Consider the following 94,135-nt stretch of genomic DNA (forward strand, 5'->3'; position numbering starts at 1 on the left):
CGACGACGACGACGACGACGACGACGACGACGACGACGACGACGACGACGACGACGACGACGACGACGACGACGACGACGACGACGACGACGACGACGACGACGACGACGACGACGACGACGACGACGACGACGACGACGACGACGACGACGACGACGACGACGACGACGACGACGACGACGACGACGACGACGACGACGACGACGCGCGCGCGCGCGCGCGNGGNGGNNTATCCGGACCCCGGGTTCTGGATGCGAGGGGGTCCCGGGTATAACCCGATACCCTCACCCCCACCCTCTCCCAGGGGGAGAGGGAGATCTGAACCCGAGATGCGTCCGACGCCCTGTGTCCTGCTGGTGCTCCTCGTGGGCTCCGCTTCCCGTGCTGGGGAGCCGCCCACGGAGAGCGCGGCCCCGCTCACCTTCGAGTCCTCCGAACTGAAGGATCTCGCGGGCACGTGGGGCGAGCCCTTCCGCGCGCTCATGGTGATGCCCGGGGTGAGCCACGTCGTCTCGGGCGCGAGCCTGCCGGTGGTGCGCGGCGCGGCTCCCTCGTCCACGGGCTTCTACCTGGACGGCGTGCGCGTGCCGCAGCTCCAGCACCTGTGGGTCGGCCCCACCACGGTGCACCCCGGGCTCGTCTCCGGGCTCGACTTCCACCGGGGACCCGCTCCCGCGCGATTCGGCCGGGAGCTCGGTGGCACCGTGAACGCGCGGCTCCTCCCGCCGAGCACCGGCGCCGTGCACGCGATGGGCTCCATCGACCTGCTCAACGTGGGCGTGCTCACCCAGGTGCCCATCACCTCCACGGGCACGGAGCTCACCCTCGCGGGCCGTTTCGGCTACAGCCCGTGGATCGCCGCGGCGGTCATCAATGGCACGCGCGGCACGCCGGGCCCGGACCTGGTGCTCGGGCTCTTCGACTACCAGGCGCGCGTCACCCAGGCCGTGGGCGAGGGCTCCCTGCGCCTGTTGGCCCTGGGGAGTTCGGACGACGCGGGCCTGAGCGGTCCGGGGGACGTGGTGCGGTTGGGCACGGCCTTCCACCGGGTGGATCTCCGCTTCACGCACCCGCTGGGCGTGGGTGAGGCCGAGGCCGCCCTCACCTGGGGCCAGGACACGCTGGGGGCCACGGGAGGAGGCTCCGCCTCACGTGTCACCGTGGGGCTCGCGGAGCGCACGCTCGGGGCGAGGATGGCGTGGCGGGCCGCGCTGTCCCAGGGGCTCACGGTGGAGGCGGGCGCGGACGTGGAGCGCCGGAGCGTCGACGCGGAGCAGTCCACCACCTTCCGCCCGGGCGAGTCCGATGACCCCAGCAGGCCCACCGTCACCACGGGAGGCCCACGACCCCTCGCGCGGGCCACGCTCGCGGGAGCGTACGCGCAGGCCACGTGGGCCCAGGGCAAGTGGCGGCTCACCCCGGGCCTGCGTGTGGACGGATACCTGCTGGCACCCGCGCTGAACCAGGTGGTGGTCGAGCCCCGGCTGCACGCGCGGGCGGTGCTCTCGGAGACGGTGGCATTGCGGATGGGCGCGGGCCTCCTGCACCAGGCACCGAACCACCTGCTCGACGTGCCGGGCGTGGGAACGGCGGCGCTGCGGCTGGGATTGCAGCGGGCCCTCCAGGTGGAGGTGGGCGCGGACGTGCGAGGGCCGGCGGGCTTCACCTTCGGCGCGGACGTGTTCGTCCACCCGCTGCTGCGCACGGTGGAACTGGACGTGCTGTCCTTCGACATGCTCGCGGATGATCCGGTGGCGCGAGGGCGGGAGCGCACGGCGGAGGGCCACGGCTACGGCGTGGAGTTGCTGGCCCGGCGCGCGCTGTCGGAGCAGTGGTCGCTGCTCGCCTCGTACACCTTCCAGCGGCGCACGCTGAGCACGCGCGTGGAGCGGCGGGACGAGGCGGGGCAGGTGGTGGGGACGGAGGTGTTGCCCCTGGCCTCGGCGCTCGAGCAGCGGCACGTGTTCAACGCGGCCGTCACCGTGAAGCTGCCATGGGGCCTCACGGCGGGCACCACGCTGCACTACAACACCGGGGCGCCCGAGGCGGGCGGCCTGCTCTTCTCGTACACGCAGCGCGAGGGCGTGGACCCGGTGCGGGGCACTGCGCGCTGGGCTCCGGTGGACCGGGACCGGGTGACGCGCCTGCCGGGTTACTTCCGGGTGGACGGCCGGATATCCAAGACGGGCACCTGGGGGCCTCTGGCGGTGGAGGCGTGGCTGGATGTCTTCAACCTGTCGCTGACGCGGGAGACGTTCCGTTACAGCTACGGGACGGAGCGGGGCCAACTGGTGCGTAAGCCGTTCGGCCTGCCGCCCGTGACGCTCCCATCATTGGGCATCCAGGTGCGTTACTGACGGCACCTCCAACTCTCCTGGAGCCAATGGCATGCAGTATCCTACGGAACCTCAGGGCTGTTCGAGGCGGGGAGCACTGACTCGTGAAAGTAGAAGCCATGGGGATGAGCTCGAGTCTTGGTCCCGTGGTGACTGCCGCTGCTGCCTTCCGAGCGGGCATCGTCCGGCCAAGGGCCTCGGTAGACGTCGCTACCTTCGCTCCGGGTGACAGGGAGCCCCAGCCTGTCACCGTCTACGAGTTGCCGGGAGCGACCCTGGGTTTCTCGGGAGTCGGTCGGCTCGTCGCCATTGCCATGGAAGCCCTCGAGGATCTCGCGACGCACGTTCCGTTGCGGACGCTCGGACACGAGGCGGGGGTCTTCCTCGCTGTGCCCGACTTCTCGAATGGCATGGAACCGCAAGAGACTGCGGCTGCCGCCGGGCGGCTGGGGCGCCAGGTGATGGGCGGGCATTGGATGGGCTCGGACTGTCCTGGCCCGAGGATCGGTGGCGCTTCTTCACGGGAGGCTGCGCTGGCTTCGCGCTCGCACTCGAGGCCGCGCGTCGTGAGATGGAGCGCGGTGCCCTGGATTCGTGCATCGTGGGCGGGCTCGACTCGTTGGTGGACCCGGAGCACCTCCGGTACCTATTGAGCGCGCGTCGGCTCAAGACAGCGGACAACCCGGTCGGGCTCCTCCCCGGTGAAGCGGGTGCTCTGCTGGTGCTCCGCTCCCGCCGGTCGGCCAGGAAGTCCGCGGTGACTCCGGCCATCGAATTCACCGCCGTCCACATCGCCCATGAGCCCAACTCTCCAGCGAACGGCCGCCGCCCGGATGGCAGGGTACTCTCCTCATGTGTTCAAGCCGTGCTCGGGGCTTCTTCCGCTGAGGACAGCAAGGTTCTCCTCGTGTCCGATCTCAATGGCGAGGAACGGCGCGCCTGGGAGTGGGGGAACGCATGGGTGCGCTTGAAGGCGAGCGGTGCCTTGCATGGGGAAGAGCCGGTTTGGATTCCGGCGACGGGCTTCGGAGATGTGGGCGCCGCTGGAGGTGCGGTGGGAGCATGTCTCGTGGTCCGTGCCTTCCAGCGTGGCTATGCGCCGGCTCGGCGGAGCGTTGTCGTCTCTCAATCAGACTCAGGAGAACGCGCTGCGTTCGTGCTGGTGGTGGGTGACATCCCAGGACGAGGAGGTCGAACATGACGGGCAACAGGTCGGTGCCGCTCAAGACCCTCATGCAGGGGTCCTTCGAGCTATATGGACATGCCGTCGCCGATGGCCGGCCCAACATTCGTGACTTCGGCCCCACGCCTGGCAGTTCGGGCGCGATGAAGCGCAATGACGCGCGCAAGCAGCAGGTGAAGGACACGAAGGAACGGCGTAAGGCGAAGGACAACGGCGCACAAGAGTCCGCGGGTCCACATGCCAGCTCCGCGGTCGAATACCGGGCCATCCTCGGCAAGGGGACCTATTACGCCCGCAACGCCGCGAAATACATCCGCTCCAACCACGCCGCCGAATACAACGACTTTCCGCACCTGGGGCCCGCGGCCTTTCACGCGGAGGTCTCGACCCAGGCGGGCTTCTCCCAACCATCCAACTTCAACCCCGAGTTGAGCGGTCAGCAGCAGCCCTATCGATGGCAGGCCCATCACATGATTCCGGGTGAGGCCTTCTACACGGAGGACTCCAACGGGGTACCCATCTTCGACAAGCCGAAGAACTTCGACATCCTGCTGCAGACGCCCTACGACATCGACCACGGTCACAACCTGATCATCCTGCCGAGCGAAGCCTGGGCCGTTCCCGTGCACGCGCTGCTGCAACATCCCAACAACCACAACAACTACACGATGGCGGTCATGCGAAGGCTGAAGCGTATCGACTCGGACATTGATACCCTTCGTGGCGAGGGCAAGCCTCACGAAGCCATCGTCGCCGAGGTGTTCGAGGCTCTGAAGCGTCTGGAGGCCGATCTCTGGGTGGATCTCCTCGATGAGTCACGAACAGCCGTTCGCGGTGCCGCCGAGGGTCATCGTCATGACGGGCCCTGGTGTCGCTGGAAGACTCAGGGGGGCAGGGAGTACATCTGGCCGGCGCTCTGGTAGAGCGGAGAGGATGGATGAATGAGTTTCTGGATATTGGGTGACCGCAATGACGGGGCCGTGCTCGACGCCTACCCGAGGAATGCCCCGGATGGCTGGCGTTATCTGGAGTCCCATCGTCTTTCGTCCGAGTTTCCCACCGACGCGGTCATGGGGTTCTCGCCCAGCTTCCCGGACAGGCGAAAAGTCTACGATTTCGTCACCAGCATCCTGGATATCCGCATCGTTTCGGAGCGGGTCCGGCGCATTGTTCTCGAGCTGGCGCCGGACGACGTGGAGTTCCTGCCCGTAACGCTGGTGAATCACCAACGTGAGGTGGCCTCACGCGAGCACTTCATCATGAACGTGCTCGCCCGGAGGGAGGTCATTGACCTCGAACGTTCGGATGTCCGGATGGGCGCCATTCTCAAGAGGGAGATCGATCGGGTGAGAAAGCTGGTGCTCAAGGAGAACTTGGAGCCAGGGGGGCCAAAGGTCTTCCGGCCCATGCATCTGCGAGTGAACACCATGATCGACGATACCGTGCACGAGGCCCTGGCGGGGGCTGGCCTCACGGGGTGCGGCTTCTTCCCAGCCAATGGCTGGAACGGCAAGGGCACCTGAACGCGAGCCTGATGGAGCACCGGCGGAGCAGCAGGAGACCGCAGGAGTGAGCATGGACATCGATTTCGCACTACTCCGTGAGAACGCAGGGGCGGCGGCGCCGGTCCTCATCGCGCACATCGACCCGGAGGGTGAGCGCGACTCCCTGGTGGAGCACATGCGCGAGTTGTGCCGCTGCTTCGTCAACATCGCGGCTGCCACGCTCTTGCTGGAGGGTCGCTCCCAGCCGTTCTTCCTCAATCTCTGCCGGGCGGCGGAGAACTGGCGCCGCCTCCTCGTCCACCTCGAGCGGAGGAACTTGGAGCCTCCGCCTGCCTCCTGGGGTCTCACCCCTCTGGCGGGAGTGATGGCGGCGGGTCATTGGAGTCTCGCGGCGGAGGTCGCCGAGCGGCTGTCCGCGCAGTGGCGGAAGGAGGAGGAGTATGCGGTGGAGTTCGCCTGGGCCTCCACGTTGGGCGCACTGGTGCTGCATACGCAGCGGGGTGTGGACCCCCGTCCGCAGCTCGACAACCTGGCCCGCGCTGCTCGAGAGAATTGTTGGCCCGCGCTCGCGCAATCACTGGTGGATGCGGATTCATCAGCCTTCGCGTCAGCGTTCTCTGACGCACTGGCGGTGCACGAGGCCCGTACCGAGGCACGGGCGCGCGGCTTCACCGCGCGAGAGGACCACTTCGCCGCGCATCGTTATTTGTGGTTCGAAGGCCTGGCCCTGCTCCGGCTGGCCCGGAAACGCGGGCTCGACATCCCGAATGTGCGCTACCGCTATTGCCCCCCTCTGGCCCAGGTTCCGATGACGGAGCGCTATCAGGGGGACTGGGTCGCCTCCATTGGCGAGGCCATCGCCACCCCGCGCTGACAACACGCAGCCGCTACAGCTTCTCCTCGCAGACGAGGCACTCGGGGTCCTCCTCGTCACCTTCCGAGGCGACGACGGGCCCCTGGATGACGGGGAAGGGCGGCGTGTTCTTGTCGTTGTGCAGCATCAGGTCCATGGCGCGCGCCACGTTCTTGCCCTCGAACTTCACGTCGAAGGAGAAGTTGACGAACTCGGCCTTGCCCTTCGTCTTGCTGGAGGCCACACCGCCGCCCGCGGTCCCCGCCTCGTCGCCCGTGCTGGTGCTGAAGTTCGAGTCCTTCACGCACACCGGGTTGCCCTTCACCGACACCTTCTTCGTGCCCTTGGCCGTGTCCGAGGACTGCGCGATGTTGGGGTAGGGGATGGGCACGGGCCCTCCCGGGGTGGGCGTCTTGCACACGTCCGGGAAGGCCGAGGTGACACCGCCGCTGTCCTTGGTCACCACGGACATCTTGTTGACACCGACGTTGACGGGCATGGCTCTCCCCCTCGTGTGAGGCTCCAGTCTATCGCGCCGGGGCCCCTGCCGCGAGGCCGGACCCTCGTGGTGCCCGGGCCGGTCAGTCCGCCTTCGGACGGGACACGCCCTCCGCCGTGATACGGATGCCGCGCACATCGTGGAGTCCTTCGTCCAGGAGCACGTGTCCCCGCCACAGCAGCAGCACCTGGTGGGCGTCCGTGTCGAGGATGACGGTGTCCAGGTGCATGTCGGGCGTTGCGTCCTCGGCACTCGCGCGCTCCACGGTGACGGTGGGCGCTGGCTGCGCGGGGAGCCGGAAGGTGAGCGGTCCTCTCGGCGAGACGTTGGTGAGGATGACGGGCTCGTTCCCCTTCAGGTACCCGGGGGCGACGAGGCCCGGGGGCGCGGCGTTGAAAAAGCGCCGATCGAAGTCCTTGGGCAGCAGCGGCTTGCGCGTCTTGTCCCAGGCCTCGTCGTAGGTGCCCGCGTACGCCGCGCGTGGCTGCCAATGGGGTGAGGTGAAGCCGAAGCCCGCGGGTGGCACCTTCTGGCCGAACTCCCGCAGCGGATGTTCCGGGTCCTCCAGGTTGGGCAGCCGCAGCTCTTCCTCGAAGGAGTGAGGACTCACCCGGAAGCCCGTTCCCACGGGATTGCGCGGCTCGAAGGAGTGCTTCTTCGGGTCCGGAGCGCTCCGGTCCCAACCCCCGAAAGCCCGCTCCCAGGTGAGGGGCATTCGCTCGAAGGGCAACGGCTTCGTCATGGCTACGCGACCCATGCTCCGGAACCACGTGCGCTCGCCCACCACCCGGAGGCTCTTCTTCAGCGGGCCCACCTGCATCGTCACCCATGTCTCGGTGGTGGCCTTGGCGGTGTACGCGTGACCGATGAGCACCACGTCCGTGGCCGGTTTGATGAAGGCACATTCGGGCTCGTATTTGTCGCTGGACTCGCCCGGCGTACCCCAGGGCTCGCCTCCCCACTTCACCGGCACCTGCTCGGGAGCGGGCTCCAGCTTCGTGTCTCCGATGGAATACGTTGCCTTCACCAACAACAGGAGCAGCGGCCGGCCCTCTTCATCCGCCATTCCCATGAGTTCGAAGACGAACGGTGTTTCGTTCTCGATGCCGGGGTGTCCCATAAGTGTGCAGGGACCGCACTGTACCAGTGTCGCGGTCCCAGGAGCAGGCGTGCTGCCGCCGTGCGGCCTGGTACTCCGGGGCACGTCACAATTCCCCTCCGTGCCCTCCTTCTTCCGCGGGGAGCCCATCACCTCTCGGGGAGGGTACACACATGAATCCGGGCAACGACGGCAAGGGCCAGGGCGCCGAAGGCCCTGCTGCGTGGCGGCAGCGCATCGGCTCCGGTACCCGGACCGCGGTGCGATTCCTGCTCGGCTATTCGCGTTCCAGGGCCTCCCTGGTGTCGAACCAGACCGATCGCCGTCTGAAGATCCGCCGTCCTGACAACACGGTCCTCGTCCTCTCGCCGCTCGAGTGCGACAGGCGGGTGTCCGCGCAGGATGTCGAGGCGTTCGACCTCGAGGCCCTGGCGCAGCGGGGAAGGATTTCCCTGCAGCCCGAGCCGAGCCGATGGGTACACCGGCTGGCCTTCATCCAATCCCTCACGGGAAAGCTGTCGCTGTTGTCCTTCATCACCGCGGCGTATTTCTTCCTCATCGACATGTTCGAGGGGCGCCGTGCCCGCACGTACCTGCTCATCGCGCTGGGTTTGCTGGCGGCCTCGCTCGTGTCGATGCTGCTGGTCGCCCGCCTGGGGAGCAGGATGGGGGTGAGGCGTTCCTTCCGGCGCTGGGTCCGGGGCAAGGTCTACCCGATCCTGCTCCTCGCCATCGGGGTGGGCATTCCGAGCCTCGTCATCCTCGCCTCGGAAGGCTTCATCGGCGATCTCCGGAAGGTTCTGGAGGCCACCACGGTGTGGGTGAAGAGCGCGGGCCAGGTGCTTCCCGAGGTGAGCTCCCAGGACCGGATGCTCGTCGCCGGCCGCTTCCTCCAGCTGCTCTTCATCGGACTGCTCTCGTTGCTGCCAGCGGTGCTCTTCTTCGCGTTCGACCGGCAGCACCAGAGCACCCTGCGGGAGCGGTTCGTCGCCCAGATCTTCCGGTTCGATCCGGCGGTGGAGACCCGGCGGGACGTCCAGACGCGCTACGGCAAGCAGATGGACGAGGCGTATGGCACCGAGGGCCGCGATGGCACCACCCGCCTCCTCCCCACGCGGCGCTCGCCGCTGCTCATCGCCACACTGGTGCTGGCGCTCGGCTGGACCTTCACCATGCTGAGCGGGGGGACGCCGGACAATGGCGATTCACCGGTGGACTTCCTGGGGTTCTTCCAGCCGCTGAAGTCCACGCTCCCCTTTGGCTTCCTGGGGGCGTATGCCTATGCGTTGTCCACCACCTTCCGCAGCTATGCCCGGAGGGATCTCCAGCCGAAGATCTACAGCCACATCACCACCCGCGTCTTCACGGTCATGGTCCTGGCCTGGGTGCTGGAGGAGAGCTGGTTGATCGTCCCGGGCGACGGTCAGACCCTGACGCCCGCGCTGCACACGCTCGCCTTCTTGACGGGCATCATCCCCGAGACGGGGCTGGTCTTCATCGGCGAGCTCTTGCGCACCACCCTGCGGAAGATGAAGCGGTCGGCGAAGGATCCGGGCCTCCAGCTCGTCGATCCGCACGAGCCGCTCACGAGCCTGGAAGGAGTCGATATCTATGACCGGGCGCGCCTGCAGGACGAAGGGGTGACGAACGTCCAGGCCCTGGCGCGTCATGACGTAGTCGAGCTGATGCTCCAGACGCGTGTTCCCGCGCCGCGGTTGCTGGACTGGGTGGATCAGGCCATCCTCCACCTGCACTGCAACGTCGGGGGACAGACCGACGGCGAACCTGATTCGTTGCTCCCGACCCTGCGCCGGTATGGCATCCGCACGGTGACGGATTTGCTGGAGGCCAGTGATCGGGCCGACAAGCGCAGCAAGCAGGACGCGTTCCTCCAACTCCTGTCCGGCTCGGCGTCCAACGGGAGCATTCCCCGGCTCCAGGTCGTGCTCGATGCCATCAAGGACGAGGAATGGGTGGAGAACCTTCGCTGCTGGCACAAGACGCAAGCCGTCCGGGAGGAGGTGGTGGACGTCCAGGCTCCTCCACGAGCGCCGCGGCCCGAGCCTCGCGAGTCCACCGCCCGCGCCTCCCGTCCGGAGGTCGTCACCGGGAAGCGGGTCGGTGACGGGGCGGGCGCGCCGACTGTTGCGTGAGGGCGCAGGAGGGCATATCCGGGAACCACCAGCAGGAGGGGAGATTCCCGGATGGAGCGCGCGGACACGGTGGTGGGCCTCATCGAGCGCGGTGGCGAGGGTGACCTCGCCATCGGAGCGCCAGGGCGGCCCGGGTTGACGTACGGAGGCCTGCGGGAGCTCGCGCGGCGCACCGTCACGGCGTTGAACGGCATGGGCCTGGGGCGCGAGGACCGGGTGGCCCTGGTGCTGCCCAACGGGCCGGAGATGGCGGTGGCCTTCGTCACCTTCGCCTGCGGCACCACCACCGCGCCGCTCAATCCCGCCTACCGGGCGGAGGAGTTCGACTTCTACCTCTCCGACCTGAAGGCCCGGGCGCTCGTCCTGCTCGAGGGCATGGAGAGCCCGGCCCGTGCCGTGGCCGCGGCGCGAGGCATTCCCGTCATCGAGCTGGTCCCCGACACGAACGGGCCCGCGGGCCGCTTCACGTTGAAGCCGGAGCGGCCGCTCTCCGGCACGCCGGAGCGGGCGGGGTTCGCCGAGGCGGGGGATGTGGCGCTCGTGCTCCACACCTCGGGGACGACGGCACGGCCGAAGATCGTCCCCCTGAGCCATACCAACGTCACGGCCTCCGCGTACCACATTGGCCAGACGCTGGCGCTGGGGCGGGAGGATGTCTGTCTCAACATCATGCCGCTGTTCCACATCCACGGCCTCATCGCGGCGGTGCTGGCGAGCCTGGCGGCGGGCGGCGGGGTGGTGTGCACGCCGGGCTTCAACGCGCTCAAGTTCTTCGGCTGGTTCGAGGAGGTGCGGCCGAGCTGGTACACGGCGGTGCCCACCATGCACCAGGCGATCCTCGGCCGTGCCAGCCGCAACACCGGAGTCATCCAGGCCGGGCGGTTGCGCTTCATCCGCTCGTCGTCCGCGTCGCTGCCGCCGCAGGTGATGGAGGAATTGGAGCAGGTGTTCGGCGTGCCGGTCATCGAGAGCTACGGCATGACGGAAGCGTCGCACCAGATGGCGTCGAATCCGCTGCCGCCACGGCCGCGCTACGCGGGCTCGGTGGGCATCGCCGCGGGGCCGGAGGTCGCCATCATGGATGAGGCCGGAACCCTGCTGCCGCCGGGGGCACTCGGGGAGGTGGTCATCCGGGGCCGCAACGTCACGGCCGGCTACGAGAACAACCCCGAGGCCAACGCCAGCTCCTTCACGCGGGGCTGGTTCCGCACGGGAGATCAGGGAGTGCTCGACGAGGCGGGCTACCTGCGGCTCACCGGCCGGCTCAAGGAAATCATCAACCGGGGAGGCGAGAAGATCAGCCCGCTGGAGGTGGACACGGTGTTGATGGACCACCCGGCGGTGCAGCAGGTGGTGACGTTCGCCATGCCGCACCCGAAGCTGGGCGAGGAGGTGGCCGCCGCCGTGGTGCTGCGCGAGGGCGCGAGCGCCGGTGAGCGGGAGCTCCAGGACTTCGCCTCCGCACGGCTGGCTGACTTCAAGGTGCCGAGGAAGATCGTCTTCCTGCCGGAAATCCCCAAGGGGGCGACGGGCAAGCTGCAGCGCATCGGACTGGCCGAGCGGTTGGGGCTCACGAAATGAAGATCGCCATCTTCGGAGCGGGAGCGATTGGCGGGTTCCTCGGTGTCCGGCTGTTGCAGGCGGGCGCGGATGTCACCTTCATCGCGAGGGGGGCACACCTCGCGGCGATGCGGGAGAAGGGGGTCACCCTGCGCAGCGGCGGCGAGAGCGTCACGGTCCGGCCGCTGTGCACCGACGACCCGGCCGAGGCGGGACCACAGGACTACGTGGTCATCACGCTGAAGGCACATTCCCTGCCTTCGGCGGCGGCACAGATGGTTCCGCTGCTGGGGCCCCAGACGGCGCTCGTGACGGGCATCAACGGCGTGCCGTACTGGTACTTCCACGGGCTCGAGGGGCCCTACCGTGACCGGCGGGTGGAGAGCGTGGACCCGGGTGGGAAGCTCTGGGAGACGCTGCATCCTTCGCGGGCGATTGGCGCGGTGCTCTACCCGGCGGCCGAGGTGGTGGAGCCCGGCGTCATCGAGCACACGTATGGAGACCGCATCACGCTGGGCGAGCCGGATGGGAGCAAGAGTGCTCGCGTCGAGGCGCTGTCGAAGCTGTTGATTCGAGCGGGCCTGAAGGCGCCGGTGCGGCCGCGCATCCGTGACGAGCTATGGGTGAAGCTCTGGGGAAACCTGGCCTTCAATCCGCTCTCGGCGCTGACGGGGGCGACACTGGACACGCTGGCGACCCGGGGAGACCTGCGGGCGGTGGCACGGACCATGATGGTCGAGGCGCAGGCGGTCGCCGAGGCGCTCGGGGTGCGTTTTCCCATCGACGTGGACAAGCGAATCCAGGGCGCGGCGGAGGTGGGCGCGCACAAGACGTCGATGTTGCAGGACCTGGAGCGCGGCCGGCCGATGGAGATCGACGCGCTGCTGGGCGCGGTGGTGGAGCTCGGTCAGCTCGTGGGCAAGCCGATGCCCGCGTGCGAGCTGGTGCTGACACTGGTGCGCGAGCGCGCACGGCAGGCGGGGTGCTATCCGGCAGGCTAACGCCCATGACCTTCAACGATCTTTCGGAGTTGCTGCAGATCAATCCCACGAAGAGTTTTGGCCAGGGCGTGAGCGATGCGGAGATCGACACCGCCAGTGCTGAACTGGAGGTGGATCTGACCGGTGGTTACAGGCTCTTCTTGAAGCGCTTCGGGTGGGGAGGCGTGGGGTCCATCGAACTCTTCGGGCTTGGCGTGGATGTTCCGCCGTACTTGAGCTTGACCGCGATGACCAGGAGCGAGCGGGAGGAGATGAGTCCCGCGCTTCCCGTGTACCTCATACCCTTGATGAATGACGGAGGAGGCAATCTCTACTGCCTTGATTCCCGGGGAGCAGGAGAGCCTCCTGTGGTGCTCTGGGACCACACAGCCGGAGAGCAGCAGGAGCCCACCCGGGTGGCTTCTGACTTCACGATGTGGTTGGCCGAGCGGGTTGAACGAGAGATGGAGATGGAATGAGCGCGCGGCAGGCAGGGTGCTATCCGGCCGCGAGCCCGTAGGGCTGTGGACCAGGCCCGGGTTCGTCGTCGCCTCACCGCTCATGCCCTGCATGCGCATGATGAGGAGAGAGAGCGGGCACGTTGGTTTCGCATGTGCCCCTCGGGGTGTCGGCCATGCAGAACCATATCGTGCTCGTCCCTGGCTTCGGCGGCTTCCAGGCGCTCGGCTCATTGCGCTACTACCATGGAGTGACCCAGGCACTCGGATTCACCCCCCTGGTCGTGCACTACTTCCCCAACATCCCCACGGCGAGCGTTCAGACGCGGGCCCGGCTGTTGCGGCGGTGGCTTGGCGAGCTCCAGGAGCGGGGAGTCATTGGCCGCGAGGACCGCATCCACCTCGTGGGCCACTCGACGGGTGGGCTCGACGTCCGGCAGCTCCTCATGGACTACCGGAAGGATGAGGAGACGCACGGGGACAGCGAGGACGTGCTCGGGCAGATCCGCACCGTGCAATTCATCTCCACGCCCCAGCATGGGACGAACCTGGCTCACCGCTTGAGAGGCTTCCGGATTCCCTCGCGCATCGCACGGTTGCTGCCGCGCATGTTGTTCGAGACGACCCGGACCCTCCGGGAAGTGGGCGCGAGCTTCATCGGCCGGCGTTTCAAGGGCCTGTTTCCTCCCAGCAAGGGTTCGCCTGATTGGTTCGATGCCGTCATCCAGACGATGGTGGGCTTTGACTCCTCGAAGGATCCACTCGAGTGGGCGCTCGCACGGGCCTCGTACTTCGAGACGCTCCGCTGGCTGCTCGACATCGCCACCGACATCGCCGCGGTCTCCGACCTGGACCCGGTATGGACCCCGGGCGCTCCCGTGAGTCCGGCACACCTGACGACAACGGTTGAGGAGCAGGAGTTCTTCAAGAAGCAGGGTATCCACTACGGCTCCATCGTGACCGTCGCGAAGCGCCCGGCGGCCCATGCGCGGGGGCTGTACAAGTTCGTGTACGCGATGAACGCGCGCCTCCCCTGCGCGGAAATGGGCCAGACCCAGACCCTCCCCTGGCTGCTGGAGCCGGAGCGGGAGCCGCGAATGCTGACACCGTCGGACAACGATGGCATCGTCAACAGCGTCTCCATGGTGTGGCCGGATGCGGAATCCAGCTTCCTGGTGGAAGCGGACCACGCGGACGTCATCGGCCATTTCCGCTATGCCGAGCCGCCTCCGGACGTGGCGCTGCGCTACTACCAGTACGATCTGCTGGGCTCCAATTCGGACTTCGGTCCGAAGGAGTTCGAGGCCCTGTGGCGGAAGATCGCCGCCTTCACGAGGTACCACACGTACCGCACGGGCCGCCTCCCACATTTCGAGCGAGACATTCGTGGGTCCGACGTGCCGTTGGGCGAAAACATGAGTCCCGAGGCGTGACGAGCAGTCGGCATCTAATCAATATCCAGGCTCCAGGTGCCCTCTTCCCAGTACTTCAACGTCTGAGCGGCCAGGAATGGGATCATGCCCGTTCCCTTTGCTGCGTCCTGCAGGACGGGTTTGGCTTGTTCTGGGCGCTCGCTGAGCAGGTAGGTAGCGGCCTTGACGCGGACATCCATGCGCGGGTGCGTGAGCAGTGTTGCGAGTGAATCCCGTCCGGCATCGCCCTGGGCGCGGAGTTTCTTGAATGCGGCGATGTACCGCTTGGTGTACTTCCTCCCGCCCGTGCGGTCGCCGCGCCAGAGTGCATCCGTGTGCTCGGCCACGTTCCGGGCGAAGTCTTCCACGATGCTCTCCAGTTCCATTACCAGACTCCATTTCTGACGTTCTCAATCGCTAGAAGACCAAATGTCCGATGCGCTTCGTAGGATTGGGTATCGAGCCACTGCCTGACCGTGAGCTTCGTGGATCTGGTGATGTTTTCCTGGATCGACGAATACAGGGCACTCAATCTGTCGTGAAGGGGTTTTTCCAGTGGAATGATGTTTTCGGTGTTGTGGATGGCTTCAGCTCCGAACCGCCTGGCGTTGCGCTTCTCGATGATGTGATGCCACTCCTTGCCTGAGCCAGCACTTCCCATGTGACGTTTGAAGGCACGGAATGAATTGAAGGCGCGATGACCATTGGGGAGAAGCGTTCCACCTTTCGTGCGCGCCTCGGACTCGAGTGCGGAGCGTTCGCCGCTCCCGTGCGAGGTCATGGACACCGCAGTGGTTGGCAGGACAACACGGAGCGTTCCCTCGTTCACGGAAACGATGACCCGCTCGGCGCCCGTCGCCGCATTCATCAGGTGTAGACCGGTGTTCAGTTCGACCGCGCGCGATGCTTGTCCCAGGCTCGGCAACAGCGGCCCCTTGGATACGAGAGCTATCGTTTCACCTACCGCCGCCGTTCCAACGATTAGGAGAATGCGCACGCTATTGGGGCCGATGACTTTCCCAAACCGCTCTCCCACTTCGCGCAGTTCCGCGAAAGTAGAGGCCCGTGGCGCATCCTCATGAAGCTGGGCGTAGGCGCGCAGCAGGTCGAAGAACTCCCATCCGAGATAGCCCCACATGAGCAGCGTGAATGTGGCGGCCAGCCCCTTCGTCACCGGCTCGGGCACGGGCGCGAGTAGGAGCGCCATGTAGGCCGTAATGGCGATGCTGAGGGTCGCCAGCATCTGGGTTGGGTTGAGCATGGCCCGCACTTCCGCGTCCATTTTCTCCAGGGCGGGTCCCACCGCCAAGGCAAGGGCAAGGCTCCGCTTGTCGTTGTCCTGCCAGCGGGCCCCATCCGAGAACAGCGTCAGACAGTCACCCGGAGTACCGCGCCGCTCGCAGTATCGACCGTATGCCTGTCCAATCTCGGATCGCCATGCTCCACCATTCAACGGTGCGGAGACCAGCGCCAACTCTCGGTCGGTGCGCAGGGGAGGGCAGAGGGTAGACACTCGCAGCGGCAGGTTGAGCCAGAGTGTTGCCAGTGCGCTCGTCAGCTCGGAGTCACTGACCTGCACTGGCCGAAAGTCCGTGGGCAGTTTGGCGAAGAATGCTTCACCCTCGCCAGTGTCTTCATCATCCGCTTCCACTTCCTCTGTCCACGCTTGCAGTGACGCTGGCTCTCTGCCAAGGGGACTTCTCATTGTGCATGCGTTGAGAAGCATCAGCGCGGTCAGGGCAATCGCGCCCAATCGAGAGCACCAGATGGGATGTGCACGCTCACGTAACTCACAGCCAGGATTCCAGGAGTGGTTCGAACTCTGATGCGTGTGGGCCGGCTTTCGTCCTCTTCGCCCGCGCGCCACCACGAGCAGCGCGAGCACGCTCGCGCTCCATCCCGGCGCCGAGCCACAGCCACAGGCCTCCGGTTCCATCATCTGGGGCACCGGTCCTGGAGTCCCTCGCATCTCCTTGGTGCGCGCCACCCACAAGTGGCTCGTCACGGTGCGCGGATGGCCGTTGATCCACACCTCCACGCGGAAACGGTCCTCGCCTTGCTCGGGCGAGGTGACCTCCTGCTCCACCACGAAGTCCTCCGAGGTCACCTCCACGAGCGGCAGGCGCACGCCGTTGTGGACGAAGCGCACCTGGTGGCCCTTCGCACCCGTGACGCGTGCGCTCAGCCGGGCGCTCGGCGCGAGCACGGTGTCCCCGGTGGGCGCCACGCTGCTCGTCAGGTCCACCATGGGGTCTTCCGGCCCCTGGAGCTTCACCACGGTCCGGCTGTTACGGATGCCTTCCAGCAGCGCGGCCACGCTCAGCTCCCTCGCGTACACCAGCGTTGTGGGGTTGCCGATGGCGCTCTGGGTGAAGTCCAGGTCCACTCCGGCGCGATGGTCATCACTGCCTCCGAGCGCCGCGGTGTGATGCCCCCGCGCGAGGAGCCAATCCCAGTAACCGAGCGCCCCTTCGGAGAAGAAGCGCCCCAGCTTCTCCCAGCCGCCGTTGGCCACCTCGATGGCGTCCACGCCACCCGGAGGCACCGTGTGCTGCCACGCGCAGCCGATGCACAGGTCTCCCACGTCGTAGGTGGGATGGTTGATGGAGAAGAGCGCTCCCTGTCGGTGGAAGGCATCAATGGCCTCCTGCAAGGTGATGCCCTCGTTCACGCGTGGCGGCACGTAGCCGGTGGCGCCGATGGCGTTCGCGTGCCCCGCGTAGGTGGTGTACTCGATGCCGGGCACCAGCAGCAGGTCGGGGTGACGTGACTGGGCCTCCACGAGGAAGTCGAGCGTGGACGTGGTGTTGTGCTCGGTGAGGACGGCGAAGTCGAGCCCCTGTTCCCTCGCGTAGTGGGCGATTTCATCCAGCGAGGCCTTCGCATCACCGCTCTCGCGCGAGTGGACGTGGAAGTCGCCGGCGTACCAGCGCGGTTGCGAGGAGAGCGCGTCGGGGGGGTGGTAGGGCTGGCGCTCGGGTTGGGGCGCGAGCGTGACCGCCGTGCGCGGGTGTACCTCGATGCGGTAGCGCGCGGGCGTCTTGCGAATCTTCGCCTTGCCCACCGTCACCTTCCACGTCCCAGGGCGCAAGGGCCCGGCGAGGTACGAGCGCGATGCGGCCCGCTCGCTCACGACCGCGGGTTCCTCGTTGCCGCCGCCGTAGCCGCGGAAGCCCTCCGGATCCTCCAGCCCCCAGTCGAGGATGTTCTCGCTGGCGAGGTCGTCATGGCGCACCTCCAACTCCACGGTGCCCGGAGGTACCTCGAAGGGGACATCGAAGAAGCCGCCCTCGGCGGGCACCTCTCCCTCCAGAACCAGCGGGCCGGCGGCGAGGGCGGACGTACAAGCGAGAAGGCAGGCGAGTAGCACGGGGCGCAGCCTAGCCCATCCAACCATGCGGCCGTCCGGGTGCCATCCCGGGCAATCCTGGCCCACAGGGCGTTGCGCGTACCGCCGGCAGGACCGGTGACCCCAGGCAGGCAGGCGTGGGAGCGCGGCCGGACGGGCCCACCCAGGAGCGAGACAGGATGCAGCCGGGCCAGCGTGTGCACATCTCTACGCGGCGTGTCAGGAGGTGGATAGGCGTGAGCATGAGCACGGGACGCCGGGGCGCGGCGTGGGGGGTCCTCGTCTTGCTGGGGCTGGCAATGCTCCCCGGCTGCGACCGGGGGAGCCCGCGGGCGCAGCAGCCCCAGGAGAAGGCACCGGTGGTGCTCGGGCCGGACGATGTGGTCCGGGTGGAGCCGCGGACGCTGGAGAGTGGGCCTGTCCTCTCCGGCACGCTCCAGGCCCGGCGTGCCGCGACCATGCGCGCCGAGGTCCAGGGGGCCGTCCTGGAGATGCTCGTGGAGCAGGGCCAGAAGGTGAAGAAGGGTCAGCTGCTCGCGCGCATCGAGGACACCTCGTTGCAGGACCAGTTGATCGCCGCGCGCAGCGCGGTGCGGGTGGCGCGCAGTGGACTCCGGGTGGCCCGGGCCGAGGAGGAGCGCAACCGCAAGTTGGCCGACGCGGGCGTCATCACCCGCCGCGAGCTGGCGCGGGTGGAGCTCGCCCGCTTCCAGGCCCAGGCGCAGCTCTCCGATGCCGAGGCCCGGCTCGCGCTCGCGCGTCAGCAGGTGGGCCGCACCCGCATCCGCGCGCCCTTCGCCGGCGTGGTGAGCGAGCGTCTCGCCAGCGCGGGCGACATCGTCCAGCCGGGCACCGCGCTCTACACCGTCATCGACCCCACCAGCCTGCGTCTGGAGGCCTCCGTTCCGGCCGCGCAGCTCAGCGTGCTCGAGCCCGGCGTCGGGGTGGCCTTCAACGTGGCCGGTTTCGGGGAGCGCTCCTTCGAGGGCCGCATCGAGCAGGTCAACCCGGCGGTGGATCCGGGAACGGGCCAGGTGCGCATCTACGTCGCCCTGCCCAACACCGAGCAGGTGCTGCTCACGGGGCTCTCCGCCGAGGGGCGGGTGGCGGCGCTGCGGCGCGAAGTCCCCGCGGTGCCCGTGTCGGCGGTGGACGTGCGCGCCGAGCCGCCCACGGTGCTGCGTGTGAAGGACGGCCGGGTGGAGCGCGTGCAGGTGAAGCTTGGCATGACGGACGAGTTGGAGCGGCTGGTGGAGCTGCGCTCCGGCGTGCAACCCGGGGACGTGCTGCTGCGAACCTCGTCGGGGGATGTCGCCGAGGGGACCTCCGTGGAGCTGCGGCTGCCCCAGCGGCCCCAGGAGTCCGGGCCTGGCGTGGGCGGCGGTGGCACTCCGCCGGGCGAGTCCCCGCCCCAGCAGCCCGTGCCCCGCTGAGCCTCGTTGAAGGAGAGCCTTTCCGTGTTCATCTCCAACTTCGCCATCAAGAAGCCCATCGTCACCATCACCGCCATGTTGGCGCTGGTGGTGTTCGGCCTGGTGGCGCTCGTCTCCCTGCGGACGGACGAGTTCCCCGACGTCCAGCAGCCCATCATCAACGTCACCATCGTCTACCCGGGCGCTTCCCCGGACGTGGTCGAGCGCGAGCTGGTGGAGCCCATCGAGGACGCCCTCTTCGCCATCAGCGGCGTGGATGCCGCGCAGTCCACCTCCAGCGCCATCGACGGCCTCGCCCAGTTCACCATCTTCTTCGACTTCGAGAAGAACCTGCAGGAGGCCTCGCAGGACGTGCGCGACGCCATCTCCAGCAAGCGCGCCGATCTGCCCCTGGAGATGGAGGAGCCCGTCCTCACGCGCTTCGATCCGGCGGACATTCCCATCGTCTCCATGGCCATCACCTCGGACACGATGCCGGCCACGGCGCTCACCCGGCTGGTGGACCCGGGCATCGTGGGTGAGCTGCGCTCCATTCCAGGCGTGGCCCAGGCCTCGGTGGTGGGTGGCATCGAGCGGGAGATGTCCGTCTTCGTCAGCCCACAGTCCCTGCGGGCCGCGGGGCTGAGCATCTCGCAGGTGGTGCAGGCGCTGCAGGCGCAGAACCTCGCCGCGCCGGTGGGCCGGCTGGACGGACCGCTGGAGGAGACGACCATCCGCCTCAAGGGCCGGCTGGAGACGCCCGAGGACTTCGCGCGTGTCGTCATCGCCGAGCGCGGGGGCCAGCCCATCCGGCTCGGCCAGGTGGCGAAGGTGATGGATGGCACCGAGGACCCCCGCACCCTGGCCCTCTTCAACAGCCGCGAGGCGGTGGGCATCGACATCCTCAAGTCCAAGGGCTACAGCACCACCGAGGTGGCCGATGCCGTGCGCGAGCGCATCCAGGCCCTCCAGTCCAAGCTGCCCCCGGGCGTGAAGATGGAGATCGTCCGCGACTCGGGCGTGCAGGTGGACAACGCGGTGGCGAACGTGCAGTCCGCGCTCGTGGAAGGCGCGCTGCTCACCGTGCTGGTGGTGTTCCTCTTCCTCAATTCCTGGCGCTCCACCGTCATCACCGGCCTGGCGCTGCCGGTGAGTGTGCTGGCGTCCTTCATCAGCGTGTGGGCGTTCGGCTTCACGCTCAACACCATGTCGCTGCTCGGCCTCACGCTGGCCATCGGTATCCTCATCGACGACGCCATCGTGGTGCGCGAGAACATCGTCCGCCACATCGAGATGGGGAAGGACCACTACACCGCCTCGCGCGAGGGCACGAGTGAGATTGGCCTCGCGGTGGCGGCGACCACGTTCTCCATCGTGGCGGTGTTCGTCCCGGTGGCCTTCATGTACGGCGTGGCGGGCCAGTGGTTCAAACCCTTCGCCCTCACCATCGCGTGCTCCGTGCTGGTGTCGCTCTTCGTGAGCTTCTCGTTGGACCCGATGCTCTCCGCGTACTGGCCAGACCCAGCGGTGGAGAAGGGGGCGCACAAGGGACCCATCTCCCGGGTGCTGGCGCGCTTCAACCACTGGTTCGATCGGCAGGCGGACAACTACAAGGGCGTCATCGCCTGGGCGCTGGACCACCGGCTGGCCATGGTGTTGGTGGCGGTGGGCTCGCTGGTGGGCGCGCTGGTGTTGCAGGGGGCCTTCGGCGGCGCGGGCTTCGTCCCGGTGAGCGACCGGGCCGAGGTGGAGATGCTGGTGGAGACGCCCGCGGGCTCCAGCCTCGAATATACGAAGCGCAAGGTGGAGGAGGTGACGCGCATCGCTCGCAACCACGGCGAGGTGCGCTACACCTTCACCACCATCGGCACGCCGCTGCCGCTGCGCTCGCCGGGCGTGGACCAGGCGCTGGTGTACGTGAAGCTGACGCCCAAGCACGAGCGGGAGGTGAGCCAGGAGCAGCTCGGTGTCACGCTGCGCGAGGAGATGGCGCGCGTGGCCGGGGCGAACGTCTCCGTCTTCACCAGTGGTTTTGGCGGCGCCTTCAAGTCCATCCAGCTGGAGCTGCGCGGGCCGGATGCGCGGGAGCTGACGCGGCTGGCCGAGCAGTTGCGCCGCGAGGTGGAGAAGGTGCCGGGCGCGGTGGACGTGGGCCTGTCCACGCGCGGGGAGAAGCCGGAGGTGGAGGTGGAGGTGGACCGCGCCGTGGCGGGCCGGCTGAACGTGACGGTGGCCCAGGTGGCGCAGGCGATGCGCGCGGCCTTCGCGGGTGTGGACTCGGGGGACTGGGTGGATCCGTCGGGCGAGACGCGGGACGTGATGGTGCGGGTGGTGCCCGAGGCCCGGGTGCGTCCGGGTGACCTGGGGCAACTCCCGCTGGTGGCGGGCGCGACACAGGGGGGGCCTCCGGCCCTGGTTCCCCTGGGACAGGTGGCCCGCATCCGCGAGACGGTGGGGCCCGCTCAAATCAACCACCTCAACCGCGAGAAGGTCATCAACATCCAGGCCAACGTGCAGGGGCGCTCGTTGTCGGAGGTGATGACGGACATCCGGGCGCGCCTGGACCAGGTGCGGCTGCCGCCGGGCTACGTCCTGGGCGAGGGCGGCGAGGCGAGGGATCAGGCCGAGGTGTTCAGCCGTGTCTTCCTCGCGCTCGGGGTGGCGGTGCTATTGATGTATCTCATCCTGGTCATCCAGTTCGGCTCGTTCCTGGATCCGCTGGCCATCCTCATTTCACTGCCGTTGTCACTCATTGGCGTGGTGCTGGCACTGCTGGTGACGGGAGACACGCTCAACATCATGAGCCTCATCGGCGTCATCCTGCTGATGGGCATCGTGGCCAAGAACGCCATCCTGCTCATCGACTTCGCCAGGTGGGCGCACTCGCGAGGCCTGTCCATGCGCGAGGCGCTCATCGAGGCGGGGCGCATCCGCCTGCGGCCCATCATGATGACGACGCTGGCCATCATCGCGGGCATGGTGCCGGTAGCGCTGGGCGCGGGCGAGGGTGGCGACTTCCGCGCGCCGTTGGGGCGTGCCGTCATCGGCGGCGTCATCACCTCCACCTTGTTGACCCTCCTGGTGATTCCGACGGTGTATGAGATTCTTCACGACGCGCGCACGTGGATGTTGGGTAAGCTGAGGCGCGGCAAGGAACACGGAGGCCGTGAGCCGGTGCAGCGTCCCCCCCAGACGCGCCCGGGAACGTGAGGAAGGACCGAGGTTGGCTCAGGTAACGGTTCATACGCGGTTGTGCCGGAACCTGCGGGGGTTCGCCGTCATCCAAGGAGGCCTCGTCCTCGCGGTGGGTCTGCTGGTCTTCGTGGCCTGGCTGACTGGCATCGACTCCCTCAAGGGACTGCGGCCGGGGCTGCCCACCATGAAGGCCAACACGGCCTTGTGCTTCATCCTCTCCGGCGCCTCGCTGGTGCTGGTGGCGCTTCCCAGCGAGCGCCCCCTGGTGCGGCGGAGCGCGCGGGGGGGCGCGGTGCTCGTCACCCTCCTCAGTGGCCTGACGTTCGCTCAATACCTCTTCGACGTGGATCTGGGTCTCGACCAGCTCCTCGTGGCGGACCCCCGGCACGGGGTGGAGCTCGGTTATCCGGGGCGCATGGCTCCCAACACGGCCGTCTGCTTCATCCTGCTCGGGGTGGCGCTCGTGTTCATCGAGTTGAAGACGCGGTTCATCGGCTGGCCCTCCCAGTGCCTGGCCTCGCTCGCGACGCTCATCGCGCTGGTGGGCTTCGTGGGCTACCTCTACGGCCAGGAGGAGTTCCCCGGTCTCAGCCGCTACACGCAGATGGCGGTGCACACCACCGTGTGTTTCCTGCTGATCTCCCCGGGAGTCTTCCTCGCCCGTCCGGATCGTGGCTTCATGAGCGTGGTCACCCACTCGGGCGTGGGCGGGGTGCTCTCGCGCTGGCTGTTGCCGCCCGCCTTCGTCCTGCCCGTCCTCCTGGGCGGGCTGGTGCTCACGGGTTACCGGGCCGGGGCCTACGCGCTGCCGTTCGCGCTGGCGCTCATCGCCGTGGGCAACGTCATCGCCTTCGCCGCGCTGGTGTGGGGCGCCGCCTTCGCGCTGGACCGGGTGGAAGCCCGGCGACAACGCGTCGAGGAGGAGCGGGTGCGGCTCGAGGCCCGGGAGCAGGCCGCGCGGGCCGAGGCCGCCGTCCAACAGCGTGAGCGCTCACGGGCCGAAGCCGCCGAGCGGGAAGCCCAGCGCGCCGTCCGCACCCGCGAGGACGTGCTGGCCGTGGTGAGCCATGACCTGAAGAACCCGCTGGGCTCCATCGCGCTGAGCACCCAGTTGATGCGGCGGCTCCTCCCCCCGGGCGAGGAGGGCGAGCGGCTCCGTAAGCACACCCACACCATCGAACGCTCGGTGGAGCGGATGGACCGGCTCATCAAGGATCTGCTCGACATGGCCAGCCTCCAGGCCGGGCAGCTGAAGCTGGTCCTCGGGCGCTACGGGGTGGACGACCTGGTGCGCGATGGGCTGGTGTTGCTCGAGCCGCTGGCCATCGAGAAGCGGGTGGAGTTGCGCACGCGCCTGCCGCGGGAGCGCTGCTGGGTGGAGTGTGACCGGGACCGCTTCTTCCAGGTGCTGTCCAACCTGGTGGGCAATGCCCTGAAGTTCACCCCCGAGGGGGGGACGGTGACGGTGGAGGTGGTGCCCGGAGGAGGCTTCGTGCGCTTCTGCGTGCGGGACACCGGCCCGGGCATCCCCGCCGAGGCACTGCCCCACCTCTTCGAGCCCTTCTGGCAGGTAGAAGGAACGGGAAAGAAGGGGACGGGGCTGGGCCTCACCATCAGCCGGGGCCTCGTGCTGGCCCATGGTGGCTCCCTGGAGGTGGAGAGCGAGCAGGGGCAGGGCAGCACCTTCTCCTTCACCCTGCCGCGGCCTTCGCCCCGGGGAGAGCGGACCCAGGCCTCCGAGTCCCCCGTGCACTGAGCGGGCAGGCGAGCATCCTTTATCGAACAGCTCGTGGGGCTGTGCCAGACTGCGGCGCGCGCTCCGCGAGGATGCGGAGGGCGAAGTCATTTCGCGGGAGTACTGCCCATGACGGACGTGCGCTGGACGAACGAGTTCCTGGATTCCATGCGCGAGGTGTGTGACCCGCCGGCGGACGAGGCGGTGCAGAGCCTCTTCACGCAGGGGATGGTGGGTTCCGCCAACGAGCTGATGAAGCAGCTGGTGGCGAACGAGACGGTGACGGCGGAGCAGTTGCCGGTGCCGCTGCGGGGCTACTTCGAGCAGAGCGTGAAGCTGCCCTCCTGGGCGGACAAGGAGCTCATTCGCGAGGGGCAGGCGGCGTTCAGCCGGTGTGGCTCGCTGTCGGTGGTGGCGCTGGTGTGCGCGTCGCTGCCCACGTGCTACGCGGGGGCCGAGGGCGTGCAGGTGCTGCACCTGACGGCGCGGCTGCAGACGGACACCAAGCGGCGCATCATCGAGACGGCGCAGATGGTGGTGGACGTGATGTCGCCGGGAGGCCTGGAGCCGGACGGCTGGGGCCTGCGGGACGCGCAGAAGGTGCGGCTGATGCACGCGGCGGTGCGCCACCTCATCCGTCAGAGCGGCCGGTGGACTCCGGCGTGGGGCCAGCCCATCAACCAGGAGGACATGGCGGGCACGCTGGTGACGTTCTCGGTGGTGACGATCCGCGCGCTGGTGAAGATGGGCTACACGCTCGAGCCGCGCGAGGAGCAGGCCTACTACCACGCGTGGCGGGTGGTGGGGTACCTGATGGGGGTGGACGAGCGCCTGCTGCCGGAGACGTACGAGGAGGGCAGCCGCCTGGCGGACGCCATCTTCGCGCGCGTGTTCCGCTCCTGCGAGCAGGGCAAGGTGATGACGCAGGCGCTCATCGAGCAGGTGGAGCACATCATTCCCGGCAACCTCTTCGATGGGCTGTGCAGCACGCTCATCCGCCATCTGATTGGCGACCAGACGGCGGATCTGATCGCCGTGCCGCCGGCGGACTGGACGCGTGCGTTGATCAAACCGTTGCAGCTGCTGGGCTGGGTGATGGACGAGGGCGACGAGGCGAACATCGTGAACGCGAAGCTCAGCGAGCTGTTCGGGCGCAAGCTGCTGGAGGGAATCGTGTGGGTGAGCCGCGGCAACGAGCGCCCGCCCTTCCGCATCCCCGAGCAGCTGCGCGAGTCGTGGAACGTGCGCAGCCGCGAGCAGCAGCTGGCCTGACGCCACTCAGGTCTGGGTGGTGGCAGCCGCGCCGAGCGTGAAGCGGAACGTGCTGCCTTGCCCAGGGGTGGACTCCACCCAGATGCGTCCGCCGTGGCGCTCGACGATCTTCTTGCAGATGGACAGGCCGATACCCGTGCCCGCGTACTCCTCCTTGCCGTGCAGCCGCTGGAAGATGGCGAAGATGCGCTCGTAGTACTGCGGCTCGATGCCGATGCCGTTGTCCTCCACCGCCACCGTCACCGTGTCGCCCTCTTGTTGGGCCGACACGCGGATGCGCGGAGGCCGCTCGCCGCGGAACTTCACCGCGTTGCCCACCAGGTTCTGCAGCAGCTGCGCCAGCTGCGTCTCGTCTCCCTTCACCCAGGGCAGCGGCTCCACCTCCACCTCCGCGCCGGACTCCCGCAGCGCCAGGCGCAGGTGGGACAGCGCCCGCTCCATGCCTCGCTCCAGCGGCACCGTCACCAGCTCCTTGCCCCGCGTGCCCACGCGCGAGTAGGCCAGCAGATCATTGATGAGCGCCTGCATGCGCGTGGCCCCGTCCACCGCGTAGCGGATGAACTCGTCCGCGTCCGCGTCCAGCTTGCCCTTGTAGCGCCTCGACAGCAGCTGCACGTAGCTGGCCACCATCCGCAGCGGCTCCTGCAGGTCATGCGAGGCCACATAGGCGAACTGCTCCAGGTCCGCGTTGGAGCGCGTCAGCTCCTGCGCGCGCTGGGCCAGCTCGGCCTGGGTCTTCTCCAGGCTCGCCAGCAGCTCGGCGGTGTGCTGACGGGCCCGCTCCGCCTCGGCGCGCGCGGCCTGCTCGCGCACCAGCCGGCGTGCGTCCTCCTCCAGGGCCAGCCGCTCGGTGATGTCCGTGCACACGCCCGTCAGCCGCGAGGGCCGGCCCTGCTCGTCCAGCGTGAGCCGGCCATGGGCCTCCACCTGGCGCACCCGCCCGTCCGGCAGGACGATGCGGTATTGCACGTGGTGCTCCGGCTGTAGCTCGGCCACCACCCGCTGGATGCTGGTGAGCACGCGCTCCCGGTCCTCGGGGTGCATGTCGCTCTGGTAGTCCTCGAAGCCGCCGCCGAAGCTGCCCTCGGGAATGCCATGGAGGCGCTCCAGCTCGGGTGACCAGGTGACCCGCTGGGCCTGGATGTCCCACTCCCAGGCACCCATCCGGCCCGCCTCGAGCGCCACCGCCTGCCGCGTCTGGGCGCGCTTCGCCTCCGTGTAGAGGCGGGCGTTGTCCACCGCGAGCGCGGCCCGGCGCGCCAGCTCCTCCACCAGCTGAAGCTCCTCGGGCCCCAATCTCCGCAAGGACTCGGCGGTGGCCACCGAGAGCGTGCCCAGTGTCCGCCCCCGGGCGTTGAGCGGCACCACCATCAGCGAGCGCAGGCCCAGCTCGCGCAGGATGCGCAGGTGCTCCTCGCCGCGCGCGGCCGCCACCAGCATCGCGTCGGTGATGTCGGAGGTGAGCTCCGGTTGGCCCGTGCGCATCACGTGGTCGATGCCACTCCGGGCCCCGGGGGCCGTGGGGTAGAGCTCGGCCAGCCGCCGCGCCAGCTCCACCTTGGCGGGGTCCATGTGGATGGAGGCCACCTGCCGTGACGGGGCGCTGTCTCCCGCGAGGTGCACCGCGCACCAGTCCGCCAGCCGGGGCACCAGCAGGCGCGCCGTGGCGGCCAGCGTGCCCTCCAGGTCCAGCGAGGCGGAGAGCAACTCCCCGGCTCCGGCCAGCAGGCTCAGCCGCTCCTCGGTGCGCATCACCTCGGTGACATCCCGGAAGACGTTGATGGCGTACACCACCTGGCCCCGCGTGTCGCGCACCGGCGCCGAGGACACCCGGCTCCAGGTTTCCTCGCCCGTGTGCTTGTCGCGGAAGCGCAGCACCCGCTCGGGTGCACTCCCGCGGGTGATGACCTGCCGGCCGGGCAGTTGGTCGAGCCTCAACGGATTGCCCGCGGTGTCGAGGACGTCGTAGCGCTCGAATACCCTGCCGCTGCCCGTGCGCACCAGCTCCTCCGGGGAGGCGGCGCCGAGGATGCGCGCGGCGGCCGGGTTGGCGAAGCACAGCGAGAAGTCCTGCTCCTGCACGGTGACGCCGTCGTTCACCTGGGCGAAGAGCGCGTCCACGAGCGGGCGGGCCTGCTCGAAGAGCCGGGCCAGCATCTCCGCCCCCAGGTTCCCCGCCGGACGGTCCTCGGGCGGGGAAGGGTGCGAGGGAGGAAGGGCCGCCGTGCTCATCAGGAACTCCAGGTCGAGGAAGACAATCCCCCGAGGGGGCTCGAAAGCTCCCAATGGAACGCGGGGACGTCCATCCACATGCCCGGGCACTGTTCACTGGTGGGAGTCGTGGACGAAGGGGTTCACGGTTCCTCCGCCATCCCCTAGGGTAGGCCTCTCCCCCGACAGGTGCCGATGCCCCGAGGAAACCTGCCCGAAGACTACCGGCGACACGTGACGGCGGCCCTGGCCGCGCTCGACGTGCGCAACCTGGTGTTGAGCATCCACGACCCGAGCTTCCCGAGCGCTCCAGGCGAGGACACGGGCCGGGGCACGCCGTACTCGGAAGGGGGCATGGGCTTCCTCGAGTTCGCGCGGGAGCTGGGCTTCAACGGCATCCAGCTCGGCCCGCAGGGGCAGACGTCGGAGGACAACGCCTCGCCGTACGATGGGACGCTCTTCTCGCGCAACATGTTGAACGTGGCGCTCGCGCCACTCACGCACGAGGAGACCTGGGGTGGGCTGGTGCGGCCCGAGCGGTTGCAATCCCTCGTCTCGGCGAGGCCGGGTGGGGGCACACGGGTGACGCACCGCTATGCCTTCCGGGCCCAGCACGAGGCGCTGGAGTCGGCCTGGGAGGCCTTCCAGCACAAGCGGCTCCAGGCGGCGCCCGGCGGCCCCATCGCCTGGCTCTCCGAGCACTTCGACACCTTCCGGCGCCAGCACCACGAGTGGCTGGAGCGGGACGCGCTCTACGACGTGCTCTGCCTGGAGCATGGCCGCCCCTACTGGAAGGAGTGGCCGAGCGAGTGGGACCGGCGGCTGTGGAGCCCGCGCCCGGGCGAGGAGGCGCCGTTCGCCAAGCGCCGGCAGGTGCTGTTGGCGAAGTACGCGGTGCGGGTGGAGGCCCATGCCTTCCAGCAGTTCCTCGTGCATTCGCAGCACGCGGCGCTCCGGGAGCGGACGGCGGCGTGGGGCCTGAAGCTGTACGGAGATCTCCAGATTGGTTTCTCACCGAGGGATGCCTGGGCGTACCAGGGGCTCTTCCTGGGCTCGTACCTGATGGGGGCTCCGCCCAGCCGCACCAACCCCGAGGGCCAGCCGTGGAACTACCCGGTGTTGGATCCGGGGCAGTACCACGCGCCTCCCGACCCGAAGGGGCCGTATCCCGGCGTGCGGCAGCCCGGGCCGGTGTTGTGGTTCATGGGCTCGCGGGTGAACAAGATGCTCTCCGAGTATGACGGGCTGCGCATCGACCATCCGCATGGCCTGGTGTGTCCGTGGGTGTACCGCTCGGGAGAGCTGAACGCGCTGCACGCGGTGCAGCACGGGGCGCGGCTGTTCTCCTCGCCGGACCTGCCGGACCATCCGGAGCTGGCGCGCTGGGCCATCGTGGCGCCAGGGCAGTTGGAGCGCTCGCTGCCGCGCTACGCGGATGGCTGGGTCCGCGAGTTGAGCCAGGAGCAGGTGCGCCGTTACAGCGCGCTCTTCGACGCCATCATCGCCGCGGCGCACGCGCACGGGCGCAAGGTGTCGGACCTGTTGTGCGAGGTGTTGAGCACCCTGCCCCATCCGTTGCAGCGGCTGCTGGAGCAGTACGGGCTGGGACGCTTCCGCGTGACGCAGAAGGCGGACCTGAAGAATCCGCGGGACGTGTACCGGAGCGAGAACGCCGCGCCCCAGGATTGGATCATGGTGGGCAACCACGACACGAAGTCCATCTGGGCGCTGGCGGAGCGCTGGCACCAGGAGGGCGAGGCGCGGGCCCAGGCGGACTACCTGGCGTGGCGGCTGCACCCGGAGGACGAGGGGCGCGAGGACTTCGCGCGGCGGCTGCTGGAGGAGCCGGGGCTGCTGGTGCAGGCGAAGTTCGCGGACCTCTTCGCCAGCCGGGCGGAGAACGTGATGGTGTTCTTCGCGGACCTGCTGGGCATGAAGGAGACGTACAACGCGCCCGGCACGGTGAGCGAGGAGAACTGGAGCCTGCGCGTTCCCCGGGACTACCGGCGCGAGTACGGGGAGAAGCTCGGGGGCGATGGGGCGCTCAACCTGCCGAGGGCGCTGGCCCTGGCCCTGGGCGCGGGCGGAGAGGAGGCGCGCACCCGGCACGCGCAGCTCATCGCGGCCCTGGAGCGGCTGGCCACGGAGCTGCGGCGCGGGTGAGGGGCGTGCTCAGTGCTGCACGTCCACCACGAGGCGGGTGGGCTCGCGCAGCTCCAGCACCCGGTACTTGTTGGGGCGCTTCACGCCGAGCACCCAGGTGACCTCGCCCTCGAAGTCACACGTGAGCTCCAGCTCCTCGAAGATGGGCAGGCCGGGCTTGCGCTCGCGCTCGGCCACGGTGACCTGGGGGCCCTCGTGTGCCTGGGCCGGCTGGACGCGGACCTGCAGCCAGCCCTGGCCGGCGACCTCGGTGGGATTGCCCGAGCCGCATTTGACGACGGGCTTGTCGACGTACTCGATGTGGTAGCCGGGCAGCTGGTCACCGTCGAACTGGAGCACGAGCCGGTCGAAGCCCTCGTTGCGGGCGGTGCGCACCTCGCGCATCGTCACGGGGGCGAAGCCGGAGCGCTTCACGTCCATGAGGCCCGCGGTCCACTCGCGGTTCTTCACGTCCTCCTGCTGCGCGGCCTGCGGGCCCGGAGGGTTGGAGGCGGGCGGGGTGGCACCGGCGGAGGTTCCGGCATCGGTGTCCGTCACGGGGCCCGCGTCGGTGGGCTGCGTGGCGGGAGGGGGAGGGGTGGGCTTCGCGGGCGCGGATGGCTCCGCGGGAGGGGGCGGGGTCGGGGTGGCCTCCTCCTTCTTGCAGGCCGCGGTGGTGAGGCAGGCGGCGAGTCCCAGCGTCGGCATCCAGCGTCCAAGCACCTTCATCATCGTCTCCTGGCGGCCCAAGGCTCCGGGCCGGACGGCGCCCCATGTGGCACGAGCGGCGTCCGAGTGCCAGCACGATTGGTGGGAAGGAAGGGCTCGGGCGGAACCGGGGGGAGGCCGGCTCCGCCTGGAGGCGGAGTGTCAGTCTCCCTCGATGGGGATGAACTGGCCGCGGATCTCCCCGTTCGGGTTTCCGGAGGTGTGGATGTTCACGTAGAAGAGCCCGTCCTTGAAGGCTTCCTGCTCCTCGTCGGAGAGGTCCTTGGTGCCGGTGTAGCTGCCGTTGCGCTGATCCGTGGTGGTGACCGCGAGGCTGAAGACGACCGGGCCATTCACCCCCTGAGCCGCCTGATGGATGTGGACCGAGCTCCCCGTGTCGGGCACCTCCTGGAGATTGCTCTGCAGCCCGGAGAAGCCGCCGGTGACGGTGAGCTTGTCTCCGTCGAGGGTGGCGGTGGCGGTCCCCATCGTGGTGGCGGGCACCGAGGTGGGAGGGACCTCGTTGGCGCCCGAGAGCTGGGTGGTGGCCACCCAGGAGTTCGACCCGCAGCCGGCCAGGGCCAGCAATCCGGCTCCCAGCACTCCCAGCATCGTCCAGCGCTTCGTGTCACGCGTGTGCATTCGTGTCTCCTGTCCGTCCGCCCGGGCGCGTTGGGGCACCCGGGGTGGGTCTCGGGCCCGGCGGCCCGGCCACGTGTCTAGAGGACTTCCGCGTCACGGGCGCGCCACGGGAATGGGGAGTGCCCGGTATCTGGCAGTCCCCTGGCCTTGCAAGAAAGGCATGCGTCCAGGAGTTGTCCCTTCAGGGAGCGCGGAAAATCCCACGGACCGCCTGGGAGGACGTCCCCCGCCGCGTATATCGTGCGGCCGGACGTGTATCCCCCCCTTGGAGTGAAGCACCCATGGCTCTCGACCTCACTTCCCTGCTTGGCGCTCGACGGGACGACACCGTTGGTACGATGGTGCGTGGACTGATCGGCAGCGAAATCCTCCGCATCGCGGGGGAGATCCGCGAACTGGTGGCGCAGGGGAAACAGGTGTGCAACCTCACCGTGGGGGACTTCAGCCCTCGCGAGTTCCCCATTCCCGCGCAGCTGGGTGACGCCATCACCACGGCGTTGAAGGCGGGCGAGACGAACTACCCGCCCTCGGACGGTGTGCTGACGCTGCGGCAGGCGGTGGTTCGCTTCTACGAGCGGGCGCTGGGCCTGAAGTATCCGCTGGAGAGCGTGCTGATCGCCGGAGGCGCGCGGCCGGTCATCTACGCCATCTTCCGCGCGGTGGTGGACGCGGGCGAGACGGTCATCTACCCGGTGCCCTCGTGGAACAACAACCACTACTCGTACATGGTGGGGGCGAAGCCCGTGGAAGTGGTGACGAGCCCCGAGCATGGCTTCATGCCCACGGTGGAGCAACTTGCGCCGCACCTGCCCGAGGCGCGGCTGCTATGCCTATGCAGTCCGCTCAATCCCACGGGGACGATGATCTCCGCCGAGGCGTTGAAGGACATCGGCCAGCGGGTGGTGGAGGAGAACCGCAAGCGCGAGGCGCAGGGGCGCAAGCCGCTCATCGTGATGTACGATCAGATCTACTGGACGCTGACGTTCGGGCAGGCCAAGCACGTGACGCCGCTGGAGCTGGTGCCGGAGCTGGCGCCGTACACGGTGTTCGTGGATGGCATCTCGAAGGCGTTCGCGTCCACGGGTGTGCGTGTGGGCTGGGCGGTGGGGCCGCCGTCCATCATCTCGCGGATGAAGGACGTGCTGGGGCACGTGGGAGCGTGGGCACCCAAGGCCGAGCAGGTGGCGGTGGCGCGTTTCCTGGATGACGTGCCGGCGGTGGCGGACTACCTGGAGACGATGAAGAAGCGGGTGGACGAGCGGCTGGTGGCGCTGCACCAGGGCTTCTCGGCGATGAAGGCGGCGGGGCTGCCGGTGCGCTCCATCGCCCCGCAGGGCGCCATCTACCTGTCGGCGCAGTTCGAGCTGATTGGCAAGGCGGGGCTGCGGACGAACGACGACATCCGCAAGCTGCTGTTGGACAAGGCGGGCTTCGCGCTGGTGCCCTTCCAGGCCTTCGGGTTGAAGACGGACACGGGCTGGTTCCGCCTGTCGGTGGGCGCCGTGTCGATGGAGGAGATCAAATCGGCACTGCCGAGGGTGGAGGCGGTGCTGCGCGAGGTGGTGGGCAGGTAGCGGTCCAGGCCCTCCCTCTCCCCTCGGGAGAGGGCTGGGGTGAGGGTGCCAGACATCCGTTCTGATGCCCGTGCTGGCGTGCCCCGGGCACCTCGGGAATAGTGCCGGGGTGCCGCGGTTCATGGCGGCACGCTCGGAGGGTAGCCGAGCCCTCCCCGAGCGTCTCCGACACGGCACCAGCACCCATGCTCAAGAGATTCGTGAACGTGAAGGACGAGGAGGTGGGCTCGGTCCTGCTGTCCTTCGTGTACTTCTTCACGCTGATGTGTGGCTACGCCATCCTCAAGCCGCTGCGGGACGAGATGGCGACGGCGGGGGGCGTGAAGAACGTGGCCTGGGTCTTCACGGCGACGTTCATGGTGATGCTGGTGGCGGTGCCAGCGTTCTCGGCACTGGTGGCGCGCTGGCCGAGGCAGCGGGTCATCCCGCTCGTCTACCGCTTCTTCCTGCTCAACCTGCTGGGCTTCTTCGTGGTGCTGACGCTGGGGGTGGCGCGGGAGCAGGTGGCGCGCGTCTTCTTCGTCTGGGTGAGCGTCTACAACCTCTTCGTCGTCTCCATCTTCTGGAGCTTCATGGCGGACCTGTTCGAGAGCGAGCAGGGCCGGCGGCTCTTCGGCTTCATCGCCGGTGGAGGCACGGTGGGGATGCTGGTGGGGCCGTTCCTCGTCAAGCACCTGGCCGAGCCGCTGGGGGCCACCCACCTGATGCTCATCACCGCGGTGATGCTGGAGGTGAGCGCCCAATGCGTGCGGCGGTTGTCGCACCGGGCCGTCATCGTGCGCCCCCGGGAGGCCGCGGCCGAGGCGCCCGTGGGAGGTGGCATCTTCGACGGCATCCGGCTGCTGTTCTCCTCGCCGCTGCTGTTGGGGTTGGGGTTGCAGATCCTCCTCTACGCCGCGACTTCCACCTTCCTCTACAACCAGCAGGCCCACATCGTGGCCTCGGTGGCCTCCGGCACCGACGCGCGCACCGCGGCCTTCGCCAACATCGACTTCTGGGTGCAGGCGCTCACGCTGGTGCTGCAGATGGTGGTGGCGGGGCGTCTCATGTCGCGCTTCGGCCTGGGGCTGGTGCTGGCGGTGGCCCCCCTGGTCACCATTCTCGGCTCCCTCTGGCTGGCGGTGTTCCCCACCATGCTGGTGCTCATCGCCTTCAAGTCGCTGCGCGGTGCCACGCACTACTCCCTCGAGCGGCCCGCGCGCGAGGTCCTCTTCACCGGCGTGGACCGCGAGGCGAAGTACAAGACCAAGGGCTTCATCGACACGGTGGTGTACCGCGGCAGCGACTCGGTGAGCTCCTGGTTGTACACGGGCCTCGACAAGCTGGGGATGAGCACCTCGGCGCTGTCCCTGGCCACGATTCCGCTGGCGGGCCTGTGGCTCGCGGTGTCCCTGTGGCTCGCCCGGCTCGCCCGGAAACCGGAGCCCTCCACTCCCGCCGCGACGTCCGCGCTGGCGTCCCCCGTGGACGCGGCCCGCTGACCCGCGGCGTGCGACCCGGCACGGCTTCATCCGTTTCATCCGAAGAGGGGGTTCATCCGCATGAAGCTGTCTCGCAGAGGGGTGTTGAAGGGAGCCGCCGCGCTCGGGTCGCTCTGGACCGTGGGGTGTGCTTCCACCAAGAAGGAGGGGAGTGAGGTGGCGAAGGTGTCCACGCCGAAGGGAGGGGGCAAGCGCATCCTCATCCTCGGAGGCACGGGCTTCCTCGGGCCCCAACTGGTGGAGGCGGCGCGCGCGCGCGGCCACACCGTCACGCTCTTCAACCGCGGCAAGACGCGGCCCCACCTCTTCCCGGACGTGGAGAAGTTGCACGGGGATAGAGACCCCAAGAACGGCGAGGGCCTGAAGGTGCTCGAGGGCCGTACGTGGGACGCCGTCGTGGACACCTCCGGCTATGTGCCGCGCGTGGTGCGTGCCTCGGCGGAGCTGCTGGCGCCCAATGTGGGCCACTACGTCTTCATCTCCTCCATCTCCGTCTACAAGGAGCTGCCCCGGCCGGGCATGGACGAGGACTCGACGCTGGCCACCGTGGAGGACCCCACCAACGAGAACGTCCGCGAGAACTACGGCGCCCTCAAGGCGCTCTGCGAGAAGGCGGCCGAGGCGGCCTTCCCCGGACGCACCACCAACATCCGCCCCGGCCTCATCGTGGGCCCGGATGACCCCACGCAGCGCTTCACCTACTGGCCGGTGCGCGTGGCCCGGGGCGGCGAGGTGCTCGCTCCCGGCAGTGGCGCGGACCCGGCGCAGTTCATCGACGTGCGCGACCTGGCCGAGTGGACGATCCTCACCATCGAGAACCGGGACATGGGCGCCTTCAACGCCACGGGCCCGGAGAAACCGCTCACCATGAAGGGGATGCTGGAGGCCTGCGAACAGGCCAGCAACAGCGACGCCACCTTCACCTGGGCGGATGCCGCCTTCCTGGAGAAGCACAACGTGAAGGCGTGGATGGACATGCCGGTGTGGGTGACGCCCGGGGGCGAGCTGGCGGGCATGACCGCCCTCAGCAACGCCCGGGCGGTGGCTCGCGGACTGAAGTTCCGCCCGACGGTGGACACGGCGCGCGACACCCTCACCTGGTTCAACGGGCTGCCCCCGGAGCGTCAGGCGGAGCTGCGGAAGCGGGCCGGCCTCCCTCCGGAGCGCGAGCGCGAGGTGCTCGCCGCCTGGCACCAGCAGCGGTCCGGGGCGGCCCACGCGCCCTGAGTCCTGGGCGCGGACAAAAAAAGGGGGGATGCCCGGGTTGAACCGAGGCATCCCCCATCACTCCGGCCCCGGCTGCTCCGCCCTCCCCCTCTGACGGGCAGGAGTCGCCAGGCCGTCCACCTCGGAGTTCCGAGGTGTTACCAGCTATAGATGCCACCCACATCCACGCCCAGGTCGAGGTCGTGGCCGTAGGACGGCTCGAAGTCCTGTGCTCTGTCGAGCACGATGGGGGCCACCGCCAGCCGGGGTGAGAGTGGCCGGACCGCCGCGAGGCACGTCACCCCCGTGACCACCTCGCGCAACCCGTCCGTCACCCCTGCCTCTGTCAGTACCGCCAACTGGCTGCGCTTCGCCCCCGCGAAGGACGCCAGCCGGGGTACCGTCAACCGGTTGCCCCCATCGCGCTCGGACAGCCCGGCCGTTGGTGACAGCCGGACCAGAGTCTTCATCACCGGCGCGTTCTGCTTCCCCCCCACGTGCAGCACCACCCCCACCTTGCCGGTGCCCCGCTGCATTCCGTGGACCTGATGACGCGTCGCCTTCATGCTGTTCTCCAGCTCGCGCTGCATGGGCTCCCCCCGTGTGGCACGCCCGTGAGCGAGATCGGTGACAGGCCGGGATAATGGCCAATGCGCGCCGGGGAGTTTTCCTCGCGGACGCCAATCGGTTGCGTCAGGGCGCCAACCCGGGGGCGGATCACCCGCGGTGTCTGCCTGCCCGCTCTCCGGGCGGACGGGCGGTGCGCTGAACGGCCTTGCAGGTGGGTGGGGTCGGCGCGGTATGGAGCGATGTAGGCCGCGATGAGGATGGGATGAACATGGGTGACGGAGGAGGACGGGGTGTGCTGGCCGTGGTGGCGGAGAAGCCGGCCATGGCGCGCGACATCGCTCGGGCGCTGGGCGCTCGCGAGCAGGGGGATGGGTTCTTCCGCGGCAACGGCTACATGGTGACGTGGGCCATTGGCCACCTGGTGGGCCTGGCACAGCCGGACGAGATGCGGCCCGAGTGGAAGCGCTGGAATCGCGAGTTGCTGCCGATGCTGCCGGGAGACTGGCCGTTGGTGGTGCAGCAGAAGACGGCGAGCCAGTTCAAGGTGGTGAAGCGGGTGATGAACGCGTCCGAGGTGGACGTGGTGGTGTGCGCCACGGACGCCGGGCGCGAGGGCGAGCTCATCTTCCGCTACATCTACGAGGCGGCGGGGTGCCGCAAGCCGGTGAAGCGGCTGTGGGTGTCGTCGCTGACGGAGGGGGCCATCCGGGATGGCTTCCGCGCGTTGAAGCCGGGGCGCGACTACGAGCCCTTGGCGGACGCGGCGAAGGGGCGGAGCCGGGCGGACTGGCTGGTGGGGATGAACCTGACGCGCCTGTACACGGTGGCGTGCGGCGGGGACATGCTCTCGGTGGGGCGGGTGCAGACGCCCACGCTGGCGATGGTGGTGGAGCGCGAGCTGGCCATCCGCGACTTCGTGCCCAAGGACTACCTGGAGATTGTCGCCACCTTCGGGCCCGAGGGTCCCGAGGGGCCGCGGGGGAGCTACCAGGGCACGTGGTTCCGTCCCGCGGAGCCGGGCAAGGAGAAGGAGTGGGACGCGCGCGAGGCCCGGCGTCTGTCCGCGGACGGTGAGGAAGCGGGGCGCATCGTCGAGCGGGTGAAGACGGGCCGCGCGGCGGTGGAGTCCGTCACCGCCGAGACGAAGCGGATGGCGCCGCCGCTGCTCTATGATTTGACGGAGCTGCAGCGCCACGCGAACCGGCTGTATGGCTACAGCGCCCAGCGGACGTTGGAGCTGGCGCAGGCGCTGTACGAGAAGCACAAGCTGCTGAGCTATCCGCGCACGTCGAGCCGGCACCTCTCCCAGCAGATCGCCGACACGCTGCCGGAGGTGGTGCGCGCGATTCGTGGGCCGTGGGAGGCGTTGCTGGCGCCGGGGACGGGGGATCGCCCGCTGGGGCGCCGCTTCGTGGACGACGCGAAGGTCGCGGACCACCACGCCATCATCCCCACGACGACGTCGCCGGAGAGCGCGAGGCTGACGCAGGACGAGCGGCACATCTACGAGCTGGTGTGCCGGCGGCTGCTGGCGGCGTGGCACGAGGAGTTCGTCTGGTCGGTGACGACGGTCATCACGGCGGTGAGCTCGGCGTCGGAGGTGGACCGGTTCCACAGCGCGGGCACGATGGTGGTGCGCGAGGGCTGGAAGGTGCTGGACGTGGGGGGAGGGCAGAAGGCGCCGAAGCCGCGGGAGGCGGGGAAGAAGGGGAGCGAGGCGGAGGCGGAGGAGCCGGAGGACGAGCAGGAGTTGCCGCCGGGGCTGGCGAAGGGGCAGGCGAAGGCGGTGCGGGACGTGAAGCCGTTGACGAAGCGGACGAGGCCGCCGCCGCGGCTGACGGACGCGAGCCTGCTGACGGCGATGGAGACGGCGGGGCGGACGCTGGACGACAAGGAGCTGGCGGACGCGATGAGGGAGTCGGGGCTGGGGACACCGGCCACGCGGGCGGCGATCATCGAGACGCTGTTGGATCGCGGCTATCTGGTTCGGCGGGGCAAGTCGTTCGAGGCGACGGAGAAGGGAATCGGGCTCATCCGGGTGGTGCATCCGGACGTGAAGAGTCCGGCGATGACGGGGCAGTGGGAGGCATGGCTGCAGCGCATCGAGCGGGGCAGCGGGGACCTGGAATCGTTCCTGAGGGGAATCGAGGCCTACATCATCGAGGTGGTGGGCAAGGTGCCACCGAACCTTCCCATGCCCATGGTGGCCGCGAGAACCGCCGCCCCAAGAACACCCACCGCATCAAGAACACCCAATACCCAAAGAGGGCCCACAACCCCTCTCCCGCCGGGAGAGGGACGGGGTGAGGGTATCTCGGGGTCCCCGTCCCAAAGGAGCACCGCGCGCCCGTCCCTCACCTTCGTCTCCCCAGGTCCCACCACCCGCCCCGAGAGAACCCCGCGTCAGCCCACGCGCCCCTCCGAGCTGCGCGGGCTGCTCGAGGAGGTCTTCGGCTTCAAGGACTTCCGGCCGTACCAGGAGGCGGTGTGCCGGGCGGCGACGGAGGGCAAGGACCTGTTGCTGGTGATGCCGACGGGAGCGGGCAAATCCCTCTGCTACCAGCTCCCGGGCCTCGCGCGAGCGGGAACGACCCTGGTCATCAGCCCGCTCATCGCGCTGATGGAGGACCAGGTGGCGAGGCTCCAGTCGCTCGGCCTGGCGGCGGAGCGCATCCACTCGGGAAGAGACCGGGCCACGTCGCGGCAGGTGTGCGCGGACTATCTCGAGGGGCGGCTGGACTTCCTCTTCATCGCGCCGGAGCGGCTCGGAGTACCAGGCTTCGTGGAACTCCTGGCCCGGCGCACGCCGGCACTCGTCGCGGTGGACGAAGCCCACTGCATCTCCCAGTGGGGACACGACTTCCGCCCGGACTACCGCCTGCTGGGAGCGCGGCTGCCGATGCTGCGTCCCTCGCCCGTCATCGCGCTCACGGCGACCGCGACACCGGACGTGCAGCGAGACATCGTCCAGCAGCTCGGGCTCGAGGGAGCGGGGACCGCGCCCGCGCGCACCTTCATCCACGGTTTCCGGCGCACCAACATCGCCATCGAGGTGCGCGAGCTCAACCCGAGCCAGCGCTCCGACGCCATCCGCGAGCTGCTCGCGGACCCCTCGCACCGGCCGGCCATCGTCTACGCCTCCACGCGCAAGCACGCGGAGCGCTACACGGAGGAGCTGGGCGCGGACTTCCGCACGGGCACGTACCACGCGGGCATGAGCGCGTCGGAGCGGGACGAGGTGCAGACGGCGTTCCTCGGAGGCCGGCTGGAGGTCATCGTGGCGACGACGGCCTTCGGCATGGGCATCGACAAGGCGGACGTGCGCACGGTGGTGCACGCGGCGCTGCCGGCGAGCCTGGAGGGCTACTACCAGGAGCTGGGCCGCGCGGGCCGGGATGGAAAGCCCTCGCGCGCGGTGCTGCTGCACTCCTTCATCGACCGGCGCACGCACGAGTTCTTCCAGGAGCGCGACTACCCCGAGCCCTCGGTGCTCGAGCGCATCTACCGGGCGGCGCGCGAGGAGCAGGAGGCGAAGGAGTCGCTGGCGGCGCGGGCGCGCGTGGCGGTGGACACCTTCGACAAGGCACTCGAGCAGTTGTGGATCCACGGCGGCGTGGAGATCAGCCCGGACGAATCGGTGCGCCGGGGCAAGCCGGGCTGGGCGGCCTCGTACGCGGCGCAGCGCGAGCACAAGCAGTCGCAGCTGGAGCACATGGCGCGCTACGCCGAGTCGCACGGGTGCCGGATGAAGCACCTGGTGGACCACTTCGGTGACCTGCAGGACACGGGCGCCGCGTGCGGCCTGTGCGACGTCTGCGCCCCCGACACCTGCGCCACCCTCCGCTTCGGCGAGCCCACCGCCAGCGAGCTGCACGCGCTCGGGCGCATCCTCGAGGCGCTCCACGAGCGCGATGCCCAGGCCACCGGCCGGCTCCACCGCGAGCTGTTCGGCGAGGCGCTGCCCCGGCGCGACTTCGAGCGGCTCCTCGGGGGACTGGTGCGTGCCGGGCTCGTGCGCCTGTCCGAGGACACCTTCGAGAAGGACGGGCAGAGCATCACCTTCCAGCGCGTCTCGCTCACGACCGAGGGCCGGCGCACGCGCGAGCCCGCTCCCGGTCAGGTGCAACTGCCCCGGCCGCCGGACGAGGCCCCCGCGCGCAAGCGCCGTGGCTCGCGGGCCAAGGGCTCCCGGGCGGAAGGTGGCCGCAAGAAGGCCTCGCGCCGCAAGGAGTCCGCCTCCGGAGGCAGGAGGAAGCGCCAGGCCCTGGAGCGGGCCGAGCCCGCCTATTACGCGGCGCAGGACGAGGCACGCCCCACCCCGGTCTCTCGTGGCCGGGAGGCGCTGACGCGGGCCCTGGAGCGCTCGCGGCGCAGTGGGGAGACGTTGGGCGTGGGTACGCCCTCGCCCCAGCTCGTGGAGGCCCTGAAGGCATGGCGGCTCGCCGAGGCCCGCCGCCGGCGCGTCCCCGCCTTCCGCATCCTCACCGACAAGGTGCTCGGCGCCATCGCCACCGCGCGCCCCCGGGACGGCCTGGCCCTGCAGCGTGTCCACGGCGTCGGCCCCAAGCTGGCCGAGCGCTACGGCGAGGCCATCCTCGGGCTCGTCGGCCGCATGTCATCCTGAGTCCTACAACGCCGCCGTGTGTCTCTTTTCAAGAGGGGGAGTGGCGGAGGCGTTTTTCTCTATGAGAAAGTGAGCACTGTCTTCCGACGAGGGCAGCGCTCCGCCTCCGGAGCCGCTTTCCTGGCCAGGCGCCGATGAGGTGCCGAAGGGACCGTCATGTCGCCGGAGAAAGTGGTGTTCGCCACGGCCGTTGAAGCCCTGTTCGTCCGGGCGCTGGGGGCGAACCTGTCGAGCCTCGCCCGGCGGCGGCTGCGCGAGGCGGGGTTGGACCTGGAGAAGCCGCTGGAGGTCTCCTATCCGCTCGACGAGTGGAAGACGTTCGTGCACGTGGCCTCCGGGGCCCTCTACCCGCACCTGGAGCCCGTCGAGGCGCACTGGTGGATGGGCATCCACTTCCTGGAGGGCTACCTGCAGACCTTCACGGGGCGTGTCGTGGCGGAGCTGGCCCCGGCGCTCGGCCCCCGGCGCATGTTGGAGCGCATCGGGCAGGATCTGCGCAGCGGCAACAACTTCAGCGAGGTCGAGCTGGTGGCGCACTCCCCGCGTCACTGTGAGCTGTGGATGAATGACGTCCTCGACGACGTGCCCTCCTTCGCGGCGGGCTTCATCCTCCGGGCCCAGCAGCTGGCCGGCGCGCGGGGCGTGCACGTGGACGTGGCCTCCTACGATGGCACCGCCTGCACCTTCGACATCCGCTGGCGCGAGGCCCTCCCCCAGGCCGTCAACGGCTGAGCCGCCGCGGGCCTACAGGTACGGCGACAACAGCCGGGCCACTCCGTCCCGCAGGCGGATGGGCAGCGGCCGTGCATTCAGCTCCTCCAGCGTGACGAGCCGCGAGCGCGACAGCCGCTCCTCGATGAGCGCGTCCAGCCGTGCCGCCAGTGGCGCGTCGTAGCACTCCACGTCGAACTCGAAGTTGAGCCGCAGCGAGCGCGGGTCCCAGTTGGCCGAGCCCAGGAGCGACCACACCCCATCCACCACCATCAGCTTGGTGTGGTCGAACGGCGGCGCGGTGAGGAAGACGCGGCTGTGGGGGCGCATCACCTGCCACAGCTGCGCGATGGAGGCCCACTGCACCACCGGGAGGTTGAGCTTCTCGGGCAGCACCAGGTCCACCCGCACGCCCCGCATCGCCGCCACGTTCAACGCGGTGACGAGCGCCGCTTCCGGGAGGAAGTACGGCGTGACGATGCGCACCGTGCTCCGCGCGCACGCCAGCGCCCCCAGCAGCGTCAGGCGCAGCGTCTCGAAGTCCTCGTCCGGGCCATCCGGAATCCCCCGCGCCATCACCGGCCCGGCGGGCTCCAGCGGGGGGAACCACGTCTCCCCGTGCAGGCGCTCCTTCGTGGTGAAGGCCCAGTCCTCGGCGAACGTCTCCTGCAACTGCCCCACCACCGGCCCCTCCACGCGGAAGTGCAAGTCCCTCGCGTCGCCGTGGCCCGGCAGGAAGTGCTCGCGGATGTTCATCCCCCCGGTGAAGCCCACCCGCCCGTCCACCACCAGCAGCTTGCGGTGGTTGCGCAGGTTCATGAAGGGCAGGCGCGCCGGCATCTGCAGCGTGGGCAGGAAGCGCGCCACCCGCACCCCGGCGCGGCGCAGGCGGCCGGTGATGGGGGGCCAGTCATAGCGCGCGCCCAGCGCGTCGATGAGCACGCGCACCTGCACCCCGCGCTCCACCGCCCTCCCCAGCGCCTCCGCGAACCGCCGGCCCGCCGCGTCGTTGTCGAAGATGTAGCTGCACAGGGAGATGGAGGTGCGTGCCGTCTCGATGGCCTCCAGCATGGCCGGGTAGGCGCCCACGTGGGCCTCCAGGGGCACCAGCTTGTTGCCCGGCAGCAGCGGCCGGTGATGCACCACCTCGTCCACCAGGCGGACGAGCGAGGACAGGTGCGCCGCCGGAGGCACCTCCGCCGCGAGCTGCTCGGGCGTGCACGGGGCGACGTCCGGCTTCGGGGGGAACTGGCCATGCTCCTGGCGCAACGTCAGCGAGCGGGCCCGGCGGCGGATGCGGTTGATGCCGAGAATCAGGTACAGCACCACCCCCACCAGCGGCACCAGCCACACCAGTCCCACCCAGGCCACCGCCGCGCGCACGTCCCGCTTGCGCAGCACCGCGTGCCCGGTGACCAGCAGGTTGGCCACCACCGCGAGCCCCGCCGCCACATGGGGCCAGACCTCCAGGACCAGCGATTCCAGCGTCATCCTTCCTCCGTCCGGTCCTCGGGCCGGGCGTGGAAGTCAATATGTGCATGCTCCGGGCCCGGGCGCGGGCAGGGGAGGGGAACTCCGTCCGGCATCCTTCAGAGTGACCCGGGAGGTCACCTATACTGCACCCCGTGGAACCCCTGCCCAACGCGCCCCTTCCCGATGTCACCCGCTTCTTCCACCCCGTCCTCCCCGCCCGGAAGTTGAAGGACAAGCCGGTGCGGGTGGAGCTCGCGGGCCGGGCCTATGCCCTCTTCCGCGATGCCCAGGGCCGCCCCGCCGCGCTCGCCGACGCCTGCCCCCACCGCATGGCCCCCCTGTCCGCCGGCCGCGTCACCCGCGAGGGCCAGCTCGAGTGCCCCTACCACGGCTGGCGCTTCGACGCCGACGGCCACGGCCGCAGCCCCAGCCAGCCCGACCTCAAGAAGTGCGACGCGCGCGCCTTCCAGCTCGTCGAGCGCTTCGGCTACCTCTGGCTCTCCGCGCGCGACACCCCCCTGTCCGCCTTCCCCGACTTCGCCCCCGAGGGCTACGACTTCAACGGCGCCTTCTCCATGCTCTTCCGCGCGCCGCTGCACGTGACGCTCGACAACTTCAGCGAGGACGAGCACACCCCCTTCGTCCACACCCGCCTGGGGTGGAACCGCGCCCAGGCGAAGGACATCTCCTACGAGGCGCACAACTTCGAGGACCGCACCGAGGTGCGTTACCGCGCTCCCCAGCGGCCCTCCTTCCTGATTCCCCTGCTGCTGCTGCGCAACGGCGACTTCTTCCACAACCACTGGGTGACGCGCTTCGATCCGGTGCGCACCGACTACACCATCACCTGGACGGGCCCCGCCGGCGAGCAGCGCCCCTTCACCAACCGCGCCATCATCTTCTTCGTGCCGGAGACGGCGCACACCACGCGCCTGCACACCTTCTCCTTCGGCCAGCTCCACGACGCGCGCCTGCGCCCGCTCCTGCCCCTGGTGCGCCGCGCCGCGCTCGTCCTGAGCTGGTACGAGGTTCGCGACGACGCCCGCTTCATCCCCCTGGTGGCCCATACCCCCTACAGCCTGAAGGGCATGCGGCTGGGCAAGTACGACAAGCCCCTCATCCACCACCGCAAGCTGCTCGAGCGCATCTACTTCTCCGGCGGCGACGCCTCCTCTCCGCCCACGCCCCTCCCGCTGCCCGAGGCCGCCAACGGCTGAGCGCCGCACCGTGTCAGGTGGCTGTCCGCCAGGTGACTGGCCCCACGACAGCCCGTGTCCGAGACCCGGACAGCCCACTCGTTGATGTCCAAATGGTTGGAATGCATAATGTTTGACCACAAATTGTAATGTCGTTTGGCAATCTTGCCGCACCGGCTGGAGTGTGGGGGCTCCAGGCCAATCCGGGGGAAACCCGCCAAGCCCCTGAAATGACAAGAGCCCGGCTTCCTGGCACGGCGGGTGCTCAAGGGGAGGCGCGCGCGGCCGCGGCTGGTGCTCCAGGCGGCCACGTCAACCCCCACGTCGTTCCCGAAAGAGGAAACCCCCATGCGTAAGCTTTCCATGGCGCTGCTGGCTGGTGTGGCACTCGTTGGCTGCGGTGGTCCCGAGGCCTCCGAGTCCCGTATCCCCACGTTCGAGGAGTTCCAGGCCGAGGCCATCCAGGACGAGGGCAACGTGTTCGTCGTCAACGGCGACGAGGCCGTCGAGGGCGTCGAGGGGCTGCGCGCGTACTATGACAACTTCGTGGCCAACGGCGACGTGGGCACCAACCAGGGCGAGCTGGCCGTCTACTATATCGGCGGCGACATCAAGTGGAGCTCCACTACCGCGCGCAACCTCACCTACTGCGTGAGCAAGACGTCCTTCGGCAGCCGCTACAACACCGTGGTGAGCGCGATGAACAGCGCGGCCGCGGCCTGGGAGGCCACCGCCAACGTCAACTTCGTGCACTCCAGCGGCTACGACTCCAACTGCACCGCCTCCCAGAGCGGCGTGGTGTTCGACGTGCGCCAGACCTCCACCACCAGCTACCTGGCGCGCGCCTTCTTCCCCAACTCCAGCCGCTCGGCGCGCAACGTGCTCATCAGCACCAGCGCCTTCGGCAACGTCTCGCCCTGGACCCTCACGGGCATCCTCCGCCACGAGCTGGGCCACGCGCTCGGCTTCCGCCACGAGCACACCCGCTCCACCTCCTCCGGCTGCTACGAGGACAGCCAGTGGCGCGCGCTGACCAGCACCTATGACCGGGCCTCCGTCATGCACTACCCCCAGTGCAACGGCACCCAGACGGGCGATCTCGTGCTGACCAGCCTGGACAAGTCCGGCGCCCGCTCGCTGTACCCGTAGCCTTCGTGGGCCCGGCCCGGGCCCGCGGCTGACGTCCGGACCGGGGAGGCCCACCTTCACGGCTCGTGAGGGCAGGTATCCCTGGTCCTTCGTCAGGGTTGTTACGGAGGGTTGTTGGTTGATGCTGCAAGTATTAAGATGGGACAGGGTTGTGGCCGCTCTCGGACCTGGCTGGTCTGTTGGGTAGGCGAGGTGTGTGCCCGCTGTCCGATTCAGCAACATGGGCGTCCAATTCCCGGACGCTCAGAATGTTATTGGCGCAACGCCTTGGAATCCCATGGGATTTCCAGTGGGGTGTCATGCGCCTTTACGCGAAAGCCGGGAGCGCCTGGAGTGACGGTGCTCCACGGCTATTCGCGTTATTCCCGCCAAGTCCTTGATTTCCGGTGAGCCCGTTTGTTGGCACGAGGGGTGCTCATGGGGAGGGTCGCGAGGCCGCGGCTGGTCACCCAGGCGGCTCGTCAACCCCCACGTCGTTCCCGAAAGAGGAAACCCCCATGCGTAAGCTTTCCATGGCGTTGCTGGCTGGTGTGGCACTCGTTGGCTGCGGTGGTCCCGAGGCCTCCGAGTCCCGTATCCCCACGTTCGAGGAGTTCCAGGCCGAGGCCATCCAGGACGAGGGCAACGTGTTCGTCGTCAACGGCGACGAGGCCGTCGAGGGCGTCGAGGGGCTGCGCGCGTACTATGACAACTTCGTGGCCAACGGCGACGTGGGCACCAACCAGGACGAGCTGGCCGTCTACTATATCGGCGGCGACATCAAGTGGAGCGCCACCCAGGCGCGCAACCTCACCTACTGCGTGAGCTCCTCCTCCTTCGGCAGCCGCTACAGCACCGTGGTGAGCGCGATGAACAACGCGGCCGCGGCCTGGGAGGCCACCGCGAACGTCAACTTCGTGCACTCCAGCAGCTACGACTCCAACTGCACCGCGTCCCAGACGGGCGTGCTCTTCGACGTGCGCCAGACCACCACCACCAGCTACGTGGCGCGCGCGTTCTTCCCGAACTCCAGCCGCTCGGCCCGCAACGTGCTCATCAGCACCAGCGCCTTCACCTCGACGGGCGCCTGGACCCTGACGGGCGTGCTGCGCCACGAGCTGGGCCACGTGCTCGGCTTCCGCCACGAGCACACCCGCTCCACCTCCTCCGGCTGCTACGAGGACAACCAGTGGCGCGCGCTGACCAGCACCTATGACCGGGCCTCCGTCATGCACTACCCCCAGTGCAACGGCACCCAGACGGGCGATCTCGTGCTGACCAGCCTGGACAAGTCCGGCGCCCGCTCGCTGTACCCGTAATCCGTCCGCTCTCGTGAGCTGACACCGAGGCCGGGGATGCACGCCTCCACGCGGGGCGGGGCGTCTCCGGCCTCTTCGTTCTTCACGCCGGCGCCGGGGCTTCCTCGAGCAGCTCCCGCGACTCGAAGGAGATGAGCGTCTTCACGTGGTCCTCGTCCTCGATGTCGAGGCACTCGAGCTCCCCGGTGTCGCTCTCCTCGGCCCAGACGTGCACCGGGTGGAGGATGCGATGGGTGAGCTCCTCGCCGGGATGGCCCACCGTCACCTCGATGGCGCCCTCGCCGCTGCCCTTCTCCTCGACGAGGATCTCCACCAGCGGCAGGTTCCAGGCCACTCGCTGGTCTCCCAGCTCCGGTCCCGCGGCCTGGATGCGGACCTGCTGGTCGCGCTCGACGGCGCTCAACAGCAGGAGGTAGTCGGCCCACCGCTCGCGGGGAATCTCTCGCGTGTGATGCATGGCGCACCTCGCTGGAAGGCGGGAGGACTCACTGCCTCCCCGTGTTCCAAAGCCGATGCTTCCAAGGTGGGCAGCCGGAGCGGGCGCGGCCATGGGGAAGCGGGCGGGGAGCGGCGCGGACGAGCCCGTCCGGGGAGCGGGCATCCGGGCGGGCCTCGGGCCCTCGAGCGGAGGGCGGGCCACGGCCCGGGGAAACCACCGCTCCGCCCGGTGAGGAGCGGGGCGGTGGGGACGACGCATCAGAGCGTGGGGGCGCCGATGATGTTGCCGCAGTAGGCGTTGGTGCCGCAGGTGGTGCCCTTGCTGGTGTACCAGGCGGACTTGCGGGTGGCGTACTGGCGGTTGTCCGCGTGCACGTGCGGGCCGGTGGCCTGGCCGGTGCCGCCCACGAGGCCCAGCGCGCAGCCGTCGCACGTCTTCGAGCCGGAGCTGACGTTGGCGTAGAAGTGGAGCTGGCGGAAGTCCCAGCCGTTGGCGCCGGTGACGACGTAGTAGTTGCCCGCGCCGCCGTTACAGGTGGAGCCGTAGCAGGCTCCGGCACAGCCGCCGTAGTACTTGTAGTAGTAGCTGCCCGCCAGCATGCCGCGGTGGTTCCACTCGTTGCACGAGCCGTTGCCGATATCGAGCGCGGTGTGGCTGCTGCCCGAGCAGCTGTAGTACGTGGTCGAGTTCACGTACGCGGTGGTGTCGCAGATGGGGCCCTTGGCGGTGGCGGAAACGGCCACCCCGGCCCAGCCCGCCACGAGCGCCGCGGCGGCGTACATCATCTTCTTCGCGTTCATACTTCCTCCTGAGTGCTTCACTCCGGTGTTTCACTGCATGAGGAACTGCCTTCCCCCCGTTACTCGCGGATGCGCTCCTTCTCGCGGAGCACCAGGTGCCACTCCTGCAGGCCCAGCCTGAGCGCGGACTGCCAGGCGTCGATCTCCGCGTCCATCCCCGGGGCCACACCCCGCAGCGACTCGAGCGTGGTGCTCGCGCCGCCCATGCCCAGCCGGGCGATGCCCTGCAGCGCCGCCTTGCGCACCGCGGGGTCCTTGTCCGTGCGGTAGAGGTCCACGAGCGAGCGGCGCGTGCTGGCCGCCTCCGCGCCGGGGACTCCGCCGAGCGCCGTGGCCGAGGCCGCGCGCAGGCCCGGGTGGTCCGTGCGCAGGTTGCCGCGCAGCTTCTCCACCGTCTCGTGGCCCACCTGCTCCATGGAGACCTCGGACAGCAGCTTCGCGGCCGCCTCGGGGTCCCTGGAGGCCAGGGCCGTGGCCACGGCCGTCTCGGACACCGTCTGGTCGTGGCCGAAGTACACCTTGGCGTTCTCGTGGACGAGGTTCTCCACCACCGCCTGGCGCACCTCGGGCGCGCTGTCGCGGATGAGCTGCTCGTACGTCACCACGTTGCCGTTCTTGCCCATGGCGTCCACGGAGCCGATCCCCTTCAGCCCGCGCACCGCCGCGGCGCGCAGGGCCGGGTCCGAGTCACTCGCCGCGCGCGCCAGCAGGGGCTGGAGGAGGGAGGCGTCCTCGCTGAAGCTGGCCTTGCCCGCCACCGCTCCACCCAGGGCCTCCAGCACGTCGGGGTCGCGCTCCCGCTGCACGGCGGCGAGCAGCTCCTCGGCCGGCATCACGCGGGCGGCCATCTTCAGCCGCTCCTTCACGTACTTGCGGTAGGCCGGCGAGCCCGTCTTCAGTGCCGCGCGCAGCTCGTCCAGCATGCCGGTGAAGGAGCACGTCGTCGCGCGCAGGGGCGGCTCGTTCCCAGCGGCGGAAGCGGTGACGGGCAGCAGCCAGGCCGCCGAGGCGAGCAGCGCCACGCGCCAGCGGGAAGGGCGGTTCATGCGAGTCATTCCTTCGCGGGAGTGGGGGCTCATCAGTGCGGCGCTCCTTCCTCGACGAGGCACTGGTGGCGCTCTTCCTTGCCCAGCCAGATGCGGACGAAGTCCACCGCGCCCGAGGCGTAGAGCTTCTGGAAGTCCTGGTAGTCCTGCAGGAAGCGCGGATCCTGCGCGGCCATCTGCGCGAGCAGCGGCAGCGCCTGGGCTCCACCCGCGCGCACGGCGAAGCGGAAGATGGCCCAGCGCACGCACTCGTCCTGCTCGGCCGGGAAGGCGGTGCGGTAGGCCTCGAGCGCCTTCTCCGGCGTCTCGGTGACGGCGAGCCGGAAGGCCGCCATCTCGCGCACGTCGCGTTCCTTGTCCTTCCGCATGATGGTGCTCAGCCGCTCGATGGAGTCCCCGCCGATGATGGGGTTGGAGTAGGACGGCATCTCCAGCGCGAGCAGGCGCACGGCCATGTCCTCGGACTTCTCGCCGATGTCCATCAGCTCCTTCCAATACGGAGCGAAGTTGCCGGTGCGCTCGTAGTCCTCCTTCATCACCCGGCCGAGCGTGCGCGTGGCCACCCAGCCCGCCGAGTCCGTGGACACGTCCATCGCCACCGCCTTGAGCCGCTGGATGTTGGCCGCCGACAGGCTCTTCTGCGACTCGAGCGTGTCCAGCGCCGCGGCGCGGTTGACGAGCTGCGCGCCCGGGTCCTCGCCCATCTTCAGCAGGCGCTCCACCACCTTCGGATCATGCACGGCGGCGGCGTCCTTGAGCGCCTCCATGAACACGCCCAGCTCCGGCTGCTGCGACTTCTCCGCCCAGTCGAGCACCTGGAGGGCCCGGCGGGTGTCTCCGCCAATCAGCTCCGTGAGGCGCTCCTGGAGGTACTGCGCGAGCTCCCGGTCCCCCGCGCCCACGGCCGAGGCCAGCGCCTGGCGGAAGTTGTCGAGCGAGGTGTCCTTGTCGAACTCGCCCACCCCCTCCCAGCACCCCGGCATGGGCAGCACGTCTTCCTTCGGCGTGGCCTCCTGGGGTTGGCCAGAGCCCGCGGCGTTGGCGGAGCCGGTGGCGCCCCGTGCCTTCCCGGCGGACGCTTCCGGGGTGGCCACGGAGTCCGAGGCCCCCTCTCCCGCCGGACCGGAGCCGCGCGAGACCAGTGCCGCTCCGAGGACAATGAGTAACAGTGCGCCGAACAGTGCGGCGGCCTTGATGGATGGACGTTGCATGGTGTGAACGGGTATTCCTGGTATCACGAGAAATGATTGGACTTCAAGAATTTCTCAGGGAGTGAGGAGAGTCATGCCGCGTCATCCCAGCTACGCCCCCTCGGTCTCGGGCATGTCGAGCTCGCTGTACTCCGCGCTGGCGGAGCGGCTGGCGAGCAGAACGGGAGAGGTGTACCCGCTGCACGTGGGGGACACGTGGATGGAGCCGCCCGAGGGCTGCCGGATGGAGGACTTCCGGGTGGCGGAGCACCCCGGGATGCACCGCTACGCGCCGGTGCAGGGGATGCCGGGGCTGCTGGAGGCGATCGTCGAGCGGGTGCGGGCGAAGACGGGCGTGGCCACGGAGCGCTCACAGGTGCTCGTCACCACGGGGGCCACGGGCGCGCTGGGGGCGATCATCGGCGGGCTGGTGGCGCCGGGAGAGGAGGTGCTCCTCCTCGCGCCCTACTGGCCGCTGATTTCCGGCATCGTCACGGCGTTCCACGGCAGGCCGGTGCCGGTGCCCTTCCTGGACTGTGACGGTCCGGAGGCGCTGGTGGCGGCGGTGCGCGAGCGGCTCACGGAGCGAAGCGTGGCGCTCTACCTCAACACGCCCAACAACCCCTCGGGGCGGGTGCTGCCGCGCGTGTGGGTGGAGGCGCTGGCGGAGCTGGCCCGGCGCGAGGGGCTGTGGCTGCTCTCGGACGAGGTGTACGAGGACTACGTGTACGAGGGCGAGCACACGTACGCGCGCGCGCTGGCGCCGGAGCGGACGCTCTCCTCGTATTCCTTCAGCAAGGGCTACGGCATGGCGGGCAACCGGTGTGGCTACGTGGTGGGGCCCGAGGACGCCGTGGCGCAGCTGCGCAAGGTGAGCACCCACTCCTTCTACAGTGCGCCGACGGCCGCGCAGTTGGCCGGGGAGCGCGTGTTGCGAGGGCCGGGGGAGGCCTGGGTGGCCATGGCCTCCGCGAGCTACCGCGACACGGGGAGGAAGGCGGCCGCGCGCCTGGGGGTTCCGCCTCCGGAGGGCAGCACCTTCCTCTTCCTGGACGTCTCCGCGCACCTGGACGAGCGGGGCCTGCCGGGGCTGCTGGAGCGGTGCGTCGAGCGCAACCTGCTGGTGTCCCCGGGGCCCAGCTTCGGACCGTTTCCCCACCACATCCGGCTGTGCTTCACCTGCTCGCCGCCCGAGGTGGTGCTGCGGGGGGTGGAGGTGCTGGCCGGGATTCTGCGCCGGTAGACGCAACTTTCCCGTACCCGTTTCCGAGAATTCCATCATGTCCATCCACCAGTACCGCGGCTGAGCGGAGCCGTGCCGAGCCAGGGGGGCACTCGAGGTGGCTCCCCGGGACCTGGATGGACGCGCGGTGCCGGTTACCACACCGGTACCGCGTTTTTCTTTGGCTGCGCCCGGCAATTGGAAGGCTACAAGTACCTCTCCAAGAGTTGCCGGGTCGTCCTCGTGACACCGGATGGGCTCAAGCCTCTTGGGGGATAGTGGATGCCGAAGGATTACCCACGTCTTCGCCTTCGTGGTGTTTCGCCAGCTTCCTGGCAGCTCCAGGGCGGAGGGCTACCGCGCCAGCGCCGGCAGTTGCTCGCGCGCGAGGTGTTCCGCATCGCCTTCTACATGCCGCATGACCACCCCGAGCTTTCCCCGGGCGTGATCCACGCGATGGGACGTCTACATGCGCGCGGTGGGGGAGGGGCCCGGGACCATCCAGTTCGTCCACTACAACCATCACGAAGGTTCGCGATTGACGGTGGAGGAGTGGGGTCTGGTTCGCGGGCTGCTGGGGAATACGAAGCGCTGGTCCTTTCCCGCGGACTACAGTGAAACGGAGCAGGTCCAGATCGAGAAGAGAGGCTTCGAGAGGGGTCTTCTCCTCACGGGAGGTCCTGACGGCCGGAATGGCCATGAGCTCGAGTACAAGGCTCGCATTCCGTGGCGGCCCGCTCCCCAGGAGACGCTCGTGAGCGTGCTCACGGCGACGCTCCCCATGGAATATCTCGAGGAGCACGGGCCTGCCTGGGGGCGCCAATTGGCCCTCGACATGGCCACCCAGTTGCTCTTCGCCTCCGGGCATGCGGGTCTGGCGCTTCACCTCTATCGAGGTCTTCGGCTCACGGACGACACCTTTCGCGCCGAAGCCATGCGCTACCCTGGCATCGACCTTCGGGCTGCCTGGCGGCACGAAGAGCACGTGGGCCTTCGGGTGGATGGAGTCCACTGGCTCAACTTCCTGGGCTTCCCTGTGCTGACTCAGCTCGGCGGTGTTGGTGCCCTACGTTCCCGGCTGTGCTCAGCCGAGACCTCCGTGGTGGAGTTCGACGAGGAGCGCGTCGTTGTCTCGACAGGGGATCGGCCAGAGGCGGGGGAGCTCGCCACCGGAAAGACCCTTCCCGCATACCGCGAGCTCGCCCATGTGCTGGAGCCATGGCTTGAGCCGCTCTTCCTGCCGCGAACGGCGCCTGTCGAGCAGCCCCGGTACTCGTCACTCCGTCTCACCGCGCACGAGGCACGGCGATGGTGGCGCCGCTTCCTCGATTGAGACTCCAGAGGAGTGATTCAGCTTCAGGGGAGGCGGAGCTCGAGCTGATGTCTCTTGCGGACCACGGTGGGGATGAAGTGGTCGAGCGCGTCGTGAGAAAGCCCGACGTATTCCTGACGCGGATTGAGCAAGGTCAGCAGCGCGCGCGACCACTCGCGGCGAGCATCTGCAATGCGGCCTTCTTGGAGGGCTGTTCGGATATCGTCGGTTCTCGGCTTGACGTTCCGCTCGACATAATCACCGTACAAGTCGAGCAGATCGGGCCGATCCAGCATGCAGACCTTGATGGTCACGGCTCCCTTGCGGCTTCCGTTGCGAGGTCGGGGATACCACTTGCCGGTTGTCGTGGGGCCGTGGGGCATCCGGACGAACTGGATGTGCTCGATGCCTGATTCCGTTGCGGGATCGATGAGCAGCGGTCGCTCCTGGCCCGGTGGATGTTGGCCTACCAGCAGCACCGCACTGCCTTCGGCGAGTGGGAACTTGTCGAGTTTGGCGGGCGCTTGATTGCAGTTGCGGCAGGAAAAGAGGAGGTTCTCCCACGTCCAGGTGAGCCACCAATATCCATGATCCACGCTGATGCCGGGTCGCCGGTCCGCTCGAGCCTTGGGCCGGAAGTGCTCGACGTCGTTACGCTTCGATTGTTCCCGGCTCTCGCAATAACAGCACTTGTAGCGCTGGGCGTTCCAGAGCGCTTGGTGGGCGATCTCGTACTTCCTGCCGAGGTCTTCCTGGACTGGTCGGCGCGTGGCTGCGATGGTCTGGACTCTCTGGAGTTCGGTGGCCCTGGCGGCCGCGAGTTCCGCAGGTTCCACGCCTCGATGGATGCGGATCATGACGGCTCTTCACTCACGGTCGTCTGCTCCGGTGGTTCCTGGATGCGCGGGACGGGTTCCCATCCGGGGTCGACGCCCGCTGCGGCGAGGCGCTCCCGGATGTCGCGCATCTCCTTGTCTTCCTCGTCGCTCCGGAGGGGGTCCGCGATAAGGAAGCTGTAGCGCTGGAGATCCTTGCCGAGGTCTGTGGGGTGGAGCCGATCGATGCCGAAGAAGGTTCGGTAGATCTCACTGCCCGTGAGCAGGGAGGGAGACTCCGGGCTTTCGTGGGCGATGACGTTGCCCTCCTTGTCGGTGCCCAGGATGACAACCTCTTCGCGGGACAGTCCGGGCAGGATCATGGGCGAGTGCGTCGTCACGATGAACTGGAGTTTGGGGAAGACTCGCTTGAGGGTGGGGATGAGGCCGAGCTGCCACTTGGGGTGCAGGTGCAGATCAATCTCGTCGATGAGCACCAGCCCCTCCATCTCGGAGAGCGGGATGGGTCCACCGTTCTCCCAGAACATCTGGCCGATGATGTCGGCGACCCAGGCGATGGTGCTCTGGTATCCCTGCGAGAGCCAGGTGGCAGGTAGCCTCAATGTCTCAGTGCCGACCTTGAGTTCGAAACTGTGTTTCTCGACAAGGTCGCTTGGAGACTTCGTTTCGCCACTTCCTTTCAGGTCGATGTCCGTGGCGCGTGGGAGGAGTTGGCTGTCCACAAGCGCAGCGCGCAGTGCTCGCGAGAACTCACTGGGGTTATCGAGCAAATCCGCGAAGCCAGTCCCGATGATTCGGCCGCGGTCGAACAGCGAGTTGAGCCTACTCAGGATGGGATCCTCTGCTTTGTCACTCGCAAAGGGACGTGGCAGCAATCGAGATGTTCCGTAGCCCGCTATGAACCAACGCGGCAGATTGCGTGCTCGCGCGTCCTCGATAGGATCTGATCCACCTGGGCCCTTGTTCCCGAGTTCAGTATTGATCTTCCGATAATAGGAAGAGCCCCTGATGACATGGTGTCTAGGGAAAATTCTTAGACTCGAAATAATGGTGGGAGTGTCAACGAGCCGCTCGTTCAGCCCTGGGTATATCCGTTGTGAATGTTGAGCTGAGCCGAAGGTGAATTCGGCAAAAATATTCGTGGCCTCATCTGATCTCCGATCATGCAATGAGGGTACATCCGCGAGTTGATTGGCCCGTAGAAAGCCACTCGCCGCCAGCGCGATGGCTTGCAGGATGCTCGTCTTGCAGAGCCCGTTCTCGCCGATGAAAACTGTCCACATTCGCGGCCGACCTTGCTCGTCCCGAATCGAGAGGCGGAAGTCGCGCAGCAACTTGAGGCCGGAGATGTTGATGTCGAGGAGGTACATGATGTCCCGAGCCGGACCGGAAGGGCCGCACTCTCTCGGGGCATCATAGCCACGGCATGCTCACGGAGCGCCGATATCCGACACCGGACTGGAGCGGCGACGGACGGGTAGGGCGGGGAAGACCCTCACCCTGGCCCTCTCCCAGAGGGAGAGGGGATGCCGGCCCTGGACTCCGTGCCTGCTCGAGCGCCGGGCCCGCTCAGTCCGTGACGGTGCGCACCTGCTCGCCGTCGAGCACCAGGCGCACGGTGGACACCTCCGGCTCGCCGAAGTGGTCGTACGCGGCGCGCTCCAACTGTGGCACCAGGGCGGCGCGCAGACCACGGGCTCCCGTCTCGCGCTTGAGCGCCCGCGCCACCACCCACTCGCGCACGGCCGGCTCCACCACCAGCGTCAGCCCCTCGTGGGCGAACTCGCGCTCATACGCGCGCAGCACGTTGTCCTCGAGGATGTTTCCCAGCGTCTTCGCGTCCAGCGGCGAGAAGGAGACGATGCGGCTGAACCGCCCAATCAGCTCCGGAATGAAGCCGTAGCGCGCGAAGGCCGTCGTCTGCTCGAGCTGATCGTCCGTCACCTTCTCCGCGATGGCCGTCTCGCGCTTGCCCGTCTCGCGCCCGAAGCCCATCCGCTCCTTGTGGCCGCCCAGCTCCTCCGCCGTGTGCTTCAGGCCGCTGAAGGCCCCGCAGGCGATGAAGGTCAGCGCCGACAGCTCCAACGGCATGGGCGGCGTGCGGCTGGTGAAGCCGAAGTCCGGTGGGAAGTCCGCCCGCGGCGCGCTCAACAGGTTGAGCAGGCTGCGCTGCACGCCAAATCCGCTCACGTCCTTGGTGGTCTGCTGTCCGGCGAAGCGGGCATCGGAGCGGCTGGTGGCGAGCTTGTCGAACTCGTCCATGCAGATGGCCCCGCAGGCCGCCCACGCCGCGTCCCCTCCCGCCGCCTCGTACAGGCGCGAGAGCATCGTCGTCACGTCGTCGCCCACGTAGCCCGTCTCGGAGAACTGCGTGGCGTCCACGATGACGGTGGGCACCCCCAGAATCTCCTTGAAGAGCAGCTCCACCAGGAACGTCTTCCCGCTGCCCGTGGGCCCCAGGAACAGACAGTTCTCCCGCGTCCCCGGTTCGGGGGCGAGCCCCTCCAGGTGGATGCGCCGCAGCCGCTGCAGGTGCCGGTAGGTGAGCACCGACGCCGCGCGCCGGGCCTCCTGCTGGCCCCTGTAGCCCAGCTCGGAGAGACGTTGGTCGATCTCACGGGGAGAGAGCACCTCCAACGCGGCGACGCGCTCGCGAACGGAGTCGCTGCGCTCGAAGGGGAGGGCCTGCAGGTGGTCGGGACGTGGGCTCATGGAATGGACGGCATCTTTCCGGTTCGGGACAGCACTGGACAAGCGTTGCCTGCTCTCCACGCCAGTGCCCGCCCGCTCTCGGAGGGGGCATCCAACGCCCGAGGCGGGCCACCAGTGAACATCTCTACCCCCTATTGCCCCACGAGACACCTCTCTCTGGCGTGAGGGTGGATAAGTAGGGGGGCATGGAAAAGGTACAGAACGCGCGAGGGCAGGCGCCTCGCCTGGGCGCCTGGGTGGAGCCGGGGGTGGGGGTGCGGTGGCGTGTCTGGGCTCCCGGACACCGCGAGGTGCGGGTGGTGCTGTATGAGCGGGACGGCCAGCAGCCGGGCGACTCGGTGCCCCTGGTGGACGAGGGAGGCGGCTTCTTCTCCGCGACCCTCGCCGGAGCGGGCCCGGGCGTGCGCTACAAGCTGCGGGTGGACGGAGAGGGCCCCTTCCCGGACCCCTGGAGCCGTTCACAGCCGGAGGGTGTGCACGGCCCCTCCGAGGTGGTGGTGCCCGACTTCGCCTGGACGGACGCCGCGTGGAAGGGGCCGGACCCGGAAGCCCAGGTCCTCTACGAGGTGCACGTGGGCACCGCCACGCCCGAGGGCACCTTCGAGGCCCTCATCCCCCGGCTGCGCTCCTTCAAGGAGCTGGGCGTCACCACGCTGGAGCTGATGCCGCTGGCCAGCTTCCCGGGCGTGCGCAACTGGGGCTACGACGGGGTGGACCTCTTCGCTCCGCTCGCCGCCTATGGCGGACCCCAGGGCCTGCGGCGCCTCATCGACGCCGCCCATGCCGAGGGGCTCGCGGTGCTCATCGACGCCGTCTACAACCACTTCGGGCCGGACGGGAACTACCTGCGCTGCTACTCGCCGCACTACTTCACCGGCCGCCACCACACGCCCTGGGGGGATGCCGTCAACTACGACGGCGAGGGCTCCGCGGTGGTGCGCCACCTGGTGCTCTCCAACGTGGAGATGTGGATCCGCGACTACCACGCGGACGGGCTGCGCCTGGACGCGGCCCACGCCATCGTCGACGACGGCTCACCGCACCTGCTCACGGAGATCGCCGAGTGTGCCCGGGCCTCGGCTCCTGGCCGCCGGGTGGTCGTCATCGCCGAGGACGAGCGCAACGACACGCGCCTGGTGCGCCCGAGGGAGAAGGGCGGCTACGGACTGGACGGCGTCTGGGCGGACGACTTCCACCACCAGATGCGCCGCGCCTTCGCCGGGGACAACGAGGGCTACTACCGCGACTACACCGGCAACATGGAGGACCTGGCCCGCACGCTGCGGCAGGGCTGGTTCTACGAGGGGCAGGTGTCCCAGGTGGCCGGCCACGCGCGGGGCACGCCCGCGCAGGAGGCGCGACCCTGGCAGCTCGTGCACTGCATCCAGAACCATGATCAAGTGGGCAACCGGGCGCATGGCGAGCGGCTGGGCGCGGACGTCTCCCCGGCCGCCTTCCGCGCGATGAGCGCGCTGCTGCTGCTGTCGCCCTACACGCCGCTGCTCTTCATGGGGCAGGAGTGGAACGCGAGCACCCCCTTCCTCTACTTCACGGACCACAACGCCGAACTGGGCAAGCTGGTGACGGAGGGGCGGCGCAAGGAGTTCGCCGGCTTCACGCGCTTCTCCGGCGATACGGTGCCAGACCCACAGGCCGTGGAGACCTTCACGCGCTCGAAGCTCGACTGGAACGAGGCGGCGAAGCCGGAGCACGCGGGAGTGCTCGCCCTCTACCGGGAACTGCTGCGCCTGCGCGCCACGGACCCGTGTCTGAAGGACAACCGCCGGGGCCACTTCGACGCGCGGCCCACCGGTGAGCACGGGCTGGTGCTCGAGCGCCGCGGCCCCGGGGGCGCGCTCCAGGTCATCCTCAATGTGCGGGGGACGTTGGAGCACCGGCTGCCCGGGCGCTCCGAGCTCGTGCTGTGGACCGAAGCCCCCCGCTTCGGCGGCGCCGTGCACGAGGCACCGCTGCGAAGCGGGGGAGTGCGGCTCGAGGGACCCGCGGCCGTGGTGGTGCGGCTCACGGACTGAGTCCCCCGGGAGCCAGGGCGGTGTGCCTCAGAACGCGCCGCCCAACTGGATACCGAAGTTGACGATGTTGCCGTCCTGCGCCAGTCCCAGGTCCTCGCCGCCCACCAGCCGGTAGGTGGCGCGCGCGCCAGCGGTGACGCCGCCGAACTTGTAGTCCACGCCCGCGGCCAACGGCACCTCGGTGACGACGTCGTTTTCGAAGAGGAGCTCTCCGTCGTCGCTCGGGTTGAGCAGACTCACGCCGAAGCCCGCGCCGACGAAGGGCCGCAGGCTTCCATTGGCGAGCAGCTCCGGGCCCACCTTGGCCAGCGCGCCCACGTTGTGCCGCCACAGGCCTCCGTCGATGTCCTCGAACGCGTTGCGCGAGCCCTCATAGCCGAGCTCCACGCCCAACAACGGCAGTGGCCGCGAGTTGGCCTGCACGCCGAGGAATCCACCCGAGTTCGTGGTGTCACCGAGGTCACCGGTGTACGTGTTCAAGCCGCCCGACACGGCGACGTTGAGGTCATTGAAGAGGCCGCCTCGCTCTCCGCGGCCCGCGTCGTAGATGCTCTCCTCCGGGGTGATGTCGTCGTCCGGGATGTAGTCGTCCTGGGCCAACGCGGGCACGGCCAACAGCGTGGCCGCGGCGATCGCGCCGAGCCCCCACTTCGTCTTGAAGCTCATGGTGTTGCCTCCCTGTTCCCCCCACCCTTTCGGGGGGGTCTGTCGAAAACTGGGCGCGAGCCGTGAGGACTGGAAGCTCACCCTCCCCGTGCGCCCTCCCTCCAGGCGGCCAGTGCGACGCCCCCGGGGCTGACTGGGGGTGGGCACGCGGAATGTGACCTGTTATACCCCTCACTTCCTACCGACCTGTCAGGTTGGTGGGCAAGCAGCGGCGCGAGGCCCCACCGGGCCGGACGCCCGTATCCCTGATTCGGAGGTCCATCGGCCCGATGTGACCTCACAGGGAGGGCTGCGCTCGTAACCCATTGAAAATCCTCAGAAATCTGAGGGAATTGATTGGGAAGTCGAGTGTTTGGAGCCCAACACACGGGATGAGGTGCACGGGAAATTCCCCGGTCGCGCCGATTCCCCTCAACGAAGGAAAGCGACACAGTGAATCGACTCTCTACCCGCCGCATGCGGCTGTCCGCCTTCGGACTCGTCTCCGTCCTCGCCCTCTCCGCCGCTCCGGCGTTGGCGGCTGGCGGCTTCATCTCCGCCACCGCGAAGGCGCATGACGGCAACGTGCCGGGCAACGCCATCGACGGGATCCAGACCACCCGCTGGTCCGCGGATGGCATCGGCCAGTGGCTCCGGGGAGACATGGGCTCCGTGAAGTCCCTCTCCGCGCTGGACATCGCCTGGTACCGCGGCAATGAGCGCTCCAGCAAGTTCGTCATCGAGACGTCCACGGATGGCACCACCTACACGCAGGCCTTCTCCGGCACCTCGTCCGGGAAGACGGCGGGCTTGGAGCGCTACACCTTCGCGGCCAGGAATGCCCGCTATGTGCGCGTGACGGTGAATGGCACCACGATGAACACCTGGGCGAGCATCTCCGAGATGGCCGCCATCACCGGCGGTACCACCACGCCGACTCCGGATCCCACGCCGCCCACGACGCCGCCCGCGACGGGCAGCGACGTCTTCGGCGTGAAGATGCTCTACCCGACGAAGACGGGCGGCGAGACGTGGTTCCTCAAGGACGATGCCCTGAAGGACTCGCGCTTCGATCCGCAGGACCCCATCACCCGCAACTCGGATGGCTCCTGGAAGATGAGGAGCAGCCAGGTGCGCATGCACGCGCTCACCTCCACGGGCTACGACTCGAACAAGATTCCCACGTATGACCGGGACGTGCTGGCGGGCCGTGGCTACATGCAGGCCGCCAACGACTGGAAGAACGTGGAGATGACGGGCTTCATCAAGGTGAACGCCGTCAGCGACTCGAGCGACAACTTCGCCTGGTACGCGCGCGGTGGCCGCCACAATGACGGCCTGGCCTGCGAGGGCTCCTCGTACAAGGGCAGCCTGCACTACGACGGCCGCGTGCGCTGGCAGAAGGAGTCCTGGCACGTGAGCTACGACCAGACGGCCTACAAGACGGGCACCTCCGCGCTCAAGGGCCGCTGGGTGGGCTTCAAGTCCATCATGAAGAACGTCCTCTACAACGGGAAGCCCGCGGTGAAGCTGGAGCTGTGGCTCAACGAGAACGCGGACAAGGTGACGTGGAAGCAGGTCTACGACATCACGGACTCCGGCCAGATTGGCGGCGACTCCACCCACTGCGGTGGCTCCGTGGACGCCATGCCCATCACCTGGGGCGGCCCGCTGGCCACGTTCCGCTGGGACAGCGCCTCGGACGTGGACTTCAAGTGGCTGAGCGTTCGTGAGATCGCCGAGTAGTCATCGCTTCACCCAGCAGGCGTGAAGCCGTGAAGCATCGGGCGCGGGGAGCCACACTCCCCGCGCCTTTTTCATGTCTGGCGTGGGGCGGGGCGTCTATACCGGCGCTCCATGGAAGCACTCGAGCGTCTCTTCCACATTCGTGAGCGGGGCTCGTCCGTGGGGACGGAGCTGCGCGCGGGCCATTCCCGGGCCCATCAAGATGGCCACCACCACGGGCATCGGGCTGTTCCTGGCGCTCATCGGCCTGAGGAACGCGGGGTGGGTGACGGACAGCCCGGCCACGCTGGTGCAACTCTGGGCGTTCGACTTCCCGCGGGTGCTGATGGGCAAGTTCCTCACGGTGGTGCTGGCGTTCCTGTTCGTGGACGTGTTCGACACGGCGGGCTCGCTGCTGGGCATGGGGCGCATCGGTGGCTTCCTGAAGCCGAACGGAGAGCTGACAGGCGCGGGCCGGGGCTTCATGGCGGACGCGGTGGGGACGATGGCGGGCGCGGCGTTCGGGACGAGCACGGGCTGGCGGCCATTCCTCCAGTGGCGACGGCGCCCGTGTTGGTGGTGGTGGGCGCCTTGATGATGAGCGGGGCGCGCGAGCTGGAGTGGAACCGGATGGATGATGCGCTGCCGGCGTTCCTCACCATCGCGCTGATGCCCTTCACGTACTCCATCGCCAACGGCATCAGCGCGGGCATCGTGTCGTACGCCGCGTTGAAGCTGCTGTCGGGGCGCCCGCGCGAGGCGCACCCGGTGTTGTACGTACTGGCGGTGCTGCTGGTCCTGCACTACGCCACGGGCGGCGGCGCCTGATTCCGAGGGGAAGAAGGCCCGGGGAATGGACGTCCGGGACCCCGGGTTACCTCCCCAGCCGCCAGTCACGGGGGCCACATTCCGGAGACATTCGGAGGGGGCCCCCTGGTCACGCGCCTCGAAACGTGACACACGGCAATGGCCGCCCCTCACTTGGGTGCGGCCTCCGGCTCAACTCACTGAGGCCGGACAAGAAAGAAGACGAGTAAATGGCAATCGGTACCGTGAAGTGGTTCAACGACGCGAAGGGCTTCGGATTCATCACGCAGGACGGCGGGGGCGAGGACCTCTTCTGCCACCACAGCGCGATCCAGTCCGATGGCTTCCGCTCCCTGCAGGAAGGGCAGAAGGTCGAGTTCGACGTCGCCCGCGGCCCCAAGGGCCTGCAGGCGCAGAACGTCCGTCCCTGCTGAGACGCGCCGTCAGGACCGGCACCGGGCCTGGTCTCCTCGCGAGGCCAGGCCCTTTTCATTCCGGGGCACGAGGAGTGGCATCTCCCGCCCCAGGTGCTTAATTTGAATGCTCCCGCTGGTGGCACGTTCCGTGCCCGGTGAGCCGATTCAAGGCATTTCAGCACCCTGTAGGCATGGGCCCGCTCCCGGGAAGGGAACGGGTCTGGGTCTCACTCTCTTCCGTGGAGTCCTATGACGGTCACATTCATCAAGCGACAGAAAGAGCGAGCGCGTCAGCAGCGCAATCAGGACAAGCAGGTGAAGCGCGAGGAGCGCAAGCGCGAGAAGGCCGAGCGTCCCGACCGCGCGGTGGGCGGTGTGGATCCGGACATCGCCCACATCGTCCCGGGGCCCCAGCCGCCGCTGGACATGTGAGCCCGCTCCCGACAGTCAGGGGGACACCTCTCCGGAGACTTCCGGACGGTGTCCCCTTTTCTATTCCGGGGTGCCCTTGCCGCTGGGCTCCACCTGGAGCCCACCGGGCACGATGTTCATCCGGTGCTCGGCGGAGGAGTGCTGGGAGCCCCGCATCTTGAGCACCGTCATCGTCCGCTCCAGGCCCTCCGGCTTGCGCGCGTAGTCCATCACCAGGATGGCATCGGGAATGGTGGACAGGTAGGGCGCCGCGGCATCGTCCCGGGTGAAGGTGCCGATGGTCTGCGTGAGCAGGGCGCTGCGGCTGTGCTCGCGGATGAGCGAGGAGAGCCCGACCATGAACTGACGGAAGCCCCGCTCCGAGGTGGAGTGCTCGATGGAGGAGATGCTGTCCACGACGATGAGCGAGGGCTTGAAGTTCGCCAGCCCCGCGCGCAGCTCCACCAGGAGATCCTCCGGGCTGGTCGCCTCCGGATAGCGGCACTCCACCCGGAGGTTGCCCGAGGCCTCGAGCTCCTTCAGGGACAGGCCCACCTTGGCGAAGTTGCGCAGCAGGATGGGCTTGGTCTCCTCGAAGCCGTAGTAGATGACGCGCTCGCCTCGCGTCGCACCGGCCCGGGCGTACATGCCGGCGAGCGTCGTCTTGCCGCTGCCCGAGGGCCCGCGCACCAGCACGATGGAGTCGCGCAGCCACCCGCCGCGCGTCATCTCGTCCAGCCCCTTCACGCCGCTGGGAAAGCGCTCGTCCTCGCTCAGCTCCCCGCTCTGCCGGGCATCCAGGGGGAAGACGGTGAGGCCCTGCATCGTCATGGTGCAGGGGTACTCGCCCTTGTAGTGCGGGCTGCGCCGGTACTTGTGCACCTCGATGGACCGGCGGCGGCGCTCTCCATCCACGAGGTTGCGCAGGATGAGGACCGTGTCACACACGAAGTCCTCCACGCCCAGCGTGGTGAGCTGCCCGTAGTCCGAGGGCGCCTCCGCGGTCAGGATGGAGGTGAGCCCCAACTGCCGGAAGGCCGCGACGAGCCGGAAGAACTGGCTGCGCAGGTGCGCATCCGTGGGCTTGGGGCTGAAGAGGGCCGTCACCGAGTCCAACACCACCCCGGTGGCCCCGCTCTTCTTCACCAGGTCGGTGATGAGGTGGATGAGCCCCTCCACGTCGAAGTCCCCGCTGACGTGCGTGGGCCCCTCCATGGGCCGCGTGAGGTCGGTGAGGATCACCTTCCCCTCCTTCACCAGGTCCGCCAGTCCGAAGTCGAGGGTGTCCGCGGTGGAGAGCAGATCCTCGGCCGACTCCTCGATGGAGGCGATGATCGTCTTGACGCCCGAGCGAGCCAGATTGCAAGCGCTCTGCAGCGACAGGATGCTCTTGCCCGCGCCACTCCGGCCGGTGATGAGCGTCGCCCGGCCCTGGGGGATACCGCCATGCGTGATGATGTCGAGTCCCGGGACACCGGTGGGCAGCTTCTGGATGGTGCTCATTCCCTTCGCTCTACCCCGGAATGCTCCAGCAAGTCCTCAATGAGTGTGGTGTCTTCCAGGTCACCCACCACCCAGGTGCGCGGCAGGGGATTGCGCTGGACCAGCGTCGGCGTGAGCAGGATGTGGTCTTCCTCGGCCGAGGAGGGTCTGCCCCGCGCCAGATCGACGACCTTGAAGTCCACCTGGGCGGAGTCGTATCGGGCGAGCAGGCTCTTCATCTGCCGGAGTGCGCGCAGGGACGCGGGGGAAGGGCCCGCCGTGTAGAGCACCAGCTCGATACGTGCCATGACCCTCTCCTGCGGGACGGAAGGTGGAGGAGCTCGGCCCTGGGGCTGCCCGGGCTCGGGTCCCAGCAGCTTCAGCACCTGGGCCACGATGTGGTCCGTCCCCCGCTCCTTGGCGACGACCTGCACGCCCGCGGCGTCTTCCACGTGCGGGCTGCCCGTGAAGATCAACACTTGCGTGTCTCGCAGCAAGCCGGCGGAAGCGGCCTGCCTCAGCATCCACGTCCCCGTTCCGTCCGGCATGTTGTAGTCGCTGATGACCAGGTGGAACCGGCGCTGTTTCAGCAGCTCCAGCCCCTCCGCCGTCCCCTGCGCCGTGGTGACGGCGAACCCCGCGAGCTCGAGCGCTCGCTTGAGGAGGTAGCGGGTGACCTCGTCATCATCCACGCACAGCACGTCTCGGCTCATGAGGGAGATGATAACCGGCCCGCTTCATGCGCCGTCCGAGAACGGAGCGGACCTGTCGCTTGCTGTCCATCCGGGGGCGGTGTTAGGGCTGCCCGCAGGAGGTTCCAGATGGGTGAGCTCCATGCTGCGTCCCGGTATATCGGTCTCCTCTCCTTGTCGGCGGCCCTCCTGGAAGCGCTGCTGCTGACGTTCGTCTTCAAACGTTCGTACGACTGGCGCTCGGGCCTGGCCTCCCTCGCGGTGTCGGTGGGCCGGTCCGTCAACCTGCTCGTGCCCGTGGCGTTCGCGCTGCCGGGGGCGTACTGGCTCCACCAGCACCGGCTCTTCGATGCCTCGAGCCTGGGCGTGGCCTCGTGGGTCATCCTGTTCTTCGGCGTGGAGTTCCTCTACTACTGGTACCACCGGCTGGGTCACCGCACGCGCTGGTTCTGGCTCTCGCACGCGGTGCACCACACGCCCAACCAGCTCAACCTGACCACGGTGGCCCGGCTCGGCTGGACGAGCAAGCTCACCGGCGCCTACGCCATCTTCACGCCGCTGGCCCTGCTCGGCTTCACGCCCGAGTCCATCCTCACCGCCTACAGCCTGAACCTCTCCTACCAGTTCTGGATTCACGCGGACTGGTTCCCCAAGCTGGGCCCGCTCGAGGGCATCCTCAACACGCCGTCGGCGCATCGCGTCCACCACGCGGCGAACCTCGAGTACCTGGATGCCAACTACGGTGGGGTGCTCGTCATCTTCGACCGGCTGTTCGGCACCTACATTCCCGAGCGGGACGAGGTGCCCTGCCGGTACGGACTGGTGCATCCGCTGACCACGTACAACCCGTTCAAGATCGCTCTGCATCAGTTCGGCCCGTTCCTGCGGGACGTGTGGAATGCGCGGAGCGCGCGCGAGGTGCTGGGCTATTTCTTCGCGCCTCCGGGCTGGCGGCCGGATGGCAACAGCGAGACCACCGAGGACATGCGGCGCGAGGCCGCGGCCGGGAAGCAGCGGGCCGCGGTGGCCCAGGCGCCCGCGCCAGCGACCGCCGCGTAGCCTTGGGGTAAGAGAGGGGGGAGGAGGGGATTTCCATGCCGGAGAGCATCGATCTCAGCTCATGGCGTACGGGAGCGGATGTCCACGAGGTGCAATGGCGTCAGGGCCGCTGGGGGCCCGCCACGGATGTGTCCGAGACCGCTGACCAGCTCCTGTTCGAGGTGGAGCTGCCGGGGCTGGTCCAGAGGGACATCGAGCTGACCTTCGCTGGCACACACCTGGTGCTCGAGGGCATCCGAAATCCCCCCGAGGTGGAGGGGCGGCTGCTGGTGGCGGAGCGCCAGTTCGGTCCCTTCAAGCGGGAGCTGATTCTTCCCCGGGAGCTCTCGGAGGATCCCGACGCGGGCTACCGTGACGGGGTCCTCTCCATCCGCTTCGCGAAGCGGGGGCGCCAGGAGGAGCTGGACACGGAGTCCCTGCCGGAGCCGGGACCGTGGCCGCTCATCGACGTCCTGGATACGGGGAGCGGGCTGATGCTGCTGGCGGACCTGCCGGGCGTTCCCCAGGGGGCGATCGACATGCGCTTCGAGGGGCGGACGCTGACCCTGCGGGGGCGGAGGGAGTTGGAGCCGCTCCGGCGCTATCTCCTGTCCGGCCGGCGCGCGGGCTCGTTCTCCCGCACCCTCCTGCTGCCCGAGGGCATGGACGGCGATCGGATCGAGGCCTCCTTCAAGGAGGGCGTGCTGTCCGTGACGCTGCCGGCGGGCGGAGCCACCTCGCGCCCCCGGAAGATGCTGGGGCGTTCCGCCAGGCCGCCCCCGCAGGAGCCCCTCCAGCAGCTCCGCGGTGAATTGGAGGAGCTTCGTGAGCAGCACCAGACCCTCCGGAACGAGATGGATGGCTTCTGGCTGGCGCTCGGATGCGGGCTGCGGATCGCCCAGCTGCCGCTCCACCAGCACCTGCCCGTGGAGGTCTCCCTGCGCGACGGAGAGCCCGCCGTGCAGCGGCAGGTGATGGAGGCGGTGCGGCGGTTCGTGGAGTTCGCCGGGTTCGACGTCTGGCGCGAGTACCCCTCCGAGGGGGGGCCCTTCCTGGAGCGGTGGCAGGTGCGGACGCGGCGCAAGGAGAGCCAGCTCGAGCTCCAGCAGCGCGTGCTCCGCATGCAGGAAGCCCTGGAGCTCGCCCGCTGGGGCGCGACGCAGCCGCAGGAGCCCAGGCCCGAGGAGTTCCGGAACGCCGGACATCAGCAGCTCCCCGGTGAGGCCGCCGAGGCCTGGGCCGAGACCGTGTACACGCTCGCCCAGGCCCTGCGCGTGGCCGCCGCCGGGGCCTCGCTCCTCCTGGGCACCCTGACCCTGGAGAAGCAGGAGATGGACATGGTCCTGCGCGCCCTGAGCGAGGAGGAATTGCCCTCCCGCCTGAGGAACTGGACCGCGGCGGACTGAGTGCCCGCCGCCTACGCCCTGCGGATGCCCACGACTTCCCCGTAGCCACCGGGGATGAAGAAGTCGTGGGTGTCCATGCCCATGATGCGCAGCGCGGTGGTCACGGCATCCGCGGCCCGGGGCACGCGCTTCGAGGGCTGGCCGTTCTCCTCGATGATGTCCACCGGAACGCCGAGCCCGCGCGTTGTGTACGAGCCCACCTGCCGGTTGGCCGCCACGTTTCCGCCCGCGAAGCAGACCGAGGTGTACGGGTGGTGGTCATCCGGCAGCGAGTAGGTGCCATCGCTTCCGCGCGAGGCCCAGCTGCGGCCGAACTCACTCATCACCAGCACGAGCGTGTCATCGAGCAGCGTCTTGCCCGGCTTGCCGGGAGCGGGCGCGGCCTTGAGCTCGCCGAGGAAGCGCGCGACGCAGTCCATGAGTCCGCGGCCGTGCGCGTAGCTGTAGGAATGGCCAAAGCCGTTGTGCGTGTCGAAGTCGAGCTGGAGCGAGACGTGCACCGAGGTGCAGAGGTCCGACTTGAGCAGGCGCAGCGCCAGGTCCATGCGCGGATCCAACCCGGTGAGGTGGAAGTTCGCGCCGCCGAACGTGTACGTGAACGACTGGTTGCCGAGGTAGCTCGCCATGTACGCGGGACGGTTCGCCGTCAGCTGCTCGATGCCCTTGAGGCCCTCCAGCACGGACACCACATCCGTCGCGAGCACGCGCGAGACGGACGTGAGCGAGCCATGCAGGCCCTCGAGGTAGCTGTCCACCTTCGCCGTCGAGCGGTCCATCATCCCCGGGGTGCGCGAGAGCGAGAAGCGCTCGATGATGTTCGTCCTCAGGGAGGCCCCGGTGGGCTGGCCGCGCGCGTTCACCTCGGCCGTCGCGGTCCGCGCATCGAGCCCCGTCCACCAGGGGTTGTCCGTGGGCTTCGCGGAGAGCTGTGGCTTGAGCGCCTGGATGGACGGAACGCGGACGGGTGAGGCGTGCGAGGGCAGTCCCATCCCGAGCGGTGTGCCGCGCTCACCGGAGACGACGACGAAGGGCAGGGGCCGGCTCTCGCGGTACTTCTCGTACAGGTGGTTCGCGATGACGGAGTGCACGGCGGGCGCCCGGTAGTCCGCACCGGCGACTCCGCACATCGAGGCGATGAAGGCACTCGAGTGGTCGTTGCTGCCCTGGTCGATGCCGTGCAGCACGCTCAGTTGCTCATGCAGCGCGAAGTGCGAGAAGCCGTACATGAGCGGGCTGTAGGTGGTGCTGCGCTCGGCGGGGTTGGCGGGGTTCCAGGACTGACAGGTGCGCAGCGGCTTGTACGGTCCGTTCGCGGGCGCGAGGTTCACCACCTTGCTGGCGTCGAAGAAGACGGGCTCGCCGCTGTAGTCGGTGGGCTTGGGCACGCAGAGTGGAATGTCCGCGTCGTCCAGGGGGGTGAAGTAGTACGCCGGCCGGTAGCCGCCCGGGATGTAGAGGACGGCGAGCCGGGAGGGGACGTCGATGTCCGCGGCGTGCGCGGCGCTCGAGCCGAGCAGTCCCGCGCGCTCGAGGAGCGCGTACTGTCCCGCCCCGAGGGCCCACTTGAGCAGGGTGCGACGAGAGGTGGTCGTCATGGTGTCCTCGGTTCAGTAGGTGAGCCACAGCGGGTGACGGATGAGCGACGCGCAGACGCCAATCCAGCCCAGGCGCGTGCTCTGCGCCTCGAGCGGGAGGTAGACCTGCTCGAACAACTGCTTCGCTTCCGCGTCCGACGGCGGCTGCCCGAGCATGCGCAGGTAGAGCGAGCGCAGGTTCTTCTGCACCGCCTCCGGGTTCTTCGCGGTGGTGTCGGCGAGCGTCACGTAGCGCAGCACCGCCGTGTTGCTCTTCTTGTCCACCGCGCGTGCGCACCAGGCCTGGGACATCTGCACCAGCGTCTGCGCGGCGGAGGGGCCGAAGCCCACGTCCTTCTTGCGGTACACGAGCGAGTTGCCGCCGCCGAGCGCATCGAACCGCTCGATGCTCCGGGAGTCGGAGACGTACTCGTTCGAGATGCCCGGGGACCAATCCCCGGGCCACACGAAGAGCTTGCCGCCGTTCACCACGTACGCCTTGTTGCGCCAGTTGGGGTCGCTCGTGCTGACGAAGTCCTCGAGCGTGAGCCCGAGCTGGTCCATCAGGCTCACGACCATCTCCTCGGCGGAGAGCCGGCGGACGGTGAACGCTTCCGGATCCGGAACCTCCAGCCGCTCGGGCGGAGGAGGCAGCTCGCGAATCCACGCCTTCACCTGGTCGATGGTCAGCGAGACGTGGCCGCTGGCGACCATCTCCTCGTAGCGCTGGCCCAGCGGCATCTGGCGATAGCTTCCGGAGGCGGTGGCCTCGAGCAGCTGCACCAGCACGCTGTTCTCGGGGTCTCCGCGCTTCACGTACCGCTCGTCGTACACGAGCCCGTTCTCGAACGCGGTGAGCGAGGCGAAGAACGGCTTGTTGCCGGAGAGGTGGCAGCCCTCACAGGCGGGCGCGAGCCCGAGGCGGATCTCATCGTTCCGGTTCGCCGGGGCGCAGGTCTCGCCCCCGTCCGGGGTATCGGTGCCACCCGGTGGTTTCTCGGTGCAGGCCCCCGTGGCGAGCGCGAGGGCGAGCAGCGCGGCGGTTCTCGGCATCCAACGTGGCGTGCGCATCACAGGCCCCTCCGCAGTTCGGGCTGTTCGAAGAGGTAACGGATGAAGGGACGGAGCTTGCGGTCGCGGGCGACGAACTCCTTCGCCAGCTTGTCGATGAAGTGCTTCTCGGAGGCGGGGTTCAGCTCACGGCCGATGAACATGGCGTAGAGCTTGCGCGTGGCGCAGCGGTCGAACTCGCCGGAGCGCACGAGGAGCTTGCCGAACCCGAGCGGCCCCATGGTGCCGTCGCCGTGCAGGCCGAGCAGCGTGTACGACTCGGGCATCGTGTCGAGCAGCACCGCCTCCGGGTTGGCGGCGATCTGCTCGGGGGTGACCGGGGTCATCACGGTGTTGGGAAGGAACGCGTTCCTCCACCGGTAGCCCGGCGAGGAGCCGCTGTGCGGATACTTGCCGGACAGCCACTCCTTCGTGATGCGATGCCTGCCCACGCCCGGCATGAAGGGCCACGGGACGTAGGAGCTCATGAACGGCGTGAAGTCCCACCGCTTGAAGGCGATGGCCGCGGGGTCGAGCGTCTTGTGGCAGTGCAGGCACGTTCCGCCGGTCGCGGGGTCGGTCTCGTACGGCGGGAAGTGCACGTCCGCGGGAGGCGGCGAGAAGCTCTGGCAGGCGAACATCTCGAGGAAGCGGGCGGCCCGGACGCGCTCGCGCGGGAACGAGGACATCGCGCCAATCATGGTGAGCACGCCCGCGGTGGGCAGGCCCTTGGGCGCCTCGAGCGTGGTGCGGGGATCGTAGCTGTACGTGCGGTCCAGACTGCCGGAGGCGGCCTTGCCGGCGGTGAGCGCGAGGTGGAAGGGCTCCAGGTCCTCGACCACGAACTCGCGCCACGCCTGCGGGTCATTGGGTGTGGGGTGCATCGGGTCGCGCGGGGTGTTGTCCACGTCCGGGCGCCACCACGTCGTGTTCGAGTCCAGCGCGCTGCTGCCCATCTGCCGGCCGAAGCGCACGTACAGCGCGCGCAGCCAGTTGGTGCCGACCGAGTAGTTGCCGAGGACGAGATCCGAGAGCGGCCGGTCGTGCCACGCGAGGTGGGCGAACAGGCGCGCGGGCTCCTCGTACGGATGGCGCCGTTGGAAGGCGAGGTTGTGGTTGCTCGCGCTGCCCAGTCCGGCGAGCGGGGAGCACCACACCAGGTTCGGTCCGCAGCCGCACCCCCTGGGCAGCATGGGGTCGTAGTAGCCACCGGACGCGACGCCGCAGTCGAGCGTCTGCCCCTTGCTGTCGAGGACCTGCGTGACGTTGGAGCCGGCCTTGCCGAGCACCTGGACGGTGGTTCCCGGGGCCCACCAGGGCTCGACCGAGTGGACCTCGGGCACGGCGGGATTGCCGTCCGGGTCCTGGTCGTTGCACTGCTTCGTCGGGGCCGCCGACTCGTTCACGTGGTAGTACGCGCCCGGGTGCAGGGTGCTGCTGCCGCACGTGTGGAGGTGGCCGGACATGTCGCCCTGGTACGCGTCGCCGGAAGCACCGGTGGTGTACGCGCCCACCGCGAGCCACTCGTGCCCGAACCGCAGCATGCGTTCGTAGAACTTCGGCGAGGCGAGCGCGTCATCGAGCGTCGAGTGCAGGAGGGTTTCCCGCGCATCGGGCGTGGCCGCGGCCATCATCGCTTCGTACTGCTCGAGCGTCGGCGTGGTGCCGGTGAGCCCGAGCAGGATGCGCCGCATGAGCCGTGTGTCGCTCATCTGGTCATTGGGAGGCTCGGCTTCTTCTGGAGCCTCGGGGCCACATTGCTGGGCGTGCGCATCGGCTCCAGCGAAGCCGGAGAGCACGAACATCACGGCCAGCAGGGACGCGTACTTCGAGTGCAAAGGCCAGTGCATGCACGGACACTACCGGTGCGTTGCTTTTCGAGTAAATAAGGGATTACGGGTAGCGGATGGCCGCGAGTGCCGTGTCGGGTCGCGGGTAACGGAACATACGTAGGGGGTGCGCTCGGCCACGAGGGGAAGGCCGCTCGCTGTCCGGGAGGGCAGGGGCGGGTTGGCGGGGCGGGGAGGCGGATGCACTTTTCGCGGCAGGAGGAGTGCCGCATGCGCTCATGGACCGTACTCGCCGGGCTCACCGTGGCCACGCTCGCCCTGGGCGCGGCAAGGGCCGAGGACCCCACGCCCCCCGAGCTCAAGGACGTCCAGGAGAAGGCCACGCCCGGGGACCAGTTCACCGAGACGGATGGAGGCTCGCTCCAGGGCACGGTGAAGGGGGCCACGGGGAACGTTCTCACGCTCGAGGTGGGGCAGAAGGCGCCGCTGGTCCAGGCCGTCGTGAAGGATGAGGACTCGGTGTCCATCCGTCAGCGGGGACAGCGGGACCCGATTGTCTTCGAGCAACTGCAGGAGGGCACGCGCGTGCGCACCTCCTTCCGGAACGAGGGCGGTGTCCGCGTCGTGACCTCCATCGAGGTGCTCGAGCCCGCCACGGAGCCAAAGCGTCAATCCTCTTCAGGGAAGTGAGCACATCTCCCCTCTCCCTCCGGGAGAGGGTCAGGGTGAGGGTATCCGGGTCCGTTCTTCAACCCGTGGCCCATATTGGGGACAGGGGGTTCAACCCAGGGCCCAGGCACCCTCACCCCGTCCCTCTCCCGAGGGGAGAGGGGAAATCTTCGAGGATCTACCTGAAGGGGATGAAGGGGATCAGCGCGCGTTGGGGAAGGTCTCGAAGGGCCAGGGAATCGCCCCGGGGCTTCCGAGCCACAGGTCCGCCACCCGTTGCGCGAGCCTCCACGGTTCCCCGCCCGCCCGGTTCGTCAGGACGATGACCGTGAGCCGCTGCTCCGGGTACTTCACGATGGCGTTGGTGAAGCCCGACGTCTCGCCGTGGTGCGACAGGCGCGGCCGTCCTCTGTCCTCGTCGATGAACCAGCCGAAGCCATAGCGTCCGGAAGTGCCATCCGGCAGGGTCGGCGCCGTCCAGGCGAGCCGCTGGGTGGCCTCGCCGATGAGCGCGTGGGTGTCCAGGGCCCTGTCCCACGCCACCAGCTCCTCCACGGACGAGTAGATGCCTCCATCTCCCAGAACGGCGCTGGTGGAACTCTGGTCCCGGGGACGGAAGCCGTTCGCGTCGGCCACGTACCCGTACGCGCGCTGGGGCACCGTCGAGACACCCTCCTCGTGCGCGACCGTGGAGCGCATTCCCGCCGGGGTGAAGACCCGCTCATGGAGGAATCGGGCGAACGGCATTCCGCTGACCCGTTCCACGAGGAGGGCGAGCACCGCGTAGCCGGAGTTGCTGTAGCGCACGGCCGTCCCGGGCGGGAAGTACGTGCGCTCGGCGCGGGAGACGAGCTCGAGCACATCGCGGTCCTTCACCTGCACCGTCTGGGTGTCCGGGACGAAGGCCTCGTAGTCCCAGATGCCCGAGGTGTGGTTGAGCAGGTGGCGGATGCGGACCTCGCTCGCGTGGGCGGGGAAGCCGGGGAGTAGCTCGGCCACGCGGTCGTCGTAGCGGAGCCTGCCCTCCTCGACGAGCCGCAGGATGGCCATGGCCGTGAACTGCTTGGAGAGCGAGGCCAGCCGGTAGTGTGTCGCTGTCGTGGCGGGCGTGCGCTCCGGGAGCTCCGCCAGCCCATAGGCGCGGCTGAGCACGGCCTTCCCCTCATGGAGCACCACGACACTGGCGCCGGGCGCTTCCGGGCTGGCATACGCGGCGAAAAGGGTGTCCACGGTGCTCACGTCCGGGGCCGGGTGCGTCCGGACGCTCGACGTGGCTCCGGTACACCCGGAGAGCAGGGCAAGGGCGGCGAAGAGGGCTTTCATGGACCCCCTCCATACCTCACACGTGCCGCGTCCTGGCGCCCGTGGATGCGGACCCGGAGCGTCCGACACCTTCACATCGTCCCTCTCCCGGAGGGACCGAGGGGCCTCAACGCCCCGTCTTGATGCCCAGCGCGGCCGGGTTGCGACGCGGCTTCTGCTCCGAGGCCTTCGTCGGCGTGAGCTTCACCGAGAACCCGGGCGCGTCGTTGGCGGACACCTGGCGCTCCTGGGTCTCATAGCCGTTCAGCTTCAACGCCAGCTTCACGGGCTGCGCGGGGATCGGCAGGTCCACGGGCGTCTCGCCGGCATGCTTCCCATCCACCTCGACCAACGCGCCCGGCGGCTCCGAGAGCACCTTCAGCATCGCCGTCTGCTTCTCCACGGGCGAGGGCTGCTCGGCGGGTGGCTCCGTGGGCGTCGGGCCGGTCCGCACCACCGGGGCGGGCTCCGTCACCCGCGTGGCCTCGGATGGCCGCTGGCGCAGAATGACGATCGCCGCCCCCGCGCCCACGAGCATCGCGCCCACACCGGCCAGGATGGCCATCCGCGGGACGCGCCGCCTGGGCTCGGGAACCGGTGGGATCGACAGCGTGTGCTGGCTGCGGCCACTCGTCAGCGGCCGGGGTGGCGGGACGACGGGGGTTCCCGTCCCCGCCGGCGTGGGAATCCGTCCCGCGGCGGCCAGCTGCGAGACCGAACGCGCGTTGCTGCGCGACGAGTTGGACTTCGCGTCCAGGTCCGCGTCCTCGGGGAGCTGATCCAGGTTGGCGGGGTCCGCCTCGCGCGCGATTCGCTCGGCGTACAGGTCCTTCAGGTACGCGGACAGGTGCGCGTTGCTGGCCGGCAACCGGTACTGGAGGATGTAGTCCTCGATGGCCAGCCGGAAGGCTCCGCAGTCCGGGAAGCGCCCCTCCGGCGTGGGCGCCAGCGCCCGGAGCACCAGCTCGTCCACGCCCGGCGGCAGCTTCGGGTTGAGCTGCGAGGGCGGCGGCACCTGGCAGTCGCGCACCAGCCGCAGCGTCATCAGGTCCGACTCGCCCTTGAACAGGCGCCGGCCCGTCAGCATCTCCCAGAGCACCACACCCAGGGCGAACAGGTCACTGCGCGCATCCACCGGCTGGCCATTTGCCTGCTCGGGGGACATGTAGGGGTACTTGCCCTTGAGCACCCCGGTGGCCGTGTTGGACGCGCTTCCCGCCGCCTTGGCCACGCCGAAGTCGATGACCTTCACGCCTCCGTCGAAGCCCACCAGGATGTTCTGCGGCGACACGTCCCGGTGCACCAGCTGCAGCGGCTGGCCCTGCGGGTTGCGCGCCTGGTGCGCGTAGTGCAGCCCCGCCGCCGCCTCCGCGATGATGCGCAGCACCAGCCCCACCGGCAGCGGCTTGCCCTGCGCCCGTGCGTACTTCTCCAGCCGGCGCACGTCGTCGCCCTGCACGTACTCCATGGCCAGACAGTGCCGGCCGTCGATCTCCGTCAGCTCCAGGATGGTGATGAGGTTGGAGTGCGCCAGCCGCGCCACCAGCCGAGCCTCCTCCAGGAACATCGTGAGGAAGTCCTCATCCTCGGCCAGGTGCGGCAGGATGAGCTTGAGGACGACGAGCCGCTCCAGCCCCGCGCCCCGCTCGAGCGCCAGGAACACCTGTCCCATCCCGCCGGAGGCGATTTTGCGCAGCAACTGGTACTTGCCGAAGGGGACCGCCATGACGCAACACGATAACCCGGCTTCTGAGAATCAGCGAATGTCCGAGGCGCGACAATCGGCCGCAGGGCAGGCAGGCAGCCGGGCTCCGGCCACTCAGGCTTTCAGTTTGTAACCAGAGCGTAACGCGGCCCACGCCACGCCCGTGGCCAGCAGCGCCACGCCCACGAGGATGCCGGCGCCCAACAGGGGCGAGAAGCCACTCTGGCCCAGCATGCCGTAGCGCAGCCCCTCCACCATGTAGACCATGGGGTTGAAGAGGCTGATGTGATTCCAGGGCGAGGGCAGCTCGCGCACCGAGTAGAAGATGCCGCCCAGGAAGGTGAGCGGCAGCATCACGAAGGTGGGGAAGAAGTTGATCTGCTCGAACTTCTCGGCCCACACGGCGGCCAGAATCCCCAGCACGCTGAAGGTATAGGAAGACAACAGCAGGAAGAGGAGCGCGGCGGGCGCGTGCTCCAGCCGGAAGCCGGTGAAGAGCGTGGCCACCGCCCAGGTGAGCCCGCCCACCATCAGCCCGCGCACCATGGCCCCGCCGATGAAGCCGGCCATCAGCTCCAGCGGCCCCAGCGGCGCCACCAGCAGGTCCACCACCGTGCCTTGAATCTTGGTGATGAAGAGCGAGGAGCTGCTGTTGAGGAAGGCGTTGTTGGCCAGGCCCATGAAGACGAGGCCCGGGACGATGAACTGCAGGTAGGGCACACCCTCCACCTCGTGCACGCGGCCGGCGAGCGAGTAGCCGAAGACGAGGAAGTAGAGCGAGGTGCTGATGAGCGGCGAGAGCACCGTCTGGCCCGGCACGCGCATGAAGCGGCGGACCTCCTTCGCCAGCAGGGACTTCATCCCAATCGTGTTCATGGTGTCGTCGGTCCTGGGGAGTCGGGTGGGGCGCTCAGGCGGCGCCAGCGGCGGCGGCGGGCTTGCCGCGCAGGATGTCGATGAGGATGTCCTCCAGGCGCGAGTGGCGTGTCTCCACGTCGCCCACCGGGAGGCCCTCGGTGTAGAGGGCGCGGAGGATGTCCCCGCCGGGAGCGCGGCCCTCGCGCTCGGGGTAGGTGACGGTGCGGCCGTCCTCGGAGAGCGTGGCGCCCGCCTTGAGCACGGACTCGGGCAGCGGGGTGGAGAGGGGCGCGGTGAAGGTGACGATGAGGCGCTTCTCGCCCAGCCGGCGCAGCAGTGCCTTCTTCTCCTCCACCAGCAGCAGCTTGCCCTCGTTGATGACGCCCACCCGGTCCGCCAGCTCCTCGGCCTCCTCGAGGTAGTGCGTGGTGAGGACGATGGTGGTGCCCTCGGCGGCCAGCTTGCGCACGTAGTTCCACAGGTCCCGCCGCAGCTCCACGTCCACGCCCGCGGTGGGCTCGTCCAGGAAGACGAGCCGCGGCTTGTGCACCAGCGCCTTGGCGATGAGCAGCCGGCGCTTCATGCCGCCCGACAGCGCCCGCGTGAGCGAGTCCGCCTTGTTCCGCAGGTTGAGCGCGGTGAGCACCTCCATCACCCGCGCCTCGTCCCGCTTCTGCCCGTAGTAGCCCTGCTGGATGTAGAGCGACTCGGCCACCGAGAAGAAGGGATCGAAGTTGATCTCCTGCGGCACCAGGCCCACCTCGTAGCGCGGGCGCACCGGGTCCTCGTCCAGGTCGTGCCCGAAGACGAGAATCTTGCCGCTCGTCTTCTTCACCAGACCGCAGACCGAGCCGATGAGCGTCGTCTTGCCGGCGCCGTTGGGGCCGAGCAGGGCGAAGATCTCCCCGGGACGGATGGTGAGGTTGACGTCGGTGAGGGCCGTGAGCTTGCCGCCGTAATTCTTGGTGAGGCCGCGGAGCTCGAGCGCGGGTGTGGAGGACATGGTGGAGGACGCCTTTACCACCGCCACGGCCGCCGGGAAGTCCCGAGCATGTTCCAGTGACAGCGGAGCGTCGTGGGGGTGCCCCGGCTGGAGGGCAGGGGGGCTGGGGAGAGTGGGGGAGGGGCGGACGTGGGGCGGGGGCCGGGCTGTTCTGGGTCGGAAGAGGCGGAACCCCGGGAAACCCGTGTCCTGTATCGTGAGCGGGCGGCCGAGCGCCTTGAGCCCGCCGCGGCTCCTTGGTATCCGCCAGCGTCCACGTCACCGAGTCGGAGGCAGAAAGAGCACGATGGCCCAGAATTTCATCTTCACCATGCAGGACCTGCGCAAGGTCAAGGGCGGCAAGGACATCCTCAAGGGGATCTACCTGTCGTTCTTCCCGGGCGCGAAGATTGGCGTCATCGGTCCCAACGGCTCCGGTAAGTCGACGCTGCTGCGCATCATGGCGGGCGTGGACACGGAGTTCTTCGGCACGGCGAAGCCGGACCCGAGCGCGCGCGTGGGCTACCTGGCGCAGGAGCCGCAGCTCGAGCCCACGCTGGACGTGAAGGGCAACGTGGAGCTGGGCCTCAAGCCCATCCGCACGCTGCTGGATCGCTTCAACGAGGTGAGCGCGAAGTTCGCCGAGCCCATGGACGACGCGCAGATGGAGAAGCTGCTGGCCGAGCAGGGCCGGTTGCAGGACGCCATCGACGCATGCAACGGCTGGGAGCTGGACCGGACCCTGGAGATGGCCATGGACGCGCTGCGTCTGCCGCCCGGGGACGCGGACGTGACGAAGCTGTCCGGTGGTGAGAAGCGCCGCGTGGCGCTGTGCCGCATCCTCCTGGAGAAGCCGGACCTGCTGCTGCTGGACGAGCCCACCAACCACCTGGACGCCGAGAGCGTGGCGTGGCTGGAGCAGGCCCTGAAGGAGTACAAGGGCACCATCGTCTGCATCACGCACGACCGCTACTTCCTGGACAACGCGGCCGAGTGGATTCTGGAGCTGGACCGCGGCGAGGGCGTGCCCTGGAAGGGCAACTACTCGAGCTGGCTGGAGCAGAAGCAGAAGCGGCTGGAGCTGGAGGAGAAGTCGGAGAGCGCGCGGCAGAAGACGCTCAAGCGCGAGCTGGAGTGGGTGCGTGCGTCGCCCAAGGCGCGTCAGGCCAAGAGCAAGGCGCGTATCGCGGCGTACGAGGATCTGCTCAACCAGACGCAGGAGAAGCGCGACCCCACGGGCGAGGTGACGATTCCGCCGGGGCCGCCGCTGCGCGGACTGGTGGTGGAGGCCAAGGGGCTGCGCAAGGCGTTCGGGGAGCGGCTGCTCATCGACGACCTGAACTTCCGGCTGCCGCCGGGTGGCATCGTGGGCGTGATTGGCCCCAACGGCGCGGGCAAGACGACGCTCTTCCGGATGCTCACGGGGGTGGAGAAGCCGGACGCGGGCGAGCTGCGCGTGGGCGAGAACGTGAAGATGGCGTACGTGGACCAGAGCCGCGACGCGCTGGCCGGGGACAAGAGCGTCTTCGAGGAAGTGAGCGGCGGGCTGGACTACATCGACCTGGGCCGGGCGGGGCAGATGCCGAGCCGCGCGTACCTGGCGGGCTTCGCGTTCAAGGGGCAGGATCAGCAGAAGCGGGTGAAGGACCTGTCGGGCGGCGAGCGCAACCGGGTGCACCTGGCGAAGATGCTCAAGAGCGGCGGCAACCTGCTGCTGCTGGACGAGCCGACGAACGACCTGGACGTGGAGACGCTGCGGAGCCTGGAGGATGCGCTGCTGAACTTCGCGGGCTGCGCGGTGGTGATCAGCCACGACCGCTGGTTCCTGGACCGTATCGCCACGCACATCCTGGCGTTCGAGGGAGACAGCCGGGCGTTCTTCTTCGAGGGCAACTTCCAGGACTACGAGGCGGACAAGAAGAAGCGCCTGGGCCCCGAGGCCCTGGAGCCGCACCGCATCCGCTACCGTCCGCTCACGAAGAGCTGAGCGCTGGAACACCGGAGCTGACGCAGTAGACACAGTGCCCCCTCCCTCTCCCCCCGGGAGAGGGTCGGGGTGAGGGTGCCGGAGTTCCCAGGTTCACGGCTGTGGAAGTCCCCTCTCCCTCTGGGAGAGGGCTAGGGTGAGGGTCGTCCCCACCCGGGAGGGCGGTCGTGATTCAGAAGGTCTCGTTCCGCAACTACAAGGCGTACCGCTCGCTCGAGCTGGAGTTGGAGCCCTTCACGGTGCTCGTTGGCCCGAACGCATCGGGGAAGACGACGCTATTGGATGGCCTTCACCTCATGTCGCGAGTGGTGGCCAAATACTCCGGGTTGAGCCCGCTAATGCTCGAAGAGCAGCCGGAACTGCGTTCCTATGGTGTCAGCCTTCCCTTGGAATTGGGCGTCGAGGGGGTCTGGGATGGCAAGCAGGGGTCTGCTCGCATTTCGGGAACACCGGACTCAGAACCTTCTCCGACGGGGAGCTTGAGGTACTGGAAGTTCATGGTGGATGGCCGGTGGAATGTTGAAAGCGTCGACGTTCTCAGTGGTCATGGTCGTGCCGAGCAGTACGAGGTTGTGTCTGAAGACAATCCATTCCGCAGGGCACTGACATCGATTTGGGTGTTACGGCTGGAATCAAGGCGTTTGGCTGCGCCATCCTACAGTGAAGCGGAAATTCCGAGCATGGATAGCGACGGCTCGGGACTCGCATCTGTGTTGGCCCACCTCAAGCTGAGCGATGATGAGGCATTCAGCAACATACTGGATGCTCTCAGGCAGATCGTTCCTGCGGTACGTCGTATCCGGATTGAGCGCGCTGCGGTTGAGCAGACTGCTCTTCGGACCATATCGCTGGACGAGCAGCAACATGTTGTTTCGGACAAGCGCACGTTCTGGGGCAACAAGGTCATCTTGGACATGAAGGGGGCCAAGGGCGTTCCAGCGGATGCAGCGGGTGAAGGCACGATCATGGCGCTCGGGCTTTTGACCGTTCTCCTGGGACCCAGGAAACCCCGGCTACTTCTACTCGACGATATCGAACTGGGTCTCCACCCTGTTGCTCAGGGCAAGCTCATCGAGCTTCTGCGCAAGATCCAGCAGAGCGACCCCGAGCTTCAAATCATCGCCACGAGTCATTCACCTTTCATCCTGAACTACCTCGACCCGAAGGAGGTCCGGATGACCTTCCTCGCGGAGAACGGCTTCGCCCGCTGCGAGAAGCTCACGGCTCATCCCGAGTTCGAGCGTTGGAAGGACCTGATGAGCCCCGGCGAGTTCTGGAGCACCGTGGGCGAGTCCTGGCTGGAGAAGGTGGGCGAGACTCCGGCTCATGAGTGAGGCCTCTTACGAGTTCGGTGTCGTCTGCGAGGCCCGCGCGGACCGCGACACGGCGTGCGGGCTCGCGGATCGCGTGCTGCTCGAAGAGGTGTCCTGGCTCGCTCCAGAGACGCTGGACTCCTGCCGGCGCTGGAGGGGCTTGCGGCCCGAGGACTCCTACCTGCGGTGGGGCTCCGTGAAAGAGGAAGCCCGGCGCGCGAAGCTGGTGATTTTCGGTGGGTTCAAGGATGGGCCCGGGGAGCAGGATTCCTACAATGCGCGGCGTGCGCTCCTCCTGATGGCCATGGCCGAGCGCCGCCCGGATGCTGTCGTGATGATGCGCGACGGTGATGCACAGCGGGATCGTGCTGGGCTCGAACAGGCGAGAAACGACAGATCCTGGCCCTTCCAGGTCATCATCGGGCTGGCCGAGCCCAAGCGGGAATGTTGGGTCCTGGCGGGTTTCGAGCCCAGGACTGCGGATGAGGCGGATCAGCTCGAAAAGCAGAGGAAGAGGCTCTCGTTCCATCCCGTTCGCGACGCTCACCAACTGACCGCACGCGAGCACGGTGCCAAGAAGGACGCGAAGGTCGCCCTGGACGCACTCACCCTGGGGGACAAGGAGCGCGAGCGCGCGTGTCTGGAGGAGACGTCTCTCGCGGTGCTCGAGGAGCGCGGCGGAAAGACAGGTCTGGCGGAGTATCTGAAGGAAGTCCGCGAACGGCTCGTTCCCATCCTCTGAACGGGTCCGTGGGTGTGACGTAGCGTGGACCCCCGACGGCCAGTGTGCCGAGGGGGGAGACCCTCACCCCAACCCTCTCCCAGAGGGAGAGGGAGTTGACGCGGGTTCAACCCGGGGTCCGGGCACCCTCACCCCGTCCCTCTCCCGGGGGGAGAGGGGCTGTGTCGCGGTTTTCACCCCTGGTTCCCCTGCTCGTTCTCCCCAGGACAACCCGGAAGTGGGCGCCGCCCCGGGCCGCGCTATGGTGCCGTCCCGAGCCAGAGGCCTCGCCCGAGCCCGTCCATGAACGTCGTCTTCATCTCCCCCCACTTCCCCCCTCAGTTCTTCCACTTCGTCTCCGCCCTGCGCGAGCGCGGCGTCAAGGTCCTGGGCATCGGCGACACCCCCTACGACTCCCTCCGCCATGAGCTCCGGGAGTCCCTCTCCGAGTACTTCTTCACCCCCAACCTCAACGACTACGACGCCCTCCTGCGCGCCACCGGCTACCTCACCTGGCGCCACGGCCGCATCGATCGCATCGACTCGCTCAACGAGACCTGGCTCGAGGTCGAGTCCCGCCTCCGCGAGGACTTCCACGTCCCCGGCCTCCTCCCCGCCGACATCACCCGTCTCCGCACCAAGATGGGCATGCACGATGTCTTCAAGCAGGCCGGCGTCGCCCACCCCAGCTGCATCCCCGTCAAGGACGCCGCCGGTGTGAAGGCCTTCGCCCAGAGCGTCGGCTACCCGCTCGTCCTCAAGCCCGACGTCGGCGTCGGCGCCGCCCGCACCTTCAAGGTCTCCTCCGATGCCGAGGTCGATGCCGCCCTGAAGGACCCCCTCCCCAACTACGTCGCCCAGGCCTTCGTGCGCGGCGCCATCGTCACCTACGACGGGCTCGTGGACCGCGAGGGCAACATCATCTTCCGCCTCAGCCACGAGTACAGCGACGGCGTCATGGAGGTGGTGCTCGAGCAGCGCGACATCTCCTTCTGGAGCCTCAAGGAGATTCCTCCCGCCCTCGAGGCGCTCGGCCGCCGCGCCGTCGCCGCGCTCGGCCTGCGCGAGCGCTGGTTCCACCTCGAGTTCTTCCGCCTCTCCGATGGCAGCTACGTCGCCCTCGAGGCCAACCTGCGTCCGCCCGGCGGCTTCATGACGGACCAGATGAACTACGCCTGTGACATGGACGTCTACCGCCTCTGGGCCCGCGTCCTCACCGGGGATGACCTGCGCGACTTCCGCTACACGCCGAAGTACCACGTGTGCCACGTCGCCCGGCGCGCCTCCCGCCGCTACCGCTACTCCCACGCGGAGCTGGTGGCGAAGCTCGGTGACGCGCTCCTGCTCCACCGCGAGCTGCCCGCCGTCTACCACAACGCCATGGGCAACGAGATGTACCTCACCCGCCACGAGCGCCTCGACGCCATGCACGACGCCGTGCGCCTCATCCAGGCCACCGCCTGACGTCTCCTCCCGGCTTCAGCGCTCCTTCCAGCGCAGGAGGTAGACCGTCCCCTCCTCCTCCCTGCGCACGATGGCCGCGTGGGGCTCGCTCGCGCCGCTGGCCTTCAGGAAGCCCACGAAGAGGGCCTCGGCGTAACCCGGTGCGTCCAGCACCGAGTTCATCCACATCTCCCACATGCCGGGCTCCAGCTCCTTCAGCCGCACCTCGGTGTAGTTGTCCCCGCTGCGCAGCGCCTGCACCATCTGCTGCACCGTGCGCTTGGGCCCCAACAGCCGCAACAGCCGCATCATCGCCCGCCCCACCAGCGTCTGCCCGTAACCCTCCACATGGTCCGTCGCGAGCTGCCGGAAACCCTCCTCGCGCGGCAGGCCCGGGTACACCTCCTCCAGGATGATGTGGAGGCAGTACAGCCACTGCGTCACCGGATAGGCCGGCAACAGCGGCCGGTCCAGGTCCAACCCCACCTGCTTCAGCCGCTCGCGCAGCCGCGGCGTCACGCGCTCGCCCACGCCGTGACGCAGCAGGCCCTCCACCACCTGGACGAAGACCCTCCGGTCCTCCCGTTTGACCTCGCGGCGGGGCTTCACCCGGGCCTCGTCACCCGAGCAGCCAGTTCATCGCCCACGGAAGCCGCCGCTGCCAGGCCGACTCGTGGTGCTGCCCCTCTGGCTCCAGCACCAGCGCCAGCTCGTGGTCCGCGTACCCCAACTGCTTGAGGTGGACATAGAAGTCGCGCGTCGCCTCGCCGTAGGGCAGCGGCACGCCTCCCGGGTTGATCCACTCGTACGTCCCGGCGTCCAGGTAGATGCGCGACCAGCGCTGGCTGTGGGCCTTCCAGTGCTCGAAGAGCTTGTACTCGCTCCACATCACCGACGGCGACAGCGCTCCAATCCGGCCGAACACCTCGGGGTACTTCCAACCGAGGTACAGCGACATCAGCCCGCCCAGCGACGAGCCCATGACGGCCGTCCACTCGGAGCCCTGGCGCGTGCGGTAGACGCCATCCACGTAGGGCTTGAGCGTCTCGACGATGAAGCGGGCGTAGGCACCCCCCCGGGCCCGCACGTTGGCGCGCGACTCGTTCCAGGGCGAGTACTCCTCCAGCCGCCCGGGGCCCGAGTCGATGCCCACGATGAGCCACGGCTCCGCCCGGCCCTCGCCCACCATCCGCTCCAGGGCGAGGTTGGCACACCACGTGTCGAACACGGCCGACTCGGAATGGGCGAACACGTTCTGCCCATCGTGCATGTAGAGGACGGGGAACCGGTGGTGGGAGGCCTGGTCGTACCCGTCCGGCGTGTAGATGCGCACGGTGCGGGTGAAGCCCTCCTGCGGGGAGGCGAAGTCTCGGATGATGTGCACGTGACCCATGGAACGCCGGTGAGAAGCCAGATGCAACGATAGATGGCCCCGCGCCCCCGGCCAACCCTCTCCGAGACGCAACCACGACGCCGCCAGTGTGGGCGGACGGAGGCCCGCGTCCGCGGCCTGGATGGGCGTTTCCCGCGCGGGACACCTCTCGAGTGGGGTCCCCGAGGTGTCCTCGTTGGTCTCCTTCGTGCAGTGCGCCGGCCGCGTGAAAACCGCCTGCCCGCCCGCCCTGCTGACGACCTGGTTGCTCCTCGCCGTGACGGGCGCGCGGGCCGAGCCCTACGAGGCGGATGTCTCCATCACCCGCGAGGCGGACCTCCGCGCGCTGTATGAGGACGGTGTCCTCGCGGAGGAGGACTTCGAGACGCTGCGGGAGCTGCTGCGCACCGGGGTGGATGTGCACACGGCCTCCCGCGAGGCGCTGTACGCGCTGCCGGGTGTGACCTGGGCGCAGGTGGATGCGCTGCTCGCGTACCGGGCGCGGGTGGAGGGGGACTTCGAGCCGGAGGCGCTCGTCGAGGCCGGGGTGCTCACCGCCGGGCAACTCCAGCGGGTGCGGCCCTTCCTGGCCGGGGAGGCCCGCGCCGCGAGGACCGTCTCCGGGCGCCTGCGCCTGCTGACGGCGTACGGAGCGGCGGATGCGCTGGTGCCGCCGGTGCTGCTCCACGCACAGGCCGAGGGACCCCTGGGCCTGCGGGGCGGAGCCGTGGTTTCGCTCAGCCGGCGGCGCCTGGAGGCCGTGCGGTACGAGCCTCGCCGCCGCGCGCTGGTGGCGGGGCTGCCCGGTGTGGTGCCCCGGTTGCCGAAGCTCCACGTGCGCTGGGAGGGCGAGCACGCCTCGGTGCTGGTGGGGACGTACCGGCTGGGTTTCGGGCAGCGGCTCACCCTGGACACCACGGGCCGCCCGGCACCGGATGGTTTCGTGCCCGACGACGGCTTCCAACCGCCCGGTGGCCCCGAGCGGCGCTGCATGCTGACGGGCACGGGCGCCTGCCCGGAGGAGAACACCCCGGGACGAGTCACCCCGGACTTCGGCTGGACCGAGGGCTTTCGCGGTGTCGCCGGCACCGTGCGCGGACAGGTGGAGGGGGTGGCGTTGGCCTTCACGGGCTTCGGCTCGCACCAGTCGCGCGATCTCCTCCAGTACGAGCTGCTCGACACGAAGACCCGCAAGACGCCGGACGTGCTCGCCGTGCTCCCCGGGAAGCAGGTGCCGGGCACCGTGCGCTTCGTCTCGCGCACCCTGCCGGATGTCTTCCACGAGCTGGCTGGAGGTGGCCATGTCACCGCCGGTTTCTCCCCGAGGACCCGCGTGGGGCTGACGGGGTGGGGCGCCTGGCCGGTGTGGGCGGTGGAGGGCGTGGGGCTCGACCTCCAGCCGAGCTCGCGCTTCCCCGCGGGCGGGGGCTATGGCGCGGTGGGCGCCGACGCCACCTGGGGCACGGGGCCAGTGGACCTCTTCCTCGAGGCGGCGCGGAGCTTCTCGGGCGCGGGTGGAGGCTTCGGCGCCGTCCAGCGCACCGTGCTCGGCGACCGGAGGCGCGAGCTGGAGCTGACGCTGCGTTATTACGGGCGCGGCTTCGACAACCCCTACAGCCGTCCCGTCTCCAGCCCCGACGAATTCGAGGGCCTGCGCGCGAGCAACGAGCTGGGCACCCGGCTGCGCTACCTCCACCAGACGGAGGACGGCGCGTGGCGGATGACGGGGCAGGTGGACGTGTGGACGCAGCCTCCGGGCGGCGAGGCCTCTGGCACCTTCCATCTCGGCACCTCCGCCCGCGTGGACTACGTGGGCGTGCCCGAGCTCCAGCCCTCGGTCTGGGTGGAGTTTCGCAACAAGGACCTCGGCCAGAACGGGCCCGGGCTGTGCTTCGAGGGAGGTGAGGACTGCGCCGGTGAGCAGTACCGCGTCGCGGGCCGTGTGCGGCTCGACGCCACCGAGAGCCTTCGCCTGGCCGCGCAGTACCAGCACACCCTGGTGGGCAGCCGGCAGCGCCCCGAGAGCTTCCAGCACGACAGCCGGGCCTCGTTCGAGGTGCTCGTGCGGCCACTGTCCTCGCTGCGCCTGCACGGGCGCGCGAGCTGGCAGGACGAGGACCTCTCGGAGAACACCCGGCTCACGCAGACGGTGCGCACCTCGCTGGAGGTGGCCTGGGACGCCGTCGCTGGGTTGGGCACGCGCGCCCGGTACGAGCTCGTGCTCGACCTGAAGGCACCGGTGGGCGCGCGCTCGCCGCCCGAGCTTCCGCAACACCTCTTCCGGCTGGAGCTGGAAGGCCGTTTCTAGATGGAGCCGACCTGGATGAGAGCCATTCCCTTTCGCTGTCTTTCCCTGGCCGGGGTGCTGATGTGTGGCGCCTGTGGCCCTTTGTTCGATGACGTGGAGCCCACCTGTGAAGGGTGGAGGCCCGGAGACGTCGTCTTCACCGAGCTGTTGCCGGACCCCGAGGGGACGGACACCGGACAGGAGTGGATGGAGCTCCACAACCCCGGGCGCTCGGCGATGGACCTGCGCGGGCTGCTGCTCTACGCGGCCCGTCCGGATGGCTCGCAGGAGCGGGCCTACCTCTTCGAGGAGTCCGTGCCGGTGGCGCCGAGGGGCCATGTGGTGCTCGGCGACGTGCGCTCCGAGCCGCTGCCCTCCCATGTGAATCACTCGTACGGCGACGTCCTGGGCTCGCTGGGCAACACGGGCGGGCTCGTTGGATTGCGCTGTGGCTCCGTCGTCGTCGACGAGGTGCGCTACTCCGGGCCCCTCCGCTCGGGTGTGGCGCGCATCTACGACGGGAGGCTCGTGCCGGACGCGGTCGACAACGACGAGGCGGGCCGCTGGTGTGATGCGCCCGCTTCCGCTGTGGACGGTGGCACGCGGACGAGCCCCGGTGCCGCGAACCCGCCCTGCGCGGAGGCCGCCACGGATGGAGGCGTGCCCGCGGGCTCGTGTCTGTCTTCACGTACGGGAGCTGTCCGGAGTCTGTCACGTCCTCGCCCGGGGGACCTGGTCATCACCGAGCTCATGGCCGACCCGAAGGCCGTGGCGGATGCACAGGGCGAGTGGGTGGAGGTGTATGCCCTGCGCGATGTGGACCTCAATGGCGTGACGCTCGCCAACGAGGGGAGTGGCCGGGCCCTGCTCGGTGACTCGCGGTGTCTGGAATTGAAGGCGGGCACCCATGGCGTGCTCGCGCGGAGTGCCGATCCCACGCTCAACGGCGAGTTGCCTTCCGTCCTCGGGACCTTCGCGTTTGGTTTGAGCAATGGCCCGGAGCCCCATGCGCTCCGGTTGTCCCTGGATGAGACGTTGCTCGACGAGGTGTCCTGGACGAGCGCCGCGACGCCCGGAGTGTCCCGTCAGCTCGACCCGTCGCGCCGGGACGCCACGCGCAACGACGCGCCGGAGGGGTTCTGTCCGACGCCCAAGGACTTCCGATTCGGCCTGGGCGACCAGGGCACTCCTGGCGCGGAGAACCGTCCATGCACCTGAGGAATGGCTGGCGGGTGTTGTGTGTGGTGCTCGGGCTGGGGCTCGTCGTGCTGTGCGCGTGCGGCTCGGAGTCCTCCTGTGGTCCGGGCGCTGGCGTGGTGTCGAGGGTCGTGGACGGAGACACTCTCGTGCTCCAGAGCGGCGAGCGTGTGCGTTACCTGCTCGTGGACACTCCGGAGAGCACGGGCGGCAAGCACGAGTGTTTCGGTACAGAGGCCCGGGACTTCAACCGCTCGCTCGTGGAGGGACGCCTGGTGCGGCTGGAGTACGGCGAGGCGTGTACCGACCGCTACGGGCGGCTGCTCGCGTATGTGACGGTGGATGGACGCGAGGTGAATGCCCTGCTCGCGGAGAATGGGTACGCCTGCGTGCTCTACGTGTCTCCCGCTGGGAAATCCCGGCGCGCGGAGTTCGAGGCGCTCGAGTCCTCGGCCCGGCGCGCTGGGCGCGGCCTGTGGGGACAGTGTTCCATCGCGCCGTGTGGACGGTGAGGCCCATCAGTTGGCTACAGGGGAGGGAGTGTCCCTGGGCTGGGGGTGAACTGCTCCCTCGTGTACTTGCCGTGCACGCGGGGCGAGGCGAGTAATCTTCCGAGGAGCTGCCTGCCGGGGTTAAGGTGTGCCCCGGCATGATCACGAAGATCCACATCCAGAACTTCAAGTCGATCCTCGACTACACGCTCGAGCTTGGGCGGATCAACGTCTTCATCGGCGAGAACGGCGCGGGCAAGACCAACATCCTCGAGGCCTTCGCCACGGCGAGCGCGGCCGCTGACGGCACGCTTGAAATCGAGGACCTCTATACAAGAGGTGTCCGGATCGCCAAGCCGTCCATTACCATCAGCTCGTTTTTACAGAGAAAGACCACCCAAGCCATCGCGCTCACGCTTACCGCTGCGGCCCGAACGTCATCCACGGATGAAAAGGCCCCCCAGTTGGAGCTTCGGTTGGTTCCAGATGCCGGCGATATTGATTCGGGCTGGCGAGTTGATTCATTCAGCAACTCCCTGATTCTAGAGGCTCCATCCGACACGGCAGCCCTGGACATGGTTATGGGAGTCCTTCTCAGGCTTGATCGCAGCCAGAAGTCGACCAAAGCAGCACTGAAGGAATTGAAGGAACTCTCGAAATTAAAACTCAAGCGCCCAAATACCTCCATCCTTCAGAAGCAATTGAAGAGCTTCTGCATCTACAATCTGAATCCACTGGCGCTGCGTGGCATCCAGAACACCAGCCGTAGACTCCCACTGGGCATCAATGGCGAGAACCTGGACGTCTTCCTCGAGGGGTTGACCCAGGCGCAGCGCCGCGAGCTCGTGCGCTACAGCAAGTTCATTCCCTGGTTCGACAATCTCCTCATCGACACCCAGGATGAGCTGAAGTTCAAGGGGCACAAGCTCGGACGGAGCACCTCCCGGCTCTACTTCCGGGACCGGTTCATGAAAAAGGGCAACAACGTCTTCTCCGCCGAGAACGCGAACGAGGGCATTCTCCACACCCTCTTCTATCTGGCCCTGTTCCTGAGCGACAAGACACCGCCCATCTTCGCCATCGACAACATCGAGACCGCGCTCAACCCACAGCTCTGCCGCGAGCTGATGAAGTCCCTCGCGGCGATGGCCAAGGCGCACGACAAACAGGTGCTGATCACCACGCACAACCCCGCCATCCTGGATGGGCTGGATCTGCACGATGACGATCAGCGGCTCATCGTCATCCACCGCAACGACCAGGGGCACACCGTGGGCAAGCGCATCAAGCTCAAGCCCCAGGCCAAGGGCGAACCCAGGTACAAGCTCTCGGAGCTGTGGATGCGCGGACACCTCGGCGGGCTCCCCAAGGCGTTCTGAACCGGGCCATGCGAATCGGAATCATCGCGGAGGGCCGGGGTGACCTCGCCGTCATCTCCAATATCTTGAGGGGACGGCTTGGCATCGACTTCGAGGACATCCAGTTCCTGCGGCCTCAATATGCGCTCGATGAAACGGACCTCCACTCCATGTCGGAGGCGCAATTCAGCAACTGGGGGCTCGTGAAGCAGGAGTGCAAGACTGGCTCGCTGTTGGAGGAGTTCCTGAACAGCCCCATCGACGAAGAGCGACTGGTCGTCATCCACGTCGACACCGCGGAGGCGGAGCTGGCCGGCTACGACGTTACCCGTCCTTCGGGCTCGACGGGGGACGCTTCCATCGAGTTGCACAGGCGCGTCGCGGCGAAGCTCGACGAGTGGCTCTCCGGACGGAAGTCGGACCAGTTCCGCTACGCCATCGCCATCGAGGAGACCGAGGCGTGGATCCTCACTCTCTATCAAAAGAAGGAGACCTCCACCGCTCGCGATCCCAAGAAGGCGCTCAAGAAGGTGGTGGGACAGCGCCACTCGGACAAGGAGCGCAAGCAACTCTCCCAGATGAGCGCCTACGAACACCACGACAAGCTGAGCCGGGACTTCCGCAAGCGGAGCACGCTAGCGGACTGTGCCACACGCAATCACAGCCTGCGTCTTTTCTTGGAGTCATTTGCCTCCAACGAAGAGGGCTGACTCGTGCCCCCAAGCGGGTGAGGCAGCGGCGAAGGCGGAGCGGAAGAAGGCGCGTCCTCCGCGAGCAGATGGGGCCGGAGGTGTTCCAGACCGCGGGCGCCATCCACCTGAAGGGGAAGGGATGACAGCTGGGCACCGCAGAGACGCGCTACTCGCTCTCCCAGGACTGAGCACGTCCTGAATCGTCAGAACGGCCCCTATGATGGAGGGCTCATTCCCCGAGGAACTCGCATGAACAGGACATTCCGGTGGTCGTTGTTGCTGGCGGGTGTGGTGGCCAGCGGTTGTGGCGGAAGCGTGGACCCCACGGAGCAGGCGGCTCCCTCCATCCAGACGGAGGCGCTGACGTCGTCGCAGTGGACGAGCAATGCCTCCATGAGCATCGGGCGGGGGACATCTCATTCCTCGGCGCTGCTGAGTTCGGGACTGGTGCTGGTGACGGGGGGGAATCCGCGGAGCGAGCTGTACAACCCCTACTCGAACACCTGGACCCCCTCGGGCTCCATGAACGAGCCGCGTGGGCTGCCGAGCGCCACCCGGCTCACCTCGGGGCTGGTGCTGGTGGCTGGTGGACAGAACGGCGTCGGGCCCGACATCCGGACCGCGGAGTTGTACGACCCCGCCACGGGCACCTTCACCTATACCGGCTCGATGACGGTGGGGCGTTCCTGGCACACCGCCACGCTGCTCGACTCGGGCAAGGTGCTCGTCACGGGCGGGCTGACGTCGTCCATGGGCTTCACCTCGACCGCCGAGGTGTATGACCCCGCCACGGGCACGTGGTCGTCCGCGGGAACGCTGTCCTCGGGCGGCTTCTTCCAGGCCGCGGCGAAGCTCTACTCGGGTGAGGTGCTGCTGACGGGCAGCATCTCCGGGGTGAACGCGGAGGTGTACAACCCCACCACGAATACCTGGCGGCGGGTGGCCCAGCTGCCGACCCCTCGCGCGTTCCACACCGTGACGCGGCTCTACTCGGGCAAGGTGCTTCTGGCGGGCGGCAACACCAACGAAGGCACCTCAACGTCGGCGTACTTGTATGACCCGTACACCGACCAGTGGACGCTGGCCGCGCCCATGAATCAGGCGCGCAGGGACCACACCGCGACCCTGCTCTACTCGGGCAAGGTGCTGGTGGCGGGCCGGTTCGCCAGCGACGGTGCCGAGCTGTATGACCCGGACACCAACACGTGGACCCTGCTGGAGGGCGCCCTGGTGCCCGACGCCACGACCGCGACCCTGCTGCACACCGGCGAGGTGCTACTCACCGGCCAGACGACGTCGCGTTACACGCCGTGAACCCGGCGCGGGGACTCGAGCGGTGATGTGCTCGGGTCCTCCGTCCGGCTGTCCGGGCGTGTGGTGTCCGCACGCCCGGAGTCGGGCCCGATGAGGAACTGGCCGTACCAGTTGAGCAGGGCCTCGTACAGCGAGGGATGCCGCGGGGTGTGGGAGGTGCCCGGCAGCAGGAGCAGCTCCTTGGGCGGCAGGGCCACCTCGTGTAGCAGCCGCGAGTCGTCCGAGGGCACCGTCGCGTCGTCCTCGTTGTGGATGAAGAGGGCGGGCACGTGCCACCGCCGCATCCGCTCCACCATGCCGTGGCCCGCCGTATCGGTGAAGAAGTGCGGCCCGATGTCACACCGCGTCCCGAGGGACGTGTGGCGGCTGGAGACGCCTCTGGGGTTGTAGCCCTCGCCCATGAATGCGGGGAGGTACTCCAGCGGTCGGGCGGGTGTGGCCATCAGCACCGCGCAGCGGATGTGCTCCGGGGCGAGCGCCAGAATCGTATTCACGCCCATGCAGTGGCCCAGCAGTCCGAGGCGCCCGGTGTCGACCTCGGGCCGGGCCCGCGTGAACGAGAGCATCGCATCGAGCTCGGCCACCATCTTCGTGGGGGAGGTGTCGACGTAGCGCCCTTCGCTCTCGCCACACCCGGTGAAGTCGAAGCGGATGACCGCGAGGCCGCCGCCCGTGAGCGTCCGGGTGATGGTGTCGAAGAGCCCCCGCTCCTCCTTGGTGCCGAAGAAGCCATGCACGAGGAGCACCGTGGGCAGGGGGCCTTCGAGGTGCTCGGGGCAGGCCATGAGGCCCACGAGCCGCTGCCCCTCGTGATTCGTCGTGATGACCCGGGACTCGATCATGCCGCCAGCGCCTGGGGCCAGGGGTGGATGCGAAGCCGGCCCTGCTCCAGGGTCAGCGCGAAGCTGGGCGCGCCTGTCGATAGCATCCAGCGCCGCAGCTCGTCGGACAGGTAGTCCATGGTCTGCAAGCGTTTGCCCAGGTCGAGGAACCCATGGAAGCCCATGGCCTGGTGGCTGGAGGAGGGCAGGGGCTCCTGGAACAATCGCTCCACGTGCTCGCCCGCGCTGGCGTCGTAGATGACATCGCAGGTGTCGAGGTGCCGGGTGGCCACCCTGCCGGGGAACCGGCCCAGGGCGAAGTGGTGGTAGAGGACGTACTCGGACGCCGCGTTCCATTTGGTGACGTCCACGCCATCCATGAACGCCCGCCAGAAGGGCTTCTGGTGATGGGCCTCCGCGAGCGCCATCAACTCCTCGAGGATGTCGCGCTGGAGCAACAGGTGGTGGTGCATGCCGCTGAAGGCGTGGCGGGAGGAGAAGCCGGGCACGAGGTAGCGGGCGAACGTGGCGTGGACGTGCTCGTGGCGGCTCGGATCCTCGCGGTCCTTCAGCTCCCAGTGGAGGGGATAGCCCAGGGCCAGGAGGGCCCGTCCGTGCTCGTCGAGGAACTCCACCTCGCCGGTGAACACGAAGTCCGAGTCGAGGATGAGGGTGTCCGGCAGCAGGTCCGGGATGACGCGGAACACATAGAGCTTCAGGAGCTGCTGGTAGTACCAGGAGCCATTCGGGTACTTGCACCCGCGCGCGGTGAGGAGCTGGGAGACCTCCGCGAGCGTGAAGGGAAAGCGCTCCTCACCGTGCTGACGTACCTGCTCCGGAAGACTCCAGTCCGCGAGGTGGATGGGCGAGGGAGAGAGCACGTGAATGGTACGGATCGGGTTCTTCGAGCACCGGAGGATTCCCTCGATGCAACGGCGCAGTTTGAAGAAGTCCTTGGGGGCCACGGGGATGACCACATCCATCTCTCTCATGAGATGCCTTCCACTCCGGTTTCGGGACCTGGAGTCCCGCCTCGATGAGAGGTTGCGTGAAGTTCCCGGTGAGCGCCACCGGATGCGTTGGGACACACGTTGTCGCACCTCTTGAGGCGCCGTGGTGCCCGCCCGCCTGGATTGCGCGCGAGCGGGGACGGAGAGCGCCGGTCATCTTCTTGGGGGCGGTCCGACCTTCTACCCTGGGAAGACATGCCCGTGGCGGGTGTGTGAATCCCTGGGGAGAGCGTGTCGTGAAGATGAACGGGTCGTCCGTGTTGCTGATGGGCTGGTTGTCCGTGTTCGCGGGGTGCCAACCCGAAACCGATGTCTCTCCCATGGCGAGCCAGGCCGAGGCGCTGGGCAGCGAGGTGGGCGCTTGGACGCCCATGGCTCCCAAGGGTTTTTCGGCATACAACACCAGCGCCCTCCTGCTGCGCGGTACCGGTGAGGTGCTGGAGACAGCCTACGGTTTCGTGCAGCGCTACAATCCATACACAGACACGTGGCGGGACATGAGCCTCATGTGCTCCCCTGGTTACTGTCAGACCGCCTCGCTGACGGAGCTTCCCTCGGGCAAGGTGCTGGCGGGCGTTGTCTTCGCCGGGAGGATGGGAGGCACTCCAGGGCTGATGCGCTACGAACCGGACACGGATACGTGGGCGATCGTGCCACATGGGCACTTCCGGGGGCGGAGCATGACGGTGCTCGGCTCAGGCAAGGTCCTCATGGCAGGGGGCTCGACCTATGAGGGCTCGCAGGTGGTCTCGCTGCGGAGCGCGGAGGTGTACGACCCGGCCCTGGAGACGTGGACCCCCGTGCCAGGGAGCATGATCACGCCTCGTGCCGGGCACTCCGCGACCCTGCTCTACTCGGGCAAGGTGCTGGTGACGGGAGGCGCCGCCCCGGACGGCTCTGGCTTCTCCACGGCCGAGCTCTATGACCCCAGCACGGGAACCTGGACGGCCGCGGGTTCCCTGCCTCTTGCCGTCGGCGCGCACCGCGCGGTCCGTCTCTACTCGGGCCATGTGCTCGTCCTGAGCGACGTCACGGGCTCCACTGAAACCGCCGTGGCCCTGTACGATCCCTACAACGAGCGCTGGTCCGCGGGTCCGATGCTCCCGCTCGCCCAGCCCATCTCCGCGACGTTGCTCTACTCGGGAGAGGTGCTGGTGATGAACACGGCAGGGCGGACGGCGGTGTACTCGCCTTCCCTGAACGCCTGGCTGCCCGCGGCCTCCGCGACGCCCTCTACCTCTCCAGGCGCCGCGGTGCTGCTCCACACGGGTCAGGTGCTGCGGCTGAATGGCGGTAGCCCGATGGTGGAGCGGTTCACACGCTGAGCCTGGCACGCTGCTCTCCGCGTGCCCGGAGATGCCCATGTCCATGCTCCAGTGTCTCAGTTCCTGAGAGGTTGTTGGGGTTGGACCAGGAATTGACCCCCTGGTACCACCAAGGGACAGTTCGACTGCCTCTCAAAACCAGACATGAGTAGGAGTAGCGGAATGCAAAGCAATGCAGTGCAGTGGATGCGCGGGCTGCTGGGAGTATGGCTCGGAGTGTTGTGTGGGGTCGGCTGCGGGCCGTCTACCCACTCGAAGGAAGCGCAGGATTCGCTTGGCGCTCTTCCGCTGGCTACGCAGGCGCGAGCCCGTCTCGCGGCAGGGGGAGATCATTCTCTGGTGGTGCGTCCGGATGGTACCGTCTGGGCCGCGGGGCGGAACTCCTTTGGTCAGTTGGGAGATGGGAGCACGAGCAGCCGCCCATGGCCGGTTCAGGTGCAGGGGCTGAGCGGGGTGGTGGCCGTGGCCGCTGGCTATGGCCACTCGCTGGCGGTGCGCTCCGATGGCACCGTGTGGTCCTGGGGCTACAACTCCGAAGGCCAACTGGGGGATGGCACCACGAACAACCGCACCACGCCGGTGCAAGTGTCAGGACTGAGTGGCGTCGTGTCGGTGGCCGCTGGCCGTTTCCACGCGCTGGCGGTGCGCTCCGATGGCTCCGTGTGGGCCTGGGGCT

The 94,135-nt window shown here is 68.5% G+C and carries 75 protein-coding genes and 1 pseudogene; 45 read left to right on the forward strand and 31 right to left on the reverse strand.

Annotation, left to right across the window (positions count from 1 at the left end):
* Window positions 1-329 precede the first annotated feature (329 nt).
* The 4 genes from Q664_RS23830 (at window position 330) to Q664_RS23850 (ending at window position 5,898) form a co-directional block, all read left to right on the forward strand.
* Window positions 330-2,357 (forward strand): TonB-dependent receptor, encoded by a 2,028-nt coding sequence (locus tag Q664_RS23830; RefSeq protein ID WP_052518579.1) that lies wholly within the window; start codon window positions 330-332, stop codon window positions 2,355-2,357.
* A 1,176-nt stretch (window positions 2,358-3,533) separates the two neighbouring features.
* Window positions 3,534-4,442, forward strand: coding sequence for an AHH domain-containing protein (locus Q664_RS52555; protein WP_052518581.1), 909 nt, complete (start codon window positions 3,534-3,536; stop codon window positions 4,440-4,442).
* An 18-nt stretch (window positions 4,443-4,460) separates the two neighbouring features.
* The gene (locus Q664_RS23845) at window positions 4,461-5,042 is read left to right on the forward strand and encodes an imm11 family protein (RefSeq protein ID WP_043400043.1); all 582 of its coding nucleotides are present in this window, start codon (window positions 4,461-4,463) and stop codon (window positions 5,040-5,042) included.
* A gap of 52 nt (window positions 5,043-5,094) precedes the next feature.
* Complete coding sequence (locus Q664_RS23850) at window positions 5,095-5,898, forward strand: hypothetical protein (protein ID WP_043400192.1); 804 nt, start codon at window positions 5,095-5,097, stop codon at window positions 5,896-5,898.
* 13 nt (window positions 5,899-5,911) lie between these two features.
* Here Q664_RS23850 and Q664_RS23855 read toward each other — a convergent pair whose 3' ends face one another.
* On the reverse strand, window positions 5,912-6,376 hold the full coding sequence (locus Q664_RS23855; protein WP_043400046.1) for a DUF4150 domain-containing protein: 465 nt from the start codon (window positions 6,374-6,376) through the stop codon (window positions 5,912-5,914).
* A gap of 82 nt (window positions 6,377-6,458) precedes the next feature.
* On the reverse strand, window positions 6,459-7,442 hold the full coding sequence (locus Q664_RS23860) for a DUF2169 family type VI secretion system accessory protein (protein ID WP_326938735.1): 984 nt from the start codon (window positions 7,440-7,442) through the stop codon (window positions 6,459-6,461).
* 206 nt (window positions 7,443-7,648) lie between these two features.
* Between Q664_RS23860 and Q664_RS23865 the strand changes: the two genes are divergently transcribed.
* The 5 genes from Q664_RS23865 (at window position 7,649) to Q664_RS23885 (ending at window position 14,059) form a co-directional block, all read left to right on the forward strand.
* Window positions 7,649-9,628: a hypothetical protein gene (locus Q664_RS23865; RefSeq protein WP_043400052.1), complete on the forward strand. Its 1,980-nt coding sequence runs from the start codon at window positions 7,649-7,651 to the stop codon at window positions 9,626-9,628.
* A 51-nt stretch (window positions 9,629-9,679) separates the two neighbouring features.
* Window positions 9,680-11,209 (forward strand): acyl--CoA ligase, encoded by a 1,530-nt coding sequence (locus Q664_RS23870; protein ID WP_043400054.1) that lies wholly within the window; start codon window positions 9,680-9,682, stop codon window positions 11,207-11,209.
* The gene (locus tag Q664_RS23875; RefSeq protein WP_043400057.1) at window positions 11,206-12,189 is read left to right on the forward strand and encodes a 2-dehydropantoate 2-reductase; all 984 of its coding nucleotides are present in this window, start codon (window positions 11,206-11,208) and stop codon (window positions 12,187-12,189) included. The genes Q664_RS23870 and Q664_RS23875 overlap by 4 nt, the downstream gene beginning before the upstream one ends.
* 5 nt (window positions 12,190-12,194) lie before the next feature.
* Window positions 12,195-12,647 (forward strand): SMI1/KNR4 family protein, encoded by a 453-nt coding sequence (locus tag Q664_RS23880; protein WP_043400060.1) that lies wholly within the window; start codon window positions 12,195-12,197, stop codon window positions 12,645-12,647.
* Window positions 12,648-12,802: 155 nt separating this feature from the next.
* Entirely contained in the window at window positions 12,803-14,059 is a 1,257-nt protein-coding gene (locus tag Q664_RS23885) for an esterase/lipase family protein (RefSeq protein ID WP_152622304.1), read from the forward strand.
* Between the two features lie 14 nt (window positions 14,060-14,073).
* On the opposite strand, the gene Q664_RS23890 is transcribed toward Q664_RS23885, so the two are convergent.
* The 3 genes and pseudogenes from Q664_RS23890 to Q664_RS63205 all read right to left on the reverse strand — a co-directional run.
* On the reverse strand, window positions 14,074-14,424 hold the full coding sequence (locus Q664_RS23890; protein ID WP_043400063.1) for a DUF2019 domain-containing protein: 351 nt from the start codon (window positions 14,422-14,424) through the stop codon (window positions 14,074-14,076).
* Window positions 14,424-15,806: a SitA5 family polymorphic toxin gene (gene sitA5, locus Q664_RS63200; RefSeq protein ID WP_481954999.1), complete on the reverse strand. Its 1,383-nt coding sequence runs from the start codon at window positions 15,804-15,806 to the stop codon at window positions 14,424-14,426. The genes Q664_RS23890 and sitA5 overlap by 1 nt, the downstream gene beginning before the upstream one ends.
* Before the next feature lie 228 nt (window positions 15,807-16,034).
* Window positions 16,035-17,435: pseudogene (locus Q664_RS63205) on the reverse strand (CehA/McbA family metallohydrolase); the annotation flags it as partial.
* 194 nt (window positions 17,436-17,629) lie between these two features.
* Here Q664_RS63205 and Q664_RS23905 point away from each other — a divergent pair.
* From Q664_RS23905 to Q664_RS23920, 4 genes are all read left to right on the forward strand, one after another.
* Window positions 17,630-18,820: an efflux RND transporter periplasmic adaptor subunit gene (locus Q664_RS23905; RefSeq protein WP_043400206.1), complete on the forward strand. Its 1,191-nt coding sequence runs from the start codon at window positions 17,630-17,632 to the stop codon at window positions 18,818-18,820.
* A 24-nt stretch (window positions 18,821-18,844) separates the two neighbouring features.
* The gene (locus Q664_RS23910) at window positions 18,845-22,009 is read left to right on the forward strand and encodes an efflux RND transporter permease subunit (protein WP_043400065.1); all 3,165 of its coding nucleotides are present in this window, start codon (window positions 18,845-18,847) and stop codon (window positions 22,007-22,009) included.
* 13 nt (window positions 22,010-22,022) lie between these two features.
* Window positions 22,023-23,750, forward strand: coding sequence for a sensor histidine kinase (locus Q664_RS52565; RefSeq protein ID WP_152622306.1), 1,728 nt, complete (start codon window positions 22,023-22,025; stop codon window positions 23,748-23,750).
* 108 nt (window positions 23,751-23,858) lie between these two features.
* Window positions 23,859-25,001: an oxygenase MpaB family protein gene (locus Q664_RS23920; protein WP_052518586.1), complete on the forward strand. Its 1,143-nt coding sequence runs from the start codon at window positions 23,859-23,861 to the stop codon at window positions 24,999-25,001.
* 6 nt (window positions 25,002-25,007) lie between these two features.
* Here Q664_RS23920 and Q664_RS52570 read toward each other — a convergent pair whose 3' ends face one another.
* Window positions 25,008-27,233 (reverse strand): ATP-binding protein, encoded by a 2,226-nt coding sequence (locus Q664_RS52570; protein ID WP_052518587.1) that lies wholly within the window; start codon window positions 27,231-27,233, stop codon window positions 25,008-25,010.
* Window positions 27,234-27,407: 174 nt separating this feature from the next.
* Here Q664_RS52570 and Q664_RS23930 point away from each other — a divergent pair, with 174 nt between their 5' ends.
* Window positions 27,408-29,375 (forward strand): 4-alpha-glucanotransferase, encoded by a 1,968-nt coding sequence (locus Q664_RS23930; RefSeq protein WP_043400067.1) that lies wholly within the window; start codon window positions 27,408-27,410, stop codon window positions 29,373-29,375.
* Between the two features lie 9 nt (window positions 29,376-29,384).
* On the opposite strand, the gene Q664_RS23935 is transcribed toward Q664_RS23930, so the two are convergent.
* Window positions 29,385-30,086 carry an AMIN-like domain-containing (lipo)protein gene (locus Q664_RS23935; RefSeq protein ID WP_043400069.1) on the reverse strand — a complete coding sequence of 234 codons (702 nt, stop codon included), beginning with the start codon at window positions 30,084-30,086 and terminating at the stop codon, window positions 29,385-29,387.
* A 138-nt stretch (window positions 30,087-30,224) separates the two neighbouring features.
* A complete protein-coding gene (locus tag Q664_RS23940) occupies window positions 30,225-30,704 on the reverse strand; it encodes a CHRD domain-containing protein (RefSeq protein ID WP_043400071.1) in 480 nt (159 codons plus the stop codon).
* A gap of 281 nt (window positions 30,705-30,985) precedes the next feature.
* On the opposite strand from Q664_RS23940, the gene Q664_RS23945 reads away from it, so the two are divergent.
* The 3 genes from Q664_RS23945 to Q664_RS23955 all read left to right on the forward strand — a co-directional run bounded on the left by Q664_RS23945 (window position 30,986) and on the right by Q664_RS23955 (window position 34,986).
* Window positions 30,986-32,278, forward strand: coding sequence for a pyridoxal phosphate-dependent aminotransferase (locus Q664_RS23945; protein ID WP_043400073.1), 1,293 nt, complete (start codon window positions 30,986-30,988; stop codon window positions 32,276-32,278).
* A 185-nt stretch (window positions 32,279-32,463) separates the two neighbouring features.
* Window positions 32,464-33,759: an NTP/NDP exchange transporter gene (locus tag Q664_RS23950; protein ID WP_043400076.1), complete on the forward strand. Its 1,296-nt coding sequence runs from the start codon at window positions 32,464-32,466 to the stop codon at window positions 33,757-33,759.
* Window positions 33,760-33,819: 60 nt separating this feature from the next.
* The gene (locus Q664_RS23955) at window positions 33,820-34,986 is read left to right on the forward strand and encodes an SDR family oxidoreductase (protein ID WP_043400078.1); all 1,167 of its coding nucleotides are present in this window, start codon (window positions 33,820-33,822) and stop codon (window positions 34,984-34,986) included.
* A gap of 137 nt (window positions 34,987-35,123) precedes the next feature.
* On the opposite strand, the gene Q664_RS57980 is transcribed toward Q664_RS23955, so the two are convergent.
* On the reverse strand, window positions 35,124-35,531 hold the full coding sequence (locus Q664_RS57980; protein ID WP_152622307.1) for a hypothetical protein: 408 nt from the start codon (window positions 35,529-35,531) through the stop codon (window positions 35,124-35,126).
* A 266-nt stretch (window positions 35,532-35,797) separates the two neighbouring features.
* Here Q664_RS57980 and Q664_RS23965 point away from each other — a divergent pair, with 266 nt between their 5' ends.
* On the forward strand, window positions 35,798-40,159 hold the full coding sequence (locus tag Q664_RS23965) for a DNA topoisomerase 3 (protein WP_052518588.1): 4,362 nt from the start codon (window positions 35,798-35,800) through the stop codon (window positions 40,157-40,159).
* A gap of 156 nt (window positions 40,160-40,315) precedes the next feature.
* Complete coding sequence (locus Q664_RS23970) at window positions 40,316-40,891, forward strand: DUF2378 family protein (protein ID WP_043400083.1); 576 nt, start codon at window positions 40,316-40,318, stop codon at window positions 40,889-40,891.
* Between the two features lie 12 nt (window positions 40,892-40,903).
* Here Q664_RS23970 and Q664_RS23975 read toward each other — a convergent pair whose 3' ends face one another.
* A complete protein-coding gene (locus Q664_RS23975) occupies window positions 40,904-42,361 on the reverse strand; it encodes a phospholipase D-like domain-containing protein (protein ID WP_043400086.1) in 1,458 nt (485 codons plus the stop codon).
* 134 nt (window positions 42,362-42,495) lie between these two features.
* Here Q664_RS23975 and Q664_RS23980 point away from each other — a divergent pair, with 134 nt between their 5' ends.
* The 3 genes from Q664_RS23980 (at window position 42,496) to Q664_RS23990 (ending at window position 45,986) form a co-directional block, all read left to right on the forward strand.
* The gene (locus Q664_RS23980; protein WP_235216850.1) at window positions 42,496-43,560 is read left to right on the forward strand and encodes a Rieske 2Fe-2S domain-containing protein; all 1,065 of its coding nucleotides are present in this window, start codon (window positions 42,496-42,498) and stop codon (window positions 43,558-43,560) included.
* 327 nt (window positions 43,561-43,887) lie between these two features.
* Window positions 43,888-44,688, forward strand: coding sequence for a M57 family metalloprotease (locus Q664_RS23985; protein WP_043400089.1), 801 nt, complete (start codon window positions 43,888-43,890; stop codon window positions 44,686-44,688).
* Between the two features lie 497 nt (window positions 44,689-45,185).
* Window positions 45,186-45,986, forward strand: a complete 801-nt coding sequence (locus tag Q664_RS23990; RefSeq protein ID WP_043400091.1) for a M57 family metalloprotease — start codon at window positions 45,186-45,188, stop codon at window positions 45,984-45,986.
* An 82-nt stretch (window positions 45,987-46,068) separates the two neighbouring features.
* Here the strand turns inward: Q664_RS23990 and Q664_RS23995 are convergent, their stop codons facing one another.
* The 4 genes from Q664_RS23995 to Q664_RS24010 all read right to left on the reverse strand — a co-directional run bounded on the left by Q664_RS23995 (window position 46,069) and on the right by Q664_RS24010 (window position 49,482).
* Window positions 46,069-46,443 (reverse strand): DUF5335 family protein, encoded by a 375-nt coding sequence (locus Q664_RS23995; protein ID WP_043400094.1) that lies wholly within the window; start codon window positions 46,441-46,443, stop codon window positions 46,069-46,071.
* Window positions 46,444-46,682: 239 nt separating this feature from the next.
* On the reverse strand, window positions 46,683-47,225 hold the full coding sequence (locus tag Q664_RS24000; protein WP_043400097.1) for a peptidase M23: 543 nt from the start codon (window positions 47,223-47,225) through the stop codon (window positions 46,683-46,685).
* Window positions 47,226-47,284: 59 nt separating this feature from the next.
* Complete coding sequence (locus Q664_RS24005; protein ID WP_235216851.1) at window positions 47,285-48,271, reverse strand: HEAT repeat domain-containing protein; 987 nt, start codon at window positions 48,269-48,271, stop codon at window positions 47,285-47,287.
* 32 nt (window positions 48,272-48,303) lie between these two features.
* Window positions 48,304-49,482 (reverse strand): hypothetical protein, encoded by a 1,179-nt coding sequence (locus Q664_RS24010; protein WP_043400100.1) that lies wholly within the window; start codon window positions 49,480-49,482, stop codon window positions 48,304-48,306.
* Between the two features lie 73 nt (window positions 49,483-49,555).
* On the opposite strand from Q664_RS24010, the gene Q664_RS24015 reads away from it, so the two are divergent.
* Both Q664_RS24015 and Q664_RS52575 read left to right on the forward strand, forming a co-directional pair.
* Window positions 49,556-50,704: a pyridoxal phosphate-dependent aminotransferase gene (locus tag Q664_RS24015; protein ID WP_043400103.1), complete on the forward strand. Its 1,149-nt coding sequence runs from the start codon at window positions 49,556-49,558 to the stop codon at window positions 50,702-50,704.
* 448 nt (window positions 50,705-51,152) lie between these two features.
* Window positions 51,153-52,016 (forward strand): type VI immunity family protein, encoded by an 864-nt coding sequence (locus Q664_RS52575; protein ID WP_052518589.1) that lies wholly within the window; start codon window positions 51,153-51,155, stop codon window positions 52,014-52,016.
* A 23-nt stretch (window positions 52,017-52,039) separates the two neighbouring features.
* On the opposite strand, the gene Q664_RS24025 is transcribed toward Q664_RS52575, so the two are convergent.
* From Q664_RS24025 to Q664_RS24035, 3 genes are all read right to left on the reverse strand, one after another.
* The gene (locus tag Q664_RS24025) at window positions 52,040-52,852 is read right to left on the reverse strand and encodes an HNH endonuclease (protein WP_043400106.1); all 813 of its coding nucleotides are present in this window, start codon (window positions 52,850-52,852) and stop codon (window positions 52,040-52,042) included.
* Entirely contained in the window at window positions 52,849-54,201 is a 1,353-nt protein-coding gene (locus Q664_RS55050) for an AAA family ATPase (RefSeq protein WP_075207494.1), read from the reverse strand. Before Q664_RS55050 ends, Q664_RS24025 begins: the two co-directional genes overlap by 4 nt.
* Before the next feature lie 199 nt (window positions 54,202-54,400).
* Window positions 54,401-55,543 carry an AAA family ATPase gene (locus Q664_RS24035; protein ID WP_043400113.1) on the reverse strand — a complete coding sequence of 381 codons (1,143 nt, stop codon included), beginning with the start codon at window positions 55,541-55,543 and terminating at the stop codon, window positions 54,401-54,403.
* Between the two features lie 185 nt (window positions 55,544-55,728).
* On the opposite strand from Q664_RS24035, the gene treZ reads away from it, so the two are divergent.
* A complete protein-coding gene (gene treZ / locus Q664_RS24040) occupies window positions 55,729-57,576 on the forward strand; it encodes a malto-oligosyltrehalose trehalohydrolase (RefSeq protein ID WP_043400117.1) in 1,848 nt (615 codons plus the stop codon).
* 27 nt (window positions 57,577-57,603) lie between these two features.
* Here treZ and Q664_RS24045 read toward each other — a convergent pair whose 3' ends face one another.
* Complete coding sequence (locus Q664_RS24045) at window positions 57,604-58,242, reverse strand: hypothetical protein (protein ID WP_052518591.1); 639 nt, start codon at window positions 58,240-58,242, stop codon at window positions 57,604-57,606.
* Between the two features lie 432 nt (window positions 58,243-58,674).
* Between Q664_RS24045 and Q664_RS24050 the strand changes: the two genes are divergently transcribed.
* The 5 genes from Q664_RS24050 to Q664_RS24070 all read left to right on the forward strand — a co-directional run bounded on the left by Q664_RS24050 (window position 58,675) and on the right by Q664_RS24070 (window position 61,601).
* On the forward strand, window positions 58,675-59,967 hold the full coding sequence (locus tag Q664_RS24050; protein WP_235216852.1) for a discoidin domain-containing protein: 1,293 nt from the start codon (window positions 58,675-58,677) through the stop codon (window positions 59,965-59,967).
* A 202-nt stretch (window positions 59,968-60,169) separates the two neighbouring features.
* A complete protein-coding gene (locus Q664_RS24055) occupies window positions 60,170-60,541 on the forward strand; it encodes a solute carrier family 23 protein (RefSeq protein WP_043400120.1) in 372 nt (123 codons plus the stop codon).
* Window positions 60,502-60,774, forward strand: a complete 273-nt coding sequence (locus Q664_RS59280; protein ID WP_043400123.1) for a hypothetical protein — start codon at window positions 60,502-60,504, stop codon at window positions 60,772-60,774. Before Q664_RS24055 ends, Q664_RS59280 begins: the two co-directional genes overlap by 40 nt.
* A 209-nt stretch (window positions 60,775-60,983) precedes the next feature.
* Window positions 60,984-61,187 (forward strand): cold-shock protein, encoded by a 204-nt coding sequence (locus tag Q664_RS24065; RefSeq protein ID WP_043400126.1) that lies wholly within the window; start codon window positions 60,984-60,986, stop codon window positions 61,185-61,187.
* A gap of 231 nt (window positions 61,188-61,418) precedes the next feature.
* Complete coding sequence (locus Q664_RS24070) at window positions 61,419-61,601, forward strand: hypothetical protein (RefSeq protein WP_043400129.1); 183 nt, start codon at window positions 61,419-61,421, stop codon at window positions 61,599-61,601.
* 60 nt (window positions 61,602-61,661) lie between these two features.
* Here the strand turns inward: Q664_RS24070 and kaiC are convergent, their stop codons facing one another.
* Window positions 61,662-63,083 (reverse strand): circadian clock protein KaiC, encoded by a 1,422-nt coding sequence (gene kaiC, locus Q664_RS24075; RefSeq protein ID WP_043400132.1) that lies wholly within the window; start codon window positions 63,081-63,083, stop codon window positions 61,662-61,664.
* On the reverse strand, window positions 63,080-63,775 hold the full coding sequence (locus Q664_RS52585) for a response regulator (protein ID WP_052518592.1): 696 nt from the start codon (window positions 63,773-63,775) through the stop codon (window positions 63,080-63,082). Before Q664_RS52585 ends, kaiC begins: the two co-directional genes overlap by 4 nt.
* A gap of 108 nt (window positions 63,776-63,883) precedes the next feature.
* On the opposite strand from Q664_RS52585, the gene Q664_RS24090 reads away from it, so the two are divergent.
* The gene (locus Q664_RS24090; protein ID WP_052518593.1) at window positions 63,884-64,813 is read left to right on the forward strand and encodes a sterol desaturase family protein; all 930 of its coding nucleotides are present in this window, start codon (window positions 63,884-63,886) and stop codon (window positions 64,811-64,813) included.
* Between the two features lie 35 nt (window positions 64,814-64,848).
* On the forward strand, window positions 64,849-66,198 hold the full coding sequence (locus tag Q664_RS52590; protein WP_052518594.1) for an Hsp20/alpha crystallin family protein: 1,350 nt from the start codon (window positions 64,849-64,851) through the stop codon (window positions 66,196-66,198).
* Window positions 66,199-66,209: 11 nt separating this feature from the next.
* On the opposite strand, the gene Q664_RS55055 is transcribed toward Q664_RS52590, so the two are convergent.
* From Q664_RS55055 to Q664_RS24115, 3 genes are read right to left on the reverse strand one after another with little or no spacing between them, the layout of a single operon-like run.
* Entirely contained in the window at window positions 66,210-67,793 is a 1,584-nt protein-coding gene (locus Q664_RS55055; RefSeq protein ID WP_200883760.1) for a DUF1501 domain-containing protein, read from the reverse strand.
* Window positions 67,794-67,805: 12 nt separating this feature from the next.
* Window positions 67,806-68,843, reverse strand: coding sequence for a hypothetical protein (locus Q664_RS24110; RefSeq protein ID WP_043400136.1), 1,038 nt, complete (start codon window positions 68,841-68,843; stop codon window positions 67,806-67,808).
* Window positions 68,843-70,672, reverse strand: coding sequence for a DUF1549 domain-containing protein (locus tag Q664_RS24115; protein WP_043400138.1), 1,830 nt, complete (start codon window positions 70,670-70,672; stop codon window positions 68,843-68,845). The genes Q664_RS24110 and Q664_RS24115 overlap by 1 nt, the downstream gene beginning before the upstream one ends.
* 210 nt (window positions 70,673-70,882) lie before the next feature.
* Here Q664_RS24115 and Q664_RS24120 point away from each other — a divergent pair, with 210 nt between their 5' ends.
* A complete protein-coding gene (locus Q664_RS24120; protein ID WP_043400140.1) occupies window positions 70,883-71,302 on the forward strand; it encodes a hypothetical protein in 420 nt (139 codons plus the stop codon).
* Window positions 71,303-71,482: 180 nt separating this feature from the next.
* Here the strand turns inward: Q664_RS24120 and Q664_RS24125 are convergent, their stop codons facing one another.
* The 4 genes from Q664_RS24125 to Q664_RS24140 form a co-directional block, all read right to left on the reverse strand.
* Window positions 71,483-72,604, reverse strand: a complete 1,122-nt coding sequence (locus tag Q664_RS24125) for a serine hydrolase domain-containing protein (RefSeq protein ID WP_043400142.1) — start codon at window positions 72,602-72,604, stop codon at window positions 71,483-71,485.
* 106 nt (window positions 72,605-72,710) lie between these two features.
* Window positions 72,711-74,309: a serine/threonine protein kinase gene (locus tag Q664_RS24130; protein ID WP_043400145.1), complete on the reverse strand. Its 1,599-nt coding sequence runs from the start codon at window positions 74,307-74,309 to the stop codon at window positions 72,711-72,713.
* A gap of 93 nt (window positions 74,310-74,402) precedes the next feature.
* The gene (locus Q664_RS24135; RefSeq protein ID WP_043400148.1) at window positions 74,403-75,164 is read right to left on the reverse strand and encodes an ABC transporter permease; all 762 of its coding nucleotides are present in this window, start codon (window positions 75,162-75,164) and stop codon (window positions 74,403-74,405) included.
* A gap of 34 nt (window positions 75,165-75,198) precedes the next feature.
* Entirely contained in the window at window positions 75,199-76,149 is a 951-nt protein-coding gene (locus Q664_RS24140) for an ABC transporter ATP-binding protein (RefSeq protein WP_043400248.1), read from the reverse strand.
* A 286-nt stretch (window positions 76,150-76,435) separates the two neighbouring features.
* Between Q664_RS24140 and ettA the strand changes: the two genes are divergently transcribed.
* The 4 genes from ettA to Q664_RS24160 all read left to right on the forward strand — a co-directional run bounded on the left by ettA (window position 76,436) and on the right by Q664_RS24160 (window position 81,613).
* Window positions 76,436-78,115 (forward strand): energy-dependent translational throttle protein EttA, encoded by a 1,680-nt coding sequence (ettA, locus tag Q664_RS24145; RefSeq protein WP_043400151.1) that lies wholly within the window; start codon window positions 76,436-76,438, stop codon window positions 78,113-78,115.
* Between the two features lie 167 nt (window positions 78,116-78,282).
* Window positions 78,283-79,449 (forward strand): AAA family ATPase, encoded by a 1,167-nt coding sequence (locus Q664_RS56510; protein WP_084610311.1) that lies wholly within the window; start codon window positions 78,283-78,285, stop codon window positions 79,447-79,449.
* Window positions 79,442-80,170 (forward strand): hypothetical protein, encoded by a 729-nt coding sequence (locus Q664_RS24155; RefSeq protein ID WP_043400153.1) that lies wholly within the window; start codon window positions 79,442-79,444, stop codon window positions 80,168-80,170. Before Q664_RS56510 ends, Q664_RS24155 begins: the two co-directional genes overlap by 8 nt.
* Window positions 80,171-80,452: 282 nt before the next feature.
* Window positions 80,453-81,613 carry an ATP-grasp domain-containing protein gene (locus Q664_RS24160; protein WP_043400157.1) on the forward strand — a complete coding sequence of 387 codons (1,161 nt, stop codon included), beginning with the start codon at window positions 80,453-80,455 and terminating at the stop codon, window positions 81,611-81,613.
* 15 nt (window positions 81,614-81,628) lie between these two features.
* Here the strand turns inward: Q664_RS24160 and Q664_RS24165 are convergent, their stop codons facing one another.
* Window positions 81,629-82,201, reverse strand: coding sequence for a DUF2378 family protein (locus Q664_RS24165; RefSeq protein ID WP_043400160.1), 573 nt, complete (start codon window positions 82,199-82,201; stop codon window positions 81,629-81,631).
* Window positions 82,202-82,211: 10 nt separating this feature from the next.
* The gene (locus tag Q664_RS24170) at window positions 82,212-82,985 is read right to left on the reverse strand and encodes an alpha/beta hydrolase (protein WP_043400254.1); all 774 of its coding nucleotides are present in this window, start codon (window positions 82,983-82,985) and stop codon (window positions 82,212-82,214) included.
* A gap of 166 nt (window positions 82,986-83,151) precedes the next feature.
* Between Q664_RS24170 and Q664_RS24175 the strand changes: the two genes are divergently transcribed.
* From Q664_RS24175 to Q664_RS24200, 6 genes are all read left to right on the forward strand, one after another.
* Complete coding sequence (locus Q664_RS24175) at window positions 83,152-85,272, forward strand: ComEA family DNA-binding protein (RefSeq protein WP_152622310.1); 2,121 nt, start codon at window positions 83,152-83,154, stop codon at window positions 85,270-85,272.
* 15 nt (window positions 85,273-85,287) lie between these two features.
* Window positions 85,288-86,469 carry a lamin tail domain-containing protein gene (locus Q664_RS24180; protein ID WP_084610315.1) on the forward strand — a complete coding sequence of 394 codons (1,182 nt, stop codon included), beginning with the start codon at window positions 85,288-85,290 and terminating at the stop codon, window positions 86,467-86,469.
* Window positions 86,460-86,960: a thermonuclease family protein gene (locus Q664_RS24185; RefSeq protein ID WP_052518595.1), complete on the forward strand. Its 501-nt coding sequence runs from the start codon at window positions 86,460-86,462 to the stop codon at window positions 86,958-86,960. Before Q664_RS24180 ends, Q664_RS24185 begins: the two co-directional genes overlap by 10 nt.
* A gap of 137 nt (window positions 86,961-87,097) precedes the next feature.
* A complete protein-coding gene (locus Q664_RS54155; protein ID WP_043400166.1) occupies window positions 87,098-88,318 on the forward strand; it encodes an AAA family ATPase in 1,221 nt (406 codons plus the stop codon).
* Between the two features lie 8 nt (window positions 88,319-88,326).
* The gene (locus Q664_RS24195; RefSeq protein ID WP_043400169.1) at window positions 88,327-89,007 is read left to right on the forward strand and encodes a hypothetical protein; all 681 of its coding nucleotides are present in this window, start codon (window positions 88,327-88,329) and stop codon (window positions 89,005-89,007) included.
* A 231-nt stretch (window positions 89,008-89,238) separates the two neighbouring features.
* Window positions 89,239-90,303, forward strand: a complete 1,065-nt coding sequence (locus Q664_RS24200; RefSeq protein ID WP_052518597.1) for a Kelch repeat-containing protein — start codon at window positions 89,239-89,241, stop codon at window positions 90,301-90,303.
* On the opposite strand, the gene Q664_RS24205 is transcribed toward Q664_RS24200, so the two are convergent.
* Together Q664_RS24205 and Q664_RS59285 are read right to left on the reverse strand one after the other, a co-directional pair.
* Window positions 90,291-91,145, reverse strand: a complete 855-nt coding sequence (locus tag Q664_RS24205) for an alpha/beta hydrolase family protein (protein WP_043400172.1) — start codon at window positions 91,143-91,145, stop codon at window positions 90,291-90,293. The two genes, Q664_RS24200 and Q664_RS24205, sit on opposite strands and share 13 nt — an antisense overlap.
* Window positions 91,142-92,116 carry a hypothetical protein gene (locus tag Q664_RS59285; protein WP_043400175.1) on the reverse strand — a complete coding sequence of 325 codons (975 nt, stop codon included), beginning with the start codon at window positions 92,114-92,116 and terminating at the stop codon, window positions 91,142-91,144. The genes Q664_RS24205 and Q664_RS59285 overlap by 4 nt, the downstream gene beginning before the upstream one ends.
* A gap of 260 nt (window positions 92,117-92,376) precedes the next feature.
* Here Q664_RS59285 and Q664_RS24215 point away from each other — a divergent pair, with 260 nt between their 5' ends.
* Both Q664_RS24215 and Q664_RS56515 read left to right on the forward strand, forming a co-directional pair.
* Window positions 92,377-93,459 carry a Kelch repeat-containing protein gene (locus Q664_RS24215; protein WP_235216853.1) on the forward strand — a complete coding sequence of 361 codons (1,083 nt, stop codon included), beginning with the start codon at window positions 92,377-92,379 and terminating at the stop codon, window positions 93,457-93,459.
* A gap of 162 nt (window positions 93,460-93,621) precedes the next feature.
* Window positions 93,622-94,135 (forward strand): RCC1 domain-containing protein (locus Q664_RS56515; protein WP_369406342.1); only part of this gene is annotated, 514 nt, incomplete at its 3' end.

This window comes from Archangium violaceum Cb vi76 (assembly GCF_000733295.1).
Classification (GTDB): domain Bacteria; phylum Myxococcota; class Myxococcia; order Myxococcales; family Myxococcaceae; genus Archangium; species Archangium violaceum.

Bases quoted from the DNA above. Each gene is read 5' to 3' on its own strand.
- Q664_RS24070 (WP_043400129.1), top strand. From the start codon at position 61,419: ATGACGGTCACATTCATCAAGCGACAGAAAGAGCGAGCGCGTCAGCAG.
- Q664_RS24160 (WP_043400157.1), top strand. From the start codon at position 80,453: ATGAACGTCGTCTTCATCTCCCCCCACTTCCCCCCTCAGTTCTTCCAC.
- Q664_RS52585 (WP_052518592.1), bottom strand. From the start codon at position 63,775: ATGAGCCGAGACGTGCTGTGCGTGGATGATGACGAGGTCACCCGCTAC.
- Q664_RS24205 (WP_043400172.1), bottom strand. From the start codon at position 91,145: ATGATCGAGTCCCGGGTCATCACGACGAATCACGAGGGGCAGCGGCTC.
- Q664_RS24185 (WP_052518595.1), top strand. From the start codon at position 86,460: ATGCACCTGAGGAATGGCTGGCGGGTGTTGTGTGTGGTGCTCGGGCTG.
- Q664_RS57980 (WP_152622307.1), bottom strand. From the start codon at position 35,531: ATGAAGGCGACGCGTCATCAGGTCCACGGAATGCAGCGGGGCACCGGC.
- Q664_RS23920 (WP_052518586.1), top strand. From the start codon at position 23,859: ATGACGGACGTGCGCTGGACGAACGAGTTCCTGGATTCCATGCGCGAG.
- Q664_RS24215 (WP_235216853.1), top strand. From the start codon at position 92,377: ATGAACGGGTCGTCCGTGTTGCTGATGGGCTGGTTGTCCGTGTTCGCG.
- Q664_RS52575 (WP_052518589.1), top strand. From the start codon at position 51,153: ATGCGCGCGGTGGGGGAGGGGCCCGGGACCATCCAGTTCGTCCACTAC.
- Q664_RS23945 (WP_043400073.1), top strand. From the start codon at position 30,986: ATGGCTCTCGACCTCACTTCCCTGCTTGGCGCTCGACGGGACGACACC.
- Q664_RS24035 (WP_043400113.1), bottom strand. From the start codon at position 55,543: ATGAGCCCACGTCCCGACCACCTGCAGGCCCTCCCCTTCGAGCGCAGC.
- Q664_RS59285 (WP_043400175.1), bottom strand. From the start codon at position 92,116: ATGAGAGAGATGGATGTGGTCATCCCCGTGGCCCCCAAGGACTTCTTC.
- Q664_RS54155 (WP_043400166.1), top strand. From the start codon at position 87,098: ATGATCACGAAGATCCACATCCAGAACTTCAAGTCGATCCTCGACTAC.
- Q664_RS24090 (WP_052518593.1), top strand. From the start codon at position 63,884: ATGGGTGAGCTCCATGCTGCGTCCCGGTATATCGGTCTCCTCTCCTTG.
- kaiC (WP_043400132.1), bottom strand. From the start codon at position 63,083: ATGAGCACCATCCAGAAGCTGCCCACCGGTGTCCCGGGACTCGACATC.
- Q664_RS23935 (WP_043400069.1), bottom strand. From the start codon at position 30,086: ATGATGAAGGTGCTTGGACGCTGGATGCCGACGCTGGGACTCGCCGCC.
- Q664_RS24195 (WP_043400169.1), top strand. From the start codon at position 88,327: ATGCGAATCGGAATCATCGCGGAGGGCCGGGGTGACCTCGCCGTCATC.
- Q664_RS23885 (WP_152622304.1), top strand. From the start codon at position 12,803: ATGCAGAACCATATCGTGCTCGTCCCTGGCTTCGGCGGCTTCCAGGCG.
- Q664_RS24125 (WP_043400142.1), bottom strand. From the start codon at position 72,604: ATGAAAGCCCTCTTCGCCGCCCTTGCCCTGCTCTCCGGGTGTACCGGA.
- Q664_RS23950 (WP_043400076.1), top strand. From the start codon at position 32,464: ATGCTCAAGAGATTCGTGAACGTGAAGGACGAGGAGGTGGGCTCGGTC.
- ettA (WP_043400151.1), top strand. From the start codon at position 76,436: ATGGCCCAGAATTTCATCTTCACCATGCAGGACCTGCGCAAGGTCAAG.
- Q664_RS24055 (WP_043400120.1), top strand. From the start codon at position 60,170: ATGGCCACCACCACGGGCATCGGGCTGTTCCTGGCGCTCATCGGCCTG.
- Q664_RS24115 (WP_043400138.1), bottom strand. From the start codon at position 70,672: ATGCACTGGCCTTTGCACTCGAAGTACGCGTCCCTGCTGGCCGTGATG.
- Q664_RS24120 (WP_043400140.1), top strand. From the start codon at position 70,883: ATGCGCTCATGGACCGTACTCGCCGGGCTCACCGTGGCCACGCTCGCC.
- Q664_RS23995 (WP_043400094.1), bottom strand. From the start codon at position 46,443: ATGCATCACACGCGAGAGATTCCCCGCGAGCGGTGGGCCGACTACCTC.
- Q664_RS23875 (WP_043400057.1), top strand. From the start codon at position 11,206: ATGAAGATCGCCATCTTCGGAGCGGGAGCGATTGGCGGGTTCCTCGGT.
- Q664_RS52590 (WP_052518594.1), top strand. From the start codon at position 64,849: ATGCCGGAGAGCATCGATCTCAGCTCATGGCGTACGGGAGCGGATGTC.
- Q664_RS55055 (WP_200883760.1), bottom strand. From the start codon at position 67,793: ATGACGACCACCTCTCGTCGCACCCTGCTCAAGTGGGCCCTCGGGGCG.
- Q664_RS24025 (WP_043400106.1), bottom strand. From the start codon at position 52,852: ATGATCCGCATCCATCGAGGCGTGGAACCTGCGGAACTCGCGGCCGCC.
- Q664_RS23965 (WP_052518588.1), top strand. From the start codon at position 35,798: ATGAACATGGGTGACGGAGGAGGACGGGGTGTGCTGGCCGTGGTGGCG.
- Q664_RS23930 (WP_043400067.1), top strand. From the start codon at position 27,408: ATGCCCCGAGGAAACCTGCCCGAAGACTACCGGCGACACGTGACGGCG.
- Q664_RS23855 (WP_043400046.1), bottom strand. From the start codon at position 6,376: ATGCCCGTCAACGTCGGTGTCAACAAGATGTCCGTGGTGACCAAGGAC.
- Q664_RS24045 (WP_052518591.1), bottom strand. From the start codon at position 58,242: ATGAGCTTCAAGACGAAGTGGGGGCTCGGCGCGATCGCCGCGGCCACG.
- Q664_RS23860 (WP_326938735.1), bottom strand. From the start codon at position 7,442: ATGGCGGATGAAGAGGGCCGGCCGCTGCTCCTGTTGTTGGTGAAGGCA.
- Q664_RS24015 (WP_043400103.1), top strand. From the start codon at position 49,556: ATGCCGCGTCATCCCAGCTACGCCCCCTCGGTCTCGGGCATGTCGAGC.
- Q664_RS23955 (WP_043400078.1), top strand. From the start codon at position 33,820: ATGAAGCTGTCTCGCAGAGGGGTGTTGAAGGGAGCCGCCGCGCTCGGG.
- Q664_RS24130 (WP_043400145.1), bottom strand. From the start codon at position 74,309: ATGGCGGTCCCCTTCGGCAAGTACCAGTTGCTGCGCAAAATCGCCTCC.
- Q664_RS24110 (WP_043400136.1), bottom strand. From the start codon at position 68,843: ATGCGCACGCCACGTTGGATGCCGAGAACCGCCGCGCTGCTCGCCCTC.
- Q664_RS23985 (WP_043400089.1), top strand. From the start codon at position 43,888: ATGCGTAAGCTTTCCATGGCGCTGCTGGCTGGTGTGGCACTCGTTGGC.
- Q664_RS24000 (WP_043400097.1), bottom strand. From the start codon at position 47,225: ATGAACGCGAAGAAGATGATGTACGCCGCCGCGGCGCTCGTGGCGGGC.
- Q664_RS55050 (WP_075207494.1), bottom strand. From the start codon at position 54,201: ATGTACCTCCTCGACATCAACATCTCCGGCCTCAAGTTGCTGCGCGAC.
- Q664_RS23975 (WP_043400086.1), bottom strand. From the start codon at position 42,361: ATGACGCTGGAATCGCTGGTCCTGGAGGTCTGGCCCCATGTGGCGGCG.
- Q664_RS24170 (WP_043400254.1), bottom strand. From the start codon at position 82,985: ATGGGTCACGTGCACATCATCCGAGACTTCGCCTCCCCGCAGGAGGGC.
- Q664_RS52555 (WP_052518581.1), top strand. From the start codon at position 3,534: ATGACGGGCAACAGGTCGGTGCCGCTCAAGACCCTCATGCAGGGGTCC.
- Q664_RS24065 (WP_043400126.1), top strand. From the start codon at position 60,984: ATGGCAATCGGTACCGTGAAGTGGTTCAACGACGCGAAGGGCTTCGGA.
- Q664_RS24140 (WP_043400248.1), bottom strand. From the start codon at position 76,149: ATGTCCTCCACACCCGCGCTCGAGCTCCGCGGCCTCACCAAGAATTAC.
- Q664_RS23890 (WP_043400063.1), bottom strand. From the start codon at position 14,424: ATGGAACTGGAGAGCATCGTGGAAGACTTCGCCCGGAACGTGGCCGAG.
- Q664_RS24005 (WP_235216851.1), bottom strand. From the start codon at position 48,271: ATGAACCGCCCTTCCCGCTGGCGCGTGGCGCTGCTCGCCTCGGCGGCC.
- Q664_RS23870 (WP_043400054.1), top strand. From the start codon at position 9,680: ATGGAGCGCGCGGACACGGTGGTGGGCCTCATCGAGCGCGGTGGCGAG.
- Q664_RS24135 (WP_043400148.1), bottom strand. From the start codon at position 75,164: ATGAACACGATTGGGATGAAGTCCCTGCTGGCGAAGGAGGTCCGCCGC.
- Q664_RS23865 (WP_043400052.1), top strand. From the start codon at position 7,649: ATGAATCCGGGCAACGACGGCAAGGGCCAGGGCGCCGAAGGCCCTGCT.
- Q664_RS23830 (WP_052518579.1), top strand. From the start codon at position 330: ATGCGTCCGACGCCCTGTGTCCTGCTGGTGCTCCTCGTGGGCTCCGCT.
- Q664_RS23940 (WP_043400071.1), bottom strand. From the start codon at position 30,704: ATGCACACGCGTGACACGAAGCGCTGGACGATGCTGGGAGTGCTGGGA.
- Q664_RS52570 (WP_052518587.1), bottom strand. From the start codon at position 27,233: ATGAGCACGGCGGCCCTTCCTCCCTCGCACCCTTCCCCGCCCGAGGAC.
- Q664_RS23880 (WP_043400060.1), top strand. From the start codon at position 12,195: ATGACCTTCAACGATCTTTCGGAGTTGCTGCAGATCAATCCCACGAAG.
- Q664_RS23970 (WP_043400083.1), top strand. From the start codon at position 40,316: ATGTCGCCGGAGAAAGTGGTGTTCGCCACGGCCGTTGAAGCCCTGTTC.
- Q664_RS24200 (WP_052518597.1), top strand. From the start codon at position 89,239: ATGAACAGGACATTCCGGTGGTCGTTGTTGCTGGCGGGTGTGGTGGCC.
- Q664_RS23905 (WP_043400206.1), top strand. From the start codon at position 17,630: ATGAGCACGGGACGCCGGGGCGCGGCGTGGGGGGTCCTCGTCTTGCTG.
- Q664_RS24010 (WP_043400100.1), bottom strand. From the start codon at position 49,482: ATGCAACGTCCATCCATCAAGGCCGCCGCACTGTTCGGCGCACTGTTA.
- Q664_RS24180 (WP_084610315.1), top strand. From the start codon at position 85,288: ATGAGAGCCATTCCCTTTCGCTGTCTTTCCCTGGCCGGGGTGCTGATG.
- treZ (WP_043400117.1), top strand. From the start codon at position 55,729: ATGGAAAAGGTACAGAACGCGCGAGGGCAGGCGCCTCGCCTGGGCGCC.
- Q664_RS23850 (WP_043400192.1), top strand. From the start codon at position 5,095: ATGGACATCGATTTCGCACTACTCCGTGAGAACGCAGGGGCGGCGGCG.
- Q664_RS24155 (WP_043400153.1), top strand. From the start codon at position 79,442: ATGAGTGAGGCCTCTTACGAGTTCGGTGTCGTCTGCGAGGCCCGCGCG.
- Q664_RS23845 (WP_043400043.1), top strand. From the start codon at position 4,461: ATGAGTTTCTGGATATTGGGTGACCGCAATGACGGGGCCGTGCTCGAC.
- Q664_RS23990 (WP_043400091.1), top strand. From the start codon at position 45,186: ATGCGTAAGCTTTCCATGGCGTTGCTGGCTGGTGTGGCACTCGTTGGC.